Below are 87,718 nucleotides of genomic sequence, written 5' to 3'. Positions count from 1 at the left end.
AGAGCCCTACAATAAACGAGCTTATCCATCTTAACTAGTGACGACTATTCTGGATCTCTAATTTAATCCTTGATCCTTAGGCAACGCCAGCGATATCATATTTTCACTACCTGTCAGCGACACTCGAAAATAACCCGGTATCTCCTGAGGAGTGCCAGGAAAAACAAAAACTCCATGATCGGCTAGCAATCTCGAAAACGCTTCATCATCTTGCCAGGGAGACTTTACCAACAGAAAGAACGTTGCCTCTGGAGGTTGCACCTCATACCCCATCTCACGAAGTTCTCGAACCAGCCAGTCTCGCTTATATTGCAAGTGCTCAATGTCAGGGTTGATCTTCTCAAGATCAACCAACGCATATTGCATCAATGCACTGGGAAAACACCATCCGAAAATAGACGACTGCAACATAGAAATAACTTCTCGAATCTGCTCCCGCTCTGGCATTGTCGGCGATAATGCCAGATAGCCCACCCGCTGACCAGGGGCCATCAGAGTCTTACTGTAACCATACACAAGAAACGAAAACGGATAAAACTGTGTCGGGCTTGGACAAAGACGACTGTCAAATACAATCCGACTAAACGTTTCATCGGAGATGAGATAAATGGGCCTCCCGTAGGTTTTAGAAGCTTCAGAAAGGATATCTCCCAGGCTTTGTAATGTCTTCTCAGAGAACACTTTCCCAGTCGGATTGTGAGGAGAGTTAATGATAATGGCACGGGTCCGTTCAGTAATTGCAGCGGCAATTGCCTCCAGATCTAACGCAAAGGTCTCAGCCTTAACTGGAATCCCGACAGGAGTAGCCCCTGATAAGTGAACCAGACGACGATACCCCAACCAGGGAGGTAGATTTAGAATCACCTCATCCCCCGCTTCAGTCAGCATCTTTAGACAAATGGCTAAACCTACCATGGTGCCACTGGTCATAAAAATATCCTCAGGGTCAATCGCTAAGCCCCGTCTCTCCTGTAATGATGATGAGACAACAGTTCTAGCCTGGATCAGGCTCTCTTTATAGCCATACCAGCCCTCATTTTGCGGCACGCTCCATTTCTGTAGTGCCTCGACAAATCCCTTAGGTGGTAGTTCATGGGCATCGCCAATCGTAAAATCCAGACTGCCTGGTTCAGTGCGACGCTTCATATAGGTCGCTTCAGCATAAAACTGACCAATGGGAGTCTGATATTCTAATGCCTTTAGCAATTGTGGCGATAGAGCATGCATTTTTCGTTGGGAGCGTGAGTTATAGGCTCAATGTCCAAGCTGTCTGCAGTTTGTATCAGAAGATCCTAGCTAGTCAGGTTAAACCGTTGTAGCTTGGCGTCTAGCATTTTAGGCAATGCCTTTTGCAGGGCGGATTTGCTGGTAAATTCTAGTTTATGCTGAGCGGCGATATCAAAGGGGAATTGCCCTGGCAGGTCGTTACGTTCCATCTGGGCCACAATCAGCTGTTCGGGGCGTTTGGCATTGAGGGCATAGCCCAGTTCTACACAGACGCTGGGATTAGGAATAAGCAATGGTAGATCGCTATCGGCTTCTATGATGGGAGTGGCATCGGCAATGAATAACAGACTGCGGCGGATATGGCGCATCAGGTTGCTGTTGAGCCTTACGGGCCCCTGACTGAGTCGATGGGATTCGACTAAGTTGATGGGCAGGCGGGAACGGCGGTTAAATTTTTCGATGTAGGGTTCCAGGACGGCCTGCAGTAAATCGCTTGATTCAGGGTATTCCTCTTGATAGCAAAGGAAAATGGTGGGGTCGAGGTTGGCGAGGGAGTCGGCCTTGGCAAAGTAGATTTCGTGGCTAATCAGGTCGATATTTGCGATCGCATAGGTGCCACTACCCTCGACATAAAATTCAACCACATCCCCTTCCAGGTAGCGCTGAAACCATTCGGCCTCACGAACGTCTTCGATATCATCCAAAAAATCAGCCCGTAGCGCCGACTTAAGCAAACTATTTTTTGCCAGACGTAGATCATGGGGCCGGGTTTCCAGATCCCGGATAGGCTCATAATCCTGGAGATACCAAGCTTTTAGCGCTATTATCGCCATCCTACATACCCTGTCTCAAAATTTCAAATAGTTCATGTTTAAGATAGTCCATTTTTAGTATGGCTAATGCTTTAAGCACACTTCTTAAATGATTTTGAAATCATGATTCAAGTAGGTTGGCCTAATCATTTATAAGATGGAGGATCAGAAGTTTGACCTCATCAAATATGCCCCCAAACCCCCAATTCTGGGGGCTTTGAGTCTAGTCTCCCCCAGGATTGGGTGAGGTCAGGGGGCCTCGGTGTCTGAAGCCTAATTTGGATAACCTACTTCACAAGGATCTATTCCAATTGTCGTGTCAAAAATTGGCAGTCACTACATCTGGAAATGAATTGAATTTGGGTATTCGCGTAAGCCGGGAAATTCTGATCAGGTAAGGGAGTTAGTGGTTCGGGGTTGGTCGTTAGTCCCTGACTGGAGTTTAACGACTCACTACCAACGACTATCTTCCAGAAAACGTCTCGCATTAAGTTGATACCCAACAGAAGCTAAGAAATAAAGAATATAGCCCGATAAAATCGCAGCGAAAAAGCACCACACCGAGACAAAGGCATAGTTATAAAACCAGTCAGTGATGACTAGCGCTAAAGCAATGAAACCACCGATTATTCTGAGCTGAGTCAACTGGGACAGCCACAATGGCCCCAGAACAATGAGCATGTAGAAAAGCCGTGACACAGCACGAGGGAAAAACTGGTCATAAATTAGCTGGGTCTGATAATCGATGGAACCCTGAGTGACCGTTACAGCAAACATCCCAGGGGACAAGACAAATGGGCCATATAACGACATGCCAAATAAAGTCCCCAACAGTGTCATGACCAGCAATACCTTTCTAGCCCAAGGTCGTTGCTCCAGAACAAACATGGCCAGAGGTAGCCACACCAACCACAAACCATGGGAAAACGCCAGAAAACCCAAAGCCGCCAGGTATCCTATGTCTGCTTGATTATGGTGAATGGCCAGCCAGCCTATACCTTCAAACCCTTGCTGAATCCCAAATAGGCAGGGTATCAGGGCCACGGGTAGATATCTAACATCGATATCCATCGCCAGTTTGCATGCATATAGCCCCGCAGGGATGAGCAAAGCAGTGGCGGTAAAACTGGCGGTAGCAGAGAAACACATGGGTTATGTAGTAGATGAAGACAGCTGAATGACTTAATTCATAAGACTAGAGAAATCCCTCTTACAGTCCATCGCCTCTACTAAGTTTAGTAGAGACTTTTTTCTCTCCCACACCTACCTAGAATAGATGGGGAAGCACAGGAAAAACCCATGACCAGATGGAGTAAAGCACTTCGGTACAGCATTAGGTTAATTGCAGGGTTAGGGCTAGTTCTATGGATGCCGAGCTGTGGTTTCTTTGCGCCGAGCGGAGCCCAGACTGAACGGTCAGGTCGTTCTGACGCTTCGGATCAACCCATTGCGGTAGAAACTGCCCGTGCTCAAATCGGTACTTTGACAGAAATCGTTGAATACTCTGGCACTACTCGACCACAGCAACAGATAGCTCTGCGGGCTCAAACAGCAGGAGAAGTGGTCGATGTGGGCGTCGATGTGGGTGATTTAGTGGCGCAGGGCCAGATTTTGGCACGGATCGATGGTGGATTGCTGACGGCGCGGGTGAATGAGGCCCAGGCAGAGCTGTCGGTACGACAGTCGGAGGTAGCTGAGGATGAGGTTGCGATCGCAGATGCCCAAGCCACCGCTGCCCAAGCCACAGCCACCCGAGACCAGGCCAAAATCGACGCCGATCGTCTCCGCAAACTAGCCAACCAGGGCGCAATTTCTCAACAAGCCGCTGAAGCTGCTGAGCTAGCCCTAGTCAATGCAGAGCAGTCCGTCAAGGCAACCCAGGCCCAAGTCAACGCTCGACAGCAAGTGATTGCCGCTGCCGCCAGTCGTGTGAATGCCCAGCAGGCCCTGGTAGATGAAGCTCAGGAACAGCTAGCATGGGTCAATTTGCGATCGCAGCTTCCCGCCACTGTCCTGAATCGGTTAGTCGATCCCGGCGACTATGTCCAAGTCGGAGCCACTCTGCTCGAACTCGGTGACCTCAGCACCCTCAAAGTAATGGCCCAAGTTTCAGAACTAGAGCTAGGGCAGCTAACCATCGGACAGCCCGCCCAGATCCGTCTCGATGCCTTCCCCGATATCGAGACCATCTCGGGGCGTATTACTCGCATTTCTCCTATCGCCGATGCCACATCGCGACTGGTCACCGTAGAAGTCACCATAGCGAACCCAGATGGTCGTATTGGCAGCGGTCTTTTAGCAAGAGTTCGATTTAAACCACCGGGGGATGAGCACATTGTTGTACCGACCAGTGCTTTAGAAAATGGGCCAGACAAAAACACGATTTTTGTCATCGAACAAGACCATCAGAAAACCACAGCCGTTGCCCGTTCAGTCAGGATAGGGCAGAACCATCAGGAACAAATAGAGATTCTCTCTGGGTTAGAGATCAATGAACCATTTGTGGTGCAGAGCGATCGACCGCTCAAAACAGGGCAAGCAGTACGCCTGAGTATTCTGTCTGAGGGGGAAGCAGAGTGAGAATTAGCCTCAGCACCCTGGCCATCCGTCGTCACATTGCCACGCTGATGCTCTCCGTGGCAATCATTGTCTTAGGTCTATTTTTCACAGCTCAACTGCCAGTAGATTTATTGCCCTCCATTACCTATCCCCGGATTGGAGTGCGGGCCGACACCCCAGGAGTCTCTCCCGAAGTCGCTGTTGACGAGGTCACACGCCCCCTAGAACAAGCCCTGGCCGCCACCGAAGGTGTCATTCAAGTCGTCTCTAAAACGAGAGAGGGACGGGTGAGTGTGGACCTATATTTTGAACCGGGAGGAGACATTGATCAGGCCCTGAATGATGCCACAGCCACCCTAAATCGGGCGCGCAACCGACTACCCGAAAGCATTGAGCAACCACGACTGTTTAAGTTCGCCCCATCTCAGCTACCGGTATATGAGATGGCCCTGACATCAGAAACACTGCCAGGCATGGAGCTGCGGGTATTTGCCGATGAGGAACTAGCACGGGAGCTAAATACCGTCAAAGGGGTAGCCAGTGTAGATGTGTCCGGGGGTGTGCAAGAAGAAGTTCAGGTAAATCTGGAACCGACGCGGATGCAAGCACTGGATTTAGGGATTACCGAGGTGCTAGATACCCTAGCAGAACGCAATCAGGATATAGCAGGCGGGCGCATTAAGGGCTTAAACGACGAGCCACTAACACGGGTAAACGGACAATTTCAAGATGCTGAAGAGATTCGCAATTTAATCTTTGACGTAGGCGATCAGCAGGTGTACCTGCGGGACTTTGCTGATGTGGTAGATGGCACTGAAGACCAGCGCATTTTTGTCAATTTGAATGGTCAGTCAGCGGTGAAGGTAAGCGTACAAAAGCAGCCGACGGCCAATACGATTGCTGTCGTAGATGGCATTAAACAGCGGCTGGAGCAGATGAAGGCATCCGGTCTCGTGCCTGATGACCTGGTGCTCAACGTCACCTTAGATGAGTCGGTATTTATTCAAAATGCCATTCGCAATGTGGCCATGGCAGGTCTCACAGGAACTGGTCTAGCCGCAATTGCCGTGTTGTTATTCCTTGGATCCCTACGACAAACGTTCATTATTGTTTTAGCCATTCCCTTAGCCAGTCTGGTGACTCTACTCCTATCAGGAGTGTTAGGTCTATCGCTAAATGTGTTTAGTCTGGGAGGATTGGCCCTGGGCATAGGCATTGTGGTAGATAACGCCATTGTGATGCTAGAGAACATTGCCAAGGGGGTAGCTCGCAGTCAACGACCGGCCATCCGTCAGGCAGAAACCAGTAGTCAGGAGTTAGAATCAGCGCTCGTTGCCTCAACCACAACAAACTTGGTAGCCGTATTACCGTTTTTGCTAATGGGTGGTTTTATCTCGCTATTGTTTAGTGAGTTGGTGGTAACCATTAGCCTGGCAGTGGCAGCATCGCTATTGGTAGCACTGACGGTAGTACCCACACTGGCGGCAAGATTGCTAGCGATCAGGACATCCAGTGGCATAGGAAATTTCTGGCCAATTCGATGGTTTAGCCAGGGACTACAAGGGTTAACCCTAAGCTATGGCAGAACCTTGAGCTGGGTCTTGCAGCGCAGGGTTATCGTACTCACGGCAGCCATTCTCATCTTTGGTGGGGGTAGCTGGGCCATGTTTCAACATATTCCCCAGGAGATTTTGCCGCGTATCAGTAATGAACAAGCAAATATCTGGGTCAGTCTGCCCCCTGGCACCACTCTAGATGAAAATCGCCAGGTGATGACCGCCATCGACCAGCTAATGATGGCCCAGCCAGAAACTGACTATGTATTTAGTACATCAGGGGGATTTCTTTTTGGTAGTACCAGCATCGATAATGCCCTACGTGGGTCGAGTAAGCTGACGCTAACGCCTGGAACTGATGTAGAAGCCTTTACTGACCGTATGAACCAGGCGTTGAGACAGCTTAATCTGGTGAAAACCCGCATGCGGGTAGCGCCCGGTGCAGTACGGGGTTTGATTTTAAGCAACTCTCCTGTGCGGAGTGATGTGGATATTGTTTTGCAAAGCAGCGATATAGAACTGCTAAATCAGACAGGAGAGCGGGTACTTGATGTCCTAGAAGAACAAGCCATCCTGGCCAGCTATCTGCCCGATGCCGACTCACCACAGCCAGAGATCCAGATTCGGCCTGATTGGGAGCGGGCGGCGGATGTGGGCATCTCGGCGGCAGAAATGGGGCGTACGGTGGAGACGATTCTCTCGGGGGCGGTACCGACACAGCTGCAGCGGGGGGAGCGGCTGGTGGATGTGCGAGTGCAAACCCCGGATAGCCTGGTGCAAAATCCGGCGCAGCTGACTCAGCTGCCGTTGTTGGGTAGTCGGGTGCGGCTGGGGGATGTGGCTAGCATTGAGAATGGTCGGTCCCCTGGAGAAATCCAACGGATTGATCAACGGCAGGTGTTTATCATCGAGGGTCGTTTGGCGGAGGAGGCGACTCTGGGGGAGGCGCTGGATGAGGTGGAGCGGGTGATGGGGCAGGTGACGTTGCCGAAGGGGGTGACACGGCTACCGAGCTTTAGTGCTCAGAGTAATGCGGCGATTCAGGAAGGGCTGGGGTTACTGGGTGGTCTGGCGGTGTTCTTGGTATTTACGGTGATGGCGGTGCAGTATAACTCGCTGATTGATCCGTTGGTGATTATGTTGACGGTGCCGTTGGCGTTGGCTGGGGGGATTTTGGGGCTGTATGTGACGGAGACGGCGATTGGGGCGACGGTGGTTGTGGGGGCGGTGCTGTTGGTGGGCATTGTGGTAAACAATGCGATTATTTTGGTGGAGCTGGCGAATCAGATTTATGTGACTGAGGAGTGCAGTCGGATGGTAGCGATGTTAAAGGCGGCTCCGCAAAGGTTAAGGCCGATTTTGATGACGACGGTGACGACGGTGTTGGGGATGTTGCCGTTGGCGTTGGGGCTGGGGGAGGGGTCGGAGTTTTTGCAGCCGTTGGGGGTGGTTATTTTTTGGGGGTTGTCATTGGCGACGGTGTTGACGTTATTTGTGATTCCTTGTTTTTATACGTTGTTGCATGGTTTGGGCTCCGCTCACCCACCTGGGGGCTTGCAATCTAGTGCCCATCATCCTGGTGCCCAGCCTCTGGCTGAGCACCACCATCCCAGGCTCCGCCTGCAATAGAGAATTCATCCCCCTGTAGGGGCAGGTCTCGTGCCTGCCCTGGGATAACCTATGCCATCCATCGGAATCTCGCATAAAGGAATTCCGGTTAATGGCCCTATATGTCAGAAGGTGGGCACAAGGCTCCACCCTTACGGTTCTCTACATTCGTCGTACGAGCATGCTGATCATTTCATCAGGGGCTGGTCTTAAAATCAGCCGATTGTCGGGGACTTCGATCAGGGGGCTCCACTGGCTGGTTTCGACATAGCGGAGGTTATGTAGTAGGTGGATGGTTTGGCGGATATGGCTGGGATAGCCGAGTAGGATATGCCGGATGGAACTGCCTGGAGGCAGGCTGCTGGAAAAGTCGGCAGGCAAGGCTGGTGATACTGGAGGTGTCTGGTCTTGGAATGTCATAGGGGCGTTTTCCTTTGCGGGGTTTAACCGCGAAACGATAGGAGGAAATGCCCCCAAAAAAGTTAGCCACCCTGCAACTAAAATCAGGGTGGCTGTAAAATGCTCACAGCTCACCAACTGGGTTAGTCAGTTGGAGGGTTAGCGGGATGGTTGTGTTGGCGCACTTCCATCTCGCGCAGCTAAGTTTTTTTGGGTGCGAAACGCAACTGGGGTCAGTTGCTTATTGTGTAGGCTATCAGGCCCAGATCGATGAGTCAAGCGGGCGTTTGAGGGGCTGTTATATGGGTGCGCCATCGCTACGAAATTGTCTGAATTTCTGATTTTATTAATCTGCTGGTAGAGCCAAAACTGGGCAGTTTTTGCCAATATGGAGTTTGAGCTGGGGTTAGGCGATGGCAATGACCAAGGATGAGCTGCTGGCGTTGATTGACCAAGCGGCGACGGAAGGATGGACGAAGTTGGACCTGTCAGGGCAGGGGCTGACGGAACTTCCAGAGGAGATTGGTAAGCTGAGTCAGCTTGAACAGTTGATCTTGGGGAAGAGCAAAAAATACGAAAATGGCAATCAGCAATAGGAAATTCAATTCCTTGATGGCAATCAGAGGTTAGTGACACTGGTAGCTGACAATCAATTAACATGCCTGCCAGACAGTATTATTCAGTTAAAGAATTTGCGCTATTTAGACCTAAGTAGCAATCCTTGGGAAACTTTATCGGATAAGCTTGGCAGCCTATCCCAGTTAGAAACCCTGATAGCTTTAAACTGCGCATTAATTAGAATCCCTACAGCTGTCACAAATTTGTCAAAGCTACAACAGTTCGACCTCAGCTATAACCAAATCACTGAGATTCCAGAGTCCTTAGCCCAGCTATCCTCTCTGCAACAGCTCGACCTCAGCTATAACCAAATCACTGAGATTCCAGAGTCCTTAGTCCAGCTATCCTCTCTGCAACAGCTAAATCTTAGCTATAACCAAATCACTGAGATTCCAGAGTCCTTAGCCCAGCTATCCTCTCTGCAACAGCTCGACTTTAGCTACAACCAAATCACTGAGATTTCAGAGTCTTTAGCCCAGCTATCCTTTCTTCAACAGCTAAACCTCAGCTACAACCAAATCACTGAGATTCAATCCTTAGCCCAGCTATCCTCTCTGCAACAGCTCGACCTCAGCTCTAATCAAATCACTGAGATTCCAGAGTCCTTAGCCCAGCTATCCTTTCTTCAGCAGCTAAACCTCAGCTACAACCAAGTCAGCGTAATTCCAGAGTCCTTAGCTCAGCTATCCTTTCTTCAGCAGCTAAACCTCAGCTACAACCAAATCACTGAGATTCCAGAGTCCTTAGCCCAGCTATCCTCTCTGCAACAGCTCGACTTTAGCTCTAACCAAATCACTAAGATTCCAGAGTCCTTAGCTCAGCTATCCTCTCTGCAACAGCTCGACTTCAGCTACAACCAAATCAGCGTAATTCCAGAGCCCTTAGCTCAGCTATCCTCTCTTCAGCATCTTGACCTCAGCTCTAACCAAATCAGCGCAATTTCAGAGCCCTTAGCTCAGCTATCCTCTCTTCAGCAGCTAAACCTCAACTACAACCAAATCAGCGTAATTCCAGAGTCCTTAGCTCAGCTATCCTCCCTGCAACAGCTCGACTTTAGCTCTAACCAAATCACTGAGATTCCAGAGTCCTTAGCCCAGCTATCCTCTCTGCAACAGCTTGACTTTAGCTCTAACCAAATCACTGAGATTCCAGAATCCTTAGCCCAGCTATCCTCTCTTCAGCAGCTTGACCTCAGCTCTAACCAAATCACTGGGATTCCAGAACCCTTAGCCCAGCTATCCTCTCTGCAACAGCTAAATCTTAGCTATAACCAAATCACTGAGATTCCAGAGTCCTTAGCCCAGCTATCCTCTCTGCAACAGCTAAACTTCAACTCTAATCAAATTACCGAGATTCCAGAGAGTTTAGAAGGCTTAATGCAGCTCAAAAAACTGGATGTGCGATGTAACTCATTACCCATTTCACCAGAAATCCTTGGTCCACCCCAACTTCATTATCCTCCTGGAGCTGTTTCCGGCATCTTCAATTACTGCCGTCAACTTCGCAGCAGCGACGTCCAGCCCCTCAACGAAGCTAAACTTATCCTTGTCGGCCAAGGCAGTGTCGGCAAAACCTCCCTGATCAATCGCCTTATTAATGATTACTTTAATCCTAACGAAGCCCAAACCGACGGCCTCAACGTCATCAGCTGGATGATCAACGTCAACACCAAAAACGTACGCCTCAACGTTTGGGACTTTGGCGGCCAAGAAATCTACCACGCCACCCACCAATTTTTCCTCACCAAACGCAGCCTCTACCTACTCGTGTGTAACTGCCGCACTAGCGAAGACGAAAACCGTCTCGACTACTGGCTCAAACTAATCCAAAGCTTTGGCGACCAATCCCCCGTCATCATCGTTGGCAACAAACGCGACGAACAACCCCTCGATATTAACCGCAAAGCCCTACGGGAAAAGTATTCTAACATCAAAGATATTATCGAAACCTCCTGCCAAACCGGGGATGGTCTTAAAGAACTCAACCAGGTCATCCACAGAGAAGTTGGTCAGCTAAAAGAAGTCTACGATTTGCTACCACTCTCCTGGTTCGAAGTCAAAGAACAACTAGAAGCCATGGAAAAAGACTTTGTCAGCTACACTGAATATATTGGCATCTGCTACCAAAACGATATTCCCGACGAACCCAACCAAACCCAGCTGATCGACCTACTCCACAACCTGGGACTTGTCCTCAACTATCGAGAACACCCCCTACTCCAAAACACCAACGTTCTCAATCCCGACTGGGTTACTCAAGGCATCTACACCCTGCTCAGCGACGACGACCTTAAAACCCAAGCCAAAGGCCAACTCACCCTAGCCGACCTTAACCGTATACTCCCCGTTGAACGCTATCCAAAAAATCGTCATAACTACCTCATTGAGCTGATGAAAGAATTCCAGCTCTGCTTCCAACTACCAGAATGTATCCCTGACCGCTATCTCATTCCTGGCATCCTCCCCAAAGAAGAGCCTGAAGAAACAGACTTAAAAGGTGAAACCCTTGATTTTCAGTACCACTACGCCATTTTACCCGACAGCGTTATCTCAAGATTCATTGTTCTAATGTATGACAAAATCTACAAACAACTCTACTGGCGTAGTGGCGTCATGCTAATCTATGGAGAAGGAGATAATGCCAACGTCGCTCGTATTCGTTCCGATCCAGCTGACAACAAAATCTTTATTGCTATCAGTGGTAATCAATCTACTCGCCGCGAATTTCTGGCTATTATCCGTGATGTATTTAACAGAATCCATGCTAGTTTTACCCAACCAACCGAATGGGTTCCAGTCCCTGAACATCCTGAACATCCGCCTTTAGACTATCAAGAGCTACTAGGTTTAGAAGTTATGGGAGTAAGTGAATACCCTATTGGTAAACTTCGCATTACAGTTAATCTACATCAGCTCCTTGATGGATATGAGTCATTCACAAGCCGACAACAGTTACGGCAATCTCAAAAAGATATCAACAATGCCGACTCTTTATATACAGATGACTCTGACATTGACGAAGAATTTCAGATAGATATATTTTCCATTAAATAGAAGTGCATATTATTTCAGATGAATTGATTTAAGAATAGTTTGAAGAGAAAAATATGAAATGCACAATATATGTATTATATTTCCAGAAGAATATCATTCAAGCTGTTCGTATATACCTCTGCATATTACAGAAGTCTTTGGACATAAAAAAGTAAAATGTTTTTTCATAAAGTATAAGCATCTCACTCGAAAGTGTGTGCTATTAATTCGAAAACTACTCAAAGCACCGTGTGTACTAATAATTGGTTACACAGAAGAGCTAACTATTGAAAATTTGTATAAAATTGGGATGGCAAATGTTCTTGAAAGACATATTATTCTTGTGAAAATAGCTCATTTCCCAGAGAAGCTATCCTTTACAAAATTTTCCTTAAAAGAGATTCCTGAGTTTATTGATCATAATTTTTGGGTCCCTTGCGAGAATGGTATAAATCAAAAATTACTAAGAGATTTAGATAGAATTCTCATCAAGATACTATTTGGCAGTGTTGAGTCAATTTTGTATGAAAAGGCCATTCGGCAATGTGAGTATTTTGAAAAGAGAGCCGAAAGAAAAATAAAAAAGGTGTCTGAGCAGTTTTTTTTGAGAAGACTAAAAGAAGCACTTGTTCAATGTGGAAAACAATATACCAATAAGGTTCTTTATTCTTTATATGTAAACAACACAGAGTCTTTTTTGAATAAGCTAACTTGTCTTGTTGCTGCAAATGCTCTCGAAGCATTCGATCTAGTAAACTTCAATGCCGAATGTGAAGATAATCAAGATTTATGTAAGATTAAAGAAAAAAGTAATTTGCCCACAAAAAAAGTGAGTTTAACTATTATCAAAGGTAGTCAAATTAACTTTCAAGATACTCCAATAGAGGATGTTTCTATGAGCGACACTATCCACCAATACGGTTACGGCGACAACATCGCAGGCGACAAAGTCATGGGCAACAAAATCAACACCCAAATCAACAACAGCCAGGACCTCACCCAAGCCGCCCAAGACATCAAAGATCTTCTCACCCAACTCGAAACCGACTACGATCCCACCACACCCACCGGTCAAACCATGATGACGGCCAAACTAGTCGAATCCGTCGACAACAACCCCACCCTCAAAGCCCGAGTCATCAACGCCCTCAAAGAAGGCAGCAGCACCGCCCTCGAAGAAGCCATCGATCATCCAGTGGTTAAACCCGTAGTTGCAGCTCTCAAAGGATTTATCGATGCATGATTGCTTGGATTGGATGTCGGAGAATAGTTAAAATGGTTGAATGGTGCGCGGTGCACACCCTACTAGCTATGTCCTACAGAGCTTCAAGCTATACTTAAACCAAGCCACTCAAAGCTCACACCATGACTACAGTAGCTATCCTGCCCATCGCCGATACCACCGGAAGCAAGTCTTACCGTGCTATATCCGGTGACAAATCTTCCATTGGAGCCACTGCAGGGCAAGCCCTAGACGCCTTAACTGCCCAGCTAGGCGAAACTGAATTTAGCGCACTACTCGTCATCCAAAGCTTTCGACCCGATTCCTTCTTTAGTGTCGATCAACAAAAACGACTATCAGAACTAATGGACCTGTGGCGAGTGGCCAGAGATAGTGGACAGGCCTTACCACCAGAACAACAAACCGAACTAGATGCCCTGGTTGAAGCAGAACTACATGCAGCAACTGCACGAGCTGCAACCCTAACTCAGACTGCAAGCGCATGAATCGGTATTATGTTGAGATTTCAGAGCGCGCTAATCATCGCTGTGAATATTGCAAGGCACCTGAAGTCGTTTTCAACTTTCCCTTTGAAGTGGAACATATCATTCCCCTATCTCGCCAAGGGACAAATGATGTACAAAATTTAGCTCTGGCTTGCCGCTCTTGCAATCTTCGTAAAGGTAATCGCGTCAGTGGCCATCAACCTGATTCCGATCTTGAAGTACCATTCTTTCATCCCAGAAGAAACGAATGGAGTAATCATTTTCAAATCGATGCTGACTCTGGCAATATCATCGGTTTAACCTCTACAGGGCAAGTCACCGTGACATCATTGGAAATGAATAGCCCTCCTCAAGTGACCGCCAGACAGCTATGGATTCGCCTCGGTTTATTTCCTTAGACAGATTTTTGACAAAAATTGGTTTTGAATTTAAATATTGAAAAATGGCTTAAACGGTTGCATGGTGGGCAGTGCACACCCTACCCTCGTGAATCGATGACTAACGCGATACCCTAATAACGCGTGCATCCCCAATCCCCCATGACTAACCCCTCACAAAAAATTGTCATCATCGGCGCAGGCCCTGCAGGTCTTCTCCTCGCCCACTATCTGCTCTGCCGCCAGCAATACCACATCGAAATCTACGACCGCCGACCCGACCCACGTCAGGCCAGCCTAAACGAACAACGCTCCTTCCCCATCTCCCTACAAAAACGAGGCCGTAAAGCCCTCCAAGCCATCCCCGGCCTGGAAGACGCCATCGCCCAGCAAGCCATAGTCTGCCAAGGCACCGTCATCCATAGCAAAACCAAAGCCCGCGATATCCCCCGCGACAATCCCACCCTCACCATCGACCGCAGCCGCCTAGTCCTCACCCTCATCAACCAGCTAACCAACACCTATCCCGACACCGTCCTCAAACTAAAGTTTGACTGCGCCTGCCAGCATATCAATGCAGCTAACCAAACCGTTAGTCTCCAGACAGCTACGGGGCAAACATTTTCCACCAGCTACGATCGTCTCATCGGTGCCGACGGAGCCCGCTCCCAAGTCAGAACCGAACTCGTCGCTCACCACGGACTAACCTGCAACCAAACCTACGTCCCCGACGCCTACAAATCCATCTTTCTAGCCAGAACTAATGCAGACCAAAACATAGAACTAGCCCCCGATCGCATCCACACCTCTAACATTGGTCGCAATAACCGCATTGTCCTCGCCCCCCAACCCAACGGACAACTCCATGGTGCATTTATCTTCAATGCCGAGAACAATCCCCTAGAAGAGTTCACCACAAAGGAAGAAATCCTGACCTATTTTGAAGAAAAGCTGCCCGTCTTTCGCCAGTTGATGAACGATACCGAAGCTGACGAATTATTGCACCGTCCGGTGGCTCGGTTGGTGACTGTGAAGTGCGATCGCTTCCACCAAGGCGACCATATCCTCCTCATAGGCGATGCCGCCCATGCCGTATCCCCCTCTATTGGCCAAGGCTGCAACTCCTCCCTCGAAGACATCCAGCTGATCAATCAGCTGCTTGACCAATTCCAGGACGATTGGTCCCAGGTCCTCCCTCAATTCTCCCAACAGCGAGTGCCTGAAGCCCATGCCCTCAAAGACCTATCAGATTATTCATTCCCACGGTCTACACCACTCATTATCGAATTTTTCCTACGGCTAACCCTAGGACGTAAGCTACACCAATGGTTTCCCCAATGGTTTCAGCCCTTCGTATTTGATCTCGTTTTAGACTCAGATCTCTCCTATGCCGAAGTGCTTAACCTTAGCCAGGGATGGATTAACAAAGTCAAACGCTCAATGGCATCCTAATTGAGAAGCCGGGTTTCTCGGTAAAACCTACATCACATTGCCATAAACATCTAGAAGCCGGGTTTCTCGGTAAAACCTACATCACATTGCCATAAACATCTAGAAACCCGGCTTCTAGAGCCAACTTTACACATATCCCCCAAGCTTCATCATTTTTTCATGAAGGCAAGTCTCAACTGTCTTGAGAAAAAAACATAGTCCACCTATAACTGAAAATGAGCGAATCAAGCATTCTTAGTATCAGCTTACAAAGCATCCCCTGATTGCAATTAATCCACATAAAGCTGTGTTGAGCACAGCGAGCAGATATGAAGAAGAAACTGTTAGTTGCAGGAGCCATAATCTCATCCTGCTTGGTTTCCTTAGAAGCAAAGGCTGCCTCATTTACAGGATTAAACATTTTCGGCGATAGCCTGGTCGACGCAGGCAATCTATTTAAAGCGACCGATGCTCTGTTTTCCCCTATCGGTCTGCCTGCGTTACCGCCCAGCCCACCCTATGCCCAAAAAAATTCTAACGGGCCGATCTGGATTGAGAATGTAGCCAAATCCTTAGGACTATCGCCGACGCTGGCAACTGACCTCATCCTCAATCCTGCCACCACCCCGCCTCCTACCCAAGGCATCAACTTTGCCTTTGCCGGAGCCCTATCATCAGATGTCCATATCCTTGACGATGATATTCAGCTACTTGCAACACTGTTTCCAGGGTTACAAGCTCAACTCGGCAACAGTCCGTTTTTAGGCTTTGAGGACCAAGTAGATGCCTTTACTGGACTCTCCGCCACTCTCCCCGTTGATCCCAATGCTCTCAATGTTATCTGGGTAGGAGGCAACGACTACAACGAAGCGTTCTTTAACCCAGCGTCTTTAGGAGGATTATCCCAAGCAGAATTGCCTAACGTTGTTACCGACAACATTATTGACGGCCTCACTCGCCTCAGCAGTTTAGGGGCAAAAGAGTTTTTAGTGGTTAACTTACCCGATATTGGAGAAGCTCCCTTCGCTGACTTCTTAGATGGACAAAGCCCCCTGGACATTCCCTCAATATTAAATCAGCTAATATTTGCTCACAACGAATTGTTGTCAGCCAAACTCGATATATTTAGTCAAAGCCAACCCGATACCAATATCATCACCTTTGATGTCAATACATTGTTTGCCGATATCCTGGCAAACCCAGGAGAGTTTGGTTTTGCCAATGTCACCGAGTCTTGCTTGATCAACTTTGAAGCAGGATTTCAGTTTGATGGGGTCTGTGACAACCCAAATGAGTTTTTCTTCTGGGATGACACTCACCCTACTACAGCGGCCTATCAAATTGTGGGAGACTTTGCCCTGGCTACACTAAATAACGAGACTGAACCTGCCACCAGTGTGCCAGAGCCGTCTTCCCTGGCAACTCTATTAGCGATGGGCATGATCGGCACCGGGACACTACTGGTAAAGCGGAAACTAACAGTTTAAAGCACTCGCCATCTAAGACAGCGTGAACCCGCCTTGGACTCAAAATCGCAAGGCTAATCGGCTCAAAACTCACTATAGGTGCAAGACTTTTCGCAGAGTAGGAGTTAAAGAATCCCTGAAAGCTCTATATTCAGAGCTGCCCAGCCAATTTTGTCCCTTTAGTGGACAGCCCTCAATTAGCGTTGGGTTTTGAACCCAACGTGGGTTTGAGCTTCGCAACCGACCTTAGTGCAAGATCTTAGTATTAGGAGCGAGGATTAAACAAGGCATGCAATCTTAAATTCGCAACTTAATCCCCTCCTGGGAGAGACAACGGGGTGGGTTGGCCTTGAGTGCTAGTGATCGAAACCCACCCTGCCTTTCAGGCACCCCGCCCGAGGAGGGGATTAAGTTGAATACCTTATGAAATCCTTATTCCTTAGATGTTTTTGGAGCCCAAAGCTCGGATCTAATCGATCACTTTACCGTCAGGCATTGTGGTCCCAGCAAATTTAGCATCCGCTAGATTTGCACTACTCAGTTCGGCTTTGAACAGGATGGCACCGGTCAGATTCGCCTCACCCAAATTTGTACGACCCAGGTAGGCGTTGGTCAGATCCGCCTGGGTGAGATCAGCGCCGCTGAGGTTAGCTCGACTCAGGTCGGCTCGTAGTAAGCGGGCATCGACCATGACAATTTGGAAAAGCTGGGCACCACAAAGTCGGGTGTCAGTAAAGTTAACACCCTTGAGGTTGGCACCGGTAAAGTCGCAGCCTGCCAGGTTGGACCGCTGGGCACGGGTACGGGTAAGGTTGGCATAGCGTAGATTAGCGCCTTCTAGCTGGGCATCCGCCAGGGATGCTCCCTTGAGGTTTGCTCCACTGAGATTCGCATTGCGCAGATCCGCATCTTTCAAAAATGCTTCGCTGAGGTTAGCACCACTCAGATCCACGCAGGCTAGATCAGCCCCTTTAAGATTAGCCCCCCGCATATCTACCTGACGCAGATGGGCACCGCGCAAAATCGTTTGCTCACTGCGTAACTCCTGGCGCAGGTTGGCTCCGCGCAGGCAGGCTCCAGTCAAATTAGCCCCGCTGAGGTCTGCATTGCGCAGGTCTGCATCGGCCAGGTTCACATCAAATAGGTCGGCCAGGGTCAGGTCCGCACCGCGCAGGTCTGCACCTTGCAAACTCGCGCCGTGCAGGTTGGCATCGCTCAGATTTGAATAGATCAGATTCGCCTGGTTCAGGTTAACGCCACTGAGGTTGGCATGGCTGAGATTTGCCTGCTGCAGATTCACCCGACTTAAATAGGAAAACATCAGATCCGTGCGTTCCAGGTCGGCCTTAGAAAAATTAGCACCGATCAGGTCTGCTTTGGGCAACTGCAAACCGGCTAAACATAGGCCACTAAAATCCTTGTGACCGTTGTTATAGGATGCCATTAGCTCTTCGACATTATCCATAGGATGCGGGCCTCATCGATGTGACAGCAGCAGACATGACAGCTCGACTGACCTCAGCCGGAGCAGTCGTCTCACTCGGAGGCTCGGCATAGTAGGGCTTGATCGCATTCAAAATAGATGTGACCACTGGTTCGTTTTCGTCAGTGTCCTCTAGACAGTGGACGATGATAGACAGTTTGCTTTCCAGGTCCTGGAATGACGAGCAATAGTTAAAGACCTCGCGCAAAAAGTCCTCTAAGGTTTTACTACGCAGTAGCGACCACTCCTGGGAGCTGCCGGTAAAGGGACTGTAGAGGGTGGAGTGCAGCAAAATTTTTGCCCGTAGGGGGTTGCAGTACTTGATGATGTCTAGCCTCAGCTCAAATAAATCGGCCCGATCTTTGACCTGGGCAATATCACCCATGGGTGGACCTTCTACGGCCTTGGCTGAGAAAGCAACGGTATTGTCAGGATGAATACCAACAGGCAAATCTCCAAAGCAGGTTTCTGGACTATCGGTATCATTGGCATTTTGTAATCCCGGTGTCGACATGGGGATCAGCTCTGTCTGGACAGAGTACAGGGGATGAAATGCCTTGAAAATGATATTGACGATTTTGGTGTACTTGGCCTTGCGATTGAGATGGTGCAGCAAATGACGCAGCCGATATTTTAGGTCGTTGGGCGTCGGGGTGAGCTGGTAAAGCTGCTTTACTAAGATCGCTGTATCTGCCTGTTCGATTTTCTGAATATCTGTTTCCCAGACCTTATGGCAGAGACAGTAAAGGACTTTCTTGATGCGAATAATCTGGGCATCGTGCTCTAGATCATCGGCCACATGCTGATAGCGATCTTTTGACTCTCCGGCTACCTCCTCTGCTACCTCCTCAGAATTCCCTGGGTGTGAGGCTGGGTGGGCTTCAGGCAGTAGATTAGCGGCACGTTCAATGTAAAGGGGAGTCAGTGACTGCAAAATCACCTCAGCCACATCCGAGTAAACTTCTTTGTGATTGAGGGTGGCAACAATCCGATAGAGACTTGCGCGACACTGATCTACGGAGGGATTTCTCTGCATGAGAGAATCGATCAAATGCTCTAGAGAGAACTGATCTAAGACAGTCGTGTCGTTTTCCCAGAGATTTTGACAGGTACCAAAGATGAGCTTTTTGATACGTAGGTGATCAGCATGATCACTTAATGCTTGTAGGGCTTGATCCAGGGGACTATCAAAAACATAGCCTTCGACCCCCTCCGCAAAGAAGGGTCGGGTCAGTTCGGCATCGCAAATATCAAGATCAATCACCGGGCGCAGTTGATAGGCTGGGACCTGTTCTTGAATATTTTTTAGATTGAGTGGGCCTAGAAATGTAGCATCTAAATCTAAGCGGCTTTTGACGACGTCGTACACCACTTGGGAGACGCAAATTTCCCCAGGGGCAGCAAAGCTTTCTAAGCGAGCGGCAATATTGACGCCATTCCCCATGACGTCTGAATTGTTGATGTAGACATCGCCCAGGTGAATACCGATGCGATGGTCAAAACTATCCCGTTTACTATCGCCACGGAGTTTTTTTTGAATATTGAGCGCACAGGCAACAGCTTGAGCTGCACTGAAAAAGCACATCAACAGACCATCACCAGTTGATTTGAGAACTTGTCCCTTAAACACATTGCAAAGGCCTGCAATCTGTTTGAGATCTCGATTGATGGTGGCCAGCGCCCGCTCTTCATCAGCGGACATCTGGGCACTAAACCCCACTGCGTCAGTCACCACGATGGCGGCGAGTACACGCTGCTGGTTTTGAAGCGATTGCTGCGCTCCTTCCATAGAAAACCTGACTGACAAGACTACCTGATATTAAGATTACCCCAGCTAAATAGGGTGATCCGTACATCATGAAGTAATGAATACGGAATTTTCGGAAGAATTTACTTGCCCTTTTTATATCTTCGTAATAAAATCCGCAACTACTGGTAGATCGCAAGCCCCTTTATTCTCATAGCAATATACCCTGTCTTTACGGTTCATGATAGGACAATCTTCAGATCGGATCCTAAATAACGGACTTGCTTCTCTTCTGTGATAACAGTTTCACAATTTTTATATTTCTTCGGTATTGCTTTGATAAAGGCAGGATTTTGGTGGATTGATGATGAAACTCTAGGTCTACCTATGTGATTTTTGATACCGACCCCAGATATAGGATTCTTAAAAAGTAATGGACTCAGGGGTGATTTGGTGGTCCAATGCTGTTGAGTCTAGTGCGCGGAAGGTTACTTTACTATGCCCCAACTTACTCCTGGGCCTCAGCCCACCCCTACTGGGCACCAGATCACCCCCTGGTTCGTAAATGTGCTGGCTGGTGTAGGTGCGGTCTGGTGTACTACGGCAGCAACGGCGACTGCCCTTGAGCCCACGTTTGCTGATGTGTGCGGTACATTTCAGGGAGTGGGTGGGGACTGGAGTAGTGTGCTTTATAGTCGTCCCTATGCCTGGCAAACGGTGGATGCGCTCATGTCGGCACTGGCCATTAGTGACTGTGGGATTGCTGAGCGGCGGTTGGCAAATGTGCGTACGCTGTGGGGGCCTCAACTGGAAACGACGTATTTGCCGGAAAACGGGCTGATGGTGGATTTTCCGATGGGGGTGGACCTGCAGATGATTGCGATCGCAACTCCCAATCTCACCGACCTCAATCTCAATGGCCATGTCATTCCAGATTTAGCACCTATTTCCACCCTGATCCAGCTGCGGACACTGCGGGTGGCCAATGCTCAATTGCAAGATATCAGCGCCCTGACCACACTACCTCGGCTCACTACCCTGGACATTAGCTACAACCAGATCAACAGTATTGCTCCCGTGGCCAATATCCCCACCATTCGCTCCCTCAATGTGTCCTACAATCCCTTTACTGATGTAGGCCCCATCGGAGAAATTCTCACCCCCTCTGTGGAACAAGAATGGCAGCTGCTCGATCTCAGCGGCATTGCCATTGACTATGACACCTGTCCCGATAATCTAGGAGATATTTGTGAAGGGGACCTTGAGGGGGACCTAGACGGGGCCCTGTAAGGGGGTGGCTAAGGAGCTTGCCAACGGTAATCGAATTTCAACGCATGTGCCTTTGCCATGAACAGACTCTACCAATAACTGTCCCTGGTGCTGCTGAGTAATCACCTGGTAGCTGATGGCTAGACCCATGCCAGTACCTTGCCCAACGGGCTTGGTGGTAAAAAATGGATCAAAGATTTGTGCTTTAACAGTATCTGAGATCCCAGGACCATTGTCACAGATAGAGATGACTGTTTGTCGGCCACCGGGTTGAGAGGTCGATATCTCAATCTGCGGGGAGGCTGTCTGAGGAGAGCCTGTACTGCTATTAGTCCGAGCATCAGCGAGAGCATCAATCGCATTGGTCAATACATTCATAAAGACCTGATTGAGTGGCCCAGGATAGCAAACAATAGGAGAGAGATTGCCATAGTTTTTCACCACTTGAATGGCAGGATCGATGGTTTGTAGACGATGATGAAGAATTCGCAGGGTACTGTTGAGGCCATCATGAATATCAACAACCTTAGCCCCTGTTTCATCTAACCGAGAGAAATTTCGGAGAGAGTCTACAATGCTCCGAATACGGTCTGCCCCCACCTGCATCGAGGTGGCCAGTTTAAAAAAATCTTTTTGGATAAAGTCCAGGTCCAGGCTTTCTAGTACCGATTGGATGTCGTGACGAGGGCTAGGATAAGCTGTTTGGTATAGGCTCACCAGATGGAGCAGGTCTGTCATATACTCTTTCGCATGGTCTAGATTGCCATCGATAAAGCTGATGGGATTGTTAATTTCATGGGCGATTCCAGCCACCATTTTGCCTAGGCTGGACATTTTTTCACCGTGCATCATTTTTAACTGAGCCTGTTGCAGGGTGGACTCGGCTTGTTTGCGATCGCTAATATCGAGATCTAGACAATACAGCTCAGGTTCACCTTCCAGATTGGTCAGCATCATATGACTGGAAAACACCTCCACCGGGCCACCATTTTTATGACGCAGCGTCAGCTCACAGGCAGGAATCGGAATGCCTCGCTGCAACCAGGCTTCTACAGCTTGGATCACCCACTCACGCATGGCATCGGGGATGATTAAATCTTCGAGCTGCTGTCCCATGGCTTCTTTGCAGGTATAGCCATAGAGTTGCTCACTGGCCCGATTCCAACCAATTACCCGACGCTGATGATCGTATATTTGCATCCCAATCAGTGAGACACCTTCAAATAAAGATCTGAAGCGCTCTTCGCTCTGACGCAGTGCCGCTTCAGATGATCTGCGGGTAAATGTCACTATCAGCTGTGCCGCAGCATTATCAACCGGAGGTACGGGAATTGCTTCAATGGCAAACTGATAACGCCGATCTGAAAGGGTGACGGTATCCTCAAATGTTACTGTCTGGGAGGTATTTAACGCTTGCCAATAGTGGGAACTATGGTCAGTCTTCGTCGAAAAAATTGCTTGAAAAGGGCGATTGCTTAATTGCTCAATCGGTGCTGCCAGCAGCTGTGTCATTGCCGGATTTGCATCCGTAATCCAGAATGCGTCTTGATGCCAATGCAGACAACACATTGCTCTGGGACTTCTCTGCCAGAGGGCTGAAAGACTCTGTGCTGAGTGGACAACCGAATCGTATCCTTCAGTCACACATTCGTTCATGAACTAGATAATGATGACACATATTCATTACTGTAACGAAGTTGCCCTCAAGCTAACCGAAGTTCGGATTAAAAGAAGTGACATTCTTTATTCATAATTTGCAAGCCCCATCCGGAGATCCATGGATTGAAATAGAGAATCCTATTAAAGGGGTGAACCTAACTTGCTAAATTATCTTGCACTGCCTGACGTAGTTGCTTGGTGAGCCGTGCTACGGTACCCGCTTTATCGCGTCGTAAATCAGCTACATAATGTTTCAGGTTAATGGGCTGTCCTATGCGAAAAATGGCCTGACGATAAGCTTTAGGCTGAATATGCTCAATTTGATATACTTCTCGCTCTAGACGCATTAAGGTGTCTAAGAATCTCTCGGGGGTAGGGTCGGCAGCGACATAGCCGTCATAGATGGCATCAAAGTTGAGCAGTCGTACCGTAGTCCAATAGAGAGCATCGTCTTCGGCGATGGTTTTGGGTTCTTCAGCTTCTAAAAGAGCCTGGATTTTGTACACTCGTTCTCGAATAGGGGCACCGTTTGGCTGTAGGTCTAACTGCTGCTCACATTGGTCAATCACATGGTTTCGCAGACGATCAATGCGTTGATTCCAATCTTGCTCGGGGTGACTGGATAGACTAAATTCTGATTCGATCCGGTTTAGAACTAGGGATGCGATCGCAAGCAGCCGTTGATAAAAGGTCTTAGCATCTGCCATATCAGCCACAACGATGCCTAGCTCCTGCTCTAGTCCCTGTAGCGTTTGCTCAATTACAGCCGTCATCGGCTCGATATAGCGATATTTCAAAGATATGGGCACTACATACAAATCCGTATCCGGATCTTGCTTAGCCAGCTGGGCCATCACCTGTAGTGGCATCTGAATCGCTCCCGAACGAAACGGCATTACCGTATCGTTTTGATAGGAGCAGCCCCCCTCTGGAAAAATCACCACCCGCGCCTGGGGCTCTTTTAATAGGCTCAGGGTTTGGGCAATACTAGCTCGATCGCCCAAACCCCGTCGAATCGAATAGCACCCCATCCACTGCAAAAACTTACCCTGCAGCCCCTTAAACGACTCCCGTGCCACAATATAGTGCCAAAGCTGTCCCACCCGTGCAGCCAAACTAAATAGTGCCATGCCATCCTCCATGGTGGGATGGTTGCACACATACACGACCCGTGAACTATCAATCGCTCGTAGCTGAGCAATATCATCATCAGAGACCACCAGGTCACAGCGATATAAACGCTGTAGTACCAGATAGGACACACTTTGCACTAATCGAATCAGCAACGGCTGCTGCTTAGGAGGAAAAAATAGGTTAGTTTCAGGAGCCATATACTCTATAGTCAGTGGATCAGAAAAACGTTCCAAAAGCACTTAAACCACGTCCAAGTTGAAACCTGGAGTTTTTCCCACGGTAAAACGACCGTTCTAGACGTGAATAAGGTTTATACGGTTATGCCCCGTCCAAGGGCTAAATGGCAACTGGTTGGGCAATTATTGTTCCATCACATCCGGGTACAGGCAGTTTTGATCAGGAATAGTGATGTAGGGTGTCAAAAACTTAGGTCAATATACAACATCCAAAAATGCTGTGAATACACAGCATTGGTCACCGTGGTGAGGACATTCATAGCGCTTGGAAATGCCAAGTTAAAACACGAACTAATATGGATGCGCAAACAGCATCAAGCATCGGGCTGTTTGCTATACCTGAGCCTTACAAACGTTTCCTAAACCTTTAAAACCCTCAGAGAGCACTGCCTCACAACGGATTCAGACATCAGACGTAGCCCATATATACCAATGCTTGGAACAATTCAGGCTGGAACTTGAGTCGTCAAGTTTCGTTAAACACCTTTGCAATTAGAATTTATACCACCAACGGCCCTATGAAACTGGTCAAGGTTAGCTCGCTACTGACATTTTTGGGGATACCTGTTTTAGGGGTTTCAGTAGCACTTAATTATTTCCTCTATACACAGCTCGAAAAATACTATGTAGAACTCAACCAAGTTCGATTAGATCCCCTGGGCCTTAGTTACTATAGTCAAGCGCAAAAACTGGATGAGAAAGGAGATACCAAACGGGTAGTTATTTTTGGAGATTCTAGAGCTGAGGACTGGACATCTCCGAAAATTGAAGGCTATGAATTTATCAATCGAGGTGTTGGCGGTCAGACATCGGCCCAAACAAGCCAGCGTTTTGACCATCATATGAGAGATTTAGAGCCAGACATCGTCGTCATTCAAGTGGGTATCAATGACCTCAAAGCCATTCCACTGATGCCAGACGAACGTAATGTCATTATTGATCTTTGCCGTGCCAATATTCGCCAGATGGTCGAAGATTCAAAAGCTCTGGGGGCCAATGTCATTATCACGACTATCCTCCCGGTTGGTGAAGTACCGTTGATACGTAAACCCGTTTGGTCAGACGATGTCGCCCAGGCTATTTATGAAGTCAATGGATATATTGACTCGTTAGCTGATGAGCAAGTCATTATCTTTGACGGCTTCTCAGCTATCGCCGATGAACAAGGCCTCATGCCCGAAGACTTTCGCAAGGATGAATTACATCTAAACCAGCAAGGCTATGTGACTTTGAATGAAGCATTTATCGAGTTTCTCACTAATGCCGATCTACCAGAACTGCCTGATGGTTCAGAGATAGCTGAGTTTTAAACCTTAAAGAAGACGATTGTCAAAGCAACAAAAAAGCCCCGCCATCAGCGGGGCTAGTATGGAGAGCTATGCAATATCAAACCAGTTGTTAGAAGCTGTAACCGATACCAGCGACAAAGTCTACGTCATCGCTACCATCTTGGAATGGAGACCAAACAACAGAACCATTTACCAGCCACTGATCATTAAAGCGATAGTCGGCACCACCTGTAACTGCGGCTTCGATAGTGCTGTCATCACCCAGTTCGCCATTGATACCAGCGCCTAGGAAAGGATAGAGACGCCCGTCAGGATCAACAGAGTTGAAATCGTAGGTGATAGGCAGGACGTAGGCAACATCTTCGCCATCATCAAAGTCAAAGTCGGTACTAACAGAAGGACGGACAGAAAGATTATCGGATAGGGAGACTTTACCGTTCACGGCAAATCCTTCATCTCCGCCACCGATTCCAAAGTAGTTATAGTCAGGAGCTTCCTGTGCAAAAGCAGTGAGGGGAGCTGCAGCAAGAACAGCAGCCGTTAGCCCCAGGGTGCAAAGAATACGATTAAACATGGTTGGATTCCTCGAAACGTTTTGAATCTTTTCCACGCCCAGAACTGAAATTTCTCTGTAGAGGAAGCTACAGGATTCAACTTGGTCGTGGGTTCTGACAAACAGGGCTAAGTAACCGGTATGTGAGACCAGAGATTACTGAACCTCGTTGCATGGTTCTGTTGTATCTTCGCGCCCTTGGCAATGCACAAAAGCATAGGACACTTATTGTAGGTGGACTACAAAATTGACGCTATAACCGTTGAAAAATCGTCCAAATAGACTGTGCCAGTTAGGGATATGACCGTAGTGGCGACGCAACGGCTTACCATAGAGAATGTTCTTTTGGAGTGTGCTTGATCTATGGTGTTTTGTCTTAAACGTGGTTTTGCGATCGCGAGATCGCTGACTTGTCAGTTCGCAATTATCTGCTTCACCTGTCTGTTCAGTCTGTCGGTAGCGTCTGCAGCCTATGCCACAGACCTTTCCCCAGCTCCTGAGACAGCAACGGCCTATATTATTGCCCCCAGCAATGGTGAGACCGTCAGTTCCCCCTTCATCGTGCAGTTTGGCTTGTCGGGTATGGGCATTGCTCCTGCTGGCGTTGACCGTCCCAACACCGGTCACCATCATCTACTGATTGATGTCAAAGAGTTACCATCCCTCACCGAACCGCTCCAGGGTTCTGAGCAAGTGCTGCACTACGGCGCAGGCCAAACCGAGACTCAACTCAGTTTGACTCCAGGAGAGCACACATTACAGCTAGTGCTAGGCAACTACAGTCATATTCCCCATGACAACCCAGTGATTTCCGAGAAAATTAAGGTCACAGTCGAGCCATGATCACCGATGACTAGCGTCAACGACTCACCCACCCCCTCTGCAAATAGCAATGCATCCTCTCCCCGTCGATCAGCTCCTGGCCATTGATCGCCAGCATGTATGGCACCCCTATGCCGCCATGCCCAATCCATTGCCAATTTTCCCTGTCAAGTCAGCTCAGGGCGTCTACATCGAGATGGAAGATGGCCGCACTTTGGTAGATGGCATGTCCTCCTGGTGGACCACCATCCACGGGTATAACCATCCTCGCCTGAATCAGGCAGCCAGAGACCAGATTGACTGCATGTCCCACGTCATGTTTGGGGGACTCACGCATCAGCCTGCCGTTCAACTCGCCCAGAAGCTAGTAGAACTAACACCGCAGCCTTTGCAGCAGGTATTCTTCTGTGACTCGGGCTCAGTGTCAGTAGAAGTAGCCATGAAAATGGCAATTCAGTACTGGTACAACCTGGGCAAACCTGCAAAACATCGCTTTCTCACCGTGCGGGGTGGTTACCATGGCGATACTTTTGACGCCATGTCAGTGTGTGATCCGGTCAATGGCATGCACCATTTGTTTAACAAGGTACTACGACAGCAATATTTTGCCGATATCCCTCAGATTCCCGTTTGGGGGGTATGGGACGATCACGATATTGCTAGTTTTGAACAACACCTGGCTGAGAACCATGCAAACATTGCTGCAGCCATATTTGAGCCGGTGGTGCAGGGGGCAGGGGGGATGCGATTTTACAGTCCCGATTATGTTCGGCGAGCACGGGAACTGTGCAATCAGTACGATGTGCTACTGATTTTGGATGAAATCGCCACAGGCTTTGGTCGTACTGGCAGATATTTTGCCTGTGAACACGCTGGTATTTCCCCTGACATTCTCTGTATTGGTAAAGCCATGTCCGGTGGTTTTATATCCCTAGCAGCCACCCTAACTACTCCCCACATTAGCCAGGTCTTCTCCCAGGGGGAGGCTGGCGTCTTTATGCACGGTCCCACATTCATGGCCAATCCTTTAGCCTGCGCTGTGTCCTTAGCCAATATCGACATTCTAGAAAGCTATGACTGGCAATCCAAAATCCAGGTTATTGAGGCACAACTCAAGGCAGAGCTTGCTCCCTGTCGTGAATCTTCTAACGTGAAGGACGTTCGCGTACTGGGGGCCATTGGGGTGGTAGAACTACATGAATCAGTGAATATGAACGAGATCCAGCCTCAGGTAGTGGAACATGGGGTGTGGTTACGGCCCTTTGGCAAGCTGCTGTACACCATGCCGCCCTATATCATTGAGCCCGATGAACTGAGACGAATTACCCAGGCAATGGTAGCCCTGACAAAAAGCGATGGGTAAGCGTGATATGTAAGTTTATGTAAACATTGTGTCTGTTTTCTGAAATCTTTCCATAAGCGGTTAGCTCCCAAGGGGGCTGAAACAGATTTACGGGATTTCACCACAATGCATAAGACATATCGTCTGCTGCTCATGGGCATGCTGATAGCAATGACCCTTGGTCTACTAAGCTGTGACTCAGAGACCCACAGTGACAACTTAGCTAATCAACACTTAACGACAACAGGCACTCGATAATATTTGATATTGTTATGAGAGTCTTGATTACTATTGAGTTATCGTTCATATCTCTTTTGGACCTGTTCCTATGATGCGTCTTACTTCTATTGTTTTTTTAGCAACAGGTCTCGTCACTCTTCTCAGTGGCTGCGGTGCAACGACCGTTAATCGACCCGAGGAAACCGTAGCAGCTTCACCTATTTCTCAAAACGCGTCTGAGCCCGCTGCCCCCGAAACTAATGCCCCTGCAACCGATAGCACTACACCGCTTGCAAGTACCCAGAAGATTGCCTTGGATCCTAGTCCTGATCCTTACTGTTACACGTTCGATGACGGTATTATCACCACGCACCTGCGTTTGACCATTCACGAAGACAATCAGCTTCAAGGTGATGCTCGATCAACAGTTCAAAATGATGAAGCAGCTTATTATACAAGCTATACTCAGGCATTTTCAGGCCCCTTAATCAACAATCAGGCCAACGTTGATATTACTACATGGATTGAGTTCGATGTTCAAGCATCAAGGGAAACCTGGACGCTGACCCAAAATACTCTCCAGACCAAAGATTATTTATTGGACCTCACCAACTGTGAGCTAGTGGATCCAGTATTTCAGGATGAGGATGGCTTAGAAGCCAGCGATCTGATGGACTGGGCTAGTGCCGTTCATACCGAGCGGGTGGAGTTTTCTCCTGGAGAAAGTTCAGCTACGGTTAGCAACAGTGTTATCAGAGGAGAGCGAGATGTTTATATCTTGGGAGCCAGTGGTGGCCAACAGATGGAATTGTCCATTGAGTCCCTAGAAGACAATGCGGTTTTTGATGTAATTTCTCCCAGTCAATTAATCCTGGCACGGGAAGCCATGGATGAAACCATCTATTTACCACATACAGGTGACTATAGGATCATCGTAGGAGGTACGCGGGGGAATGCGTCCTACCATCTGACAATCGGCATTCAGTAAAAAAGGAAGTCTGGACTGTAGCTATGGTAAGCCGGATCCACTGTTGCTGTTGAATATCCAGAACATGACGATAATTTTATTTGGATTATCGAGCCGAATAGCTTACAAAATGCCAGGCAGGAAATATACCAACTGATCGACTGCAAGGCTGTCGACTAAACATGGAGAACGTTGCTGCTAGATCGATACAAGGCCCCTGAATGCCCATCGACGCAAATGTAAACTTTGCCCCTGGGTTTATCTAGCTTTTCTGAAAATGATTGAAGTTTTGTAACAAGACTGCCGTAGATTACGCCTTCCTACTGATAGATCCTTGGACCGTTCCCATCGGACCATTGTGCCTTTTGCGTCTGCAACATCTACCATGGGTAGCTTTCTAAGGAATCTGATGACCAAGACACTGCTAATCAGCCATCTACTGGTTGTGGCCGATGCTGCTGCGTTTGCGATGGATACCAGACCGGAATTACTCCCTCAGACAGCCTCAGCCGAGCAGCCTTTCCAACCGCCACCGCCAGGGATACCGCAGCGCAGGCTCAGCGGAGGCACCCGATAGCATGCAACTACGTATTTACTCTTGATCCCAAGGCCATTTGGGTGACTTTGTTCCCATCTCTGTAGCTGCAGACCAAAAGAGGTATAACACCAAAAGAACAACACATAGAAGAAAAATGGGTAGGTCATCAGGCATGGTAAACCATCGGAAAATGATGCCGTTAATAAACTACCTTAATAAAAACCACGCCTGCATCATACCCATATTCATTTCTAATCTGCGTTAACCATGACCCACAGCACACCCACATCCTCAAACTCCCGTTGGCAGTTTTGGATTGATCGTGGGGGCACCTTTACCGATGTTGTTGCTCGCCGTCCCGATGGTCAACTGCAGGTGCATAAGCTGCTGTCAGAGAATCCAGGTCGCTATGTTGATGCTCCTATCCAGGGGATGCGAGAGATTTTAGGGCTAAGGGATGATGAGGTCATCCCCGCTGAGCACATCGAAGTGGTGAAAATGGGTACTACGGTGGCGACCAATGCTCTCCTAGAGCGGCAAGGAGATCCCACAGTCCTGCTGATTACCAAGGGATTTAAGGATGCCCTGCGCATTGGTTATCAGAATCGGCCTGATATTTTTGCCCGCCATATTCAGCTGCCAGAGATGCTGTATGAGCAGGTGATTGAGGTACCGGAGCGTTACAGTGCTCAAGGTGAGGAGCTGATGGCATTGGCAGAAACTGGGGCATGGGTGGAGGAATTGAAGCAGGTGTTTGAAAGCGGGGTGAGGGGATGTGCGATCGCACTGCTCCACGCCTACCGCTACCCCGATCATGAACTCAAGGTAGCTGCGATCGCCAAACGCATCGGCTTTACCCAAATTTCCATCTCCCACCAGGTCAGCCCCCTGATGAAACTCGTTAGCCGAGGCGACACCACCGTCGTCGACGCCTACCTCTCCCCCATCCTCCGCCGCTACATCGATCAAGTAGAACAATCCCTCTCCCCTTCTCCCCCTCTCCCCCTCTCCCCCTCCGATCCAAACCCACCAACCACCAACCACCAACCAGACCTCCGCCTCATGTTCATGCAGTCCAACGGCGGTCTTACCGACGCCCATCGCTTCCAGGGCAAAGACAGTATTCTCTCCGGTCCCGCAGGTGGCATCGTCGGCGCAGTCAAAACCTGTGCCAGTGCTGGGTTGAATAAAATTATTGGCTTTGACATGGGCGGCACCTCCACCGATGTCTCGCACTATAACGGAGAAGAGAGTAATGGCGACTACGAGCGTACCTTTGAGACTGAAGTAGCTGGTATCAGACTGCGAGCACCGATGATGGCTATCCATACCGTGGCAGCCGGTGGAGGCTCCATCCTGCAGTTTGACGGAGCCCGTTATCGTGTAGGACCAGAATCAGCCGGAGCTTACCCTGGTCCTACCTGTTATCGCCGGGGTGGTCCGCTAACGGTCACCGACTGCAACGTTATGCTGGGCAAACTGCAGCCTGAGTTCTTTCCCACGGTGTTTGGTCCAGAAGGAAATCTACCTTTAGATAAAACTACTGTTACTGAAGGATTCCAAGCCTTAGCACAGCAGGTTTATCAACACACTGGAGCCACTCAACAACCCGAAGAAGTAGCCGCTGGTTTTCTCGCCATTGCCGTTGAGAGAATGGCCAGCGCCATCAAGAAAATCTCCATTCAGCGAGGCTATGACGTTAGCGAATACACCCTCTGCAGCTTTGGTGGAGCCGGGGGGCAGCACGCTTGCCTGATTGCCGAATCACTGGGTATGCGACAAATTTTCCTCCATCCCTTTGCTGGAGTACTGTCTGCCTACGGCATTGGCCTGGCTGATCTGCGCATCCTCAAAGAACAAGCCATTGAAGCCACCCTCTCCGACGAAACTCTACCTTTACTCACTAAAACACTATCCTTCTTGGCAGCAACAGGGAGGCAGGAAATGGCTGACCAGGGCGTCACGTCTGAGAGAACTACTACCCTGCAAAAGGTTCACCTTCGCTACACCGGCACTGATGCAGCCTTAATTGTCTCCTTTGGTTCTCTCACCGACATGCAGGTTCAATTTGAACAAGTCTACAAACAACGCTACGGTTTCACCATGCCCCACAAAGCACTCATGGTAGAAGCCGTGTCTGTAGAGACCATTGGACAAACCAACCCCATCGACGAACCCCAGATTACTCAGCAACGCACCACTCCCTTGACTGCCATCACCAGAGTTTCCATTTACACCAAGGGACAATGGCATGACAGCCCCGTCTATAAGCGGGATGAGCTTCTCCCCCATGACATAGTCCAGGGACCAGCCTTAATTATTGAACCGACGGGCACCAATGTGATCGAACCCAACTGGTCTGCGCAACTGACCGAACAAAATCATCTAATTCTGAAGCACCAGCCTCCATTAAAGCAGCCTATAAATCAGACAGCTGATCAGGCTATTGATTCTGCCAAGCCGGATCCAGTAAAGCTGGAAATATTCAATAACCTCTTCCGCTCCGTTGCTGAGGAAATGGGCATTACCCTGCAAAACACTAGCTACTCAGTCAACATTAAAGAGCGGCTGGATTTCTCTTGCGCTATCTTTGACCAGCAGGGACAGCTGGTGGCCAATGCTCCGCATATTCCAGTACACCTGGGCTCTATGGGAGAAAGTGTTGCTAGCTTAATTCAGGCAAAGGGAGAAACAATTCAATCTGGCGATGTTTACGTTTCCAACAATCCCTACAATGGCGGCACACATCTGCCGGATATTACGGTGATTACGCCTGTATTTGTTGAATTGGTAGGTAGTGCTCCTCCTACCTTCGCTCCCCCTACTTTCTATGTTGCTTCGCGAGGACACCACGCTGATATCGGCGGCATTACGCCTGGCTCCATGCCTCCTTATAGCAAAACTATTGAACAGGAAGGCATTCTGATTGATAACTTCAAACTGATCGAGCACGGAAAATTTCGTGAAGCTGCGATCGCAGAACTATTACAATCAAGTCCCAACCCTGTCCGTAACTTGACTCAGAATCTGGCAGATCTCCAGGCCCAGGTCGCCGCCAATGAACGTGGGGTGCAAGAACTGCGACGCATGGTTACCCACTATGGTTTGCACCAGGTCCAAGCCTATATGCAACATGTGCAAGACAATGCTGCCGAGGCTGTTCGCCGAGTGATTGATGTATTGTCAGACGGAGAGTTTAGCTACACTACTGACAATGGCACCCAAATCAACTTAACCCTTGAGATCAACCAAATAGAACGGTCAGCACGGATTGATTTTACCGGCACATCTCCCCAGCAGGAGAACAACTTTAATGCGCCATTAGCTGTATGTAAGGCAGCCGTGCTCTATGTTTTTCGTACCCTGGTTGATGACGATATCCCCCTCAATGCTGGTTGCCTCAAACCTTTAGAGATAATTGTCCCCGAGGGCTGTCTGCTCAATCCTCGTTATCCTGCTGCTGTGGTGGCAGGCAATGTGGAAACCTCTCAAGCTGTCACCAATGCCCTCTATGGTGCTTTAGGAACGATGGCCGCCAGCCAAGGCACCATGAATAACTTTACCTTTGGCAATGAACAATATCAGTATTACGAGACCATTTGCGGTGGTTCTGGTGCTGGCCCTAATTTTGCTGGAACAGATGCAGTGCAGACCCATATGACTAACTCACGGCTGACAGACCCTGAGGTGCTTGAATGGAGGTTTCCTGTCCTGGTGGATGATTTTTCTATCCGTCCCAACAGTGGTGGAGCAGGCAAACATTCCGGTGGTAACGGCGTCATTCGTCGTATTCGTTTCCGTGAGCCAATGACCGCTGCCATTATCTCAGGCCATCGGCAGGTCAAGCCGTTTGGCTTACAGCATGGTCAGCCTGGCAAACTGGGGCAGAATACAATTGAGCGGAGCAACGGAGCAAGAGAAACCATCGGCAGTAATGCTCAGATCGCTATGGAATCCGATGATGTTTTTGTTATCGAGACCCCCGGTGGTGGTGGATTTGGATCGAGATTTCAGGCAGCACCGTATTAGTGTCTCAAACTTTACTTGTTTTAATCGATTAGATCGCCAATCCCAATAAAATAGACTATGGCCACAGTACATTCTTTATTAAGGATGAATCTGATTAAGGATGAATCTGATTAAGGATCATTCGCAGTCGATCATAATCATCCTTCAACAAAGTTCCAACTGTTCGCCCGGCTAACACCAACCAATCCCGATCAAATTGCCGCAGTTGATAAACTTCACGAATCGCCGCCGCCACCAAACTCTCACTCGGCACTGCACCCACTTGCAATAGCGTGCGCAAAAAATCTAACTCATCCGTAAACCCAATCACTTCATCGGGCTCACATCGATATACGGCCTGATGCACCTGTGGTGGTCGCGGTGGCAAATGCTGATAGCAACGCTCGTTTAACTCACCGCGATTATCGGACGTCTGAAACCCAACAATGGCTACTCGAAATTCAGTTTTAAGCATGGCAAAAATCTGCGGCTGCTGCTGCCGCAAATCCTCTAACGACATTCCCAACGCTCGTGCCCGATGCACCGAGTCAATTGGGCTGGTCGTCGCATGGTAAACCACTCCATATATTTGATTACTCGCTTCCTCATCAAACGACTTTACCCAGCTGCCGAAGGGTGGCATTGCCGGGAAACTTAAATCTTCAGGCTCAAGACATTGGGCCAAAAATTCAGTCGTTGCCGTTTCGATCACCTCAGCAATGTGGGCTGGGTTGCGATCGCGAGCAGCCAACTGCGGTAGAGGAAGACGCATAGTTCTGTCATATAGTACAAACGTCTCCAGTACATTAGCATCATACCCGAAAAATTACATCCCGTAGGGGCTCCCCTTGTGGGTGCCCTGACTAGCATGCCTTATTTCTAATTGTTTGATAAATGAAATGAGGCCCTATTGATAACGAGCCTGCATAAGGCAAGCCTTTACTTCTTCTTTTTCTTGCCGCCGCGTTTAGGCTTGACAGCCTCAATCTCAGACATTCTGAAGGTCACCAGCTTATCCCAGTTACCCCCCTCAAACAGCACAGCTACCCTGCCATCTGTGATCCGCTGCACTAATCCCTGAAACCCATAGTAAGTATCGTTTACATTCGTCACCTTTACAGGAGAACCAGGCAAAATTATCATTGGATTCGCTTCGCTAGAGTTTCAATTAATAGTGTAGGTTGGGTTGCTACAACGCCCAACCCCTTGCTTCTCACTCAAATCTATTATCACCCCAACAAATCCATCCCACGTTTTTGCTGGCTGAGCGAAGTGAAGCCTAAAACTTCAACCGATGCTGAAAATTCGCCACCGATTCCACAATGCCAATGGCAATAAAGTTCGTCAGCAATGACGATCGTCCATAGCTCATCCATGGTAACGGAATCCCCGTAATCGGGGCCAGACCAATGGTCATGCCAATATTCACCACCACCTGGAATACAATCATTGACAAGACGCCAATGGCCAGCAATGAGCCAAAATTATCCTTCGCATTTTGGGCGATGATAATCAACCGCAAGCAGATGAACCAATAGGCCAGCACCATGGCCAAGGCCCCCATAAACCCAAGCTCTTCGCCTAGGGCAGAGAAAATAAAATCCGTATGCTGCTCCGGAATAAAACTCAGCTGGGTTTGGGTGCCATGGAATAAACCACGTCCCCACAGCTGTCCTGAACCAATGGCAATGCGAGATTGGATCAGGTGATAGCCGCCGCCTAGGGGATCCTGTTCAGGATTCAAAAATAGGGTGAGACGATCCCGCTGGTAGTCTTGCAGCAGGCTCCACATGAGTTCTCCAATTTTGCCTGCAACTGAGTTAATGACGACAATGATTAGTGTGCTGTACCAACGTAGCGGCAATGTCATCCAGGCAATCACCCCCATTAAGATCACCCAGCCGATCCACACAGGGATATATAGATTGAAGACAATCGCAGCTACCAAGGGTGATACCAACAGCACCAGCCAGCCTGGGTTCATATTGCTCCAGTAGAGCATCCCCAACACAATCGCTCCAAAGACAAGGGATGTACCTAAGTCTGGTTGTAAAAAGATCAGTGCCCAGGGGATAGCCGTTATAGCTAGGGCTTTGAGTAGACCACTCAGAGTAGTGGATTCTCGATCTTTGAGCGTAGCGGCCAGGGTAATAATGATGCCGACTTTGGCAAATTCTGAAGGCTGAATGTTAAAGCCACCAATGCTAATCCAACTTTGGGCACCGTTACCTACAGTACCAATCAGCATGACAGCGACTAAAGACACATTGGTGATCAGATAGATGACCCAGCGCCATTCCAGGAGAGATTCGTACCGACTACGGGCCAACCACATACAGAGGAAAACACCAAGCACACACATGACCACATGGTTCCATGCGAGATCGGTTTCCCCGGTATACAGCCGTGTACTGGCGATCAACAGACTAGAAAAAAGTGTGATGCCAATGGGGAAGAACAATAACAGCCAATCAATGCCGCGCCAGGGATGCAGCCAACGATAAAACCATTTGCCTAGGAATGTGGTTTGAGCCATAAAAGCAAAACCAATTAATAAAGAGAACCTAATTTTTTGTAGGGTCGTTCCGTGGAACGACCCTACAAAAAATCAATAAATACCTACGTCAATGCCGCTACAGAGACCTTGGCCGCTACTTGCTGGGAAATTTTGGTGAGGGCCACCGCAGAAGCGGATTCAGGCTGAGCTAAGACAATCGGCTTCCCCGCATCCCCCCCTTCTCGTACTGGCATCTCTAAGGGAACACAGCCTAACAGAGGTACTCCTAATGCTTCGGCCGCTTTCTCACCACCTCCGGAGCCAAAAATGTCATAGCTCTTGTCGGGCATATCGGGAGGGATAAAGTAGCTCATGTTTTCTACAATGCCCAACACTCGTACATTGAGCTGTTGGAACATTTTTAGACCGCGACGGGCATCGGAGAGGGCCACATCTTGTGGGGTGGTGACGATGACTACACCTGCCATGGGGACTGCTTGGGCCATGGTGAGCTGAGCATCGCCTGTGCCAGGGGGCATATCTACAATTAGATAGTCCAGTTCGCCCCACTGTACCTGATATAAAAACTGACGAATAATGCCATTGAGCATGGGGCCACGCCACACAACTGGTTGATCTCGGTCAATCAAAAAGCCCATGGATACAAGCTTAACGCCATGGTTAAAGGCGGGCTCTAGTTCCTGTTGGCCATCGGCCCCATCCCGGACGACGACATTGCCATCCTGGAGCCCCATCATGATAGGGGCATTGGGACCATAGATGTCGGCATCAAGTAGGCCTACTTTGGAGCCTGCTTTTGCCAGTGAAACGGCGAGATTGACAGCGATGGTACTCTTGCCGACGCCCCCCTTACCGCTGGAAACGGCCAAAATGTTTTTGACTTTATCAATGCCCTGTTGATCAGGCAGAACTGACTTTTGCTGAGGAGTTTCAGCGGTTACTTCGACAGCAACTGAGGCTACGCCTGGCAGTGCCTTGACGGCTTTTTCGCAGTCTTCAACAATAAATTCTTTGAGTGGACAAGCTGGGGTGGTAAGTACAAGGGTAAAGCTTACCTGGCCATCATCGACGGCCACATTGCGGATCATATTCAGCTCTACCAGGCTTTTTTGCAGCTCAGGATCTTGAACGGGGCGCAGCGCGTCCAGAATTGCCTCAGTTGTCGGCATCATGTTTGTGAAAGATTGATATGAACGGGAAAATTCTTCAGAGAATGTTTGCCATCCATTCTAAGGCTTCATGTCCGATGGTGTAGGCGTGTTTCATCGAACACATTGACTGCTCCATCCTATCTAGCTAGCTAAAGATATCTCGATACTGATTTGGCATCATTCCAGAGACGGTGGCTTGTTCGGCCGCTTGCGCAAGGGCGGCGGCGACTCTGGCGGCATAGGGACGTAAAAATGACCAGGCTACAGGGGATAGCCAACCCTTGAGTTTAATGGAGTAAGAGATCTGCGTACCACAAAGGGTGGACTCAAGGCGATAAATGGCTCGCTCTTCTAAGCCCGGCACAGGAAAGATGCGAAGACTAATATATTCACCAGGTAGTACGCCTTCTACAAAAATTTTGATGGGGACGGGAACCCAGCGGGCAAATACTCGATAAATCAACCCCGGTGTAGCCTGTTGACCATTGGGGGCATTGGTGGAGGTAATGAGTGGATGCCATGAAGCTAACCCTGCCAAGTCGTTCATTTTTTGCCAGAGGGCTTCGATGGAAGCGGTGCTACTGACTTGGTAGTGTTTTTCTAGGGTTAGTCGATTTCTTGGCACTAGGGCTGGGTGGCTAGACGTTTGATGTGTAGGGTGCCAGAAGCTTTGCCTAAATGACTGAAACCAGGATATAAACATATGGATGTGCGGGCGATTTGCCAAATTTATCGCTGCCCTGCCGTCCTATAAATCGGTCAATGTCTTTTGAACATGACCGGTCCTTGGGCGTTGAACATGTATTTTTTTATCTTGAAAGGCATTTTAACCCTGAGTTAACATTCAGCTCACTGGTTAAGCTAGGTTCAGAGACGAAAACGTTACTTCCACATAGGTTTGAGCTTTTGTCAAGGATTGTCACACTGTGTGTCAACTTGGTTAAAAAAGGCCGAAATCGTGATTCATTATCATTATTAGCTGCTAGCTAGGGCCTGTGTTTATCACAGGTTTGAGGATAGTTGGCAGTATCAGTCTTAATCAAATTTGTTTTTTTAGCTCTAGATCGCCATGGTCACCACTTCTACGCAGAATTCTACGCAGAAGATAACTAGTCCAGTTGCTCCTCCCAGTGATTCCCGTGAGCGTGTGAGCGCGGGATTTAAAGGTCTTCAGGACCGTATTTGTAAGAAGCTGGCTGAGGTTGATGGTGTCGGTCAGTTTATGGAAGACCAGTGGACTCGCCCCGACGGTGGCGGCGGTCGTTCACGGGTGATGAAGGAAGGCGATGTCTTTGAACAGGGAGGCGTTAACTTCTCTGAGGTTTGGGGGGATCGTCTGCCTCCTTCGATTTTGATGCAGCGTCCTGAAGCTGAGGGCCATGGCTTCTATGCAACTGGGACGTCCATGGTGCTGCATCCTCGTAGTCCTTATATTCCAACAGTGCATCTCAACTATCGCTACTTTGAGGCGGGCCCGGTTTGGTGGTTTGGTGGGGGGATTGACCTGACTCCTTACTATCCGTTTGAAGAGGATGTGGTGCAGTTCCACAAGACGCTAAAAGAAGCATGCGATCGCAATCATCCCGAGTATTACAACACCTTTAAGTTATGGTGTGATGAATATTTCTACCTGAAGCATCGCCAAGAAACTCGGGGTGTGGGCGGTGTATTTTTCGACTATCAAGACGGTACTGGAGAGCTTTATCGCGGTCCTAGCCCCGATGGTCCTGCAGCTCAGCATAGTAAAACAGTTGGGCAACCCACTCAGCGTGGTTGGGAAGACTTGTTTAAGTTTGCCATTGACTGTGGCGATGCATTTTTGCCATCCTATGTGCCCATCGTAGAAAAGCGTCGTCATACCGAATACGGTGAGCATCAGCGCAACTTCCAGCTTTACCGTCGTGGTCGTTATGTAGAATTTAACCTTGTCTATGACCGGGGGACTATCTTTGGTTTACAGACCAACGGTCGTACTGAATCTATCCTGATGTCGTTGCCTCCCATGGTGCGTTGGGAATACAGCTATGCACCTGAGCCTGGTACACCAGAATCCAAGCTGTATGAGGTTTTTCTTAAGCCTCAGGACTGGGTTAACTGGAAAGCATAGAAAAATAGTTGAATTCTGTAGCAAGCTGCTATTTTGTGGAACTACGTTCGCTCTTTTCGCATCATTAAAACTGCGGAGTGAATGTGTTGATTGACTAGAGCGGTATAAGTAAACAGGATTCATAATTATCCTGATTTAGGATATGTTCCTGTGCATACTAGGTTGCACGTTTCTCTGAATCGTGTTGTACTTCCGTACAGTCTGACAGGCTGATTGTCAATGAAGATCCGCAATTTGTCGTAAGCATTGATTTTTCAGCTCTTTCTCCTGAAGTCAAGGGCATCATGGTTTATATGAGTGCAATATTTTCTTGCGTTCGCCAGATATAAGACATCAGATATTGAAGGGCCGGTCACCATGGAGCAAAGAATCGTCACCCCACCCAACAGCAGTTACAGTATCGTTGTCTTTTCGCCTCAGGGGCGGCTAGATATCACGACAGCTTGGCAATTTCGACTCAAGCTGCAGGAATGTATTGAAAATACAACGCCTCATATCATCGTTAATTTAGGCCAGGTGAACTTTATTGATAGTTCGGGTCTGACGTCTCTGGTTGCTGGGATGCGGGATGCAGATAAGGTTGAAGGCAGTTTCAAGCTCTGTAACGTTCATCCAGAGTCAAAGCTGGTCTTTGAAGTGACTATGATGGATTCTGTCTTTGCGATCTATGACAGCGAAGAGGAAGCGATTAATGCGGCTCCTGAGCCTATGACTTTTTAAGGACTGCGCAGCATCATTGGCGGGATAGATGGCTGATTTTCGTTATGGTGGTATAGGCATCCATAACGAAAGTCACTATTTTGCTAGGAGTTTATGATTCTTGGCAAATAGTCATCTGCAGTAGAAAATGATGTCTAGCATTTTATTATCCCCACCTGTGACTAACCTGCGTACGGTTTCTGATACCAAGCGAGCCTTTTACGAATATCATTCTCGTCCTATTAATTCTCTCTACCGACGAGTGGTTGAGGAGTTAATGGTGGAGATGCATCTGCTTTCGGTAAACGCTGATTTTGTTTACAACCCCCTGTATACCCTGGGTATGGTTACCAGTTTTGATCGCTTTATGGTGGGTTATGAGCCGGAACAGGATAAGGAATCAATTTTTGCGGCTATTTGCCGTTCGGTTGATGGTGATCCTCAGCAATATCGTCAGGATGCGAATGCTTTGAAGGCCGATTTGTCAGGTCTTTCGCTGAGCGAACTCAACACCCAACTTGCTAATGCCAAGACCACAGACGGCGATAATCTGCAGGGCAAGCTGTATATGGTGGCGAATCAGGCAAATACTAAATACACTCGGCTGATGGCTGTCGGTCTCTACACATTGTTTGAAACGGTCGATGCGTCATCTTTGGATGATAAGGACAAGCGCGAGGAAATGTTAAAGACAGCGGCTGAAATGTTGGCCCTGCCTGCTGAAAAGGTCGACAAGGATCTGGAACTCTACCGGAGTAATCTGGAGAAAATGGCCCAGGCCCAGGAAGTCATGAAAGATATCTTGGAGGCTGAACGTAAAAAGCGTGAGCAGCGAGCTCAGGCAAAGAAAGATGCTGATGCTGCAACAGCGACTGAGACGACGACGGCGACTGCTGCCGAACAAGACGTTACCGAAGAAGACACTGCTGACTCTGAATCTTAGTGTGGTAACTGAATTCTGGGTTTGTTTACGCGTTTACTGTGCAGAGCTTACCCAGTAAAGATAATATTCCTCATCCTGCCAGGCCTTTGTAAACTCCTGAATTGATTCGATATTTAACCCTGGTGTGGACCCCTTTATTTTTTGGTGCATCACCAGGAGAATTTTGGGGTGTTCAGTGAGGAGCTGGGTAACTTGTGCCATAATTTCGGGCTCCTCTACTTCATTCCGAACACCTTTAAAGAATAAGGTGTAGCTACCGATGGCCTGGCGTTCTGGAAAATAAAATGGATGACCAAAATAACCACTTAGTGAGGCCATCTGAGCATCACGACTGGCTACAATAAACTCGTTTTGTAGGTTGGCCTGACGCATGTAGGCAGCCGTCATCCGGCTTGCAGAATAGGGAATAGTGAAATCCATCGTAAAGAGGAACAAGCCCCCCATAAGATGGGCAATCAGAATGGTGGTGAATACTCGGTTAAACCATTGCTGGGTGTTTAACTGCCAATTTTCTGCGACGGGTAAGTGTCGAGTAATGGTGGCTGTCGGAGCGTAGTGGTGGGCGAGCCATAGGGCGGCGATCAAGATGAGATAAAAGTTGCCATAGTGTCGAATGGCACTAGGCATGAACTTGGCATAGGTAAAGGCCAAAATAATGCCGTTGCCAAGCAGATAAAAGACTAGAGCATAGGGCTTTTTGATGAGCTTGATGGCAACTAGATAGCAGGAGCCTAGGGCAATTGCTCCACAAACTGCCAGATCTAAGTATCGTGCGCCGTTGGGGATGATGATGTAGTAACCGCCAAAGATCCGACCAATGGCCTTGAGCAACTGGCGGATGTCGAGGCCAGTAACGTATTCGCCCATGGCCTGACTGGCTATATCACTGGGGGGCAGGATGAAGTACAGTGCCATCGCGCAGCCCGCTGTAATCAAAGCAGCACTAAAAATAATGTCAAGCCAATGACGACGGAGTTTTGCTTCAAAGACTAGCTCGATGGCCAGGGTGAGGGCGATCGCGATCGCAATCAACAGCGCATACACATTGCTATTAGCCAGCAGCACCAGTAAACCGGCGATAGGCCAATAGGCCCGCTGTCTCTGAGGCCACAAAGCACAGATCGCAAATAGTAATAGCATCGCCACCGCATAGTTGCGAGCGATCAGCAGGTGCTCATAGAACGGCAAGTACCCAAACGTAATTAGCCACTTTTGCCCTTGGGTAAAGGGGCTACATCGCCAGATCAGAAGCACTGAGCCCATGGCCAGTAGCCAATGGAGGACCTGCATGGCGACGGGATGGCCAAACAGGTGATACATCGCTGCTACCAGCAAATGCCACAGGCCTGGATGGGCACGGTCATAGTGGATATTTTCAACAAATGCTGCCCAAGATGGACTGTCCCGCGCGATTAGCCATACATTCATCTCATCGCGCCACATGCTGTGATTAAGTGCACCGATGAAGCCCAGAATGGCAACAATCAAGAGGGCGGCCCATGGCGATTTATAAATACGTATTAGCCAATGGGGGAATGAGATGGACATCGCTAAAACACCATACCAAGCTTTACAAGTCCTCTGATGCCAATGGATAGAACAAAAATGCGGGATGTTCGATCGCCTCAAGAGGCAGCGGGGGACGTACTTGATAGTATTTGAAAATGGCTTGGTTTACGTCTGTCGGCAGGCGACGACTGCCGTTGCTATGATCTAACTGGATGACAGCAAAGTACTGCCGTTCTATCAGTTTGATGAGAGTAGCCTGGGCCATGGCCCCAGTTTTCATTTTTTGACCCGTGTTAAATAGGTCGACTTCGAACGGTTTGTCAGCCCAGTAGCATAGGGCCAACATCTCACACATTACAGGGCCATTGGTTTTTGAAATTGCATCGACTACCTTTGCTGCCGATACTTTTTCCGCTTCAAAAATTTTCCATTCATCCACTAGCCCAACGTAGGGTAGGGCCAAAATTACCGGCAAAGATAGCACTAGGATCCAGCCTAGGCGAGGTTGGATAAATCTTGAGAATAGCCAGGGTCTACTTCGATCTAGTCCTATACCTAATAGCAACGACAGACTAATCAACACATCAAAGACCGCGTTGTAATCTACTCCCTTACCCCCAGCAATAGCAATAGCTAGAACTAAAGACACCAGAAAGTAGAGCATTACCAGCCAGGAATGACGTTTGTGGGAGTTCCAATTTGCCCAAATGCCATAAATTATCCACAGAAAAGCCGGATGAAGCCAATTCAATAGTTTGTCTGGCATCTTAACCAGCTGATACTCGCGCGAATGTGACAATATCCCGCTTAAGAAATTAGGTCCATAAAGTCCATAGCAGAGGCCGATACAGCCAACACCAATTCCCAGAAACACCCAGAGCCAATGGCGTTTAGCACTGGTCATCAGCCAAATAGCTGTGATTAAAGGAATTGGCAGTAAATTGTGCTTGACCAAGAGACTGCTAAATATTAGTCCCAGGGCTAGGAATGTGAAAAATGGAGGACACTTGTCTCGAATCCTGATAGTGGTCACCCAAAGTAACCAAACCCCAGATAACTGCATCGCATGCCCTAACATCTGGGGATCATTCATCGCCACATAATTGCGATAGTGGGTGCTCATATAGCCCAAAAACATTAGCGGTGCTAGCAAACTCGATGTCAGTGCACAATCCAATGGCCATCGTAGAAACAAAAAGATAGTGATAGCCACTATCAGCAGACTGATCAGCGCGACTAGTCGGCCAGCAATGATGCTATCGCCAAGCAATAGGCCCAACCCACCAATCCCATAGAACGATAAGGGGGGATAGTTGTTGCTGAAAAGATGTTCGCTTGAAGGGTACAGTGCTTCTAAGCCAAAGGCTCGGGCACTATGGAAAGCATTCCAGCCTTCGTTATAGTTTTTAGGCACCCTTGCTAGCAGCTCAAGTATGGGCTGAGCCAGCAACCCAATAATCAAAATTCCTAATATGGATAGGGCCAATCTTTCTAGCTTTACTATTCGATGAGCATTCATGAACCGCTGGATTTATCAGAAAACAGTGCTCACTATGTCAGCACACATGGATGTCAGTGGCAAAAGACGACTAGAAGTCTATACGTACCAAATGAGTTTGTTTAATCTGGCCTAAGGATTCATAGGGCTGTTTGAGGTTAGAGAGTTCACTATCTTCAATCCACAGGTAGTCACCGGGACTAACCTGCTCAAGGGTATTTAGCTTTTCTCCAAGTTTAGGGGTATAAAACCTGAGTAAAGTACTGCGCTTGCTATTGAGCCCTGGGGAAAAATCGATCGCCTTAGTCTGCAAAATCGGTTGGATATCGTTTCGAATTAACAATGCTTTCATGTGAGGGTTGATATTCCCGAGGTCAGCGGTTCCCCAAGCGATCACCAGGCTTAGCCATTGCCCCAACAGTAGTAGTGCTAGCCAGTTGATTAAAAGCTTTGGCTTTGGCGCATCATAGTTAAACCAAAGTAAACCAGCTCCAAACCAGGCTGGGCCAAGGCCCAAAGCGATGGGCGCGTAGGGGCTAATGTCATCTGTATTGGGTAGGAGATTGGTTGTCAGAGCTAGGCAAGCGGCCACTGTGAGCAAACCGCCTAGCAGCATCAAGAGTCCGTTTATGGCATGGAGCAGGCCTTTTATGGGGTGAGTGGGTATAGTTTTGACTAGTTTCTCCATGGCATAGCCCGCTAGCAATGCCAGAAAGGGATATGTGGGGATGGCATAGTGGGGGAGTTTGGTCGAGGCAAAACTGAGTAACCCCAGATAGGACAGAGGATAGATCAGCAGTAATGAAATCTGAGGGTGAGATAGCCTGGTTTTTGCCTTTATTAGACTAATCACCAGCAAAATAACGGCTCCCAGCGCAAAAAAGCTCCACAGAAAATCATTGACTAAAAGATTGAATAGATAAAACAGTGGGGATTTGGCCCGGTCTGCTGTTAGCCCCTGACTCACGGGGAAATTGATCAAGGAGTTGATCATCGCCATGCCGTAACGTTGCCAGCAAAGCCAGAGCCAAACTGCCGTTGGCAGCAGCCCCACCAAGCCCCCTAGATATAAACTCCACTGTTTCAAATGGTGCCGTCCTGACAGTAATAGGTAGGGGAGTAAGCAGGCTATGGGGATGGCGGCCAAGGCGCTGCGAACCAATACGGTGATGCCTAAGGTGATACCTGCTCCAAAATAGAACCAGTGGCGGTGTGTCAGGTTGTTGCTTGCATTGTGTTCTGGTCTGTCAGCTGTGAGCAATAGCCAAATTGCAAGCAGAATCAGCCCTGTAAACAGGACATCAGGTGTGGCTAGTCGACTGTATTGCAGCCATAGGGGAGCTACTCCCAAGGAGAGTGCCCCCAGCAGTGCTGCTTTGGGCGTCAAGAGACGACGACCAATGGCATAGGTCAGCAGCAGACAGCCAATACTGGCCAGTACACTGGGCAGGCGCACCGCCACCTCATGTCGCCCTAACAGTGTTATAAACAAGCCCACGACCCAGTAGGGACCCGGAGTTTTGTGGTGAGGAGCTGCCCAGGGGTGGACCCAATCACCTGAATCAACAATCACCCTGGCACGACGGGCATACAGACCCTCGTCGTGGGCCATTAAACTTTGGTGATCGAGGTCAAAAAAGCCCGCCAGCAATAGGGGCACCATCCAGGTCACTAGGATTAACCAGTGCCAGCGTTTTGCTTGAATAATGGCATGTACGCTTCGAGCTAGCCAGCCAGGGCCCAATTGCCAGCGGGTCATGGGGATAGGAAGATAATAGGGCGTAGCTATTGTGCCATTGTCTTGGATGAATTGTCCTTGACTACATTGTTGTGGTTAATCGGGTAGACAAATTCGTGTGGTCAGACCGTTCAGCGGCCAGTGATAAAACGGCAAAAACAGCTGATGGGTTATGGCTAATGCTTGCAGCTTGGTGCTTATATCTATGGCGGTTGGGGATGGTGCCTCTGCGCGACTGGGATGAAGGCACCATTGCCTCCGTGGCGCGGGGAATGGCAACCAGCGGAGATTGGCTTTATCCTACGCTATACGACGGTCCTTATCTAAATAAGCCCCCCCTGGTGGAGTGGTTAATGGCGACAGGGTACATGGGTGGGGTTTCAGAATGGACCTCACGATTACTGCCTGCAATGGTAAGTGCCCTGGCCGTGCCGTTGCTTTACTGGATTGGTCGGGAGGTCTTTGGACAGCGGCGACCCGCCTTGCTATCGGCAGGTGTTTTCTTAACATTGTTACCAGTGGTGCGCCATAGTCGTCTGGCCATGCGTGATGGGGTGGCGGTGACGTTATTTTTGTTATTGCTGCTGGCAGGACTAAAGGCGAGGAAATGCTCCGGGTATGCCCTTGGGGTCGGAATTTGTCTTGGGCTGATTGCTCTGACAAAGGGGATTTTGGTGCTGTTACTGGGGACGATTGCCCTGGTTTTCTTTAGTGTTCAGGCGGGGACAAGCCTTTTTTCTGGGCAACGTCTGATGCTTAGTCAAGGCTCTAAAGGGTTGCGTTGTAGTCTCTATCTAGGGCTAGGGCTAGTCCTGGGGAGTTTGCCGGTTGTACTTTGGTACGGTGCTCAGCTGGGACGCTACGGCGATGTTTACTGGCAGGGGCACTTTGTGGCTCAGTCATTGGATCGAGTCACGTCTGTCATTGAAGATCACCAGCACCCTCCCTGGTACTATCTGCTGGAGTTGCTGAAGTACAGCTGGCCCTGGCTGATATTTTGGCCGGGTGGGATCTTGCTGGCCTGGCGACAGCGGCAGCGTCCCTGGGGACAGCTCGTGCTGGTCGGTACCGGTATTTATCTGGGGGCAATATCCCTCATGGGAACCAAGTTGCCGTGGTACATCATGCCGCTATATCCGTTTGTGGCGTTAGCGATTGGAGGGTATTTGCACCATTGCTGGCAAAAGCCACCACGGTGGGCGGTGGGGTTCTTCGCCTTGATTGCTGTGGTGGCACTCGGAGGTGGCCTGTACTTGGGGATTGCTGACCAGCATCCAACCTTAATTACTATTGGAATTGTGCTGGGGCTAAGTGTTGGTTGGACGGGTTGGCAGCTGTGGCGACGTCAATTGCGCTGGTGTTTGACGCTGATGGTAGGTCTCTATTGCACCCTGCTACTGCTACTGGGATCGGATTTTTGGCTTTGGGAGCTAAATGAGGCCTATGGGGTGAAGCCGGTGGCATTGCTGATTAACCAATCTGTACCGACGGCAGCTGAGGTGGTAACGACGTTTAGCTATGGGCGACCCAGTCTAAATTTTTATTGCGATCGCTACATACCTAACCTCTCTGGCCAACCACTCCTCGACCGCTGGCAGGAAAACATTTACGTCTTAGCCGAAGCTCAACATTTAGCTGACTTACCCCCTCATCGTGAAATTGGTCGCGCGGAAGGCATGGTTTTGATTCAGACGATGGCTCAGTAAGACGATAGATGGCTTTTCCATGACTGCTTTGGGGTAACCCTAGGTAGGTGTGTCATGTACATTACGATGTCGAGCCCTAATTTAGGAGACATTGCTATGATCGCCAAGTAATCGATAGCGACATCTGGGTATTTACCAAGCATCAACCCTTCATCAGAGGCCTTTCCATTGTCTGACGACCCTCAAAAGCAGAAAGAAAATCTCATCATGCCGCGTGCTCCCTACCACGGTGAGTTTACGCCAGAGCGGATGGTGTTTAATGCCAATTTGCAAGAATTTGCTAGCAAAGTGTCATTGATTTGCAACCTGGAAACCGGTGGCAAAATTACATCTGAAGATGCCTATGGCCGCATTAAACAGCTGTGGAAAGACTTGAAAGCGTCCAAGAAAAGTTTACTGGATACTATAGATCGCAAGGGTGAAGATGCTTAGTGTCCTTGCTTCTTAACCTTTACCTCTTAAAAGTTCTCGCCTATTGGCTGAAATAATCCTGCACAGCTTGGACGATCCGTTCCGATGCTTTCCCATCTCCAAATGGATTAATGGCGCGAGCCATGGCATCGTAAGCGACTGGATCGCTGAGGAGCTTGGCTGCTTCAGCCGTAATCACCTCCGGTTCAGTGCCCACTAATTTTGCTGTGCCAGCTTCGGCAGCTTCGGGGCGCTCAGTTGTTTCCCGTAGAACGAGTACTGGTTTGCCAAGACCAGGGGCTTCTTCCTGGAGTCCACCGGAGTCAGTTAGTAGCAGATGGCAGCGTCGCATGGCTCCCACTAGCTGACCGTAGTCGAGGGGCTCTACCAAAAATGTACGAGGATGAGATTCCAACGCAGCTTTTAAGGGCTCTCTGACGGTGGGGTTGCGATGTAGCGGCAATAGCAAAGCTACATCTTCAAACTTATCTAATACTTGTAGAAAGCCTTTGGCAATATTCTGCAGTGGCTCACCCCAGTTTTCTCGACGATGTACCGTTGACAGAATAACTCGATGGTTATTCCAGTCTAATCCAGGAACTTCACAGGCTGGAGCCTTTGATGCCACGGTTTGCAAGGCATCAATCACCGTATTGCCAGTTTTAATCACTTTGCCACTCACACCAGAAGCCGTCAGGTTAGCAACGGACTTATCCGTAGGGGGAAAGTGGAGGGTGGTGATTTGCGATACTAACCTTCGATTGGCTTCTTCGGGAAAGGGATCCAAAATATTATCGGTGCGCAGTCCAGCTTCCACATGACCGACTGGAATTTTCTGATAAAACGCGGCTAGGGCAGCGGCAAAGGCCGTGGTCGTGTCGCCTTGAACCAGTACAATCTGCGGCTGGAGTTCGGCAAAAAGCGTCTGTAGACCTTGCAAACTCCGACAAGTAATATCTGACAGGGTTTGTTTGGGCTGCATAATATTCAGATCTCGGTCAGCCTTAATCTCAAACAGCTGCATGACCTGATCTACCATTTCCCGATGTTGGCCAGTGAGGACGACCTGGGTGTCAAAACCTGGTGTTTTTTGAAACTGTTTAATCACCGGGGCTAGTTTAATCGCTTCGGGCCGGGTGCCTAGGGTAATACATACTCGAATTGGAGATGTGGTCATAGCAAATAAAAGCTTATATATCGTGAAGTATCAATTTGAACCGAGGATGTGCAGATAAGACTTGACCCCTAGTAAAGTCTTCCACAGCAAGGCACACTGTCTAGCAAACGGTCCTGATGCATTAGGATGTTTGCGCGTCACATTGGATTTATTTATCCATACCCTGGTGGATATCCATGGCCTCTACCAATGTGACAAATCTCTAGTCTGTTTCATCTGCCTTACAATGTCTCAATCCATTGTTGTCGGTGCTAAATACCTCCAGACCCTGGATCTAACGGTGGCTCACACTGCTCTGAGCCAAGTTGATTGGCACCAAGTCGACCTTAAAATGAGTTTTAATATCGACTATCCCCGCGAGGCGAACGACCCCAGAGAACTTTCCGAAGTTCCTGAGGTGCGCCTATGGTTTATTCGTCTTGATAGCCATTATCCTTGGCTACCTTTGTTTCTAGATGTGGAGTCCGGTGAACTAGGCCGCTATACCGCGATGCTGGTACCCCATCAGTTCAGCCCGCTAGATGGTATCCGCTATAACCCAGAAGCCCTAGAAATTTTTGTGATGGGCAAGGTCTTCACCATTGCTCAATGGCTGAAAGATAACCAGATTGATGGGATTGAGAAACTGAAGCTAGTGGTGCGGACGCTGGGGTATGAGCTGGACGATGGACTATTTGAGCTTTTGCAGTAAGTGTTGGTTTCGGAGTCCTGATGTCACAATGGAACGAGAGCTAATTTTTCCTGAGTAGTGATGCTTGTCCAGTCTACAGAAATTAAGTTCACCGTTTCGTTACCTGAGCTGGCAGAAGGGCATCGGCAAGAAGCTGAGACCAAAGCCAGAGAAGCCTTTATTATGGTGCTGCTAAAGCATGGAGATATTAGTGCTGGTCACGCTGCTGAGCAACTGGCAATTGATCGTTGGCAGTTATCTACACTAATGGAAAGCTATGATATTTCACCATTCCCGACACAGAGTGAGGAAGATTTATTGCAGGAAGTTTCACAAACTCTATGCAGGATGGAGGGTACTGATTTGTGATAGTTGTCTCAGACACTACGCCTCTCAGTGAGTTAGCTAAGGTCAATCAGCTCAATTTACTTTTTCGAGTTTATGGTACAATCCTTATCCCGCAAGAAGTATACGACGAAGTCACTACAGGTAATCACCCAGCTATTTCTCAGGTAAAGGCTGTTGATTGGATTAGGATTCAATCTGTTAGTCAGTCCCATAGGATAGCTGAACTTCAAAATACTACTCGACTTGGTAAAGGTGAATGTGCTGCTATGATTCTGGCTGAAGAATATAAGGCAGATCAGCTACTGATAGATGATCTAGATGCTCGCCGAGTTGCGTTATCTCGTAACTTGCCAGTTGTCGGTACTATCGGTACTTTGTTGGTGGCAAAGCAACGGGGACTAATCGATAGTGTCAAAGATATTTTGGTTGCCTTAATCAAAAGTGGAACTCGAATTAGTCCAAGACTGTATCAAAATGCGATCGCAGCTGCTAATGAGTCAGCGTAGAGCAATCAACACATGCACTTTGATTAAGTGTGCATAGTCAAAAGCTAGTTACGTAGTTGCGATACGAAGTTACATACTCAGGGATAATCCAATAAATCATGTAGAGCAAGTGTTTTGACTCTAATGAATCCTCAATATTTTCACGTGAATCAAGCCTTTATGGAAGTCTATAGGGGATCTTTTGCCTAAACTGACCATTTTTTTCAAATTCAATTCGGAATTCGCCAATTCCAAGTTCGTGCTGAGATTCAGTATCTGAATTAAAAGCAGCGACTTTAAACTGACTGACTGACTGAAGCTTGCCTTAATTCACCCACCAAGTAAAAACAGTGATCACCATTTCCAGGTGAGCGTACTACCTGATTGAAAGCATGAACTTTTGAAGTGTGCCGAGGATGTGGAAGCTTTTGAAATTCTTTGTTGTACTTGTGCAGTATGCGGTTATTCGCGACCGTATCAGAGGCAATAGCCACACACAAAATACCTACCATTCCCACTGCTATTAGAAGTGGTGTGGCTATCGTAAGTCGCAGTAACCATGGTAATGATTTGTTCTTTGAGGGCATAAAATTTCGCACAAACCCGTCGTTCTAAAGTTTCCTGAATAGGTGTAGAAAATATCAGATAAAATTTTTTTTGATATTTGAACCCATCGATAGGGAGAATTTTAAAACTCTGCTCAGATATTTCAGTGATTGCTTCAGATCCGAGAGTGCGATACAAATCTTACGGATGCAGCCATAAACCAAAGCTAAGGGTTATGGCCACACCACCCATTTATATGGCACAGGAGTAACCCGTTAATGGCAGGGATTTTGGGCACGCTAGTAATTTTACTGATATTGCTGGCCCTGGGAGTTTGGCTACTGATCGAGCGGCAATATCAGGCCCGCCCTGGCAATCAGTTGGAGCTAGAGTCTGGCAAGTGGACAATTACTTCCCGAGAGTCCCAACACTATGTCATTGAAGGGGAGCCCTCCCTGGTGAATCTGACCCGCACCTTAGAGATTATGGTGCCGGAAATTTCGGTTGAGGCAGAGCTACTATCGGGGGCTAGCGTTGACGACATTACGGTTAAAACCCAGCTGGTTTCGAACCATGAAGATGCCCCTGCTAGGCCAGATAATTATTGGTTCGCTTACATTGTCAAGACGGCTAAATCCACTGGGCTGAAGATCAAAATTGATATTCAAGGTCCCGACTTATCGAGGCTGAAGGCTTTATGGGTTAAGGTGCACTATCTCACTTACGGTCCCGAAGGCCGCATCCCCAAAATGGGAAATGTGGTGGTACCGCTCAAGTATCCTGACCCCAATGCGCCTCAAAATTGGCGCTCCACACCTAAGGCTGAGGTTTTGCCGATTCCCACCCATTTGTTGGGCCCTCTCGATAGCCCCATCGATACGGTTAAACGCTATGTAGAGCCATACGCTAAGCCAGGGGACATTGTCACTATTGGTGAAACGCCTGTGGCAATTATGCAGGGCCGGTGGCGGCATCCCAGTAGTATCAAACCGGGTTGGGTTGCCAAGCGGATTTGCTATTTCTTTATGCCGACATCGAGTTTGGCAACGGCTTGCGGTATGCAGACGCTGGTTGATTTGGTAGGTCCGGTGCGAGTGGTGTATGCCTTTGTGGTGGGTGCGATCGCAAAGAAACTTCTCGGTCGTCCCGGTATGTTCTATGTATTAGCGGGTGATCAGGCGCGTTTGATTGACGATGTCACCGGTACGTTACCCCCCTACGATCAATTCATCGTCCTCGGTCCTCAACACCCCGAAAAAATTGTTCAAGAAATTTATGATGCAACTGGCCTGAAAGCGGCCATTGTCGATGTGAATGATTTGAAAGCGGTTAAGATATTAGCAGCGACACCAGGCACTGACTTAGACTTGGTAACAAGTGCTTTGATTGATAATCCAGCTGGTAACGCCGATGAACAGACTCCTGTGGTCCTAATTCATCCGAAATCCTAGGGATTTTTATACATTTTGGCCCTATGACCCCTGTTAACCCCTCTGAACCCATTGCAGTTCGTCCCGTCCATTTTCGTGACTCAGAGAAACTGATGCCTGATGTGGGCTCAGAAGTGGTTACCTGTGGTGCATTTACAAAACATCAGCCTTTGCCTGAGACTGGACGGATGTTTGGGCATTCCTCCTGGCAGCGTTTATCTCGCTTGGTTAATCCGCTTCAGCCCAAGGCCCTGATCTTTGCAGCAGGCTGTAAGCACACCACCCAAGGGGTGATTCAAGTTTCTCCATTTAACTCTACCCGCAGTACCTGGCGTGTAGATCGGGTGATGGTTAATGCGGTGGCTGACGAGGAGCTGGCTCTAAATCTCGATGTGGCGAGTTTACTACTGCGTCACTGCTTTGAAACCCTGGTCGAAGCCCACACCTGGATTAGTGAAACCAGTATCCATGACAAGTTTGGTCTAGCGCTCTATCGTCAAAACGGGTTTCAACCGTTAGCTTATGTCACCTATTGGTCGATTGATGCTGAGCAAATTGCTGAGCTGGCTGAAAATGAGCCAGATTTGCCAAATCTATTGCCAGTGAGCAACGCTGATGCGCAGCTCATCTATCACCTGGAAACGGCTTCCATGCCACCCCAGCTGCGACAAGTGTTTGATCATCAGATTCAAGATTTTCGCACTCGTTCAATTGCTGGAGTACGCTCCCAAGTACGGCGTTGGTTGGGGCAGTCCGAATCGGTGTCTGCCTATGTATTTGAACCTCAGCGCAAGGCGGCCATTGGCTACTTTAGTTTGCGGCTTTCCCAAGATGCTGAACAGCCCAACCGGGCTAAGCTGACCGTACATCCAGCTTACACATGGCTTTATCCAGAGTTGATGACTCAAATGGCCCAAGTCCTACAGGGGGCATCAAACCAGACATTACAGTTGGCTTCTCTGGATTATCAGCCTGAGCGAGAAAGCTATCTACGGGAGATTGATGCTACGGAGATAGAACATGCTGTCATGATGTCTCGCTCGGTATGGCATAAAGTCCGAGAAACCAAGGCAGTTTCCATTGAAGGTCTGCAGGATGTTTTGCAGGGGTTACAGCCCTCTGGTAAAGCTATTCCTAGTCGGTTCTTTTGGGATGCGGCTAATCCTGGGTTGAGACAGTCTACTGGAGATGACTCTTCCGGTGGGACGGCAGGGTAGTAGGGCTACTAGAAGGCTAACCAGTAAGGCTGACCATGATTTCTGTACTGGGATTGGATATTGGCAGTAAGCGCATTGGCGTGGCAGGATGCGATCGCACCGGTCTCATTGCCACTGGTCTGACCACCATCAACAACAAATCTTTCGTCTACGTGACTGAGCAACTGAGTCAGATCGTTCGTCAGCGAGAGGCTACATTGCTAGTGGTCGGTTTGCCATACACCATGGACGGTGCCAAGGGCACCCAAGCCCGCCGGGTGCAAAAATTTACTAAACGATTGGCAAAGGCCCTGAGTTTACCGGTTACCTATGTGGATGAACGGCTGACATCGGTAGAAGCCGAACAGCAACTGATAGCTGAGCGTCGGCCAACTGTTAAAGATAAAGGACTGATTGACCGTCGAGCGGCTGCTATCATTTTGCAACAGTGGCTGGATCGTTCTCGATCTGAATTGTAGCGCTTAGCCATGATCTCAGTTCTCAAGACTTGTAATCGTTTTTATCCCTCCAGGGCCTAAACGGTTCCAATATTCTCCAGGGCCTACGCCCTATGAAACATAACGAATGCCCAATCTAAACCACAATCCCAATCAGCCTTCTGATTTTCAACAAGGCCAATCAATTGTCACCCTAGCCGATAACGATGGACATACCCTGGCCTGTTACGTTGAAAAAGCAATTATCCTGAGCGATTCGGGACAGGAATATCTGCTATTGCTACCTGTGGCCGCTCCCATTGAAGTATTTAGCTGGCAGGATGAAGATGATACCTTGGCAGATATCGAAGATGAGGAAATAGATGCGCTGTTCCCCAGTGCCCGTGCGGTTTTAGCAGAGTTGGACTTGACCTTACAACGCAGTGCTTATACTCTTACAGCCGTAGGTGATATCCCTGATGCTGATGACGATAGCTGTTTTGCATTAGAGGTTGATGATGATGGGGCAACGGATAATTTTCAAATGCTGGCGCAGTTTTATCATCATGAGCAGCGCTATGTTGCCTGTACACCTTTAGAACCTCTACTATTTTTTGCCTATCGGACTGAGAGTGACATGGTGGCGTTGCTTTCTCCTGAAGAGTTTCAGAGACTGCAACCTGAAATTGAAGATCAGCTGTTTGAGGGGCTAGATTAGCTTTTGATCAGATTTACCTCTGACCCCATATCTCTGATGCTAGAGCTAAGACGCTGATCGACTCTGTGACCATTACCAAAGGTCTGTCTAAACAAATTATGGGTTGTTTAAAGCGATTATTTTACGTTGGCATTTTCCCCGTTGCTTTAGGTATGGCTGCCTGGCAGGGGTGGTCTTGGTGGAGTTGGGCTCAAAGTCCTGTGTCAGCTAGTGAAGCGGACCAGTCTGTACAAATCCAGATTCCATCCGGGACAGCGGCTCAACAAATTGGTCAAGATCTAGAAGCGGCTGGGCTGATCCGGTCTACGACTGCTTGGAAAGTTTGGAATCGACTGCAGGGCTTTCAGAAACGTGAAGGTGGGCTACAGGCTGGGACCTATTCCCTATCTCCCACACAGTCCTTGTCAGAAATTGCTGATCAAATTTGGAATGGTGATGTGGTGCAAACCACCTTTACCATCCCTGAAGGGTGGAATCGCTCTCAGATGGCAGAGGCTTTAGAGGCTCAAGGGCTAGTTAATGCTGATGACTTCCTTAGCTCCACCGAAGCAATTCCCTATGCTCAATTTCCTTGGCTACCCCAGGGGTTACCTCATCTAGAAGGTTTTCTCTATCCAGATACCTATCAATTGCCCAGTGAGCAAATGGATGCTAATGACATTGTTGATGTGATGCTGTTGCGGTTCGAGCAGGTGGCCCTACCGGTCTATCAACAAGCGGCCAGTTCTTATTCCCTCTTAGAGTGGGTGAACTTGGCAAGCATCGTTGAAAAGGAGTCCGTCGTTGCTGAGGAACGAGACACGATTGCAGGTGTGTTTGCCCGACGGTTGCGAGAAGGCATTAGTCTTGGGTCTGATCCGACTGTGGAATATGGATTAGGTGTGACTCAAACGCCGGAAAATCCATTGACTTTGGCTCAGGTCAATACCCCCAACCCTTACAATACCTACCGTAATCTAGGATTACCCCCCACACCCATTGCCAGTCCTGGTATTGCTAGTTTAGAGGCGTCCTTAAATCCTCCGGATACCGAGTATCTTTACTTTGTAGCTCGTTACGATGGTACCCATGTGTTTAGCCGTTCGTTGGCTGAGCATGAGCGAGCCCAGGGGCAAATTCGCGATCGCGTTGATGCTCAATTGGGGGATGATCTTTAGAAGTATTGCTCACTTTTCGACCACCTTTTGACCTATGGCCGCTTGGGGACGACTTTTACAACCTGATCTTGCTTTGGGAGGATCTATCCTTAAACTAACGCCAGAGTTGATTGCTCGGCATCGTCTGAAAGGGCTGATTTTGGATGTGGATGAAACCCTGGTGTCGTTTAAACAAAGCCAACCGATAGACGAGGTATGTCAGTGGTTGGAGCAGATGCAATCCAGGTTCATTCGTGTGGTTCTGGTGAGTAATAACGTCAGCCATAGCCGCATTAGCCGCATTGCAGATGCGTTGGGGGTAGAAGCGTTCTACATTGCAGCGGCTAAGCCTTCCCGTCGTAAGCTTCGTGAAGCAGTAGCGCTGATGCAACTTCCCCATCATGAGATTGCGATGGTGGGTGATCGTCTGTTTACTGATGTCCTGGGCGGCAATCGACTGGGATTATTTACGGTTTTAGTAGAGCCCATGGTTGATCCAGTGGCGGCTAGTTCTCCCAAGCAGTGTCTTCGTAACACTGAAATTTGGATATCAAAACGTTTTGGAGTCATTTTGACTGGCGGAGACCACGGTTAACAAGCCTCTAAAAAAAGATTACATCCCCCTGTCTTGTCATAATTTTGTTGCATGGCATCACATTGAGGATTAGCAATGCCTCTTTATCTATGAGCAACTTTATGGCCCAATGAGGGTGTTAGCTACTCATAGCTAGCGCTTATCTACGCCTTGTCTGATAAACCACCCTGTGACTGCAATGTCGATCCCTTTGGCTGCCAAAGCTCAGTCTGTCAAGCTTCAAACTATTGTTGTCAAGATTGGTACGTCTAGTTTGACGCAGACTGATAATCAGCTGGCTCTATCGGTACTAGCCCGTTTAGTAGAAACGCTGAGTCATTTACAACGTCAGGGGCATCGAGTGATTCTAGTGTCTTCTGGGGCTGTGGGTGTGGGTTGTGTGCGTTTGGGGCTCAGAGAACGCCCAAAATCGATTGAACAAAAGCAGGCGGTGGCAGCGGTAGGGCAGGGACGATTGATGCGAATATACGATGACCTGTTTACCGTACTAAATCAACCCATTGCTCAGGTATTGCTGACCCGTAGCGATTTGATACAGCGCTCACGCTATGTAAATAGCTATCACACATTTCGGCAGCTCTTTAAGCTCAATGTCATTCCCATCGTTAATGAGAACGACACAGTTGCTGTGGATGAGCTCAAATTTGGGGATAACGATACACTGTCTGCCCTAGTAGCTAGTTTGGTTGGGGCTGACTGGTTATTTTTACTGACTGATGTGGACCGTTTATATTCAGCTGATCCACGGGCTAACCCAGATGCTGAGCCGATCACCTGGGTGCAGCATCTGGGTGATTTAAATATTGATGTGGGCGATCGCGGATCGGCTTGGGGGACTGGCGGCATGATTACAAAGTTAGAAGCGGCCCGAATTGCAACTAACTCTGGAATCCGTATGGCCATTACCAATGGCCAGGCACCCGATAATATTCTCAAGATTTTGACAGGTGAACCTCTAGGGACTCAATTTGCACCTCAGCCAAAACCGAATAATGCACGCAAGCGGTGGATTGCTAATGGGTTGCGCCCGAGTGGACGATTGTACTTAGACCCAGGGGCTGTGCAAGCCATTGGGCAAGATGGCAAGTCCTTATTGCCTGCTGGAATTGCGATGATTGAGGGGACGTTTCAATCCCAGGATGCAGTGGTATTGTGCGATCTCAATGGCCAAGAAATTGCCCGTGGTTTAGTTAACTATAATCACCATGAACTTCAGCAGATTCGCGGACGTCGTTCTAGTGAAATTTCTATGATCTTGGGCTACGACGGTGCCGATACAGTTGTACATCGCGATAACTTAGTGCTAAATCCTGATTCCCTTAGCCCCAAATTGAACCTTGTGGCAGAGGATGACGAGGCTCGCTAGATTAGTAATATTTTGTGGTTAATTTACAGGGCTACTAGACTTAGATGCCCTGGCGTCTGGTGCTACCAAAGCTCGAAGACTATTTTTACTTGCTATAACTATCCGATTTACGAATTCTTGATATGACTAATCCAACTACATCAGCTCCTTCGATTTTGGTGACCGGTGGTGCTGGCTACATCGGTTCCCATGCTGTGTTAGCTCTAGAGCAAGCGGGGTATCAAGTCGTTATTTTAGATAGCCTTGAATATGGTCATCAGGACCTGGTTGAACAGCATCTCAATGCCACGCTGATCAAAGGTAATACGACGGATCGTGATCTTCTAGATCAACTGTTTACACAATATGACTTTGTAGCAGTGATGCATTTTGCTGCCTACATTGCTGTAGGTGAGTCTGTTACAGCTCCAGCTGACTACTATCGCAATAATGTATACGGTACGCTTAATCTTCTACAAGCGATGCAGGTAGCAGGTATCAAGCAGTTTGTCTTTTCCTCTACCTGTGCCATTTACGGACCACCTAAGACAGTCCCCATCCCAGAAGACCATCCCAAAAATCCCATTAGCCCCTACGCCAGCAGCAAGCTAATGGTGGAAATGATGCTCAAAGACTTTCAGAAAGCTTATGGTTTGCAGTCGGTATGTTTTCGCTACTTCAATGCGGCAGGGGCAGATCCTCAGGGTCGTCTAGGCGAAGACCACAATCCTGAAACCCATCTAATCCCATTGGTATTACAAACGGCGCTTGGAACGCGAGATCATATATCGATCTATGGCACCGACTATACAACCCGTGACGGTACGTGCATCCGTGATTATATCCATGTAGCTGATTTGGCCGATGCCCATGTTAAGGGGGTGCAATACCTGATCGATGGTGGCGAGACAGCCTTTATCAATTTAGGCAATGGGAATGGATTTACAGTTAAAGAAGTGATTGAAACAGCCCGAAAAGTAACTGGGCATCCTATTCCTGCTTTGGAGTGTGGTCGTCGTCCTGGGGATCCACCCAGTCTGATTGGTAGTAGTGAGCATGCCCGTCAGCGTCTAAAGTGGACGCCTCAGTATGCTGATCTTGAGACGATCATTAGCCATGCGTGGCAGTGGCATCAAAAGCGACATGGCTAACGGTGATATTGCTCATTAATCTTTCCGGAATAAATTAACTTTAGGGGTACTGATAAGAAGCGTTATAGACTGATGATGAAACCATCAGTTCTAGGCTTTTTCGGTGTGCTTTACCCATTCGCGTCCTTAATAGAAAATGGATTAACAGGGAAAAGTAAATATATCCGGATAAATCGAGGGATTGAGTGCACTAGAATGAGCAAATTATTGATCAACTAGCATTGCTGATCCGAACTATGATTTTATCTGCAAGGATTTGGCTAATGCATTGTTTTTAGATTGCTTCATTCTCTAAATCAGTAACGGTAATCAATCCTTTCCCATGGCATTTCGCTTGGGGCATTTTTTACTCAGCAGCAGGCGCGCGCATGGCAGTGGCAACCACAATCGTAAATGAATGGCAGCAAAGGCTTCGGGCTGATTTGCCCGATCAAAGCCACGATACCCACATAGCGATTACTCAGTGGCTCTGCGGTGAAAATACTGAGCGTTTTGAAGAGCTTTCTCGCAAAGATCTTTCCATTGCCACTCAGGCCATGGATTATCGATACCGTATCTTTTACAAGACCTATTGGGGGCTACCTCCAGATCGAGCCTATCAAACCCTCATGCGAAAGCTCGGTGGTCTATTTCTAGTCCGTAGCAAAATCCGTACATGGATTGCCCTTAGTCGTGATCGACAGCGTCAAGTTAAAGATGTCCTACAGGAAATTATCCAGGAAATGTTGCAGAGCGATCGCCATCTACAGCAGCAAATGACCTGGATTGCCCAAGTTACGGAGCGACCTCAACTACGTAATTTGCTCACGATGGCGACGATCGAAGAATACTGTTTACGCCCGATTCGTAATCAGCCTCTAATTGTTTATCGTTTTGTAAACTATCTACGACGTTCCCAACGGGGTGGGATGACCCAAGTCCCCGGAGCACAGCTAATTCAGCTAATTTCAGAAGAGATTGGTACTGACGATGCTGACAGCACCATTAGCTTGTTTGATGTCCAGGCGGTCAGTACTTATGAAGAGCAGCAAGACTTTGAAGCAACCCAGAGGGCACGGGCATCGGTTAAAGATAGTTTTATGACTTATTTACAAGAAACTCTAGGGGATACGGCTACTCAATGGTTGCGATTACATTTGCAGGGCTACACCCAAGACAATATTGCTAAACAACTTGACATGTCGATTAATCAAGTTTATCGCCTGCGGGAAAAAATTAGCTATCACGCAATCCGTATTTTTACTCTCAAAGAACAGCCAGAACTCGTTCTAGGTTGGTTAAAAACGACGCTAACGGACCATGATTTGGGCCTGACAGCTAGTCAATGGCAGGCCTATTGGCAAACACTAGAACCAGCTCAACAGCAATTGCTGTCCGAACTTAAACAGGGTAGAAGCATTGATGAGATCGCACAAAAACAGGGATGTAAATCTAAACAAGTCATGAGCGAATGGGCTAAGCTTTACCTAGCTGCCCAAAATCTACGAACCTAGCAAACTAGGGCTCTTGAAGGTTGTCTTCAGGCAACAGGCATTGGTGCCCTATGGGCAGGTTGCCAACTCACATCAGTGTGCCTGTCTCCCATTTACGTTATTCCTTCCTAAGGCAGTCCCCATGTCACCCTTACCTGAAGACAATGCCTTGTCTCTTCCGTCTCATGGTCTTCAAAAGACTGAGATCAAGGCTGATTTAGATCAAATGTTTCTGTTGATAGAGGGTATTTTGCCATTTGAGGCTTGCCTTTACTATCAGGTTCTACCTCTTTCGATTGAGGGTAGTAGCTTAAATTTGGGCATGGTAAACCCTGATGATACAAAAGCCGCTGACTATGTTAGACGGCTGGTGTCGTATATCAACTGCTCGATCGTATCACGCCCTATTTCATCTGATTGGCATCGGGGAATCCTATCAAAATTTTTGAGTCACTCAGCGAAAAATCGTCAATCATCTCAGCTTTCTCAATCAAAAACGAGTACTACGCCTAGCTCATTTGAAGAGCTGCCTACGCTGGTAGTAGGAGCTCCAACTGAAATTATTGAAAATCCTCGTGAGGTTCTGGCGCAGCAGCAGCCTAAGTCACCTGCTAATGCTTCTGAAGAGCCAGTATTACCAACACCTACTGTGACAGCGAATAGTCACAGTAGTGGCTCTAGCGAACAAATTTCGGAAGCTCCGTTGAGTATCGGACTAGAAGCAGATGCGCTAACATCTGAGCCTGTGGCTATAGAGTCTTCTGAGCCTGCGATTCTGTCGACTACGGAAGAGCAGACTACAGAACCTTCCCCGGAGAAAGATTCTGAGCTAAGTCAGTCTAATCCTAAAGAACTAACTCAGAGTCTACTAAAGCGAATTATTACCCAAGAAGGAATTGGGAGACTCTATTTAGAGCGTCAAAGTACTGCTTGCCGTATCCTTTGGAGTAAGGATGGTGTGGTGCAATCGGTTGTAGACAATATTTCACCTCAGCTTTTTCAAGGTGTTATTAATGAACTCAAGCGGATTATGAGTCTTTCCTTGATTCCTGTCCGTAAGCCAAAACAAATCGAGATCGAACGCATCCATAATCAGAAGCGGATATTACTTCGTTTTCGAGTAATGCCGGGAGCTCATGGTGAAGAAGCTACCTTACAAATATTACGTGGTGCTGCTCTTAAGTTTTACCAGCAACAGCAGATTGATAATATTGGCCGCGATGCCCTGGGAATTGCGCACGATTTACAGCAGCGCATTGATGAACTGCGTACCCAAGCACAGCGCAACCTTGATGTTCAGGATACAAAGCAAAAAACTTTGCCAGCAATTATGAATATGCTGAAACAGATGGAGCAGCAGTTGAACGACATTATAGAAACATCGGACTAACGAAGTATGGTCAGCTGCTTACTGTAAGCCCGAAAACGGAGTCTGAATCATTGCTCAGACTCGGACGGTGGTTGTTTGCGCAGACCTTGTATCAGGCGTCGAAAATTTACCGAGAACTCAGATACCCCAAGCAGACTTCCTTCAACATCCTCCTGCCAAGATGCAGACAAAACCCCATAGCTTAAACCAATAGTTCCCAAGCCAAAAAGGCTCAGAGAGACAATTAGTACGACTACATTGGGAAATTCGGCAATATGTTGAGTGAGCAAGATGTAGAAAATGACAAATGAAGACATTCCTAAAAATGTCGGAACGCCAGCAAAGATAGCCATACGACGCATCATACGGCGACTCACTACCTCAGGAATACCAGCCTCATCTTTGGAAAGAGCTGAGGCTTTGGATACACCCTGCTTTAAGGAGGTAGAGGCCCCTACTGAAGATGACGAGCTAGACGAAGCCTTTTGGCTGCTTGATTGCTTATTTGACTTAGGCTCAAATGGCAGGGACTCACGCTGAGACTCTGAAGGCATATAACACCTGATACTAAATTGCGCAAACAAGGCTGTGATAAGGGTCTATTGAGACGCTTTAACCACGGATACCCAATCGCTTGATTAGAGCCCGATAACGCTCAGCATCTTGCTGGACTAAATAGGCCAACAACCGCTTACGACGACCAATCATGCGTAGTAAACCGCGTCGAGATGAATGGTCCTTTTTATTGGCTTGTAGGTGCTTGCTTAGCCGATTGATTTTTTCAGTGAGCATGGCCACTTGCACATCGACAGAGCCAGTATCTGTTTCATGCACCTGGTAGTCAGAAATAATTGATTGCTTTTGTTCTTGCAGGAGCGCCATAGAGCTTACCGATTACAGCCAATTGAAACGAATTTAATGAGCTTAGTTGGACCGCACAACCTTGCACTAATCCAACGCAGGATTTTGTATTGTACTACAGCAACGCTGGTCGAGCTAAATATATGTAGAACTTGTTCTGATTATGGGGCGAGGTTACAGATGACGTAGGGTATCAGCGCGATATATTATGCAAAAGCTTACCTACCTATGCGCTAGCTAGAGGGTGCACGCCTAATATAAGTGCTAGCTCTATTTCTTCAATAAAAAATTATAAATAGAACCGTAACTTCGCAGTTTACGGCTAAAAAGCTACTGAATAAGATCAAAGAAAATCTTTATCTTATTTTCTGGATAACTTGTCAGGGGATGTAAGGAGGTATAGGAAAGGTTATTAAGATGTTCTATTCTAAGAACGAATGTCCTATCACCTTAGAAAAGCTTCGTTAATGAGGTTTTCAGAGCGTTTCCCAGGCTTCTTGACATTGGTTTTCAAAAAACATCTTAGTTTTCCTGCTGTTTTAAGTTAGTTTCCCTAATTTTACTGTCTTGATATAGCCAGATTATGTCCGAGAAGTACACCTTCGTTCGGTATAGTCCTTCTGGGAATTCTTTCTCATGTGTTGTTTGAATTCCCTGATCTGTAAAGTTTTTGGCACTGTCTTGCTTTTGGTGCGTCAGTTATCTTGCTTCGTCTGTCACGCTTGCTCATGCTTCATTCACCGTTTATCGCTTTCTATACATTGTTTGCTGTGTTAGGAGGATTAGTCCTGGCTACTCCTAGTGTGGCTAAATCCTCTGGATTAGAATTTTCTGAAGTAAATACGGTGATTCGAGAGTTGCCTGTTGCTGATATAGATTCAGCTGAACTAGCTTTAGGCGGCACGGATCCGGCTCATAATGTTGAGCCTCCTGGACTAGATATTCGGGCTGGAAACACTGTAATTAGCCCGTTTCTTGATTTGGCTATGCAGGCAGAGCTGAGTAATTTGATGGGACGATTTGAGGGGGCATTGCTTCATGGTTATGCCAGTACTCAGCCTGCGGAGTTAGCCTTGACGTCGATTAGAACTGACGGTAGCCTCAGCGCTAGTCTAGGCGGTGCTGGATTGGCAACACCACTGACGCATCCAGCTCTTGAAGCAGCACGGCAGACACTGGATGATTGGCCTGATTTGATTGCTCGACGTGATTATGGGATAGCTCGTCAGCGCTGGCTTGAGGCTCGTAGAGCACTCTGGAATGCCTTTCCGGTGGAGCAATCTTTAGCTCAGGCCGAAGTTCGGGGCATGTGGCTGGATCGGGGGACTATTGTCCGGGCGGGTTCTGAAACTAAGCTGGCAGAGGTATTTGATCGGCTGGCGGCAGCCGGTATCAATACGGTTTTCTTTGAGGCTATCAATGCGGGTTATCCTATCTATCCCAGTCGCATTGCGCCTCAGCAAAATCCCTTAACACGTCATTGGGATCCGTTGGCCTCAGCAGTCAAGTTGGGTAAAGAACGTGGTATTGAAGTTCATGCGTGGGTTTGGCTCTTTGCCGCTGGCAATCGTCGCCACAATGCTTTGCTCAATCTACCGACTAATTATCCAGGTCCGTTAATTAATGCTAATCCGGGTTGGGCTGCCTATGACCGTCGAGGGCGCATCGTCCCAGTAGGTCAGGATAAGCCATTTTTGGATCCTGCTAATCCTGAGGTGCGCAGCTATCTAATGAGAATGCTGCAAGAGCTAGTCAATAATTATGAGGTGGATGGTGTGCATTTTGACTATGTGCGCTATCCCTTTCAGGATCCGAGTGCTGATCGTACCTATGGTTATGGAACGGCTGCTCGACTAAAGTTTCGAGATATGACTGGTCTGGATCCAGCCATTTTGTCCCCTCGCAATAATGCATCACTGTCGCCTCATGAGCAACGTCGGCAGCGGCAGCTGTGGCAGCGCTGGACTGAGTTCCGTGTAGAGCAGGTGAGTTCATTTGTGGCAGAGGCCTCCCAAATGTTGCGGCAACGGCGACCGGGCATGACCATTTCAGCTGCAGTGTTTGCTAAGCCCACCCATGAGCGTATCCAAAAAATTCAGCAGGATTGGGAAACGTGGGCCAAGCGGGGAGACGTGGACTGGATTGTGTTGATGAGCTATGCCATGGATACTAATCGGTTTGAGGAACTGATTAGTCCTTGGGTTTTAGACGCTGACTATGGTTCCACATTAATTATTCCGGGGATTCGGTTGCTAAACTTGCCTGAGATGGCAGCGTTAGACCAAATTCAAACTTTGCGGGATTTGCCTGTGAGTGGCTATGCTCTGTTTGCGGTGGATAATCTACAACGAGGTATTCAAACGTTACTCAATAATACGCAGGGAACTTCTCTGGCGGATTATTCTGTTCCTCAGCAGCAGCCATTTAATACAGCTGTCGAGCGTTATCAGGCGTTGCAACGGGAGTGGAGTTGGCTTTTAAATAATGGTCAGCTATTGATGCAGGAAAAGCAGCTGAATCAGTGGGTGAATGATGTGAATACATTAGGTGTTCAGCTGGCTGACTTAGCCGAGGAGCCGTCCCATCGAAAGTTGGAGGAGGTGCGATCTCAGCTAGCTCAGCTTGATCGCATTATCACCTCCGACCTATCTGTCAAATCACAGCAAAATCGCTATCGACTACAAACTTGGGAACATCGCCTGACCACGATTGAGCACCTGCTAACCTACGGTGAGAAACGATTTATTCCTTAGAAAAATCATAGAGCTTTCACCAATCAGTGATTAGCGACATCAAGCTTGTTTGATGCGTCGCATTTCAACTTTGGGCATTCTGTTCAGAGTAAGGTTTAAATCTTATTCGTAAGTGATTGCCCCTATGACCGAGCCTGTCCCGGAAATTATCATCGAAGCTGGTCGTACCGAGGTGCAATACTGGCGAGATCTTTGGCGTTACCGTGAGCTATTTTACTTCTTGGCCTGGCGCGATGTTTTGGTGCGCTATAAGCAAATGGTTATTGGTATAGCTTGGGCTTTGCTACGGCCTTTTTTAACCATGCTTGTATTCACTGTGGTGTTTGGTCGATTAGCGAATCTGCCATCAGAAGGTGATGCGCCATATCCGATTTTGGTCTTTTCCGCGATGCTGCCCTGGCAGTTTTTTGCCAATGCTCTAACAGAGTGCAGCAATAGCTTAATTACAAATGCCAACTTGCTATCAAAGGTATACTTTCCTCGACTTGTGGTGCCCACCAGTGCTGTGATTGTGAGCTTTGTAGACTTTTTGATTTCCGGCATCCTGTTGCTGGGGCTAATGATTTGGTTTAATGCAGTACCTACCTGGCGAATTTTGATGTTGCCGCTGGTTATTGCGATCTCATTTGCAGCGGCCATGGGCATGGGGCTATGGTTAGCAGCCTTGAATGTTCAGTACCGCGACTTTCGCTATATCGTTCCGTTTATTGTTCAGTTTGGTCTTTATATTTCACCAGTAGGGTTTAGCAGCACCATTGTGCCTGAGAACTGGAGACTACTTTATTCTCTGAATCCAATGGTGGGTGTGATTGATGGATTTCGTTGGGCAATTATTGGTGGTGATGTACAGCTCTTCTGGCCAGGCTTTTTGCTCTCGTTGCTGCTAGTTATGCTGGTTTTGGTTACTGGGATAAGGTACTTTCGCCATATGGAACGCTCCTTTGCAGATATTATCTGAGCAACTGCTGCTATCTGACCAGCTGTTATTTGAGTTGTACGAATCTTTTGAGAACATCCCAATTCTTAACCTTTGTCCCTTTGTGATATGCCCGACACTGTTATTCAAGTCGAAAACTTAGGCAAGATGTACACCATTGGGCATCAGCAGAAAGGCTCTTATCGCTATACGGCACTGCGAGATGTCTTGGCTGATGGAGCTGGGGCATTTTTACGTAAGCTAAGAAGGCCTGGTAAGTCATTCACTCCCTTTAACCGAGAAGAATTTTGGGCACTTAAAGATCTTTCCTTTGAAATTAAACAAGGGGAAATGGTGGGCATTATTGGTCGTAATGGGGCAGGTAAGTCTACACTACTCAAGATTCTGAGTCGGATTACAGAACCAACCACTGGACGTGTTCGGTTAAAAGGCCGTGTTGCCAGTCTTTTGGAAGTTGGAACAGGATTTCATCCTGAATTAACGGGTAGAGAGAATATTTTTCTTAACGGTGCCATTCTCGGCATGAGGCGGGCGGAAATAAATCATAAATTTGATGAAATTGTTGATTTTGCCGAGGTTAGTAAGTTTCTAGACACGCCTGTTAAACGCTACTCCTCAGGCATGTATGTGCGATTGGCATTTTCCGTAGCTGCACACTTGGATCCAGAAATCCTGATCATTGACGAAGTGTTGGCTGTTGGCGATATTCAGTTTCAGAAAAAATGTCTTAAGAAACTTGAAAGTATAGAAGATAGCCATCGGACTATTGTGTTTGTTAGTCACAATATGTCAACGATCAAAGGACTATGCAGTCGAGCCCTTTTGATAAAAGATGGCGAAATTGTGAAAGACGACATGCCTGAAACCGTTGCCACCCATTACTTGGCTGATGCTCAAGAACAGCAAGCCATGATTGATTTCAAAGATAGCTATACTGCAGCCGAAATCAGTTTTCTTAAAGCATACTTATGCGATAAGGAGAATAATTTATCTTCCTCCTTTGATAATAGAGATGCTTTTGCAATTCATTTAGAATATAAGCTGCACAAAGAAATCCGTGGATTAAGAATTGGTTTTCTGATGGAGACAATTGAAGGCATTCAAGTTTGTGGAGCCACAGATTTTGTGTTTACAGACTCTACTCGAAAACCTGGCATTTATAAGAGTAAATGCTTATTCCCAGCTCATATTCTTAATTCAGGTAAATACACCATACTATTTGGAGCAGATAAATTTCCTTACACTCAATCACTTATGCGGACTGAGCATTGCTTGACATTTGAAATTGAAGATATCGATAGAGAAAGGCCTCTGTATGATCGACGACCAGGTATTATAAAGCCAACATTAACATGGCAGGTAGTACGACCTTATCCTAAAAATCAATAAATTACTCAGATAGTTTTCTGGTAGTTTACGGCTAAAAACTATCCAAAATCTGTGATTTGTGTCCACGTTTTACATCGATTTTGTACCGGGGTGGTTCGTAATGGTTTTCAGCAGTAAAGGGAGTCGCAAACTTATCAGTTACTAAATCTTTGCGTACGAAAAATGCGTTAGTTCCTGAAAAGTCACATCCAATAAGACTATACCCAAGTTTTTTTCCTAGGTTTTCAAATGCCTTTAAACTACCACCAAAATTTTGAGAACAATCCCAGACTTTATCTGAATTATATTCGACTTTCCACTCAATATAAGGCGGCAACAGGGAATTATATTCAATGACTACCACTCTAGGTTTATATTTATCAAGGCTTTCCCAAATATAGTAAGTATTTTGATCTACATCTATTGATAAAAGATCAATCTCTATGGGGACTTCTAATTGCTCAAAGATTGTTTTGATATTTTCTTTGCTAACAAAGGCAACAGATAGCTTAACAAGTTTTTTGATATTTGGTTTAGATTGAAGGGTTTGAGAGACTACGTTACTACTATCTATCCAAAAGCCATGCCAGCCTTGAGAAATTAGAAATGCAGTATTATTCTCATGGCCGTCACCAATACCTATTTCAGCAAATATATGTTTCTTAATGCCTATTCGATTGAATATTTCAGCAATCATCCCGTCTTCCTGATTCTGTGAATTAATCTGAAAGGCATAGCGATGAAGTCTTTTAGGATCTCCATACCGAGAATGTTTGCTTAACTGAAAGTCAAACAACCGAACTATCTCGATCGATTTCAATGAGGCAATCTCAGTGTAAATTCCTCTCAAAGTGTCTCTTATTTGCCGAATTTCTCGGATGATTGGCAAATAACTGTAAATAGTAAAAATCCACTCCTTAAGCTTCATAAAATAAAATTCCAGTTATAGGTAGTTTCAGTATTCTAGCTAAATAGTTAAATAGAAGTTTGATTGCTCGATCTGATGACAAACCAAGAGATATTAAATATGAGCTACTCTATCCAAAATGCAAATCGATTTAAATGGTCGTCTATAACTGGAGAGCTACTATCAGAAAGATTATCTCACTTAAATAAATATATAATTGGGAATACTGTTTTGGATGTCGGTTGTGGTGGTGGAGCCTATGTGAATTTTCTTGCAGAACAAGGACTTGAAGTAATTGGTGTTGACCAATATCAGGATTTTCTACAAGTCGCTAGTGAAGCCCAATATCAGGGTAGCTTTGTACAGGCAGATGCAGCCAAGTTGCCCTTTGAGGAAAATAGTTTTGATTCGGCCTATTGTTTCGATGTTTTAGAACATGTAGATGACCGAAAAGTACTCAAGGAAATATCTCGCGTTACATCCAAACGGATTATCCTAACAGTTCCTCAAAAAGACGAACATATGGAGCAGTTTGGATTGTCATTTATGACATATCGCGATCCCACCCACCTAAGATATTATTCGGAAGATTCCCTTCGAGAACTGTGTCTATCGATTAAGCCTGAAAATATCAAGATTTTTCCCGAAGGTTATTTATCATGTCCCTGGATTATCGAATATTTTATAGATAATGACTCTGAAAATATTGATTTAGGATCAGAACAAAAATCTGAGTTTAAAAAGTATCGAGAGCTAGCTTATAAATTTGTAATTAGAAAGTTGTTAAAGAGGATCTCATACAAGAAAATTTTTCTAGGATTAGTTGCTGTTATTGATTTAGAGGGATTTAAGCCGATTGCACTATCTAAGATATCGTAAGTAGGATTGAATTTACTCCATCGGCTCATGTACTAGAGACTAGCTATGGTTTGCAAACTTATGCTTCAGACTGCCAGTGAACTTCGTTGACTATAGGATTAGGTAAGATGCAAAAAATTAGGCTGGCATATGACATTAGTCCATTGGGTCTTTATTTTAGTTGGCCAGATTCTAAAACGGGTATTTATAGAGTCGCCGAAGAAATATTATATGAACTGCTAGAAGAAGATACGCTGGATATTACCCTGATGGGTTTGTGTGGTGAAGCACTGGCATATACCAACGTTGGATGTCAGAAATACTTCATTAATCGAAAAGAAGGTGAGAAGACAAATATAAATTTCGGAAAAGCTGAGTTTGCAACAAGCTATAAGAGCCGATTGAACATTAAGTGGCTATACAGCATCCTCTATGGACGATATTTCTCAAAACGATTTCAAAAAAAGTCTAAGAAATCCCTGGAATCGCTTTTAGTCAGGGCTCCATTAAAGGCTATAGAACTAACTAAGCTTGAAAGATTTGACACATATCGAATATTTGATCCTACTCAATATGATCTATTGCACTCGACCTATTTTAAGGTACCTCCTAGAGAACTGACTCAGGATATACCGAGGCTGATCACGATTTATGACCTAATCCCACTAACTGCTAAAGAATTTGTTGATCCAAATTTAAATAGTTATTTTTTTGAAACAATCAATAGTATCGATCATCATAAGGACTGGGTTACCTGCATTTCTGAATATACACGTCAAGAATTTTGTGACTATACGGGTTTCCCAAAAGAACGTACATTTGTTAGCTATCTCGGTGCAGATAGTGCTTTTGGAATTATTGATGATAAATATCAAATAGACAGTGTGAGACAATCCTATGGTATTAAAAGCTCAAATTATTTCCTATGTCTGGCGAGTCACTTAGACCCCAGGAAAAACATTTTTCATCTGATTAAAACATTTGTACGTCTAATTAGAGAAAATCCTCGTCTTGATGTTAGTTTAGTTCTGATTGGGACCCTTAGGTTTCAGCGTAGGGATGTGGAGGCTGCCTTTCAAGAATTTGCTGACTATATGGAACAAATCGTCTTTACAGGATATGTGCCTGATGCAGACTTAAATACTATTTACAATGGAGCAACAGCGTTTGTTTTTCCATCTCTTTATGAAGGTTTTGGTTTGCCGATATTGGAAGCAATGCAGGCTGGAGTTCCAGTGATTTCATCTAATTCAACCTCTCTTCCTGAAGTGGCTGGCGATGCGGCAATTTTAGTTGATCCAAAAGATGAAACGGCCCTGTGTCAATCAATGCTCGATGTTTTCCGAGATGACGATCTGCGTCAGCAGCTATCTCAAAAAGGATTAGTGCAGGCTAGAAAATTTAGTTGGAAAAAGTGTGCTGGTCAGACAGTGGAAATATATCGTGAAATTCTTGATAGAAATTTATAAGGATAGAAAATGCTAGAGCCTTCAGTTTCTGTATCAAAGTCTCGATTATGTACTCAGCTAGAATTTGAGTCTAAGACATTTCAGGATTGGCTAGTTTGTCTTAGAGAAAAACGAAAGTTGACACATCGTAAATCTTGGGAATATTGTTTTATTCTTCAAACGCTCTATGAGCAAAAACTTCTTTGCCCAGGTATTTCAGGATTAGGATTTGGTGTTGGTCGGGAACCTCTGGTTTCTCTGTTTTGTAGTCGAGGTGCCTCTATCTGCGCGACAGATTTAGTTGATGATATGGCAAGTGCGAAAGGTTGGATTGAGACTAGTCAGCATGCATCAGGTCTTGAATCGCTAAATTTGCGTAACCTTTGTCCAGATGATTTATTTCATCAAAACTGCACGTTTCGGAATGTGGATATGAATCAGATACCTAACGATTTGCAGAACTTTGATTTTATTTGGTCCTCATGTTCTTTAGAGCATCTTGGGACGCTAAGTCTTGGCGAACAATTTATTTATAATGCGATGAACTGTCTTAAGCCAGGTGGTCTGGCTATACACACTACGGAATATAACGTTTCTTCGAATTTCTTTACTATTAGACGTGGTGATACAGCCTTATATCGTCGTCGAGATATTAAGAGAATAGCTCGTAATTTGCGAAAGCAAGGACATAAAATCGATGTGGATTTTACATTGGGGACCTTGCCTAAAGATAGTTTTATTGATCTTCCTCCCTACAAGCATAACCCTCACTTGAAGTTGAAATTTGCAGGTTATGTCATTACTTCTATTGGATTAGTTATAAAGAAAGCAATGTAGCTGCGTTATTTTTCCTAATGTCCAAAGTAGTACTTTAAAGGCTGTTTTATTCAATCAAATACTTTTGTTAGATGTAAATGGCTTGAATTTTAATCCTAAAAGTTATGAGGACATTTTGAAGACATTAAAGGTAGCTTATGATTGTTCTGTGCTGGGAGTTGGCTATGTAAATCCCAAGGGTAGGACAGGTATTTTCCGTTTTACCGAGCAAATACTTATTAGGCTCATAGAGCATCCATTGGTCGAACTGACTGCGGTGGGATTTAATGGTACATCTTCGATTTGGGAAGAGGTTTCTGCCCAGCTTTATTTGACTGACGGAGGTTATCTCGATTTAACATTTTGCCATCGCTACGAAAATGTTTTGCGATCGCTGGTTCAGCCAGCAGTAAAGCTACAAAAATACTGCATTGCCAGAACTTATCAGTCATTTAACCCTCTGTACCTAGCGTCTATTGGATTGCAAGTACCCTTTAAGCAACTGGCCAGATTGAGTAGGCCCAAAAACTTGTCTGAAACCAGTTGTCAAGTCTACCATTCGACGTTTTTTGCATTGCCCCATAGATCGTTGCCTGAGTCAGCAGAGCGGGTTTTGACGGTCCATGACATGATTCCGCTGCTTTATCCCCAACATTTCACATCTGCAGCTCTTGCTAAATACAAAGTAGCTATTGATAGTATTCGTCTTGAGCAAGATTGGGTGATTTGCGATTCGGAATCGACTCGACAAGATTTTTGCAAATTGGTGCCTATGGATCCTAGTCGCGTGTTTACGGCTCATCTGGCGGCGATGCGGGATTGTTTCCCGATCACAGACACTGAATTAATTGACCAAATCCTAAAGCAATACAAAATTCCTGAAACCCCCTATTTCTTAACTCTTTCAACCTTAGAACCCCGCAAAAATTTATCGGTTTTAATCAAATCTTTTCTCGAACTTATCCAGGCTGATCCTAGCTTAGATGTGAACTTAGTATTAGTGGGCCCGAGCGGCTGGAAAAACAATAGTTTATTTCAAATAATTGCCGAACATCCACAGCTTGAGTCTCGGATCTTTTTTACCGGATATGTTCCCGATAGAGATCTCAATGCCCTCTATAGTGGCTGTCTTAGCTTTGTTTATCCTTCCCTATATGAAGGATTTGGATTACCTCCCCTAGAAGCCATGCAATGTGGAGCACCTGTCATCACCTCTAATACGAGTTCCTTGCCAGAAGTTGTAGGAAATGCTGGCATCATGGTCGATCCCCATAGCATCAATGAGCTTTGTCAGGCTCTATGGAGTGTAGCAACCGATAGCAGTTTACGAACAGATATGAGGCAACAATCTATTCAACAAGCGAGACAGTTTAGCTGGCAAACCTGTGTAGATCAAGTTGTTGACGTTTATCGACTGGCTGCAGAAACGAGTTCGAAATAATTTAACGACGGCGGCGATGAATCTTCTTTATACCCTTACGGCTTATCCCCCTTCCATTGGCGGAGCGCAATTACATCAACACCTGCTAGCTCAGCAGTTGGGTGAAAGTCATGCCATACAGGTGGCTAGTTTTTGGAATGCTAACCGTACGGACTGGCTGTGGGGCACTACGATGGGAGCGCACAGAAACTCCTATGACTACACGATTGACAATATTAATGTCCGTCGGCTGGGTTTTCATTGGTTAGAAAAGCTAAAAATGAGCTGTCTGCTGCCGTTTTACTATCCCTGTATGTCGGTAGCACTGCCTCTCTTATCCAGGTCCATTATTTCTCATTTGCGGGAGCTGGCTCAGTCGGTTGATTTGATCCACAATGTTCGCATTGGCCGCGAAGGATTAACCTATGCATCTTGGCAGTTAGCAAGACAGAGGCATATTCCCTTTCTGTTAACTCCTGTACATCATCCTCGCTGGGTGGGATGGCGCTATTGTGAGTATATTAAGCTTTATCGTCAGGCTGATGCAGTTATTGCCCTGACAGTTGCTGAGAAAGGTATTCTTTCGGGGTTAGGTGTTAGCCCTGATCGGATTCACGTAACCGGACATGGTCCCGTGTTAGCGGCAGAGGCTAACCCTGATAGGTTTCGCCAAAAATATCAGCTGCAAAATCCCATTGTGCTTTTCCTGGGACAGCATTATCCCTACAAAGGATATGTCCAACTGTTAACAGCGGCGACATCTGTGTGGTGCGACCACCCTGATACGGAGTTTGTGTTTATAGGACCATCTGTTAAACAATCCGAGAACATATTTCAAACCTGCGCTGATCCTCGTATCCACCGCTTAGGTAAAGTCTCTCTGCAGGAGAAAACAGATGCTCTGGCAGCTTGTACGTTGTTGTGTGTCCCATCTATACAGGAAAGCTTTGGTGGGGTATACACAGAGGCCTGGTCTTTTAAAAAGCCTGTTATTGGTTGCCCTATCCCCGCTGTTTCAGAATTAATTACTGACGAAGTTGATGGATGTTTGGTGACACAGCAGGCGGATGCGATCGCAGACCGCATAAATTATTTACTGTCAAATAGCGGTGTGGCGGCAAAACTGGGGTTAGCAGGGCACCGGAAGGTACAGGCTAATTATACATGGTCACGGCTGGCAGAAAAAACTGCACAGATTTATCAGTCTGTATGTAAGAACGGTTAAACCTATGGGATAAAAAGAACAATTCTTTTATCATTTATTCGCTAGGCTTAGTAGTTATAGTGTTGGTCCCTTTGATTGGGCAAACAATGCAATTGAACCAGAGTGCTGAAAAAATTTTAGGGACACGGGTTGATAGCACAACGTATGAAGATGCCTGCGATCGCATCTCCACCTGGGCTAAAGCAAAACAGTCCTGTTACATTGTGGCAGCCAATGTCCATGTCGTGATGACGGCTTATTGGAATCGAGCCTATCGTCGAGTTCTGAACCATGCGGCCCTAGTGACCCCTGATGGGATGCCCCTGGTGTGGGGGTTACGGTGGCTGGGCATAGCTCGCCAGTCGCGGGTGTACGGTCCTGATCTGATGTTGGCCTGGTGCGATCGCGCTGTCCAAGAACACTTGCCCATTTACCTCTACGGTGGCACTGATGCCATGGTGCAGCGTCTATCTCAGAACTTACAACAGCAGTTTCCCCAGTTAATAGTTGCGGGTGTCCATGCTCCCCCATTCAGACCTCTAACGCTAGAGGAAGAAGCAGCTGACATTGCAACTATCCACCAGTCTGGGGCAGCTGTAGTCTTTGTAGGGTTAGGCTGTCCTAAGCAAGAAGAGTGGATGGCGCGCCAGCAGGATAAACTCAACGCCGTCATGATTGGTGTGGGTGCTGCCTTTAGCTTTCACAGTGGAATGGTATCCCAAGCGCCCCGCTGGATGATGGCCTGGGGGCTGGAATGGGTCTATCGTCTGTGGCAAGAACCCCGCCGACTATGGCGACGCTATGTGCTGAACAATACGGCATTTCTCGTATTATTTGGATTGCAGTTAATGAATCGAACGATGCGGTCTATCCTAAAGCCATACTCAGAGCATTCCTCCGGTTAAGGGTTGGTATGCTGCGGGGGTGCTCTCACTTTCCTCAGATATTTAATGAAAGAGCCGTCGTCACTAAAACCAAGCCGTAAACAGAATTTGCTGTTTGCCGTAGGGACAGATATTCGGGCCAACCGTTGGGGCAACTCTGGGCAGCTCTTAGGTTGGCATAGCCTTAGGGTATTGAGCCTGCTCCTGAGTGATGCCCTGGCCCTGGGAGTAGCCTGGCAGCTGGCCCGATTTTTGAACAAATTTTATTCTCCGATTCCTGATCAGCTGGTGTGGTGGGTCTGGTTGGGATTGCCCAGTTTGTTTTGGTTGTTTGCCGCTGTGACACTACTGCTGTTTACTCACTATGGTCTCTACGGCGCTACGGTACGAGCGCGAGACTATCTGCGGGCAGCCCAGTTGGTGAGCTGTGTTTATTTTGTATCGTTAGTGCTGGCTTATTTCTACGATCCAAAGCTAGATGCGCCCCGTTCGCTTTTTTTTAGTGCCTGGGTGGGCAGTATTTTCTTGGTATTAATCACGCGTCTCGGTACCAATGGATTATTGGCCCGATGGCAAGGAGCAAGGTCTCCTTCACGGGTATTTCTAATTACGAATGCTAGTCGGATGCACCGCCTATCAAAGATATTGGAGCAGCGGTCTCACTATCGGGTGGTGGGGGCTGCCATCGTCTCAATGGCTAATACGGAGACAATATTTCAGCAAATTTTATCAGCCCAGCCAGATGAAGTATTTGCTGAAGATGTGCCGGATGTCGAGTTGGCATCTGGTCTGTACTGGCGATTGCGCAGTGCCAATATTCCCCTAAGGTTACTGCCGTCGAGTCGAGAAATGCTCTACCGGCGCGGTATGCCAGAGATTGTAGCTGGGCTGCCCACGCTGATGATTGAAACTTCTGTTTTTCAGAGTGTTGATTACCGCATTAAGCGGTGGCTGGATTATGGATTAGCGACTTTGACCATACTGTTGCTGAGTCCTGTGTTTGTGGGGGTTGCGATCTCTATTCGTATAAACTCACCGGGACCTGTATTTTTCAAACAAGAACGTATAGGGCTACGGGGGCAGGTGTTTCAGCTATGGAAGTTTCGCTCTATGACAGCTGATGCACCTCAACGCCAGGCTCAGCTTGAACAGCACAATCAGAGTGTTGATGGCATCATGTTTAAGCTTCAGAACGATCCACGGATCACTCCTGTAGGAAGGTTTCTGCGGCGCACTAGTCTCGATGAGCTGCCCCAACTCTTTAATGTGTTGCTTGGGCAAATGAGCCTTGTTGGGCCACGTCCTTTACCCTTGCGGGATGTTGCTCAGTTTGATCAGTGGCATCATATTCGTCATCAAGTCCTTCCAGGCATTACGGGGCTCTGGCAAGTGTCAGGGCGTTCTGATATTGAAAACTTTGATGATGCAGCCCGGTTGGATTTGCACTACATCGACAATTGGTCCTTAAATCTGGATCTAGAAATCTTAATGGCTACCCTGCGAATTGTGCTGACAGGGTTGGGAGCTTATTGACTAGAATTTGTTTGAATGTGGCCTAATCCATGGCCTGGGGTAAAAGAATATGGGCGCATCGCACCGATTTACTGCATACGATGGTTTGCTCAGTCTGGCATTGCTAGGTTTCGCGGTCTTTGCCTGGCTACCCGACAGTTATTTTCGTATGGTGAGCTGGCCCTGGATCTTGGTGTGGCAAGGGGCATTTTTGCTGGTGACTGGTACCTGTCTTTGGCAGCTGCGGCGATTTGATCAACCATTTTATGGTTTGGGATTTGGCTTGGATTGGGTGGTAACAGCTTTGTTAGGATGCCTGGTGCTAACCACTGCAGCTGCAGAATTTCCGCTACTGGCCATACAAAATAGTCTCTTGGTGGGCTGCTATGTCATCTTGCTTTATGGGTTACGTCATGCCCCTGGGTTGCAGCCGTTAAGGTTGTGCCAGGGCGTAGTTTGGGTAGGTGCGATCGCAGCCATTATTAGTCTGATTCTCTGGCGACCGACGGTGGACATGTGGCTATCGGATAATTTTTACGATGCCATTCGTAATCGCTTTCCCTTAGGCCACCATAATTTTACAGGTGGATACTTTGTGCTGGTATTACCCCTAGCGGTAGGACTTGCTGGGTGGTACAAAACCTGGCGGCGATGGACCTATGGCCTGATCAGTGGTCTCATGGCCATGGCGCTCTACGCCTCCGGGTCGCGGGGGGCATGGTTGGGCGGGATAGTCCTCATCCTAGGCGTGATAATCGTCAGCATTATTCGTAGCCGTGGTAAACAGCGGCGATGGGCCATTACGCTCTCCATTGTGACCTTAGGGATAGTACTGGTGTTATTGGTTAGTAATCCTCGGATTCGGACACTGATCCCTCTAGCTCCCACAGACATCTTAACTAATCCAGCGGTTGTGAGTGACGGCCCTACAGTAGATCGTTTTTTTATGGCCCAGGCAACCGGGAATGTTTTGCGCCATCGACCTTTGTTGGGGCTTGGTCCTGGTAACTTAGGGCGATTGTACGATCGCTATCGTCCGGTGATGGCCGGTACCGGACTTAGCCAGGTGCAGCAACTACACAACACTCCGCTGCAAATTGTTGCAGAGCTAGGGCTGGGTGGAGGATTGATTTACTTGGGCTCAATATTATGTCTCTTCAAGTGGTTGCGATATCTCCAGCATCAAGCAGTCCCAGTCCCCGATAAATGGTCAGCAAAGTTACTATGCATTGGATTGCTGGGGTATGGCATTTCTAGTCTGAGCGATTATCAATTAGAAAACATCCCCATTGCAGTTACCCTAATTGTACTCGTGGCAGCCATTACACAAGTAGCCTCTGAGCCCTCTGCTGGGTTATCCAGGGGTATCCGCCGTTGGCTCAGTTTGTTATTGCTCACTACATTCGTGATAACACTACATTTTTGGCTACGAACGGATCTCGCTATCTTATTTACCCACCAGGGGGTCAGGGCCATATCCCAGGGCAATGTCACCCGTGCTGGCGACAAATTCTACACGGCTGCTCAAATAGCGCCATGGGATCCCACACCCATTGCCCTGGCAGCCCAGCAGTTGGACAACATGACTCAAACCACCAACCACAACCACCAAACTACGCTGCAGCAAGAAGCTCTCAGTCTCTATCAACAAGCTCTCAAGGTGGCTCCCAACGATATTTGGTTTAACCAAAATGTAGCTGTCTTAGCCTGGCAAACTGGTGATGTTGTTACCGCCCACCAAGCCATTAGTAAGGTGGTGCAATTGAGCCCCCGCAGTCAAAACCATAGCTACTATCTTTTGGGGTTAACCTCCCAAATGTTAGGCGATACTGAAGCGACAGTCGCAGCACTCGCGCTGGAATGTTTAGTCAATCCTCAGGTCTTCACCTTCGAGAGCTGGCAACATGAGTTAGCACCCTTGAAACAGGCTGTTTCTGACCAGGTGCTAAAACATTATGGCACTATCCTCGCAGGACTAGGAGTCGGGCATCCTCTCAGTAGCCAAGTTCAGAATCACATGGCTGCGGTCAGGTGGTGGGCGAATGGGGTGTCAGCTATTAACCCTAATCAGGTTGACCGTTTACTACTAAAAGCGTTGATCGCCCTAGAGGACTCACCCGATCAATCGATGCAATTTCTCGATATATGTATTGCAGCTAAGTCGTCTAGTTCAGAAGCTCAAAGGTGTAGCCTACTTAAGGCATGGTTACGCCCTCATGAGTATTTATCGATCTATTTGCAGACACTTGATATAGAGGAGGCAGAAAAAGAGGTGTTGAGATCGCACATCATAACCCAGCGTAGTCTCAGAAACTGGCTCTGCTCAACAACTAGTCCAGTAGAAAACAACCAACGCGTGGCCCTATCATTGCTTTATCGTAACTACTACGCTAGCAAAATTTCTTCTATCTTGATACCTGACAACTTGCAGCAATTTTCTTTGCCTGTATCTCTTGGCCTATTTTCTCTCAATTGGCCACGAGAGTTACCTGTCCTGGATGACCTCGTGGAAACTCTGCGTACAGAGACACTGGGGTTGCCTCATCCTACACGCAACAACTTTAGATTATCTTCTGCAGCCACCTAACCTTGATCACCATCATTGCCACCTGAGACTGCTTGATCGGCAATTGACGAGATCATATTTTCATCTTTGATTAGGAGATCCGCATGACATCAGCATCTACTCACCCCACTCTCGTCAAAACCTTAATGCGTTGGCAAGAACATTGGTTAAGTATTGCAGGCGTGGTCAGCTTGCTCATCTTTGCCTGGCTACCTGACAGCTACTTAAAAATGAGGAGCTGGCCCTGGATTGTTATATGGCAATTTGGATGGCTTGCCATTGCAAGAAGTGCTGTATGGAGACTAAGACAGTTTCAACGCCCCTGGCAATGGCTCGGACACGGTCTGGATCAAATCTTTCTAACATTGGTCTTAGTCTTATTGATAACCTGTGGCTTTGCCATGGATCGGGGGCTAGCATTTTTAAATTGTTTGCTAGTTTTTGCCTACATCATTGCCCTTTATCTCTTTCGTAACTCTCTATCTCCAAAACCATCACACATTCGTCGTTTTTGGATGGGATTTGTAGTTGTTAGTACTGTATCAAGCTTGATAGCGTTGTGGTTATGGCAACCCACTACAGACATGTGGCTATCCAACCGATTTTATGATGCTCTCCGTAATCGTTTTCCACTGGGACATCATAATTTCTCAGGTGGTTATTTTGCCCTAACACTGCCAATGGCTGTAGCATTCGCGATCGCTCATACAGGGTGGCGTCGGTGTTTAGGCGCAATAACCAGCCTTAGTATTGCCATTGCGTTATATTCATCGGGCTCCAGAGGGGCCTGGTTAGGGAGTAGTGTTGCATTGCTAATCAGCTTCGGAACCGTTCTTTGGCAGAGCCATGGCAAACAACGATGGCAGGTATTTCTGATTAGTTTCCTTTGCGCTGGTGGAGTGATATTACTATTTTTGAGTAATCCGAGAATCCGCAGTTTTGATATTCATCGTCAAGGCCCCACATTTGATCGTATTTTAATGGTTCGAGCGGCAGGCAACATTTTAAACCATCGACCACTTGTTGGCGTTGGTCCTGGCAATATGGCCCATGCCTATAACGTCTATCGCCCTATTGAAGGCGGGACTGGCCTAGAAATGGCCCAACAGTTACATAATTTACCCGTGCAGATTGCGGGAGAGTTGGGTTATGCAGGGCTTATAGTCTACGGATGGTTGTTATTTAACATTGCCAAACTATGGATTAGATTAAATCAATCTGCTTCAAATCATACAGAACGCTGGCTTCTATACGGCATTGGGCTGAGTGGTCTAAGTTATGCAGTTTCCAGCCTCACCGATTACCAACTCGAAAATATTCCTATTGCTGCTACATTAATTTGTCTATTACTCTTACTTATTTTGAAAGCCGATCAGGCCATTTCCCAAGGATCGCCAAGCTCGACCTCCGTCAAATATGCTTCAGTACCACTAAGACGACTGTTAAGTCTCAGTATCCTCAGTATTTTGCTCTTACAATTCAGTTTTTGGGGAGCTACATCAATAGCCATATATTTCAATCAGTCAGCGATAAAAAAAGCCAACAATAATCAGTTAGTTGAGGCTGAAGCCGACTTTATAAAAGCAGCAAAACTCAATCCTTGGGACCCTACACCGAATGCCTTGATGGCGCAGCTAATGTATGACGTTAGTCGTGCAGCCCCTACTGCAGAGGATCGTCAGCTCTTAATGCAGCAAACCATCAATTACTATCTCAATGCTCTGGCAGCGTCTCCTAACGATGCTTGGTTTAACAACAATCTAGCGTTGTTGTATTTGCAGGCAGGCGATCCAGGGCGAGCAGAAGCCTATGCTGAGCGTGCGATCTCGCTTTATCCTAGAAACTATAACTATACTTACTATACCCTGGGACTCGTCTATTTGGCTCAGGCTAAAGTTGAACAAGCAATCGATGCGTTAGCGTTAGAAATGTTGGCTAGTCCAAATTTCATCACAATGCAGATCTGGCATCGTGATCCTTTGGCGTCACTCCAGCCTCGCATATTAGATAAAGCTATTTCCTATTATGAACATGTGCAAAGCCTGCTTGGTCCTGATCATCTCTATGGCAACCAGCTTTACGAACAATCTTTGTTGATCCGTTGGTGGGCGGAGAGAAGTTTACCTGAAACCATCCAATGGCAGAGACTGAGACCGATTGTACAGGCTGTTATACAAGCGAACACTGAACCTGAGCAAGCATTGATGCTAGTGAAGCAGCAACTAGAAACATTCCACGATACAGAAGGATTAAAACTACTTAGAGCGTGGTTAAAGCCCGATTTATATTTGGAACAGTATCTTGCAAGTGCAGATTTATCTGAGGAAGAGGCAGTCAATATTCGATCTGAAATTTTGGAAAAACGTATGCTGAAAGATTGGCTGACTGCTAGTGTTGGCACACCCAGTGAACGTAAGCGAGGGAGTCTCAGTCTTGCCTATCGAAATGCTAGTGCAAATGGAATTACGTCTATCCTTAGACCAGAGGCTTTAGAATACAGTATTTTACCTAATCAGGTTCTACAACTGTTTGTTGCTATGCCAAGAGACTTACCGATCTTAGATGAATTGATGGAATCAATTCGAGCTGAACAACTTAACCTTGTCCATTCAACTCGTAATAGATTTGAGTTAGCCCCATTAGAATTACCCCCTAGTCAATCGGATCGTGATTAAAATCCTCTTAGCTTGTTGTTATATTTTTCTCACGCTTTTACCCAACAGCCATACATTAATTGTTTCATGGCCATGGGTGCTAATCTGGCAAATTATGCTTATCATACCCATTGTATGGTTAAGTCTCCAGATAGCTCATAGTCAACGACTTTTCTTACTAAACTCTGGGTTTGATATTGTAATTCTCCTATTGTTGTTGGGTATAGGGGGTAATATCGCTTTTGCTCAGTATCCCAACCAGGCCATCTGGCAAGGTATCCCTTTGTTAGGTTTTATTGCTGGGCTGTATGCCCTCAACCAATGGCTACAGGAAGACCACTGTTCTGAAAAATTATTTCTTTTTCAAGGTGGCCTAGGTCTTGCTTTTATTATCGTGAGTTTAGTTCTCTGGAGTAGCCAAACTGTTATCCCAGAGCTTGCCCAATTACAGACGCTTAACGCCATTGGGATTAGCAGCAGTTTTAATCTAAATGAGATCCCTCTTCGGAACTGGCATCCTTTGGGACATCAGAATTATGTTGCAGGTTATTTATCCTTAGTCTTACCTGTTCTTCTGAGTTTGGGGCTGCAACGTTCAGGTTGGCAACGACATGTGTGGCTCACTGGATTTATTCTGGGTCTTGTTGATCTTTATACAACCTATTCTAGAGCAGGTTTTTTGTGTGTAGGGCTGTGCAGCATTATTTTTTGTGGAACCCTAATTCTACAGAAAAAATACTCAAACCGTTGGCGCTTAGCAGCCATAGTGATGTTACTGATGACCATTGGCATCACCGTTTCCAATTCGAGGGTCATCAGCTTTATCGCAGTTTTTTTAACAAATACGGCAAATAGCGATGTTTATCGAATCATTACTAATTCAACCGGGATAACCATGGGGAGCGCCCATCCTTGGACAGGGTTAGGCCTCGGTAATGTGCCTCTGCTGTATCAACAATTTCGTCCCTTTTGGGCTGGTCAAGAGGCTGAACTGACCTTTCAGCTACACAGTACACCTGCTCAAATCTGGGCAGAAATGGGGCTTTGGGGATTGATTTTAGGCATCGTCACAATAGCACTAGGGATACGGGCTGTCAGGACAGCGGCTGTCCTGACAGCTAAGGGCTCTGATGAGATATCTCGTAAGGGGCAACTCTCTAACGAGTCGATTAAAAGTTTATGGTTTGGGTTGTTTGCCTATGGACTTTATAGTTTGACTGACTACCAGTTAGATAATGTTGCTATTAGCGGCACACTTGTCGTTTATGGGGCGTTAATTTTGTCCCATTGGCAATTACAAACAACAGTTAATTCAGTACCCATCAAGACCCGCGCTATTACCCTGGGTGCGTTGGGGTGGGCTCTTTTCATCACCCTTTGGCTAATACCTGTGCATCGAGCCTGGCACTTATCAAGTCAAGGATTTTTGGCATTACATCAAGATAATCTGCAGGGAATGCGTCGGTATCTAGAAAAGGCGACTCAACTCGTGCCTTGGGATCCCTATTACCCGAATCAAATTGCTTGGAATCTGGGTGATCATGCTCTGACGGGAGCTTCTGTAGAAGCGCTTACAGATAGTCTGGCTTGGTTTCAGCAGTCATTAGAAATTGCCCCTGCTCAAGAATTTGTCCATACAAATATGGGATGGTTGTTGGTTAATACTGAGCCCAAAGCTGCCACTCAGTCTTTTATGGCGTCCATTCGACTAATTCCTGCAAAGAAAGGACTGTTTTTTAGCTTAGGCTATAGCCTACTGCAACAAAATGAACTGGCGCTGGCAATACAGGCATTTACGTTGGAAAGCTTACGAAGTCCTTTAATTGTTACTAGTCCACTATGGCAGCAACCACCATTACAGATGCTTTACCCCCAAGTATTAGCTAATGTTGAGACTACATTGACTCAGTTTATTGCCACTAACCAAGAGCCAACCCTTCAATCCTACTGGCAGCATATTCGAGCTGGGATCCTCTGGTGGCGAGGAGATTCGGCTGCGGCCCAGGTCGATTGGCAAGCGGAAAACTTTACCTTAGGTAACCTATTTGGTCAGCTAGATCAGGGCAATAAGGCTCAGATAAATTCTCTCTTATCAGATGTAGATCCAGCCAGTGCTGCCATTATCCATGCATGGTTAGAGCCAGATAACCGACCAAAACTGCTTAAACAAGCGCTGCTTACCCAGACTGTTTCGGAGGTTTATGCCTATGACAGTGAAATCCAAACAAATTTGCTACAAAAGTTACAAATCACCATGCAGACTGCAGACACATTTTCCGCTTGGTTAAAACACCATGCGCCTAGTCAAAATCTACGGAATGAACGATTGGGGTTTGGCATTATCAGTCGTCATATTGATGGTCCAATACCCAGTGACTTTCTCCCTAGAAGCGAAAACATACCTATGCAACTATTTTTTGGTTCCGTGTTACAGTCACCTGCTTACAATAAAGCCCTAGATATTGCTCTACAGCCATTAAGAAACGAGTTGTTAGATAATATAGACGCTTCTTGATGCAGTTCATGCGAGGTCACTCTACTGGTAAGGTAACATTTATTTTGCCAGTGCTATTATCAATAGAAATATCCCCACCTAGGGCTCTAATCTCTTCAATGATTCGCTGACGAGATGTATCATCCAACGCAGAGTTTAAGAGACCTAGCCATGCATTGATCCTAACTATTTTGTTATCAGGATTTACCTGGAGAGACTGCACCATACGTCGTGAAAGTTGAGCAACAAGCTCGCTATCGGGATGATTAGATACATCAGCCCAGTCCGCTGCCATTTGATAAGACGCTTTAGCATTGTCGCTATCACCTAAGAACAGGAGTTCATCGGCGGCCTTATAACGCCAAACCAAAAATGAGTCTGCCGGTTTATTAGGCTGCAATTGCTTTAATCCTTGATTTAGTAACGCAACTGAACGGGTTGGCTGGCCAGCGTACATGGTAGAACTGCTAGAAGCAAATATGTAGAATGGAATATAGTATGGATCATTTGCCAAGATAAGGCTAAAGAAATCGGGACTTAGGCCATAACCGGTTTGTTCTCGTAATGGGTCATTCCCAAAATATTGCAGAAATTTAAGGAATATTCCATCAGCAAATAGGTTTTCAAACCCTAGCTTAGGTAGAGTACTTAACAGGTAAAGTTGTTCAGTTCTCACGGATGTAGTATTTTCTAGATTACTGCCAACAGAAAACTGTTTGAAGTTGAAATCCATATAGGATTTTTGCAGACCTAAAATTAGACTAATTCCAGCTAACATTGTTAACGCTGAAAGCGCTTTCTTCATAGAACAGAAACGATTAGATTATTGACCAATATCTGTATATATTGTCGCATCACAGGTGAGGGCACCAGTCACCCCTAATCCAAAGTTTGCCAGGGTTAACCCACTTGCATCTGTTCCCGGCACATTGCCTCCTTCAATAGGGGCTGAGAGAGCTTCACAAATGGTTGTTAATGTTGTTGCTTCGCCAGCGGTCGATGTGCCTAGTTTTGTGGGGCCAACATAGGCTTTTAATGCAGCTGTTTGGGGGTTAGCAACATTAACGATATAGGTAAGGTTTGCAGAATTTGTAGCGATGCTGTAAATGTAGTTATTCGTTTCTGACTTTAAGCCTAAACCGAGTTCATCAAAAGCAACCTGGGGGGCAAACTTCAAATTTTCGAGAAAATAGGCTTGTTGAGCACGATTTATAGAGCCTATATAGGCTTTGCCTTCTGCCTGTTTAGCCTTGTTTGCTTGGGAAAGAAAGGACGGGAGTGAGATCGCAGCTAGTATGCCAATAATAATAATGACAACTAAAAGCTCAATGAGAGTAAATCCTTGCTCACGAGAGTCATATAAGCTGAGGGGACGAGCAAAGACCTTACCTCTGGAATGAAAAATCTGAATCACCTTAAACCCCAACGTTGATACGCGTGCAATCTAAATTCATGTGAAAAGTCTATAAGAAGAATCATGACTATAAGTATAGTATTGGCTCAATTTTAAGATTTAGGTGATTGCGCGTTTACAATAATATTCTTTTTGAAAAAATACTTCGTTCTATGACGTAGATCCCGCCTTTAATAGTGCTGTACGAAGCGAAGTACATTAATCGTCTTTAAAAATTCTATTTAAACTAATGCAATGCCAAAAATGACAATCAGGAGAGTGAGATTATGAAAGCTTCGCTGCAGGCAATCACTTTCAACAAAAATTCTTCTCTGAGTCAAGTATCGGCATTGCATTGATGCTTAGTCCAAAAGACCAATCCCCAGATACCTACGTGAGCAAGCCGAGAGGAGTAGCCTCAGTAAAGATGGTCAACGTTAACTAGCTACCAAGATCCTTAAATGTAGCAGGACAAACTAAATCGCCAGTAGTGTTCAAATTAAGAGCAGCGGCAGTCAGGCCACCACCAACGGAACCAAGATCATCATCAGCGGTGGGGTCCGCGCCACTAGGCTCAATCGGTGCTTTTAGAGCTTCACATAGGATTGCTAGGGTAGTTGCCTCACCAGTACCTGCAACGGTGCCCAGCTTAACACCACCAGCATACGCCTTCAGTGCATCTCCATCTGGATCAGCAACGCTGAGAGCATATTGCTTATTGTTACCATCAGTTGCAACACTGTACTTGTAGTTTACGGTTTCAGTATCGATTCCCAAACCCAACTGTGTAAATACATCATGGGTGGCAAACTCATTGTTTTCTAGGTAATAAGCTTGTTGTGCGCGGTTAATGGAACCGATGTAAGTTTTAGCTTCAGACTGCTTGGCTTTGTTAGCCTGGTTCAGGAAGGATGGTAGAGCGATCGCAGCCAGAATACCGATGATGATGATGACTACTAGCAGCTCAATTAGGGTAAAACCTTCGTCAGCTTTTTTCTTACCTGCTAGATGCTGCAGTAGCTTTGCACGTAGAGTGGTCTTCATTATGTAATGTGTCTCCTTGAGGTTTGGGATGTAGCGTCTAGCTCCTTGCTTTAAAGCTACCCATGGAATTCAGATCTCTTATCACTTGGGTTGAAAACCTGAAAAGCCCTGGACTAGCTTGATTAGCACTACGTTTCTAACCTACCCTCACAAACTAGTAGACTT

General features: G+C 47.1%; 72 protein-coding genes. 48 read left to right on the top strand and 24 right to left on the bottom strand.

The window, feature by feature from the left end:
- Positions 1 to 57: 57 nt before the first annotated feature.
- The 3 genes from IXB50_RS07670 to IXB50_RS07660 form a co-directional block, all read right to left on the bottom strand.
- Positions 58 to 1,227 carry an aminotransferase class I/II-fold pyridoxal phosphate-dependent enzyme gene (locus tag IXB50_RS07670; RefSeq protein WP_215608359.1) on the bottom strand — a complete coding sequence of 390 codons (1,170 nt, stop codon included), beginning with the start codon at positions 1,225 to 1,227 and terminating at the stop codon, positions 58 to 60.
- A gap of 65 nt (positions 1,228 to 1,292) precedes the next feature.
- The gene (locus IXB50_RS07665) at positions 1,293 to 2,060 is read right to left on the bottom strand and encodes a hypothetical protein (protein ID WP_215608358.1); all 768 of its coding nucleotides are present in this window, start codon (positions 2,058 to 2,060) and stop codon (positions 1,293 to 1,295) included.
- 432 nt (positions 2,061 to 2,492) lie between these two features.
- On the bottom strand, positions 2,493 to 3,188 hold the full coding sequence (locus IXB50_RS07660) for a DUF6629 family protein (RefSeq protein ID WP_215608357.1): 696 nt from the start codon (positions 3,186 to 3,188) through the stop codon (positions 2,493 to 2,495).
- 150 nt (positions 3,189 to 3,338) lie between these two features.
- Between IXB50_RS07660 and IXB50_RS07655 the strand changes: the two genes are divergently transcribed.
- Positions 3,339 to 4,619 carry an efflux RND transporter periplasmic adaptor subunit gene (locus IXB50_RS07655; protein ID WP_215608356.1) on the top strand — a complete coding sequence of 427 codons (1,281 nt, stop codon included), beginning with the start codon at positions 3,339 to 3,341 and terminating at the stop codon, positions 4,617 to 4,619.
- A gap of 2 nt (positions 4,620 to 4,621) precedes the next feature.
- Positions 4,622 to 7,783, top strand: coding sequence for an efflux RND transporter permease subunit (locus tag IXB50_RS07650; protein WP_215608373.1), 3,162 nt, complete (start codon positions 4,622 to 4,624; stop codon positions 7,781 to 7,783).
- A gap of 141 nt (positions 7,784 to 7,924) precedes the next feature.
- On the opposite strand, the gene IXB50_RS07645 is transcribed toward IXB50_RS07650, so the two are convergent.
- On the bottom strand, positions 7,925 to 8,182 hold the full coding sequence (locus IXB50_RS07645) for a hypothetical protein (RefSeq protein ID WP_215608355.1): 258 nt from the start codon (positions 8,180 to 8,182) through the stop codon (positions 7,925 to 7,927).
- 392 nt (positions 8,183 to 8,574) lie between these two features.
- On the opposite strand from IXB50_RS07645, the gene IXB50_RS07640 reads away from it, so the two are divergent.
- The 7 genes from IXB50_RS07640 to IXB50_RS07610 all read left to right on the top strand — a co-directional run bounded on the left by IXB50_RS07640 (position 8,575) and on the right by IXB50_RS07610 (position 16,834).
- A complete protein-coding gene (locus tag IXB50_RS07640; RefSeq protein ID WP_215608354.1) occupies positions 8,575 to 8,757 on the top strand; it encodes a hypothetical protein in 183 nt (60 codons plus the stop codon).
- A gap of 33 nt (positions 8,758 to 8,790) precedes the next feature.
- The gene (locus tag IXB50_RS07635; RefSeq protein ID WP_326520745.1) at positions 8,791 to 11,832 is read left to right on the top strand and encodes a leucine-rich repeat protein; all 3,042 of its coding nucleotides are present in this window, start codon (positions 8,791 to 8,793) and stop codon (positions 11,830 to 11,832) included.
- Positions 11,833 to 12,121: 289 nt separating this feature from the next.
- Complete coding sequence (locus tag IXB50_RS07630; protein WP_215608352.1) at positions 12,122 to 13,054, top strand: hypothetical protein; 933 nt, start codon at positions 12,122 to 12,124, stop codon at positions 13,052 to 13,054.
- A 122-nt stretch (positions 13,055 to 13,176) separates the two neighbouring features.
- Entirely contained in the window at positions 13,177 to 13,539 is a 363-nt protein-coding gene (locus IXB50_RS07625) for a hypothetical protein (RefSeq protein WP_215608351.1), read from the top strand.
- Positions 13,536 to 13,937, top strand: a complete 402-nt coding sequence (locus IXB50_RS07620) for an HNH endonuclease (protein WP_215608350.1) — start codon at positions 13,536 to 13,538, stop codon at positions 13,935 to 13,937. The genes IXB50_RS07625 and IXB50_RS07620 overlap by 4 nt, the downstream gene beginning before the upstream one ends.
- A gap of 141 nt (positions 13,938 to 14,078) precedes the next feature.
- Positions 14,079 to 15,368 carry an FAD-dependent oxidoreductase gene (locus tag IXB50_RS07615; protein ID WP_215608349.1) on the top strand — a complete coding sequence of 430 codons (1,290 nt, stop codon included), beginning with the start codon at positions 14,079 to 14,081 and terminating at the stop codon, positions 15,366 to 15,368.
- Positions 15,369 to 15,676: 308 nt separating this feature from the next.
- The gene (locus tag IXB50_RS07610; protein WP_215608348.1) at positions 15,677 to 16,834 is read left to right on the top strand and encodes an SGNH/GDSL hydrolase family protein; all 1,158 of its coding nucleotides are present in this window, start codon (positions 15,677 to 15,679) and stop codon (positions 16,832 to 16,834) included.
- 448 nt (positions 16,835 to 17,282) lie between these two features.
- Here the strand turns inward: IXB50_RS07610 and IXB50_RS07605 are convergent, their stop codons facing one another.
- Both IXB50_RS07605 and IXB50_RS07600 read right to left on the bottom strand, forming a co-directional pair.
- Positions 17,283 to 18,278, bottom strand: a complete 996-nt coding sequence (locus IXB50_RS07605; RefSeq protein ID WP_215608347.1) for a pentapeptide repeat-containing protein — start codon at positions 18,276 to 18,278, stop codon at positions 17,283 to 17,285.
- Positions 18,271 to 20,085, bottom strand: coding sequence for an adenylate/guanylate cyclase domain-containing protein (locus IXB50_RS07600; protein ID WP_215608346.1), 1,815 nt, complete (start codon positions 20,083 to 20,085; stop codon positions 18,271 to 18,273). Before IXB50_RS07600 ends, IXB50_RS07605 begins: the two co-directional genes overlap by 8 nt.
- A 456-nt stretch (positions 20,086 to 20,541) precedes the next feature.
- Between IXB50_RS07600 and IXB50_RS07595 the strand changes: the two genes are divergently transcribed.
- A complete protein-coding gene (locus IXB50_RS07595) occupies positions 20,542 to 21,333 on the top strand; it encodes a leucine-rich repeat domain-containing protein (RefSeq protein ID WP_215608345.1) in 792 nt (263 codons plus the stop codon).
- Here IXB50_RS07595 and IXB50_RS07590 read toward each other — a convergent pair.
- Together IXB50_RS07590 and IXB50_RS07585 are read right to left on the bottom strand one after the other, a co-directional pair.
- A complete protein-coding gene (locus IXB50_RS07590; RefSeq protein WP_281413244.1) occupies positions 21,316 to 22,881 on the bottom strand; it encodes a PAS domain-containing sensor histidine kinase in 1,566 nt (521 codons plus the stop codon). The two genes, IXB50_RS07595 and IXB50_RS07590, sit on opposite strands and share 18 nt — an antisense overlap.
- A 245-nt stretch (positions 22,882 to 23,126) precedes the next feature.
- Positions 23,127 to 24,344 carry a 1-acyl-sn-glycerol-3-phosphate acyltransferase gene (locus IXB50_RS07585; RefSeq protein WP_407658801.1) on the bottom strand — a complete coding sequence of 406 codons (1,218 nt, stop codon included), beginning with the start codon at positions 24,342 to 24,344 and terminating at the stop codon, positions 23,127 to 23,129.
- Between the two features lie 515 nt (positions 24,345 to 24,859).
- On the opposite strand from IXB50_RS07585, the gene IXB50_RS07580 reads away from it, so the two are divergent.
- Positions 24,860 to 25,651: an SGNH/GDSL hydrolase family protein gene (locus tag IXB50_RS07580; protein ID WP_215608343.1), complete on the top strand. Its 792-nt coding sequence runs from the start codon at positions 24,860 to 24,862 to the stop codon at positions 25,649 to 25,651.
- Positions 25,652 to 25,739: 88 nt separating this feature from the next.
- Here IXB50_RS07580 and IXB50_RS07575 read toward each other — a convergent pair whose 3' ends face one another.
- On the bottom strand, positions 25,740 to 26,204 hold the full coding sequence (locus tag IXB50_RS07575; RefSeq protein ID WP_215608342.1) for a porin family protein: 465 nt from the start codon (positions 26,202 to 26,204) through the stop codon (positions 25,740 to 25,742).
- Between the two features lie 342 nt (positions 26,205 to 26,546).
- Here IXB50_RS07575 and IXB50_RS07570 point away from each other — a divergent pair, with 342 nt between their 5' ends.
- The 6 genes from IXB50_RS07570 (at position 26,547) to IXB50_RS07550 (ending at position 34,100) form a co-directional block, all read left to right on the top strand.
- Positions 26,547 to 27,026, top strand: a complete 480-nt coding sequence (locus IXB50_RS07570; protein ID WP_215608341.1) for a DUF4399 domain-containing protein — start codon at positions 26,547 to 26,549, stop codon at positions 27,024 to 27,026.
- A 49-nt stretch (positions 27,027 to 27,075) separates the two neighbouring features.
- Positions 27,076 to 28,368, top strand: a complete 1,293-nt coding sequence (gene bioA, locus IXB50_RS07565; RefSeq protein ID WP_215608340.1) for an adenosylmethionine--8-amino-7-oxononanoate transaminase — start codon at positions 27,076 to 27,078, stop codon at positions 28,366 to 28,368.
- Positions 28,369 to 28,473: 105 nt separating this feature from the next.
- On the top strand, positions 28,474 to 28,605 hold the full coding sequence (locus tag IXB50_RS22405) for a hypothetical protein (RefSeq protein ID WP_281413243.1): 132 nt from the start codon (positions 28,474 to 28,476) through the stop codon (positions 28,603 to 28,605).
- Positions 28,606 to 28,675: 70 nt separating this feature from the next.
- Complete coding sequence (locus IXB50_RS07560; RefSeq protein WP_215608339.1) at positions 28,676 to 29,554, top strand: hypothetical protein; 879 nt, start codon at positions 28,676 to 28,678, stop codon at positions 29,552 to 29,554.
- A gap of 364 nt (positions 29,555 to 29,918) precedes the next feature.
- Complete coding sequence (locus IXB50_RS07555; protein ID WP_215608338.1) at positions 29,919 to 30,110, top strand: hypothetical protein; 192 nt, start codon at positions 29,919 to 29,921, stop codon at positions 30,108 to 30,110.
- Positions 30,111 to 30,338: 228 nt separating this feature from the next.
- Positions 30,339 to 34,100, top strand: coding sequence for a hydantoinase B/oxoprolinase family protein (locus tag IXB50_RS07550; RefSeq protein WP_215608337.1), 3,762 nt, complete (start codon positions 30,339 to 30,341; stop codon positions 34,098 to 34,100).
- A gap of 94 nt (positions 34,101 to 34,194) precedes the next feature.
- Here IXB50_RS07550 and IXB50_RS07545 read toward each other — a convergent pair whose 3' ends face one another.
- The 5 genes from IXB50_RS07545 to IXB50_RS07525 form a co-directional block, all read right to left on the bottom strand.
- The gene (locus IXB50_RS07545; RefSeq protein WP_215608336.1) at positions 34,195 to 34,851 is read right to left on the bottom strand and encodes an HAS-barrel domain-containing protein; all 657 of its coding nucleotides are present in this window, start codon (positions 34,849 to 34,851) and stop codon (positions 34,195 to 34,197) included.
- A gap of 167 nt (positions 34,852 to 35,018) precedes the next feature.
- Positions 35,019 to 35,222, bottom strand: a complete 204-nt coding sequence (locus IXB50_RS07540; protein WP_216867609.1) for an NAD(P)H dehydrogenase subunit NdhS — start codon at positions 35,220 to 35,222, stop codon at positions 35,019 to 35,021.
- 136 nt (positions 35,223 to 35,358) lie between these two features.
- Positions 35,359 to 36,615: a rod shape-determining protein RodA gene (rodA, locus tag IXB50_RS07535; RefSeq protein WP_215608335.1), complete on the bottom strand. Its 1,257-nt coding sequence runs from the start codon at positions 36,613 to 36,615 to the stop codon at positions 35,359 to 35,361.
- A gap of 83 nt (positions 36,616 to 36,698) precedes the next feature.
- Positions 36,699 to 37,766: an Mrp/NBP35 family ATP-binding protein gene (locus tag IXB50_RS07530; protein WP_215608370.1), complete on the bottom strand. Its 1,068-nt coding sequence runs from the start codon at positions 37,764 to 37,766 to the stop codon at positions 36,699 to 36,701.
- A gap of 127 nt (positions 37,767 to 37,893) precedes the next feature.
- Positions 37,894 to 38,373, bottom strand: a complete 480-nt coding sequence (locus IXB50_RS07525; protein ID WP_326520743.1) for an SRPBCC family protein — start codon at positions 38,371 to 38,373, stop codon at positions 37,894 to 37,896.
- Positions 38,374 to 38,817: 444 nt separating this feature from the next.
- On the opposite strand from IXB50_RS07525, the gene hemF reads away from it, so the two are divergent.
- From hemF to psb29, 3 genes are all read left to right on the top strand, one after another.
- Positions 38,818 to 39,855 (top strand): oxygen-dependent coproporphyrinogen oxidase, encoded by a 1,038-nt coding sequence (gene hemF, locus IXB50_RS07520; protein ID WP_215608333.1) that lies wholly within the window; start codon positions 38,818 to 38,820, stop codon positions 39,853 to 39,855.
- A gap of 357 nt (positions 39,856 to 40,212) precedes the next feature.
- Entirely contained in the window at positions 40,213 to 40,575 is a 363-nt protein-coding gene (locus IXB50_RS07515; RefSeq protein WP_215608332.1) for an STAS domain-containing protein, read from the top strand.
- Positions 40,576 to 40,732: 157 nt separating this feature from the next.
- On the top strand, positions 40,733 to 41,497 hold the full coding sequence (gene psb29, locus IXB50_RS07510; RefSeq protein WP_326520742.1) for a photosystem II biogenesis protein Psp29: 765 nt from the start codon (positions 40,733 to 40,735) through the stop codon (positions 41,495 to 41,497).
- A gap of 33 nt (positions 41,498 to 41,530) precedes the next feature.
- Here the strand turns inward: psb29 and IXB50_RS07505 are convergent, their stop codons facing one another.
- From IXB50_RS07505 to IXB50_RS07495, 3 genes are all read right to left on the bottom strand, one after another.
- A complete protein-coding gene (locus tag IXB50_RS07505; protein WP_215608331.1) occupies positions 41,531 to 43,045 on the bottom strand; it encodes a hypothetical protein in 1,515 nt (504 codons plus the stop codon).
- Between the two features lie 22 nt (positions 43,046 to 43,067).
- Positions 43,068 to 44,525: a hypothetical protein gene (locus IXB50_RS07500; protein ID WP_215608330.1), complete on the bottom strand. Its 1,458-nt coding sequence runs from the start codon at positions 44,523 to 44,525 to the stop codon at positions 43,068 to 43,070.
- Positions 44,526 to 44,595: 70 nt separating this feature from the next.
- Positions 44,596 to 46,263 (bottom strand): ArnT family glycosyltransferase, encoded by a 1,668-nt coding sequence (locus IXB50_RS07495; RefSeq protein ID WP_215608329.1) that lies wholly within the window; start codon positions 46,261 to 46,263, stop codon positions 44,596 to 44,598.
- A gap of 71 nt (positions 46,264 to 46,334) precedes the next feature.
- On the opposite strand from IXB50_RS07495, the gene IXB50_RS07490 reads away from it, so the two are divergent.
- Both IXB50_RS07490 and IXB50_RS07485 read left to right on the top strand, forming a co-directional pair.
- Entirely contained in the window at positions 46,335 to 47,948 is a 1,614-nt protein-coding gene (locus tag IXB50_RS07490) for an ArnT family glycosyltransferase (protein WP_215608328.1), read from the top strand.
- Between the two features lie 207 nt (positions 47,949 to 48,155).
- Positions 48,156 to 48,380 carry a DUF7219 family protein gene (locus IXB50_RS07485; RefSeq protein WP_215608368.1) on the top strand — a complete coding sequence of 75 codons (225 nt, stop codon included), beginning with the start codon at positions 48,156 to 48,158 and terminating at the stop codon, positions 48,378 to 48,380.
- 40 nt (positions 48,381 to 48,420) lie between these two features.
- Here IXB50_RS07485 and wecB read toward each other — a convergent pair whose 3' ends face one another.
- Entirely contained in the window at positions 48,421 to 49,536 is a 1,116-nt protein-coding gene (wecB, locus tag IXB50_RS07480) for a non-hydrolyzing UDP-N-acetylglucosamine 2-epimerase (RefSeq protein ID WP_215608327.1), read from the bottom strand.
- Positions 49,537 to 49,597: 61 nt separating this feature from the next.
- On the opposite strand from wecB, the gene IXB50_RS07475 reads away from it, so the two are divergent.
- From IXB50_RS07475 to IXB50_RS07415, 13 genes are all read left to right on the top strand, one after another.
- A complete protein-coding gene (locus IXB50_RS07475; RefSeq protein WP_246564228.1) occupies positions 49,598 to 50,227 on the top strand; it encodes a CRR6 family NdhI maturation factor in 630 nt (209 codons plus the stop codon).
- A gap of 60 nt (positions 50,228 to 50,287) precedes the next feature.
- On the top strand, positions 50,288 to 50,575 hold the full coding sequence (locus tag IXB50_RS07470) for a UPF0175 family protein (RefSeq protein WP_215608326.1): 288 nt from the start codon (positions 50,288 to 50,290) through the stop codon (positions 50,573 to 50,575).
- Complete coding sequence (locus tag IXB50_RS22610) at positions 50,572 to 51,060, top strand: DUF3368 domain-containing protein (RefSeq protein ID WP_215608325.1); 489 nt, start codon at positions 50,572 to 50,574, stop codon at positions 51,058 to 51,060. Before IXB50_RS07470 ends, IXB50_RS22610 begins: the two co-directional genes overlap by 4 nt.
- A gap of 803 nt (positions 51,061 to 51,863) precedes the next feature.
- Positions 51,864 to 53,036 carry a F420-0:Gamma-glutamyl ligase gene (locus tag IXB50_RS07460; RefSeq protein ID WP_215608324.1) on the top strand — a complete coding sequence of 391 codons (1,173 nt, stop codon included), beginning with the start codon at positions 51,864 to 51,866 and terminating at the stop codon, positions 53,034 to 53,036.
- Positions 53,037 to 53,059: 23 nt separating this feature from the next.
- Positions 53,060 to 54,232: an N-acetyltransferase gene (locus IXB50_RS07455; protein ID WP_215608323.1), complete on the top strand. Its 1,173-nt coding sequence runs from the start codon at positions 53,060 to 53,062 to the stop codon at positions 54,230 to 54,232.
- Between the two features lie 35 nt (positions 54,233 to 54,267).
- Positions 54,268 to 54,690 (top strand): Holliday junction resolvase RuvX, encoded by a 423-nt coding sequence (gene ruvX / locus IXB50_RS07450; RefSeq protein WP_246564225.1) that lies wholly within the window; start codon positions 54,268 to 54,270, stop codon positions 54,688 to 54,690.
- Between the two features lie 106 nt (positions 54,691 to 54,796).
- Positions 54,797 to 55,366, top strand: coding sequence for a DUF3727 domain-containing protein (locus IXB50_RS07445; RefSeq protein ID WP_215608322.1), 570 nt, complete (start codon positions 54,797 to 54,799; stop codon positions 55,364 to 55,366).
- 98 nt (positions 55,367 to 55,464) lie between these two features.
- Positions 55,465 to 56,523, top strand: coding sequence for an endolytic transglycosylase MltG (mltG, locus tag IXB50_RS07440; RefSeq protein WP_215608365.1), 1,059 nt, complete (start codon positions 55,465 to 55,467; stop codon positions 56,521 to 56,523).
- 34 nt (positions 56,524 to 56,557) lie between these two features.
- Positions 56,558 to 57,097: a YqeG family HAD IIIA-type phosphatase gene (locus IXB50_RS07435; RefSeq protein WP_215608321.1), complete on the top strand. Its 540-nt coding sequence runs from the start codon at positions 56,558 to 56,560 to the stop codon at positions 57,095 to 57,097.
- Between the two features lie 178 nt (positions 57,098 to 57,275).
- The gene (gene proB / locus IXB50_RS07430; RefSeq protein ID WP_215608320.1) at positions 57,276 to 58,463 is read left to right on the top strand and encodes a glutamate 5-kinase; all 1,188 of its coding nucleotides are present in this window, start codon (positions 57,276 to 57,278) and stop codon (positions 58,461 to 58,463) included.
- A gap of 122 nt (positions 58,464 to 58,585) precedes the next feature.
- The gene (galE, locus tag IXB50_RS07425) at positions 58,586 to 59,593 is read left to right on the top strand and encodes a UDP-glucose 4-epimerase GalE (protein WP_215608319.1); all 1,008 of its coding nucleotides are present in this window, start codon (positions 58,586 to 58,588) and stop codon (positions 59,591 to 59,593) included.
- A 368-nt stretch (positions 59,594 to 59,961) separates the two neighbouring features.
- Complete coding sequence (locus IXB50_RS07420) at positions 59,962 to 61,086, top strand: HetZ-related protein 2 (RefSeq protein WP_215608318.1); 1,125 nt, start codon at positions 59,962 to 59,964, stop codon at positions 61,084 to 61,086.
- Positions 61,087 to 61,207: 121 nt separating this feature from the next.
- Positions 61,208 to 62,455 (top strand): ATPase, T2SS/T4P/T4SS family, encoded by a 1,248-nt coding sequence (locus IXB50_RS07415; protein ID WP_215608317.1) that lies wholly within the window; start codon positions 61,208 to 61,210, stop codon positions 62,453 to 62,455.
- Between the two features lie 47 nt (positions 62,456 to 62,502).
- On the opposite strand, the gene IXB50_RS07410 is transcribed toward IXB50_RS07415, so the two are convergent.
- Positions 62,503 to 62,988 carry a PAM68 family protein gene (locus IXB50_RS07410; RefSeq protein ID WP_215608316.1) on the bottom strand — a complete coding sequence of 162 codons (486 nt, stop codon included), beginning with the start codon at positions 62,986 to 62,988 and terminating at the stop codon, positions 62,503 to 62,505.
- A 58-nt stretch (positions 62,989 to 63,046) separates the two neighbouring features.
- A complete protein-coding gene (rpsO, locus tag IXB50_RS07405) occupies positions 63,047 to 63,316 on the bottom strand; it encodes a 30S ribosomal protein S15 (protein ID WP_215608315.1) in 270 nt (89 codons plus the stop codon).
- 707 nt (positions 63,317 to 64,023) lie between these two features.
- Here rpsO and IXB50_RS07400 point away from each other — a divergent pair.
- The 3 genes from IXB50_RS07400 (at position 64,024) to IXB50_RS07390 (ending at position 68,374) form a co-directional block, all read left to right on the top strand.
- Positions 64,024 to 66,048, top strand: coding sequence for a glycoside hydrolase family 10 protein (locus IXB50_RS07400; protein ID WP_215608314.1), 2,025 nt, complete (start codon positions 64,024 to 64,026; stop codon positions 66,046 to 66,048).
- Between the two features lie 124 nt (positions 66,049 to 66,172).
- Complete coding sequence (locus IXB50_RS07395; protein ID WP_215608313.1) at positions 66,173 to 67,006, top strand: ABC transporter permease; 834 nt, start codon at positions 66,173 to 66,175, stop codon at positions 67,004 to 67,006.
- 87 nt (positions 67,007 to 67,093) lie between these two features.
- Positions 67,094 to 68,374 (top strand): ABC transporter ATP-binding protein, encoded by a 1,281-nt coding sequence (locus IXB50_RS07390; RefSeq protein ID WP_215608312.1) that lies wholly within the window; start codon positions 67,094 to 67,096, stop codon positions 68,372 to 68,374.
- A gap of 31 nt (positions 68,375 to 68,405) precedes the next feature.
- Here IXB50_RS07390 and IXB50_RS07385 read toward each other — a convergent pair whose 3' ends face one another.
- Entirely contained in the window at positions 68,406 to 69,281 is an 876-nt protein-coding gene (locus IXB50_RS07385) for a hypothetical protein (protein WP_215608311.1), read from the bottom strand.
- Positions 69,282 to 69,380: 99 nt separating this feature from the next.
- Here IXB50_RS07385 and IXB50_RS07380 point away from each other — a divergent pair, with 99 nt between their 5' ends.
- The 10 genes from IXB50_RS07380 (at position 69,381) to IXB50_RS07335 (ending at position 85,137) form a co-directional block, all read left to right on the top strand.
- A complete protein-coding gene (locus tag IXB50_RS07380) occupies positions 69,381 to 70,139 on the top strand; it encodes a class I SAM-dependent methyltransferase (RefSeq protein WP_215608310.1) in 759 nt (252 codons plus the stop codon).
- Between the two features lie 86 nt (positions 70,140 to 70,225).
- Positions 70,226 to 71,587: a glycosyltransferase family 4 protein gene (locus IXB50_RS07375; RefSeq protein ID WP_215608309.1), complete on the top strand. Its 1,362-nt coding sequence runs from the start codon at positions 70,226 to 70,228 to the stop codon at positions 71,585 to 71,587.
- Positions 71,588 to 71,596: 9 nt separating this feature from the next.
- Positions 71,597 to 72,403, top strand: coding sequence for a class I SAM-dependent methyltransferase (locus IXB50_RS07370; protein WP_215608308.1), 807 nt, complete (start codon positions 71,597 to 71,599; stop codon positions 72,401 to 72,403).
- 238 nt (positions 72,404 to 72,641) lie between these two features.
- Positions 72,642 to 73,823, top strand: coding sequence for a glycosyltransferase family 4 protein (locus IXB50_RS07365; protein WP_215608307.1), 1,182 nt, complete (start codon positions 72,642 to 72,644; stop codon positions 73,821 to 73,823).
- Positions 73,780 to 75,027: a glycosyltransferase family 4 protein gene (locus IXB50_RS07360; RefSeq protein ID WP_246564223.1), complete on the top strand. Its 1,248-nt coding sequence runs from the start codon at positions 73,780 to 73,782 to the stop codon at positions 75,025 to 75,027. Before IXB50_RS07365 ends, IXB50_RS07360 begins: the two co-directional genes overlap by 44 nt.
- Positions 75,028 to 75,113: 86 nt before the next feature.
- Positions 75,114 to 75,911 (top strand): WecB/TagA/CpsF family glycosyltransferase, encoded by a 798-nt coding sequence (locus IXB50_RS07355; RefSeq protein ID WP_215608306.1) that lies wholly within the window; start codon positions 75,114 to 75,116, stop codon positions 75,909 to 75,911.
- Between the two features lie 45 nt (positions 75,912 to 75,956).
- Positions 75,957 to 77,423: a sugar transferase gene (locus IXB50_RS07350; RefSeq protein ID WP_215608305.1), complete on the top strand. Its 1,467-nt coding sequence runs from the start codon at positions 75,957 to 75,959 to the stop codon at positions 77,421 to 77,423.
- Positions 77,424 to 77,472: 49 nt separating this feature from the next.
- Positions 77,473 to 79,989: an O-antigen ligase family protein gene (locus IXB50_RS07345; RefSeq protein ID WP_215608304.1), complete on the top strand. Its 2,517-nt coding sequence runs from the start codon at positions 77,473 to 77,475 to the stop codon at positions 79,987 to 79,989.
- 83 nt (positions 79,990 to 80,072) lie between these two features.
- A complete protein-coding gene (locus IXB50_RS07340) occupies positions 80,073 to 82,643 on the top strand; it encodes an O-antigen ligase family protein (RefSeq protein WP_215608303.1) in 2,571 nt (856 codons plus the stop codon).
- Between the two features lie 94 nt (positions 82,644 to 82,737).
- Positions 82,738 to 85,137 carry an O-antigen ligase family protein gene (locus IXB50_RS07335; protein ID WP_215608302.1) on the top strand — a complete coding sequence of 800 codons (2,400 nt, stop codon included), beginning with the start codon at positions 82,738 to 82,740 and terminating at the stop codon, positions 85,135 to 85,137.
- 16 nt (positions 85,138 to 85,153) lie between these two features.
- On the opposite strand, the gene IXB50_RS07330 is transcribed toward IXB50_RS07335, so the two are convergent.
- The 3 genes from IXB50_RS07330 to IXB50_RS07320 form a co-directional block, all read right to left on the bottom strand.
- Positions 85,154 to 85,921 (bottom strand): hypothetical protein, encoded by a 768-nt coding sequence (locus tag IXB50_RS07330; RefSeq protein WP_215608301.1) that lies wholly within the window; start codon positions 85,919 to 85,921, stop codon positions 85,154 to 85,156.
- Between the two features lie 18 nt (positions 85,922 to 85,939).
- Positions 85,940 to 86,530 (bottom strand): type IV pilin-like G/H family protein, encoded by a 591-nt coding sequence (locus IXB50_RS07325; protein WP_326520740.1) that lies wholly within the window; start codon positions 86,528 to 86,530, stop codon positions 85,940 to 85,942.
- A 420-nt stretch (positions 86,531 to 86,950) separates the two neighbouring features.
- A complete protein-coding gene (locus IXB50_RS07320) occupies positions 86,951 to 87,553 on the bottom strand; it encodes a type IV pilin-like G/H family protein (protein ID WP_215608300.1) in 603 nt (200 codons plus the stop codon).
- Positions 87,554 to 87,718 lie beyond the last annotated feature (165 nt).

It is taken from the genome of Leptothoe spongobia TAU-MAC 1115 (assembly GCF_018739885.1).
Lineage (GTDB): Bacteria > Cyanobacteriota > Cyanobacteriia > Phormidesmidales > Phormidesmidaceae > Leptothoe > Leptothoe spongobia.
This window is presented reverse-complemented; position numbering and strand designations above follow the sequence as displayed.

What these genes read in the sequence shown, in the direction of transcription:
- IXB50_RS07670 (WP_215608359.1), bottom strand. Translation starts at nt 1,227, where the DNA reads ATGCATGCTCTATCGCCACAATTGCTAAAGGCATTAGAATATCAGACT.
- IXB50_RS07665 (WP_215608358.1), bottom strand. Translation starts at nt 2,060, where the DNA reads ATGGCGATAATAGCGCTAAAAGCTTGGTATCTCCAGGATTATGAGCCT.
- IXB50_RS07660 (WP_215608357.1), bottom strand. Translation starts at nt 3,188, where the DNA reads ATGTGTTTCTCTGCTACCGCCAGTTTTACCGCCACTGCTTTGCTCATC.
- IXB50_RS07655 (WP_215608356.1), top strand. Translation starts at nt 3,339, where the DNA reads ATGACCAGATGGAGTAAAGCACTTCGGTACAGCATTAGGTTAATTGCA.
- IXB50_RS07645 (WP_215608355.1), bottom strand. Translation starts at nt 8,182, where the DNA reads ATGACATTCCAAGACCAGACACCTCCAGTATCACCAGCCTTGCCTGCC.
- IXB50_RS07640 (WP_215608354.1), top strand. Translation starts at nt 8,575, where the DNA reads ATGGCAATGACCAAGGATGAGCTGCTGGCGTTGATTGACCAAGCGGCG.
- IXB50_RS07630 (WP_215608352.1), top strand. Translation starts at nt 12,122, where the DNA reads ATGGCAAATGTTCTTGAAAGACATATTATTCTTGTGAAAATAGCTCAT.
- IXB50_RS07625 (WP_215608351.1), top strand. Translation starts at nt 13,177, where the DNA reads ATGACTACAGTAGCTATCCTGCCCATCGCCGATACCACCGGAAGCAAG.
- IXB50_RS07620 (WP_215608350.1), top strand. Translation starts at nt 13,536, where the DNA reads ATGAATCGGTATTATGTTGAGATTTCAGAGCGCGCTAATCATCGCTGT.
- IXB50_RS07615 (WP_215608349.1), top strand. Translation starts at nt 14,079, where the DNA reads ATGACTAACCCCTCACAAAAAATTGTCATCATCGGCGCAGGCCCTGCA.
- IXB50_RS07610 (WP_215608348.1), top strand. Translation starts at nt 15,677, where the DNA reads ATGAAGAAGAAACTGTTAGTTGCAGGAGCCATAATCTCATCCTGCTTG.
- IXB50_RS07605 (WP_215608347.1), bottom strand. Translation starts at nt 18,278, where the DNA reads ATGGATAATGTCGAAGAGCTAATGGCATCCTATAACAACGGTCACAAG.
- IXB50_RS07600 (WP_215608346.1), bottom strand. Translation starts at nt 20,085, where the DNA reads ATGGAAGGAGCGCAGCAATCGCTTCAAAACCAGCAGCGTGTACTCGCC.
- IXB50_RS07595 (WP_215608345.1), top strand. Translation starts at nt 20,542, where the DNA reads ATGCCCCAACTTACTCCTGGGCCTCAGCCCACCCCTACTGGGCACCAG.
- IXB50_RS07590 (WP_281413244.1), bottom strand. Translation starts at nt 22,881, where the DNA reads ATGTGTTGTCTGCATTGGCATCAAGACGCATTCTGGATTACGGATGCA.
- IXB50_RS07580 (WP_215608343.1), top strand. Translation starts at nt 24,860, where the DNA reads ATGAAACTGGTCAAGGTTAGCTCGCTACTGACATTTTTGGGGATACCT.
- IXB50_RS07575 (WP_215608342.1), bottom strand. Translation starts at nt 26,204, where the DNA reads ATGTTTAATCGTATTCTTTGCACCCTGGGGCTAACGGCTGCTGTTCTT.
- IXB50_RS07570 (WP_215608341.1), top strand. Translation starts at nt 26,547, where the DNA reads ATGGTGTTTTGTCTTAAACGTGGTTTTGCGATCGCGAGATCGCTGACT.
- bioA (WP_215608340.1), top strand. Translation starts at nt 27,076, where the DNA reads ATGCATCCTCTCCCCGTCGATCAGCTCCTGGCCATTGATCGCCAGCAT.
- IXB50_RS22405 (WP_281413243.1), top strand. Translation starts at nt 28,474, where the DNA reads ATGCATAAGACATATCGTCTGCTGCTCATGGGCATGCTGATAGCAATG.
- IXB50_RS07560 (WP_215608339.1), top strand. Translation starts at nt 28,676, where the DNA reads ATGATGCGTCTTACTTCTATTGTTTTTTTAGCAACAGGTCTCGTCACT.
- IXB50_RS07555 (WP_215608338.1), top strand. Translation starts at nt 29,919, where the DNA reads ATGGGTAGCTTTCTAAGGAATCTGATGACCAAGACACTGCTAATCAGC.
- IXB50_RS07550 (WP_215608337.1), top strand. Translation starts at nt 30,339, where the DNA reads ATGACCCACAGCACACCCACATCCTCAAACTCCCGTTGGCAGTTTTGG.
- IXB50_RS07545 (WP_215608336.1), bottom strand. Translation starts at nt 34,851, where the DNA reads ATGCGTCTTCCTCTACCGCAGTTGGCTGCTCGCGATCGCAACCCAGCC.
- IXB50_RS07540 (WP_216867609.1), bottom strand. Translation starts at nt 35,222, where the DNA reads ATGATAATTTTGCCTGGTTCTCCTGTAAAGGTGACGAATGTAAACGAT.
- rodA (WP_215608335.1), bottom strand. Translation starts at nt 36,615, where the DNA reads ATGGCTCAAACCACATTCCTAGGCAAATGGTTTTATCGTTGGCTGCAT.
- IXB50_RS07530 (WP_215608370.1), bottom strand. Translation starts at nt 37,766, where the DNA reads ATGCCGACAACTGAGGCAATTCTGGACGCGCTGCGCCCCGTTCAAGAT.
- hemF (WP_215608333.1), top strand. Translation starts at nt 38,818, where the DNA reads ATGGTCACCACTTCTACGCAGAATTCTACGCAGAAGATAACTAGTCCA.
- IXB50_RS07515 (WP_215608332.1), top strand. Translation starts at nt 40,213, where the DNA reads ATGGAGCAAAGAATCGTCACCCCACCCAACAGCAGTTACAGTATCGTT.
- IXB50_RS07505 (WP_215608331.1), bottom strand. Translation starts at nt 43,045, where the DNA reads ATGTCCATCTCATTCCCCCATTGGCTAATACGTATTTATAAATCGCCA.
- IXB50_RS07500 (WP_215608330.1), bottom strand. Translation starts at nt 44,525, where the DNA reads ATGAATGCTCATCGAATAGTAAAGCTAGAAAGATTGGCCCTATCCATA.
- IXB50_RS07495 (WP_215608329.1), bottom strand. Translation starts at nt 46,263, where the DNA reads ATGACCCGCTGGCAATTGGGCCCTGGCTGGCTAGCTCGAAGCGTACAT.
- IXB50_RS07485 (WP_215608368.1), top strand. Translation starts at nt 48,156, where the DNA reads ATGCCGCGTGCTCCCTACCACGGTGAGTTTACGCCAGAGCGGATGGTG.
- wecB (WP_215608327.1), bottom strand. Translation starts at nt 49,536, where the DNA reads ATGACCACATCTCCAATTCGAGTATGTATTACCCTAGGCACCCGGCCC.
- IXB50_RS07470 (WP_215608326.1), top strand. Translation starts at nt 50,288, where the DNA reads ATGCTTGTCCAGTCTACAGAAATTAAGTTCACCGTTTCGTTACCTGAG.
- IXB50_RS07460 (WP_215608324.1), top strand. Translation starts at nt 51,864, where the DNA reads ATGGCAGGGATTTTGGGCACGCTAGTAATTTTACTGATATTGCTGGCC.
- IXB50_RS07455 (WP_215608323.1), top strand. Translation starts at nt 53,060, where the DNA reads ATGACCCCTGTTAACCCCTCTGAACCCATTGCAGTTCGTCCCGTCCAT.
- ruvX (WP_246564225.1), top strand. Translation starts at nt 54,268, where the DNA reads ATGATTTCTGTACTGGGATTGGATATTGGCAGTAAGCGCATTGGCGTG.
- IXB50_RS07445 (WP_215608322.1), top strand. Translation starts at nt 54,797, where the DNA reads ATGCCCAATCTAAACCACAATCCCAATCAGCCTTCTGATTTTCAACAA.
- mltG (WP_215608365.1), top strand. Translation starts at nt 55,465, where the DNA reads ATGGGTTGTTTAAAGCGATTATTTTACGTTGGCATTTTCCCCGTTGCT.
- IXB50_RS07435 (WP_215608321.1), top strand. Translation starts at nt 56,558, where the DNA reads ATGGCCGCTTGGGGACGACTTTTACAACCTGATCTTGCTTTGGGAGGA.
- proB (WP_215608320.1), top strand. Translation starts at nt 57,276, where the DNA reads ATGTCGATCCCTTTGGCTGCCAAAGCTCAGTCTGTCAAGCTTCAAACT.
- galE (WP_215608319.1), top strand. Translation starts at nt 58,586, where the DNA reads ATGACTAATCCAACTACATCAGCTCCTTCGATTTTGGTGACCGGTGGT.
- IXB50_RS07420 (WP_215608318.1), top strand. Translation starts at nt 59,962, where the DNA reads ATGGCAGTGGCAACCACAATCGTAAATGAATGGCAGCAAAGGCTTCGG.
- IXB50_RS07415 (WP_215608317.1), top strand. Translation starts at nt 61,208, where the DNA reads ATGTCACCCTTACCTGAAGACAATGCCTTGTCTCTTCCGTCTCATGGT.
- IXB50_RS07410 (WP_215608316.1), bottom strand. Translation starts at nt 62,988, where the DNA reads ATGCCTTCAGAGTCTCAGCGTGAGTCCCTGCCATTTGAGCCTAAGTCA.
- rpsO (WP_215608315.1), bottom strand. Translation starts at nt 63,316, where the DNA reads ATGGCGCTCCTGCAAGAACAAAAGCAATCAATTATTTCTGACTACCAG.
- IXB50_RS07400 (WP_215608314.1), top strand. Translation starts at nt 64,024, where the DNA reads ATGCTTCATTCACCGTTTATCGCTTTCTATACATTGTTTGCTGTGTTA.
- IXB50_RS07395 (WP_215608313.1), top strand. Translation starts at nt 66,173, where the DNA reads ATGACCGAGCCTGTCCCGGAAATTATCATCGAAGCTGGTCGTACCGAG.
- IXB50_RS07390 (WP_215608312.1), top strand. Translation starts at nt 67,094, where the DNA reads ATGCCCGACACTGTTATTCAAGTCGAAAACTTAGGCAAGATGTACACC.
- IXB50_RS07385 (WP_215608311.1), bottom strand. Translation starts at nt 69,281, where the DNA reads ATGAAGCTTAAGGAGTGGATTTTTACTATTTACAGTTATTTGCCAATC.
- IXB50_RS07380 (WP_215608310.1), top strand. Translation starts at nt 69,381, where the DNA reads ATGAGCTACTCTATCCAAAATGCAAATCGATTTAAATGGTCGTCTATA.
- IXB50_RS07370 (WP_215608308.1), top strand. Translation starts at nt 71,597, where the DNA reads ATGCTAGAGCCTTCAGTTTCTGTATCAAAGTCTCGATTATGTACTCAG.
- IXB50_RS07355 (WP_215608306.1), top strand. Translation starts at nt 75,114, where the DNA reads ATGCAATTGAACCAGAGTGCTGAAAAAATTTTAGGGACACGGGTTGAT.
- IXB50_RS07350 (WP_215608305.1), top strand. Translation starts at nt 75,957, where the DNA reads ATGAAAGAGCCGTCGTCACTAAAACCAAGCCGTAAACAGAATTTGCTG.
- IXB50_RS07345 (WP_215608304.1), top strand. Translation starts at nt 77,473, where the DNA reads ATGGGCGCATCGCACCGATTTACTGCATACGATGGTTTGCTCAGTCTG.
- IXB50_RS07340 (WP_215608303.1), top strand. Translation starts at nt 80,073, where the DNA reads ATGACATCAGCATCTACTCACCCCACTCTCGTCAAAACCTTAATGCGT.
- IXB50_RS07335 (WP_215608302.1), top strand. Translation starts at nt 82,738, where the DNA reads ATGCTTATCATACCCATTGTATGGTTAAGTCTCCAGATAGCTCATAGT.
- IXB50_RS07330 (WP_215608301.1), bottom strand. Translation starts at nt 85,921, where the DNA reads ATGAAGAAAGCGCTTTCAGCGTTAACAATGTTAGCTGGAATTAGTCTA.
- IXB50_RS07320 (WP_215608300.1), bottom strand. Translation starts at nt 87,553, where the DNA reads ATGAAGACCACTCTACGTGCAAAGCTACTGCAGCATCTAGCAGGTAAG.